General features: G+C 51.0%; 84 protein-coding genes (1 of these 84 running past the window's edge). 27 read left to right on the top strand and 57 right to left on the bottom strand.

Going from position 1 to position 115,343, the window contains the following annotated elements:
• On the bottom strand, window positions 1-401 hold the 5' portion of the coding sequence (locus tag JI741_RS06300; protein WP_236675921.1) for a response regulator transcription factor. The gene continues 292 nt to the left of window position 1, outside the view; 401 of the gene's 693 nt are visible here — the first part of the coding sequence; its start codon is at window positions 399-401; the stop codon falls past the left edge of the window.
• A gap of 305 nt (window positions 402-706) precedes the next feature.
• Here JI741_RS06300 and JI741_RS06295 point away from each other — a divergent pair, with 305 nt between their 5' ends.
• Both JI741_RS06295 and gap read left to right on the top strand, forming a co-directional pair.
• Window positions 707-1,291, top strand: a complete 585-nt coding sequence (locus JI741_RS06295; RefSeq protein WP_202008198.1) for a TetR/AcrR family transcriptional regulator — start codon at window positions 707-709, stop codon at window positions 1,289-1,291.
• Between the two features lie 156 nt (window positions 1,292-1,447).
• The gene (gene gap, locus JI741_RS06290) at window positions 1,448-2,437 is read left to right on the top strand and encodes a type I glyceraldehyde-3-phosphate dehydrogenase (protein ID WP_202008197.1); all 990 of its coding nucleotides are present in this window, start codon (window positions 1,448-1,450) and stop codon (window positions 2,435-2,437) included.
• 125 nt (window positions 2,438-2,562) lie between these two features.
• On the opposite strand, the gene JI741_RS06285 is transcribed toward gap, so the two are convergent.
• The 3 genes from JI741_RS06285 to JI741_RS06275 all read right to left on the bottom strand — a co-directional run bounded on the left by JI741_RS06285 (window position 2,563) and on the right by JI741_RS06275 (window position 6,067).
• Window positions 2,563-2,862, bottom strand: a complete 300-nt coding sequence (locus JI741_RS06285) for a YciI family protein (RefSeq protein WP_202008196.1) — start codon at window positions 2,860-2,862, stop codon at window positions 2,563-2,565.
• A 182-nt stretch (window positions 2,863-3,044) separates the two neighbouring features.
• Window positions 3,045-5,735, bottom strand: coding sequence for an ABC transporter permease (locus JI741_RS06280; RefSeq protein WP_236675920.1), 2,691 nt, complete (start codon window positions 5,733-5,735; stop codon window positions 3,045-3,047).
• Window positions 5,732-6,067, bottom strand: coding sequence for a PadR family transcriptional regulator (locus JI741_RS06275; protein WP_202008195.1), 336 nt, complete (start codon window positions 6,065-6,067; stop codon window positions 5,732-5,734). The genes JI741_RS06280 and JI741_RS06275 overlap by 4 nt, the downstream gene beginning before the upstream one ends.
• Before the next feature lie 329 nt (window positions 6,068-6,396).
• Here JI741_RS06275 and JI741_RS06270 point away from each other — a divergent pair, with 329 nt between their 5' ends.
• Together JI741_RS06270 and JI741_RS06265 are read left to right on the top strand one after the other, a co-directional pair.
• Window positions 6,397-7,170: a helix-turn-helix domain-containing protein gene (locus tag JI741_RS06270; RefSeq protein WP_202008194.1), complete on the top strand. Its 774-nt coding sequence runs from the start codon at window positions 6,397-6,399 to the stop codon at window positions 7,168-7,170.
• Between the two features lie 68 nt (window positions 7,171-7,238).
• The gene (locus tag JI741_RS06265; RefSeq protein WP_202008193.1) at window positions 7,239-8,123 is read left to right on the top strand and encodes an ester cyclase; all 885 of its coding nucleotides are present in this window, start codon (window positions 7,239-7,241) and stop codon (window positions 8,121-8,123) included.
• Window positions 8,124-8,209: 86 nt separating this feature from the next.
• Here JI741_RS06265 and JI741_RS06260 read toward each other — a convergent pair whose 3' ends face one another.
• The 11 genes from JI741_RS06260 to JI741_RS06210 form a co-directional block, all read right to left on the bottom strand.
• Window positions 8,210-9,085, bottom strand: a complete 876-nt coding sequence (locus JI741_RS06260) for a sugar phosphate isomerase/epimerase family protein (protein WP_202008192.1) — start codon at window positions 9,083-9,085, stop codon at window positions 8,210-8,212.
• 27 nt (window positions 9,086-9,112) lie between these two features.
• The gene (locus tag JI741_RS06255; protein ID WP_202008191.1) at window positions 9,113-9,562 is read right to left on the bottom strand and encodes a cupin domain-containing protein; all 450 of its coding nucleotides are present in this window, start codon (window positions 9,560-9,562) and stop codon (window positions 9,113-9,115) included.
• A gap of 131 nt (window positions 9,563-9,693) precedes the next feature.
• Window positions 9,694-11,994: a PAS domain S-box protein gene (locus tag JI741_RS06250; protein WP_202008190.1), complete on the bottom strand. Its 2,301-nt coding sequence runs from the start codon at window positions 11,992-11,994 to the stop codon at window positions 9,694-9,696.
• Window positions 11,995-12,167: 173 nt separating this feature from the next.
• Window positions 12,168-12,386, bottom strand: a complete 219-nt coding sequence (locus JI741_RS06245) for a DUF4266 domain-containing protein (protein WP_202008189.1) — start codon at window positions 12,384-12,386, stop codon at window positions 12,168-12,170.
• Window positions 12,383-13,330: an FAD:protein FMN transferase gene (locus JI741_RS06240; protein WP_202008188.1), complete on the bottom strand. Its 948-nt coding sequence runs from the start codon at window positions 13,328-13,330 to the stop codon at window positions 12,383-12,385. The genes JI741_RS06245 and JI741_RS06240 overlap by 4 nt, the downstream gene beginning before the upstream one ends.
• Before the next feature lie 2 nt (window positions 13,331-13,332).
• Window positions 13,333-13,770: a thioredoxin family protein gene (locus JI741_RS06235; RefSeq protein ID WP_202008187.1), complete on the bottom strand. Its 438-nt coding sequence runs from the start codon at window positions 13,768-13,770 to the stop codon at window positions 13,333-13,335.
• Window positions 13,771-13,777: 7 nt separating this feature from the next.
• On the bottom strand, window positions 13,778-14,959 hold the full coding sequence (locus JI741_RS06230) for a DUF3570 domain-containing protein (RefSeq protein ID WP_202008186.1): 1,182 nt from the start codon (window positions 14,957-14,959) through the stop codon (window positions 13,778-13,780).
• 363 nt (window positions 14,960-15,322) lie between these two features.
• Entirely contained in the window at window positions 15,323-17,872 is a 2,550-nt protein-coding gene (locus JI741_RS06225) for a leucine-rich repeat domain-containing protein (protein ID WP_202008185.1), read from the bottom strand.
• Window positions 17,859-18,686, bottom strand: a complete 828-nt coding sequence (locus tag JI741_RS06220; RefSeq protein WP_202008184.1) for a hypothetical protein — start codon at window positions 18,684-18,686, stop codon at window positions 17,859-17,861. Before JI741_RS06220 ends, JI741_RS06225 begins: the two co-directional genes overlap by 14 nt.
• Entirely contained in the window at window positions 18,683-19,279 is a 597-nt protein-coding gene (locus JI741_RS06215; RefSeq protein ID WP_236675919.1) for a hypothetical protein, read from the bottom strand. The genes JI741_RS06220 and JI741_RS06215 overlap by 4 nt, the downstream gene beginning before the upstream one ends.
• 18 nt (window positions 19,280-19,297) lie before the next feature.
• A complete protein-coding gene (locus JI741_RS06210; protein WP_202008183.1) occupies window positions 19,298-19,837 on the bottom strand; it encodes a nucleoid-structuring protein H-NS in 540 nt (179 codons plus the stop codon).
• Window positions 19,838-20,172: 335 nt separating this feature from the next.
• Between JI741_RS06210 and JI741_RS06205 the strand changes: the two genes are divergently transcribed.
• From JI741_RS06205 to JI741_RS06190, 4 genes are all read left to right on the top strand, one after another.
• Entirely contained in the window at window positions 20,173-23,259 is a 3,087-nt protein-coding gene (locus tag JI741_RS06205; protein ID WP_202008182.1) for a hypothetical protein, read from the top strand.
• Window positions 23,260-23,264: 5 nt separating this feature from the next.
• Entirely contained in the window at window positions 23,265-24,908 is a 1,644-nt protein-coding gene (locus JI741_RS06200) for an SWIM zinc finger family protein (RefSeq protein ID WP_202008181.1), read from the top strand.
• Window positions 24,909-25,180: 272 nt separating this feature from the next.
• On the top strand, window positions 25,181-26,683 hold the full coding sequence (locus JI741_RS06195; RefSeq protein WP_202008180.1) for a reverse transcriptase family protein: 1,503 nt from the start codon (window positions 25,181-25,183) through the stop codon (window positions 26,681-26,683).
• A gap of 252 nt (window positions 26,684-26,935) precedes the next feature.
• Window positions 26,936-28,171 carry a helix-turn-helix transcriptional regulator gene (locus JI741_RS06190; protein WP_202008179.1) on the top strand — a complete coding sequence of 412 codons (1,236 nt, stop codon included), beginning with the start codon at window positions 26,936-26,938 and terminating at the stop codon, window positions 28,169-28,171.
• 60 nt (window positions 28,172-28,231) lie between these two features.
• On the opposite strand, the gene JI741_RS06185 is transcribed toward JI741_RS06190, so the two are convergent.
• From JI741_RS06185 to JI741_RS06165, 5 genes are all read right to left on the bottom strand, one after another.
• Window positions 28,232-30,646 carry an ABC transporter permease gene (locus JI741_RS06185; RefSeq protein ID WP_202008178.1) on the bottom strand — a complete coding sequence of 805 codons (2,415 nt, stop codon included), beginning with the start codon at window positions 30,644-30,646 and terminating at the stop codon, window positions 28,232-28,234.
• A gap of 15 nt (window positions 30,647-30,661) precedes the next feature.
• The gene (locus tag JI741_RS06180; protein ID WP_202008177.1) at window positions 30,662-31,366 is read right to left on the bottom strand and encodes an ABC transporter ATP-binding protein; all 705 of its coding nucleotides are present in this window, start codon (window positions 31,364-31,366) and stop codon (window positions 30,662-30,664) included.
• A 70-nt stretch (window positions 31,367-31,436) separates the two neighbouring features.
• Window positions 31,437-32,561: a helix-turn-helix domain-containing protein gene (locus JI741_RS06175; protein ID WP_202008176.1), complete on the bottom strand. Its 1,125-nt coding sequence runs from the start codon at window positions 32,559-32,561 to the stop codon at window positions 31,437-31,439.
• A 116-nt stretch (window positions 32,562-32,677) separates the two neighbouring features.
• The gene (locus tag JI741_RS06170; protein WP_202008175.1) at window positions 32,678-34,465 is read right to left on the bottom strand and encodes an ABC transporter ATP-binding protein; all 1,788 of its coding nucleotides are present in this window, start codon (window positions 34,463-34,465) and stop codon (window positions 32,678-32,680) included.
• A 136-nt stretch (window positions 34,466-34,601) separates the two neighbouring features.
• The gene (locus JI741_RS06165) at window positions 34,602-35,660 is read right to left on the bottom strand and encodes a fatty acid desaturase (RefSeq protein ID WP_202008174.1); all 1,059 of its coding nucleotides are present in this window, start codon (window positions 35,658-35,660) and stop codon (window positions 34,602-34,604) included.
• A 331-nt stretch (window positions 35,661-35,991) separates the two neighbouring features.
• On the opposite strand from JI741_RS06165, the gene JI741_RS06160 reads away from it, so the two are divergent.
• Window positions 35,992-36,894, top strand: coding sequence for a DMT family transporter (locus JI741_RS06160; RefSeq protein WP_236675918.1), 903 nt, complete (start codon window positions 35,992-35,994; stop codon window positions 36,892-36,894).
• 57 nt (window positions 36,895-36,951) lie between these two features.
• On the opposite strand, the gene JI741_RS06155 is transcribed toward JI741_RS06160, so the two are convergent.
• From JI741_RS06155 to JI741_RS06120, 8 genes are all read right to left on the bottom strand, one after another.
• Window positions 36,952-38,403: a glycoside hydrolase family 30 protein gene (locus JI741_RS06155; RefSeq protein ID WP_236675917.1), complete on the bottom strand. Its 1,452-nt coding sequence runs from the start codon at window positions 38,401-38,403 to the stop codon at window positions 36,952-36,954.
• A 65-nt stretch (window positions 38,404-38,468) separates the two neighbouring features.
• Entirely contained in the window at window positions 38,469-39,896 is a 1,428-nt protein-coding gene (locus JI741_RS06150; RefSeq protein ID WP_202008172.1) for a glycoside hydrolase family 30 protein, read from the bottom strand.
• 60 nt (window positions 39,897-39,956) lie between these two features.
• The gene (locus JI741_RS06145) at window positions 39,957-41,687 is read right to left on the bottom strand and encodes a cadherin repeat domain-containing protein (protein WP_202008171.1); all 1,731 of its coding nucleotides are present in this window, start codon (window positions 41,685-41,687) and stop codon (window positions 39,957-39,959) included.
• A gap of 23 nt (window positions 41,688-41,710) precedes the next feature.
• Window positions 41,711-43,189 carry a RagB/SusD family nutrient uptake outer membrane protein gene (locus JI741_RS06140; RefSeq protein WP_202008170.1) on the bottom strand — a complete coding sequence of 493 codons (1,479 nt, stop codon included), beginning with the start codon at window positions 43,187-43,189 and terminating at the stop codon, window positions 41,711-41,713.
• Between the two features lie 13 nt (window positions 43,190-43,202).
• The gene (locus JI741_RS06135) at window positions 43,203-46,142 is read right to left on the bottom strand and encodes a SusC/RagA family TonB-linked outer membrane protein (protein WP_236675916.1); all 2,940 of its coding nucleotides are present in this window, start codon (window positions 46,140-46,142) and stop codon (window positions 43,203-43,205) included.
• 342 nt (window positions 46,143-46,484) lie between these two features.
• Window positions 46,485-48,350, bottom strand: a complete 1,866-nt coding sequence (locus JI741_RS06130; RefSeq protein ID WP_236675915.1) for a 7TM diverse intracellular signaling domain-containing protein — start codon at window positions 48,348-48,350, stop codon at window positions 46,485-46,487.
• Between the two features lie 76 nt (window positions 48,351-48,426).
• A complete protein-coding gene (locus tag JI741_RS06125; RefSeq protein ID WP_202008169.1) occupies window positions 48,427-48,807 on the bottom strand; it encodes a helix-turn-helix transcriptional regulator in 381 nt (126 codons plus the stop codon).
• 1 nt (window position 48,808) lies between these two features.
• Window positions 48,809-49,384 carry a hypothetical protein gene (locus JI741_RS06120; protein WP_202008168.1) on the bottom strand — a complete coding sequence of 192 codons (576 nt, stop codon included), beginning with the start codon at window positions 49,382-49,384 and terminating at the stop codon, window positions 48,809-48,811.
• A 317-nt stretch (window positions 49,385-49,701) separates the two neighbouring features.
• On the opposite strand from JI741_RS06120, the gene JI741_RS06115 reads away from it, so the two are divergent.
• Window positions 49,702-51,747: a HelD family protein gene (locus JI741_RS06115; RefSeq protein WP_202008167.1), complete on the top strand. Its 2,046-nt coding sequence runs from the start codon at window positions 49,702-49,704 to the stop codon at window positions 51,745-51,747.
• Window positions 51,748-51,770: 23 nt separating this feature from the next.
• Here JI741_RS06115 and JI741_RS06110 read toward each other — a convergent pair whose 3' ends face one another.
• Window positions 51,771-52,232 (bottom strand): Lrp/AsnC family transcriptional regulator, encoded by a 462-nt coding sequence (locus tag JI741_RS06110; RefSeq protein ID WP_202008166.1) that lies wholly within the window; start codon window positions 52,230-52,232, stop codon window positions 51,771-51,773.
• A gap of 120 nt (window positions 52,233-52,352) precedes the next feature.
• Between JI741_RS06110 and JI741_RS06105 the strand changes: the two genes are divergently transcribed.
• Both JI741_RS06105 and JI741_RS06100 read left to right on the top strand, forming a co-directional pair.
• Window positions 52,353-52,745, top strand: coding sequence for a RidA family protein (locus JI741_RS06105; RefSeq protein WP_202008165.1), 393 nt, complete (start codon window positions 52,353-52,355; stop codon window positions 52,743-52,745).
• 11 nt (window positions 52,746-52,756) lie between these two features.
• A complete protein-coding gene (locus tag JI741_RS06100) occupies window positions 52,757-54,007 on the top strand; it encodes an aminotransferase class V-fold PLP-dependent enzyme (protein ID WP_202008164.1) in 1,251 nt (416 codons plus the stop codon).
• Between the two features lie 78 nt (window positions 54,008-54,085).
• Here the strand turns inward: JI741_RS06100 and JI741_RS06095 are convergent, their stop codons facing one another.
• From JI741_RS06095 to JI741_RS06065, 7 genes are all read right to left on the bottom strand, one after another.
• Window positions 54,086-56,869 carry a carboxypeptidase-like regulatory domain-containing protein gene (locus JI741_RS06095; protein ID WP_202008163.1) on the bottom strand — a complete coding sequence of 928 codons (2,784 nt, stop codon included), beginning with the start codon at window positions 56,867-56,869 and terminating at the stop codon, window positions 54,086-54,088.
• A 63-nt stretch (window positions 56,870-56,932) separates the two neighbouring features.
• Window positions 56,933-57,403, bottom strand: coding sequence for a DUF1905 domain-containing protein (locus JI741_RS06090; protein WP_202008162.1), 471 nt, complete (start codon window positions 57,401-57,403; stop codon window positions 56,933-56,935).
• A 91-nt stretch (window positions 57,404-57,494) separates the two neighbouring features.
• Window positions 57,495-59,375, bottom strand: coding sequence for a tetratricopeptide repeat protein (locus tag JI741_RS06085; RefSeq protein WP_202008161.1), 1,881 nt, complete (start codon window positions 59,373-59,375; stop codon window positions 57,495-57,497).
• An 80-nt stretch (window positions 59,376-59,455) separates the two neighbouring features.
• Window positions 59,456-61,396, bottom strand: coding sequence for a tetratricopeptide repeat protein (locus tag JI741_RS06080; RefSeq protein ID WP_202008160.1), 1,941 nt, complete (start codon window positions 61,394-61,396; stop codon window positions 59,456-59,458).
• A gap of 28 nt (window positions 61,397-61,424) precedes the next feature.
• Window positions 61,425-62,588, bottom strand: a complete 1,164-nt coding sequence (locus JI741_RS06075) for a sensor histidine kinase (RefSeq protein ID WP_202008159.1) — start codon at window positions 62,586-62,588, stop codon at window positions 61,425-61,427.
• A gap of 11 nt (window positions 62,589-62,599) precedes the next feature.
• A complete protein-coding gene (locus JI741_RS06070) occupies window positions 62,600-63,421 on the bottom strand; it encodes a CheR family methyltransferase (RefSeq protein ID WP_202008158.1) in 822 nt (273 codons plus the stop codon).
• Between the two features lie 8 nt (window positions 63,422-63,429).
• On the bottom strand, window positions 63,430-66,891 hold the full coding sequence (locus JI741_RS06065; RefSeq protein ID WP_202008157.1) for a response regulator: 3,462 nt from the start codon (window positions 66,889-66,891) through the stop codon (window positions 63,430-63,432).
• Window positions 66,892-67,285: 394 nt separating this feature from the next.
• Between JI741_RS06065 and JI741_RS06060 the strand changes: the two genes are divergently transcribed.
• Window positions 67,286-68,014: a carbon-nitrogen hydrolase family protein gene (locus JI741_RS06060; RefSeq protein ID WP_202008156.1), complete on the top strand. Its 729-nt coding sequence runs from the start codon at window positions 67,286-67,288 to the stop codon at window positions 68,012-68,014.
• Between the two features lie 11 nt (window positions 68,015-68,025).
• Here the strand turns inward: JI741_RS06060 and JI741_RS06055 are convergent, their stop codons facing one another.
• Window positions 68,026-68,472, bottom strand: a complete 447-nt coding sequence (locus tag JI741_RS06055; protein WP_202008155.1) for a DUF3291 domain-containing protein — start codon at window positions 68,470-68,472, stop codon at window positions 68,026-68,028.
• Window positions 68,473-68,688: 216 nt separating this feature from the next.
• Between JI741_RS06055 and JI741_RS06050 the strand changes: the two genes are divergently transcribed.
• From JI741_RS06050 to JI741_RS06035, 4 genes are all read left to right on the top strand, one after another.
• Window positions 68,689-69,729, top strand: coding sequence for a glycerophosphodiester phosphodiesterase (locus tag JI741_RS06050; protein WP_236675914.1), 1,041 nt, complete (start codon window positions 68,689-68,691; stop codon window positions 69,727-69,729).
• Window positions 69,730-70,012: 283 nt separating this feature from the next.
• Window positions 70,013-72,421 carry an ABC transporter permease gene (locus JI741_RS06045; RefSeq protein ID WP_202008154.1) on the top strand — a complete coding sequence of 803 codons (2,409 nt, stop codon included), beginning with the start codon at window positions 70,013-70,015 and terminating at the stop codon, window positions 72,419-72,421.
• 141 nt (window positions 72,422-72,562) lie between these two features.
• The gene (gene ccsA / locus JI741_RS06040; RefSeq protein ID WP_202008153.1) at window positions 72,563-73,237 is read left to right on the top strand and encodes a cytochrome c biogenesis protein; all 675 of its coding nucleotides are present in this window, start codon (window positions 72,563-72,565) and stop codon (window positions 73,235-73,237) included.
• A complete protein-coding gene (locus tag JI741_RS06035) occupies window positions 73,224-73,448 on the top strand; it encodes a CcmD family protein (RefSeq protein WP_202008152.1) in 225 nt (74 codons plus the stop codon). The genes ccsA and JI741_RS06035 overlap by 14 nt, the downstream gene beginning before the upstream one ends.
• A gap of 197 nt (window positions 73,449-73,645) precedes the next feature.
• On the opposite strand, the gene JI741_RS06030 is transcribed toward JI741_RS06035, so the two are convergent.
• Together JI741_RS06030 and JI741_RS06025 are read right to left on the bottom strand one after the other, a co-directional pair.
• Window positions 73,646-75,916, bottom strand: coding sequence for an FG-GAP-like repeat-containing protein (locus JI741_RS06030; protein WP_202008151.1), 2,271 nt, complete (start codon window positions 75,914-75,916; stop codon window positions 73,646-73,648).
• Window positions 75,917-76,199: 283 nt separating this feature from the next.
• Window positions 76,200-76,739, bottom strand: a complete 540-nt coding sequence (locus JI741_RS06025) for a hypothetical protein (protein ID WP_202008150.1) — start codon at window positions 76,737-76,739, stop codon at window positions 76,200-76,202.
• A 345-nt stretch (window positions 76,740-77,084) separates the two neighbouring features.
• Between JI741_RS06025 and JI741_RS06020 the strand changes: the two genes are divergently transcribed.
• A complete protein-coding gene (locus JI741_RS06020; protein ID WP_202008149.1) occupies window positions 77,085-77,486 on the top strand; it encodes an iron chaperone in 402 nt (133 codons plus the stop codon).
• Between the two features lie 8 nt (window positions 77,487-77,494).
• On the opposite strand, the gene JI741_RS06015 is transcribed toward JI741_RS06020, so the two are convergent.
• From JI741_RS06015 to JI741_RS06000, 4 genes are all read right to left on the bottom strand, one after another.
• Window positions 77,495-78,613, bottom strand: coding sequence for an acyltransferase family protein (locus JI741_RS06015; protein ID WP_202008148.1), 1,119 nt, complete (start codon window positions 78,611-78,613; stop codon window positions 77,495-77,497).
• A gap of 191 nt (window positions 78,614-78,804) precedes the next feature.
• Window positions 78,805-79,188 (bottom strand): YybH family protein, encoded by a 384-nt coding sequence (locus tag JI741_RS06010; RefSeq protein ID WP_202008147.1) that lies wholly within the window; start codon window positions 79,186-79,188, stop codon window positions 78,805-78,807.
• 47 nt (window positions 79,189-79,235) lie between these two features.
• On the bottom strand, window positions 79,236-80,006 hold the full coding sequence (locus JI741_RS06005) for an isocitrate lyase/PEP mutase family protein (protein ID WP_202008146.1): 771 nt from the start codon (window positions 80,004-80,006) through the stop codon (window positions 79,236-79,238).
• Between the two features lie 279 nt (window positions 80,007-80,285).
• Window positions 80,286-81,098: a helix-turn-helix transcriptional regulator gene (locus tag JI741_RS06000; protein ID WP_202008145.1), complete on the bottom strand. Its 813-nt coding sequence runs from the start codon at window positions 81,096-81,098 to the stop codon at window positions 80,286-80,288.
• 242 nt (window positions 81,099-81,340) lie between these two features.
• On the opposite strand from JI741_RS06000, the gene JI741_RS05995 reads away from it, so the two are divergent.
• The gene (locus tag JI741_RS05995) at window positions 81,341-83,095 is read left to right on the top strand and encodes an ABC transporter ATP-binding protein (RefSeq protein WP_202008144.1); all 1,755 of its coding nucleotides are present in this window, start codon (window positions 81,341-81,343) and stop codon (window positions 83,093-83,095) included.
• Between the two features lie 3 nt (window positions 83,096-83,098).
• Here the strand turns inward: JI741_RS05995 and JI741_RS05990 are convergent, their stop codons facing one another.
• Both JI741_RS05990 and JI741_RS05985 read right to left on the bottom strand, forming a co-directional pair.
• On the bottom strand, window positions 83,099-83,842 hold the full coding sequence (locus tag JI741_RS05990) for a molybdopterin-dependent oxidoreductase (RefSeq protein WP_202008143.1): 744 nt from the start codon (window positions 83,840-83,842) through the stop codon (window positions 83,099-83,101).
• Window positions 83,843-83,845: 3 nt separating this feature from the next.
• The gene (locus JI741_RS05985) at window positions 83,846-84,595 is read right to left on the bottom strand and encodes a cytochrome b/b6 domain-containing protein (RefSeq protein ID WP_202008142.1); all 750 of its coding nucleotides are present in this window, start codon (window positions 84,593-84,595) and stop codon (window positions 83,846-83,848) included.
• A 187-nt stretch (window positions 84,596-84,782) separates the two neighbouring features.
• On the opposite strand from JI741_RS05985, the gene JI741_RS05980 reads away from it, so the two are divergent.
• The 6 genes from JI741_RS05980 (at window position 84,783) to JI741_RS05955 (ending at window position 89,952) form a co-directional block, all read left to right on the top strand.
• A complete protein-coding gene (locus JI741_RS05980; RefSeq protein WP_202008735.1) occupies window positions 84,783-85,364 on the top strand; it encodes a hypothetical protein in 582 nt (193 codons plus the stop codon).
• Window positions 85,365-85,810: 446 nt separating this feature from the next.
• Complete coding sequence (locus tag JI741_RS05975; protein WP_202008141.1) at window positions 85,811-86,842, top strand: hypothetical protein; 1,032 nt, start codon at window positions 85,811-85,813, stop codon at window positions 86,840-86,842.
• A gap of 30 nt (window positions 86,843-86,872) precedes the next feature.
• Complete coding sequence (locus JI741_RS05970) at window positions 86,873-87,721, top strand: energy transducer TonB (protein WP_202008140.1); 849 nt, start codon at window positions 86,873-86,875, stop codon at window positions 87,719-87,721.
• Window positions 87,722-87,723: 2 nt separating this feature from the next.
• A complete protein-coding gene (locus JI741_RS05965; RefSeq protein WP_202008139.1) occupies window positions 87,724-88,284 on the top strand; it encodes a hypothetical protein in 561 nt (186 codons plus the stop codon).
• 101 nt (window positions 88,285-88,385) lie between these two features.
• Entirely contained in the window at window positions 88,386-89,063 is a 678-nt protein-coding gene (locus JI741_RS05960; protein ID WP_202008138.1) for a DUF485 domain-containing protein, read from the top strand.
• A 229-nt stretch (window positions 89,064-89,292) separates the two neighbouring features.
• Window positions 89,293-89,952 carry a hypothetical protein gene (locus JI741_RS05955; protein ID WP_202008137.1) on the top strand — a complete coding sequence of 220 codons (660 nt, stop codon included), beginning with the start codon at window positions 89,293-89,295 and terminating at the stop codon, window positions 89,950-89,952.
• Between the two features lie 102 nt (window positions 89,953-90,054).
• Here JI741_RS05955 and JI741_RS05950 read toward each other — a convergent pair whose 3' ends face one another.
• The 12 genes from JI741_RS05950 to JI741_RS05895 all read right to left on the bottom strand — a co-directional run bounded on the left by JI741_RS05950 (window position 90,055) and on the right by JI741_RS05895 (window position 110,144).
• Window positions 90,055-91,647, bottom strand: coding sequence for an ABC-F family ATP-binding cassette domain-containing protein (locus JI741_RS05950; protein WP_202008136.1), 1,593 nt, complete (start codon window positions 91,645-91,647; stop codon window positions 90,055-90,057).
• A gap of 179 nt (window positions 91,648-91,826) precedes the next feature.
• Window positions 91,827-94,064, bottom strand: a complete 2,238-nt coding sequence (locus JI741_RS05945; RefSeq protein ID WP_202008135.1) for a TonB-dependent receptor — start codon at window positions 94,062-94,064, stop codon at window positions 91,827-91,829.
• A gap of 133 nt (window positions 94,065-94,197) precedes the next feature.
• Window positions 94,198-95,505, bottom strand: a complete 1,308-nt coding sequence (locus JI741_RS05940; RefSeq protein WP_202008134.1) for a tetratricopeptide repeat protein — start codon at window positions 95,503-95,505, stop codon at window positions 94,198-94,200.
• 59 nt (window positions 95,506-95,564) lie between these two features.
• On the bottom strand, window positions 95,565-96,089 hold the full coding sequence (locus tag JI741_RS32755) for a DUF4331 family protein (RefSeq protein ID WP_202008133.1): 525 nt from the start codon (window positions 96,087-96,089) through the stop codon (window positions 95,565-95,567).
• 25 nt (window positions 96,090-96,114) lie between these two features.
• A complete protein-coding gene (locus JI741_RS32750) occupies window positions 96,115-96,792 on the bottom strand; it encodes a DUF4331 family protein (RefSeq protein ID WP_202008132.1) in 678 nt (225 codons plus the stop codon).
• 419 nt (window positions 96,793-97,211) lie between these two features.
• A complete protein-coding gene (locus tag JI741_RS05925; protein WP_202008131.1) occupies window positions 97,212-97,799 on the bottom strand; it encodes a hypothetical protein in 588 nt (195 codons plus the stop codon).
• 617 nt (window positions 97,800-98,416) lie between these two features.
• Window positions 98,417-99,820 (bottom strand): DUF4302 domain-containing protein, encoded by a 1,404-nt coding sequence (locus tag JI741_RS05920; RefSeq protein ID WP_202008130.1) that lies wholly within the window; start codon window positions 99,818-99,820, stop codon window positions 98,417-98,419.
• 75 nt (window positions 99,821-99,895) lie between these two features.
• The gene (locus JI741_RS05915) at window positions 99,896-100,759 is read right to left on the bottom strand and encodes a zinc-binding metallopeptidase (protein WP_202008129.1); all 864 of its coding nucleotides are present in this window, start codon (window positions 100,757-100,759) and stop codon (window positions 99,896-99,898) included.
• Between the two features lie 53 nt (window positions 100,760-100,812).
• Window positions 100,813-102,312 (bottom strand): RagB/SusD family nutrient uptake outer membrane protein, encoded by a 1,500-nt coding sequence (locus JI741_RS05910; RefSeq protein ID WP_202008128.1) that lies wholly within the window; start codon window positions 102,310-102,312, stop codon window positions 100,813-100,815.
• Between the two features lie 24 nt (window positions 102,313-102,336).
• Window positions 102,337-105,912: a SusC/RagA family TonB-linked outer membrane protein gene (locus JI741_RS05905; protein WP_202008127.1), complete on the bottom strand. Its 3,576-nt coding sequence runs from the start codon at window positions 105,910-105,912 to the stop codon at window positions 102,337-102,339.
• A gap of 383 nt (window positions 105,913-106,295) precedes the next feature.
• The gene (locus JI741_RS05900) at window positions 106,296-106,874 is read right to left on the bottom strand and encodes a hypothetical protein (RefSeq protein WP_202008126.1); all 579 of its coding nucleotides are present in this window, start codon (window positions 106,872-106,874) and stop codon (window positions 106,296-106,298) included.
• 285 nt (window positions 106,875-107,159) lie between these two features.
• Complete coding sequence (locus JI741_RS05895) at window positions 107,160-110,144, bottom strand: DEAD/DEAH box helicase (protein WP_202008125.1); 2,985 nt, start codon at window positions 110,142-110,144, stop codon at window positions 107,160-107,162.
• 1,502 nt (window positions 110,145-111,646) lie between these two features.
• On the opposite strand from JI741_RS05895, the gene JI741_RS05890 reads away from it, so the two are divergent.
• Window positions 111,647-113,824: a T9SS type A sorting domain-containing protein gene (locus JI741_RS05890; RefSeq protein ID WP_202008124.1), complete on the top strand. Its 2,178-nt coding sequence runs from the start codon at window positions 111,647-111,649 to the stop codon at window positions 113,822-113,824.
• Between the two features lie 22 nt (window positions 113,825-113,846).
• Complete coding sequence (locus tag JI741_RS05885) at window positions 113,847-114,665, top strand: hypothetical protein (RefSeq protein ID WP_202008123.1); 819 nt, start codon at window positions 113,847-113,849, stop codon at window positions 114,663-114,665.
• The last annotated feature ends 678 nt before the right edge of the window (window positions 114,666-115,343 follow it).

Below are 115,343 nucleotides of genomic sequence, written 5' to 3'. Positions count from 1 at the left end.
TCCTGAAGTTGATAGAGGGGTTGTGTGGTGGCGGGTTGTTCGGCGCGTTTCAGGAATACCTTCACTTTTGCCAGTAGTTCGCGCAGGTGAAAGGGTTTCACCAGATAGTCGTCGGCGCCCAATTCAAAGGCCTCCATCTTGCTGTCGATGTCGCCAAAGGCGGTGATGATGAGAATCGGCACTTCGGCGTCGATCTCGCGGAACTTCTTGCACAGGTCCATGCCGTTCATCTTGGGAAGGTTGATGTCAAGCAGGATGAGTTGATAGGCTGTTTGCTGAAAAGATTTCAATGCCATGTGTCCGTCGTAGGCCGGCTCGCATCCATAACCTTCTTTTTCCAGCGCTTTCAAAACCGACTCCGAAAGGCGATGATCGTCTTCTATGACAAGTATTTTTTTCATAAGCATGGCCCGACCTAACAACCGGTGTGGGCTGAAATTTATCAAAATTCCACACCATACCCGCAACATTTTTTTTTCGCCCAAGCATATACGGCAACCAGACGACATCCTGAACCCGCAGATCAGTGCCCTTATACTAGTATACTATAGAGAACATAACACCACCCCAGCATTGCCCGCCAGGAATACTGAGTTAGTTCACTGAGTGACCAGGATATTTCTTCTAGCCGCATCTATTTTTTCGTTTCCAACGGTTTAACAAATAGGTTTTGTACTAATCCATACAAAACTATACTTTTGACCTTATGAACGGACGCCCCAAAACCTTTCGCGAACAGGACGTGCTGGAAAAGGCACGCCGCGTTTTCTGGGCGAAGGGCTATGCCTCAACGTCAACGGAAGACTTGCTGGAAGCGATGGGCATTGGTCGTGGCAGTTTCTACCTGGCTTTTAAAAATGGAAAGCGGGAACTTTTCGAAAAAGCCATGCGCCAGTTTCACCATGAATCGTTCAACACGCTGAAACAGCAACTTCAGGACAGCGACGACCCGGTGGAACGCATCCGCGAATTTTTTCGCGGCATCCTCAAAAAAGGAACCGATGCGCACCCGCTGGGCTGTTTCATCGGCAACACACTCATCGAAATGGCGTCGCTCGACGAAGATCTGAAGGCCGAGGCGGCAACGTTGCTGAAAGAACTCGAAAACCTTTTCTATGTCACGCTCCAACGATTGCAAAAAGACGGAACGCTAAAAACGAAAACGGATGCAAAGCTGCTGGCGCGCCATCTTATTACGTTGTGGAACGGGTTGAACGTGACACGGCGCATGTATGCCAACAATGCCGTGATGAAACCGCTCATCGAAATGCAGCTCGAAATTCTTCGTTAATTTTTTTGAATAGTTTTGTACTAATTAGTACAAAAATCGTTAATATCCATAGACAGAAAAACAAATGACCTTCATACAGCACACCAACGCATCTGTACATTGACCCCTTCACTTGAAATTCATTCATTTCTATATTAAACTTTAACAAGTACAACTATGAAAGTAGCAATCAACGGCTTTGGCCGAATTGGACGCATCACCAGCCGGGCCCTGTTGGCCAAAAAAAACGTAGACCTGGTGGCCATCAACGATGTGACCGACATCAAAACGCTGGCACAATTGTTCCGCTATGATTCCCTGCACGGCACCTTTAAAGGTGAGGTGAGTCATGACGACAGCCACCTGATTATCGACGGCAAAAAAATCCGCGTGTATGCCGAAAAAGATCCGGCCAAACTTCCCTGGAAAGCGCTGGGCATTGACGTGGTGCTGGAATCGACCGGCATCTTCACCGAAAAAGAAAAAGCCGAAGCACACATTCACGCCGGCGCGCGCAAGGTGGTGATCTCCGCACCCGCCACCGGCGACCTCAAAACCATTGTGCTCGGTGTGAACGACAACCTGCTCGACGGAACCGAAACGGTGGTGAGCAACGCCTCCTGCACAACAAACTGTCTGGCCCCGATGGTGAAAGTGCTCGAAGACACCTTTGGTATTGAGAGCGGCTACATGACCACGGTGCACGCCTACACGGCCGACCAACGTCTGCAAGACTCGCCGCACAAAGACCTCCGTCGCGCAAGAGCGGCTGCGGTGTCTATCATCCCGACCGGCACCGGCGCGGCCAAAGCGTTGGGTTTGGTTATTCCCGCCGTGAAAGGTAAACTGAACGGCTATGCGCTTCGTGTGCCTGTGCCCGTGGGCTCTGTGACCGACTTCACTGCCACACTGAAACGTTCCGTGACCAAAGACGAAGTGAATGCCGCGTTCGAAAAAGCATCGCGCGAAGGCTCACTGGCCGGCTACCTGAAATACTCCACCGACCCGCTGGTTTCGGCCGACATCGTGGGCGATCCCTCGTCGTGTATCTTCGACAGCGACCTGACCATGGCCAATGGCAACAGCGTGAAAATTGTGGGCTGGTATGACAATGAGTTTGGCTACTCTAACCGCACCGCGGATTTGATCGAACGCATCGGTCAATAACAGTAGCTCACTTCTCGATAAAGCGAAGCGTCAATATTTTTGTTGACGCTTTTTTTTGTTTTCCGAAAAAGCAAAACACAACGCATCGACCACTTCCACTGTCGTAATCGCGAATGCTGTTGCCCTTACTTCTTGCTGGACGACACCAATCGTTTCAGATCGGGATGATACTGCGACGTCAGAAATTCAGTAATGGTGATTTTCGCCAGGCCGTGCAGGGTGAACGGATCTTCGGCCATGATCGCTTCCACATCTTCCTTTGACGACGCTAACGCCAAAATGATTCCGCCCGTGCGCGGCACTTTTCGCCCAGAGGCTACGAACACATTTTGTGCATAGTATTTCCGAAGAAAGGCTACATGCTCGGGCATGTGCGCATCCAGTTGTTCGAGCGGAACGATGTAGTGAAGGTCGATGATGAACATAGGTCTGAAATTTTAAGAAGAATAGCGTGCCGGCCGAGGCGGTTAAAAATGAATAGGGCGCCCAGTAAAAACTGGTACGCCCCACTTGTTTTTTTTATACTTCACGGCAACCACACATGAAGGTAGCCAACTTTTAAACTTCTTTGCGATACAACCCATCGCATTTTTGCATCCTCAAAAAATCATTCCGAACGCAACGAGTCGACCGGGTTGGCGCGCGCCGACTGAATGGCCTGGAAAGAAATGGTGAGCAATGCCACACACAGCGCCACGATGCCGGCAAAGGCAAAAATCCACCACGACAAATCGATCTTGAAGGCGAAGCCATTCAGCCACTGGTGCATCAGGTAGGCAGCTATCGGTGTAGCTACCAAAAACGACAGCGCCACAATTTTCACAAAGTCCTGCGACAGCAGCCCCACAATGTTGGCCACCGTGGCGCCCAGTGCTTTGCGTATGCCAATCTCGCGGGTGCGTTGCTCTGCCGAAAACATGACCAGTCCCAACAACCCCAGGCACGACACCACAATGGCCAGTGCCGCGAACGCGTTGGATAGTTTTGTCATGACCTGTTCATTGCGATACATCTTGTTGTATTCTTCGTCGACAAACCGAAAATCGAAGGGATAGTTGGGATTGATTTCCTTATAAATTTTCTCCAACCCCGCCAGTGCCTCACGGGTTTTGCCTGCCTCTGTGCGCACGAGGATGACGCCGAAGTATTCGTATTCCTTCACATCCACAATGAGCGGGCGGATGCGTTCACGAAGCGAGTTGGTGTTGTAGTCTTTCAGAACGCCGATGATATGTCCTTTCTTTTGCCAGGCCGACACCCACTTGCCAATGGGATCTTTCAAGCCCATTTCTTTCACGGCTTGTTCGTTCACAAGAAAAGCATCGGCCGAGTCGGTGGCGTTGGCACGCGAGAAGTCGCGACCTTCCACGATGTCGAGGTTCATGAGCTTCACGAAGTCGAATCCCACGGAAGTGGGTTTGAAGCCCACCATCGATCCTTTGTCTCTGCCTTCCCACTTGATGGCGGTGTCGTCGGGATTCTGGGTTTCGGCAACGCCATCGTCTTCGTCCACCACAAAGCCCATGGCGTGGGGCGCTTCGCTACTGCGGTCAACCATCATCACACCGGGCAGTTGTGCTGCTTTTTGTTTGAGCGCCTGAAATTTATCGTACTTCGCCAGCTCGCCTTCAATGGGAAAATAAAAGAGGTTCTCTTTGTCGTAGCCAAGGTTCATGTGTTGCAGGAAGCTGGTTTGCTGCGACACCACAATGGTGGCGATGAGTAACAATATTGACAGCCCGAATTGAAAAACAGCAAGGCCCTTGCGAAACCAAATAGCATTCTGTGTGAATTGCACCACGCCCTTCAACACGTTCACCGGCTTGAGTGAAGAAAGAAACAACGCCGGATAACTACCCGCCATGATGCCCGTCACAAACGCGAGGCCGACCAGCCCCAACCACGTGAACCCATCGGTGATGGGCGCCACGATATGTTTTCCGGTGACCTGGTTGAACAGCGGAAGCAGGAATTGCAGCAAGACGAGTGAAACGGCCAACGCGAGAAAAGACAAAAGTAGCGACTCTCCAAAAAATTGCCCGATCAAATAATGTCTCGGCGAACCAATCACCTTGCGCACGCCCACTTCTTTTGCGCGTTTCACCGAACGCGCGGTGGCCAGGTTCATGAAGTTGATGCACGCAATGATGAGGATGAACACAGCCACGCCGCTGAAGATGCGCACATATTCAATGCGACCGCCTGAGGGTTTGCCGTCTGTGAAATTTGCTTTGAGGTATTGGTCGCGAAACGGCTGCAATCCCAGCGTGACACTGAACGGCTGATCTTTGTCGAGACGCGATTTCACAAAGACATTGAGTTTATGGGTCACGTCCTCCACATTGGCACCTTCCGAAAGCAACAGGGTGGTTTGCATAATGCCCGACGCCCAGTCCATGCGCGTCATGTGCGACTCCCAGTTGACGAGGAAATCAAATTTCCACGAGGTGTGCGGCGTCAGGTCTTCGAACACTGCGGTGACCTGGAAGTCAATTTTATTTTCGTAGCGGATGCTTTTGCCGATGGCGTTTTCGGGACTTCCAAAAAACAGCACGGCCATTTTGCGCGACAGGGCAATGCTGCTGAGATCTTTCAAGGCTGTGTTTGCATCGCCGGCCAGGATGGGGAAGCTGAACATGGTGAAGAAGTCTGCGCTGGCACGCGAACCTTCCAGCTTATGTTTCTTGTCGCCCACCTGAAACGTTTCAGGATGTCCCCACGGCAGCGAGTAGCCCGTGGCATAGAATGCCATGCCTTTTATTTCGGGGATGGACGTCTTCGCGTCGTCCACAACGAGATACGTCTTGTTGTCGCGATAGTTTCGTGGCGTGTTGTATGAACCCTGGTTGCCCGAACGGGCATGCACGGTCATGTAGATGTTGTAGAGTTGGTCTCCCTTGGCGTGAAAGTTATCGACAGCCTGTTCGTCGATCACCCAAAGAAAAATAGTCATGCAGCAGGTCATGCCCATGGCGAGGCCAATCACGTTGATGGCCGAGAAGGCTTTGTGCCGCAGCACCTGGCGCAGGGCCACGGTAAAATAGTGACGTAGCAAGTTCATAGGAAGAATGGGATTGGAGGTTGGTTTTCGTTTGATGGCAAAGGGCTTCATGAATTCAAACACGTTGCGCACATAGTCGCGGCGTGCTGCGCGCGGGCCGTCGTGGCGGCAGCGGAGCAGAAATTCTTCCAGCAGGTCGCCCTGCACTTCTTCGAGCAGCTCGGGTGCGCAATACCACTCCAGCAGGCGTGTAGCCCACCGTGGCGGTGTGGGGTGAGATGATGGCGAGGGGCTCATGCGTGTGCCGATTTTAATGTGGGGGGCACAGCGTTCCACAGGGAGGCGCGAACCTGCTGAATGTCTTTCAGGGTGTTGCTGCCATAGGCCGTGATGGTGAAGATTCGTTTTCTACGGCCACCGCGTTCGGGCGTGGGGTTGCTCATTTTGGATACGATCATGCCTTTTTCCTCCAGGCGTTGCAACGATGCGTGCACCTGGTTGAGGCGCACCGACCGCTGGGTCTGCTCCAGAATTTCGTGGGTGATGTTCACCCCATAGGCCACACCGTCGAGCACGGCCACGACCAGCAAAACAATTTCTTCGAACTCGCCCAGGTATACTCGCTTCATGCGTTAAACTGATTAATTCTAGTTTTGTTGATCAAATGGCTTGCCACGCTCATTTCGCTGATTTCAGTCTGATTTCGAAGATTTTAAAGAAACCTCGACAGGCTTCGTGTCCGCTTTAGGAACAGTAACGTTCGATGTCGCACTGGGAAAGGTCAACCCAACGCACAACGTCCACCCCAAAGCAATCCATGCGACCTGGGAACCTTTTGACGGCATGCATCAGTTAAAAACATGTCGCATTCATACACTATATTTCAGTGGAATGATTGCTGTAGTCTAAAAATTGAATTGATAAAAAAATCCAGTCAGCCAACCTTGACGCACGGCGCATGAACGTTGAGATCCATCACCCTTCGAAAGCCCTAAGCCCATATGTGGCGCGCTACACTATCGTGGACTGTCCCGACGAAATGGTGAATCGGGTGTTACCCGAGGCGTCGATGGTGATGGCCATTCGGTATAAAGGATTGGTGAAGCAGCAATTTTCAGACACCAGCCAAGACCTGCCCGTTGCCATGGTGTCGGGGCTGCGCAAATCGGGACGCACCATTCAGTATCTGAAAGATTCGGGCAACATCCTCATTGTGTTTAACGCAGCGGGCGCCAGCGCTTTTTTCCGCGAACCGCTGCACGCGTTGGCCGAAGAAAGTGTGCCGCTCGACAGCTTCCAAGGTTATCAACACGCGGAGCTTCTGCATGAACAACTTGCCTCAGCAAAACATAACACCGAGCGCGTTCAATTGGTAGAACAGTTTCTGCTCTCCAAACTTTTCCGTCACAAACCCGATCCATTGGTCTTTGCCGCGCTCGACAGGATTCGTGCCGCCCGCGGTGTCATCAACATGAAAGGGCTGGCCGACGCGATGTGCCTCAGCCAGGATGCGTTCGAAAAACGGTTTCGCAAAACGGTGGGCATTTCGCCCAAACAATATTCGTTTATCATTCGCATGAAGGCCATCATCAACCAAGGTCTTCAACAACAAACGTTGGCCGAAACTGCATTTCATGCCGGCTATTTTGATCAGCCCCACTTCACCAAAGATTTTAAACTGTTCACCGGGCAAACGCCCACCGACTACCTGAAGGCACCCGTTCGCTGGTGATTCACTGATTTTTTACAAGACTTTGTTTTCGACGCTGCTGAACTTTGTATTACCAAAATGCAAAGAACATGAAAACAGCATGCATCCGGATGGGCCTGTGGGCCGTCCTGCTGGCGCCGGGAGTAACGATGGCCCAGCCTGCGCAAAACGTCAATGAAAAAACAAAAAACAAGGAGGTAAAAATGTCGACGACACAACAAAACAAAGAAGTGATCCGGAATCTGTATGACCAGGCGCTCAACCAACGCAAGTTTGAGCTGCTTCCCCAATTTGTATCGGAAGACTACACAGGCTTTCGCGGCGAAAAAGGTCCGCAGTCTTTTAAGGAACCAGTGCTGGGGCTCATTCATTCTTTTCCCGACATTCAATGGAACGTTCAGGAACTGCTGGCCGAAGACGACCGCGTGATGGTGCGCTGGAAGCTGACGGGAACCCAAACCCTCTCCTATCAACACATCGCCAACACCGGAAACAAAATTGCCAACGATGGTCTCGCCATCTTTGTGCTGAAGAACGGAAAAGTGATCAAAGGCGATGTGCACACCGACCGTCTGGGTTTTCTGCAACAGCTCGACGTGCTTCCACAAGACATCAACGTCATTCAAAAACGCACGCCGTCTTCCGATCAGGTTCGCTTCATCGACAAGTTTCTTATACCACCCGGTGCCAAAGAAGAGTTTATGACGCGCATGGCGATCAACCGTGACTTCATCCGAAACCTGCCCGGCTTTGTTGAAGATGCAGCCTATGAATATTACGACGAACACGGCAATGCCATTCTCATCACCATTGCGCTCTGGGAAAATGAGGCCGCCGTGCAACGCGCCAAGGAAGTGGTGCAGGCCGAATACAAACGGATCGGGTTCAACCCCGGCGAGATGATGCAACGGCTGCACATCACGATGGACAGAGGTTTATATAGAGAGATAGCCGAACCCGTAGCGGTTCACTAAACAAATTGCAAGTCTTAAAAAAAACGTTGGTCAGGGGAATCCTCTTCCTGACCAACGTTTCTTATGTTCTATAATCGCGCAGCCTACTACGGCAGCAATTCTCGCTTCGTATACTTGGCGCTTCGTGCCACGCACTGCATCGCATCGGGCACATAGTTGTTGCCTTGCTCCACAAACATGTGCTTCACGCCAGACTTACTGGCCAGTGGCAATATGCTTTTGAAATCGATAGACCCATCGCCCATGGTGGTGTGCAGATCGGGATTGGTTTTATCCATGTCTTTCAAATGCCAGATCACAAAACGGCCCGGTTGTCGCTCGAACAGTTGCGCCAGGTTTTGTTTCATGAACGACGCCCAATAGAGATCGAGCTCCAGCTTCACGTTGTCGGGGTTGGTGGCCAGAATGATATCATAGCCGCGTTTGCCATCGTGGTCCACAAATTCGAAATCGTGATTGTGGTAGGCCAGCTGAAGACCACCTTTGCGAATGCGTTCGCCAATGAGATCCAAGGTGTCGGCAATCATTTTTATGTTCTCCAGTGAGCGAAGTGATGGATCGAGCCACGGCCACACGATGTAGTCTTGTTTGAGCATGTGCGCGCCTTCGATACATAAATCCACATAGCGCAGCAGGTCGTCGTTTGTTTTACCAGGAAGCACAAACTTGTCGAGGTTGTAGTGGCCGCTGGGCGAGGTGAGGTTGTTGTCGGAGAGTAGTTTCTTGAAATCGGCCGGTGTCATGCCGTAGTATTTTCCGTCGAAGCCATAGATCTCCACTTCCTGGTAGCCATAGGAAGAAATTTTCTTCAACGTGCCGGGGGCATCGGCCGCCATGGCGTCGCGGATGGTGTAGAGCTGCAGACCCAGTTTATAGGGGGACTTGGCCAACAGGTTTGGGGTGAGACACAGTGCGGAAGTGAACACACCGGCTTGCTTCAAAAAATCTCTTCGGGTCGTCATGGGGTATTTAGGGGGGTTGATTTATCGTCAGTGTTTCTCCGCCGGAACATATTCGGGCGTGTAGCCTTGCCGGTCTTTTTTGATGATGAAGATCAACAGGATTTTTGCCGGCTTTTTGGTGCTGGCATTGTGCGTGTACGTATGAAGGATGTTGCGGGGTTCGTAGAACATCTGGCCCGCTCCATACTTCTTGAGTTGCTTGGTCACCAGTGCGATTTCCACTTCGCCTTCCATCACGTAGCCAAAAAGTTCGCAGTCGTGCCGGTGCGACACCGTGTCCACACCGCCGGGCACAACCGTGAGCACGGTAGATTCCATTTTGAAGTCTGCCAATTCAGGATCGGAAAGCACCTGCGAAAGCACGGGGCTGAACAGAAGTGGTCCTTGCGCTTCTTTTGTTTTCTCGTGATGTTGTGCCTGTGCGGTGGTGAGCATGATAAAAAATACAGCGGCGAGCATTGATTTGCAAAGAGTCATAGTATGTAAGGGTTTTGTGAAGGTTCACCGGTCATTCCGGTGAATCCGAAATGCAAACCTGCACAGATCGTGTCAACGGCAGGTAGTCCACGGGAGAATTTGCCGGTAGACCAGGGAGCATCCTGACCCGGCTAGGCGTCTTGCGCTTTTGGCAACGAGAAATAAAATGTAGCGCCTTGTTCCTCCTCGCCCTCCGCCCACACACGACCGCCATGTTTGTCGATGATCCGCTTCACCAGCGCAAGACCCACACCCGTTCCCTCAAAATCGGACGGGCGATGAAGACGCTGGAACACCCCAAACAGTTTGGCTGCGAATTCCATGTTAAACCCGGCACCGTTGTCTTTCACATAAAAAACAACTTCGTTCTCCGTGGCATACGAACCCACCTCAACGGCGGGAGCTTCTTTCTTTGACGAATATTTGATGGCATTCGACAACAGGTTGAGCCACACTTGCGACAGCATGGCCCGATCGCCCACGGCGGGCAACAGCTCGCGCACGGCGATCGCGGTTTTTTCGGGCGTGTTGTTTTTCAGGTCGGCTATGCTTTTTTCGACGATCAGAAAAGTGTCGACATTTGTTTTCTGAATTTCCAATTTACCCAGCCGCGAAAACTCCAGGAGGTCGTCGATGAGGCGGCCCATGCGGGTGGCGTTGCTTTGGATGCGTTGCAGGTGTTTCTCCATGCCCGGCGCGATGCTGCTGGCAAAATCTTCGCGAATCAGTTCAGAATAGCCGATGATGGACCGCAACGGTGCGCGCAGGTCGTGCGACACGGAATAGGAAAACGCTTCCAGCTCGCGATTCACAGCCGCCAGTTTTTCCTCGCCACGCTTGCGTTCTGTGATGTCGTAGATGATGTTGATGGCAAAGCGCTCGCCGTTGTGGAATATGGTTTCAATAGATGAAAGCACCTCCAGCAGCTCGCCCGATTTTTTGCGCACGGTCATTTCCATTTGTTTCACCGAACCAAGCTCGGTCAATTCGCGGATCAGTTTTTCGCGTCCTTCAAAGTTCACAATCAGGCCCAGTTCGGCCGAGCTGTGTTGCAGCACTTCGCCGCGGGTATAGCCAATCATTTCAAGAAACGCGTCGTTCACCTCCATATAGCGGGCATCCGAAAGCCGCGTGATGGTGATGCCGGCCGAGCTGGCGTGAAAAGCTTTTTGAAATTTCTCTTCGCTTTCGTGGAGCTCGACTATTTTTTTCTCTAACGCGGCCGTGCGTTCAACCACCTTCTCTTCCAGCCTTATGTTGAGGTTTTGAATTTGTTCTTCGACTTTCCGGCGTTCGGTGATGTCGCGCACCAAGCCCAGCATGCGGCCGTTGGCCAACATCTTTGCGTTGATTTCTACGTGCACAGGCGAACCATCTTTGCGCCGCAGAACCCGCGTGCTCAAAATGTTTTTGCCGGCCATCAGCTCCGAAAATTTTGGAGGGTTCCTGGCCACATCGGCTGGCATGAGGAGGTCGTGCATGGTCAGCGACAGAATTTCTTCTTTGGTGTAGCCCACCATCTGGCAGGCACTCGGGTTGGCGTCGAGGTATTTGCCCTTCAGGTCGGAAATAAAGACGCCGTCGGTGGCTTGCTCCACGATGGAAGCATAGTCAAGCTCGGCCTGCATCATGTCTTTGGTTCGCTGCGCCACGAGCTGTTCCAATTCCGTGTTCACTTTCTTTTGCTGTTCTTCTGTTTCCTTGCGCCCGGTGATGTCGAGGATGGCCGACAAAAGACATGCCTCTCCATTCACTTCCACGCGAATGATTGAACATGATATCCATTTCTGATTACCGCGCGATGTGCGGATGTTGCCTTCCACCGACAACACATTCAACTTTTCGCTCAACAGCCGAATGATTTCATTCCGATGTTCCGCGGCCGACATCATGTTGAGTTCGGCCGATGTTTTTCCGACAACGTCGGCTTTGGTTGCGAATTCAAACAGTCGCAAAAAAGACGCATTCACATTCACCACAGTCGAGTCGCTGATGCGCGACAAGGCCAGCGCGGCGGGATTAAATTCAAAGACGGTGGCAAACAAATCTTTCAAATCGCCCGAGTCGCTTGTTGCGCCCGGGCTGGCGTGTTCCGATGCAACATGGTCGATGTTCACCAGCACATATTGAAAATGATTGTGCTCGTCGTCAATGGGCGTGAACACCATCCGGGTCAAACCACCGGAAGCGGCGCGAAACGAAATCCGCTGTTCGTGTTGTGTGGCCAGCAGACCATGCAAAGCGGTTGTTGCTTCCGGGAAGAGCAGGGTCAGTGGTTTTCCCACCAGCTCGTCGCGGCGTTTGTCGTGGGTTTTCAAAACCCAGTCGTTCACGGCCAGTATGTTAAATGTCTTATCGGTGGCCAGAAGCAAACCGGGAAGCGCGGCAAAAAGCCTTTCGAATGGAATCGGTGTTGATGGGTTTGCGTTCATACGGACAGCTGTAAAAATGAAAGCCCATCGCTAACAAAACGTCAGCGTATGGGCTTACAGTAAATATAGCCATTCAGGGGCATACCGGCAATGAATAGCCAGCTTGAACCTCGTTAACTTTTGTTCACGTCTTCACCGTAAAAAACGTCGCATCAACGGGAACGTTGGGGGCATCAGTTGCAGCCACAGCCACCGCCGTTCTTTCCACCGTTGGCACCTGATGCGCCCTCGCGATAGAGCTCAAAGCTGGTTTCAAACCGTTGGGTTTTGCGGGCAGCGAGTTCCATCTCCGAGTCGTTGAGATGCATTTTCTGATATTCCTTTACAGGCGAGCACGACGCCAGTGTGGCGATGGCAGCAAGTGCTAACAACAAAATGTTTTTCCTTTTCATGCATGTTTCAGGTTTATAGTATCGGATGCGTGCACGCGATCGTGATCGTCTACGATGATGCAGGCTATTCCTTTTATCTGATTGATCAAATACAATCCGGCCTTCACGCCCATCACCATCACCGGTGTGGCCATGGCGTCGGCAATTTCTGCACTGGGGCAAAGAATGGTCACGCTTTTGATGCCCTTTACCGGGTAGCCGGTTTTTGGATCGATGGTGTGCGAATAGCGCTGACCGTCGATGACGACAAACTTTTCATAGTTTCCCGACGTGGCCACCGACACATCCGAGAGGGTGAGTGAAGCAAACGACGCTGCGCGGTGCCCCGGGTCGGCAATGCCGATGGTCCAGGACTGTCCGTCGGGTTGTGTGCCCCACACCGTGAGGTCGCCTGCAGCATTCACGATGCCGCTGGTCACGCCCATTTTTTTCATAACATCTTTCGCGCGGTCGGCCGCATACCCTTTGCCAATGCCGCCGAAGCCGATGCGCATTCCCTTCTCCTTCAAAAAAACTGTTCGCCGGTCTGCATCCATAATCACATTGCGATAGTTGATGAGGCGCACGGCGGCCCTGGCAGTTTCCGCATCGGGCAGGGACGTCATCGTGGTATCAAAGTTCCACAGGCGTTTGTCCATTGAACCATAGGTGATGTCGAACGCGCCTTGTGTCAACACAGAAATGCGCAGCGAGCGAGCAATGAGATCAAACACTTCTCCGTCTACCTCCACTGGAGCAATACCTGCGGCAGCGTTAATCCGGTTTGTCTGGCTGTCGTCACGATAGGTGGTAAACAGGGCTTCAATTCGTTTCACCTCATCGATGGCGCGTTCAATACACGCCATGGCCCATGCACCGTCGTCGGCCACCACCGAAAATTCGAAGTGGTTGCCCATGAGGCGAAGGCCTTTGTTGTGTATGGATCGCGTCGCTGTTGTTTCCATTTCTAGTGTGACCCGCCCAGCACCTGCTCAAGCGACTGCATGAATTTGTCCTGGCTGGCAAACACGTAGCCATCCCATTCCTTCAGCACCTTTCCGTTGGCATCGAGCAACACGGTGAAGGGAAATTTTCCTGTTGGGTTATATTTTTCGGCGAGGGCCTCGTTGTGTTTTGTCTGATCGTCGGGCAGCTTGTTCTTTTTTGAGCGTGGGAAATCCGCGCGCAACAACACCAGTTGTTTTTCGGCCACGGCCTGAAACGATGCGCTCTCGAACACTTCCTTTTTCATCTTAATACACGGTGCGCACCAATCCGATCCGGAGAAATTAAGCAGAATATATTTATGTTGCCCGGCTGCGGTTTCTTTTGCCTTGTCAAAATTGACGAGCCATTCCGATGGGGCAAATGCAAGGAGCAGCAAAAATGCGATTGTCGTTTTCATGATTTTCCTATTTGAATTTAATCAGCATTGTGATGATGTCGGACGAAAGTCCTGTGGATCGCTTGTAGTGTCCATAACGAAGTTCAAGCGCGTTGAGCGTCGTTATGTTCAGCACACCTCCCGGCGGCGCGTAGCGAACACCCAACCCGCCCATGTTGCTCGATAGCGTGGAGAGGTCATAGTCGCTTGTGTAAAACTCTTCACCTGTCTGATGTTGTTGATAGGGCGCGAAATATTTCACACCCTGTTGTGTATAATAACGATAGAATGGACTTACGGAAAAGAATGGTGTGATCTTCACGGGCACCTCAAGCTCAGCCGTGTGTGCTGTCAGTCCCCAGTCGTCGGTGTAGTAGCGATAGTAAGTTCGAACGATCACGCGGTCGCCCGCAAAATAATTAAGGCGCACGCCCACCGGAATTTTCACACGTTTGTCGGGCAGCTTCTCCACACGGTGCGTGCCATCTTCAAAATACGTGCGATGGTAGAGTGTGGCCAGCTGTCCGGTTTGCATAGCAAAATCGGCAAGAAACAAAACCTGCATGCGCTTGTTCAGCACCTGGCTTAACGTGAACGATGCGCTATACGAATCGCGCGGCTTGTTGCCGTTGAGCGCGGTGCTGCTGCGAAGCTCCACGGGCAATATCACTTTCCAGGTATCGAGAAAAACCTGCCCCTTAAAACTGAACTCACGATTCCGATCCTTCGACAACTTCGACCATCCGGCGCTGATGCCTTTGGAAAAATAGTCAAACTCCGTCGACAGCGATCCACCTACGCTGATGGTAGTTCCCTTTTGCTCATTCGTGATGGCATACGTTATTGAGGGATAGATCCGCTTGTCGTGGGCCGACGCCGAAGAGATGGTGCTGGGGTCAATCTTATCTGACGATGCCGACGTGTATAAATCAATACCGATTTCCCCTGTGAGCGTATGCTTCCGTTTGTGTCCGTCATACCGTGAAAGTTTCACGTCGATGGTCGACGCGAAGTCGGTGAGCGACTCCGTTCCAATGCCGCCCGTCACGGCAGAGTTGTTGCCGTCCTGCGCATAATAGCTGGATATAAAATTTACTTCCTCCACTTTAAGTTTTCGGCTGCTATAGGCAGAGGAATCGTTTGCGGATTGAGAAAAGGCAGCTAAGGCAGAGACGTAAATGCCCAAGGCCGTGAGAGAAATGCGCAGCATACAAGCCTGTTTTTTTGATCAATTCAACTTTTCGAAGTTGACTTCTGGTCCTAAACAACAGAAAACCCGAGGTGGTTCACGGGCGTCCGGTTCGTTCCTATTCAGAACTCAACAACGCATGTGTCAGGATGGTCCTGACACGGCTCTGTTCAGAATCATCTAACGAACAGGGTAGTAAGTTTTGTACATGTGTTCTTTGCCTGGGAGGGAAGTAGTCAAAAAACCGTCTTAAGCGGATTATGACCAAGGCGAATAATTACCCATGAAAAGAATGCTAGCGCTGTTTCAGGCAGTCAATGCCTGCCCTGGCAATCGCGCTGGTATGAAGGTGAAACCTTAAGCCTGCAATCCAAACCCGTCACGTTAGCGATAGTAGACCACATTACATTCCGGATGCCGGCTCTTGAAACTCTCGATGGTCCGGTTCGACACTTTTGTGTTGTAGCACTTCAGTGTCTTCAACGGCAGTCCTTCCAGTGGTTCTATCTTCGACACGTTGGTGTTCGAGCAATCCAGCGAGGTGAGGTTTTGTAAACCTTGCAACGGGTCGAGGCGCTTGATCTGGGTGCCGGCTGCGTTGAACGTCTTCAGGTTGGTGAGAGTGCTCAACACTTTTATTTCGTCGATGGGCGTATTGGAGAGGTCGAGGTCTTCGAGGGCTGTAAGTTGATTCAACACCTCTATGTTTTGTAACGGTCCGTTGGTGATGTGCAGCGACCTGAGCATTCTGAAATTGGCCAGCGGCGCGATGTTGCTCACGGCCGTGCCCGAGAAATGCAATTCTTTCGGGCGTACAAATTCGCTGAGGGCGGTGAGATCACTCACGGGGCTGTCTTTGATGGCGATAGCTTCGCGTTCGACCAGGCGGTGAAGATTTTCCCGGGTCGTGGTGGTGTCTTTGTCCATTAGCCCGCGCATCACTTCCTTCCATTCGGGAGAAAGTCCTTTCCACCACCGGTTCAGGTGTATGGTCTTGTATACGATGAGGCACTTTGGATTTTTTTCGAACAACTCCTGCGCAATGATGTCGTGCACCATGGTGTTGTCGGCGTAGAGTTTCTCCAGGTTGGGAAGGTCGAACAGCGGATCGATTTTTTCGATTTTGCTTTTGTCGGCCAGCAACACTTTCAGTTTTGTGAAGCGGCTCACCACAGAAAGATCGGTCACGTCTGTCTCGCTGATGTCGAGGTAGCGGATGTCGCGATGGTCTTGCAAGGGCGACAGATCCTGGATGTGTGTTTGTCCGGCAATGACAACGCGAAGCTTCAGCATTTTGCGCAAGGGCTCCAGGTCGCGGATGCCAAAGAAGCCCTTAAAGTTTATGGAGTCGATGGTGTTCACGCGGGCCAGCTCTTCCTTGGCCGGGGTCAATCCAAACTTCGCTGTTTTGCCTACCACTTCTTTCCATTCGTCGGGCAGGGCTTCCCACCAGGCGTTCATGTCTTTTGAGTCGAACACCACCAGCACTTTGGGATTGGCCGTGTGAAACGCATAGGCCGCATCGCGGGTGATGGCGGTGTGGTCGGCATAAATCTTTTGCAACCGCGGCAGCTTTTGCAACGGTTGAAGGTCGGTGACCTGCGTAGTGTTTATGGAGAGCGTTTGTAAATTCTCCAGCGCGCTCAGTGCGCTCACGTTGCGCACGTTGGTTGAGTCAAGATCCAGTGTGGTTAATGATGTGAGCAACTTCAACGGCGCCACATCCGACACTTGCGTTCTCGACAGGTCGAGCTTCGACACTTTTGTGAGGGGTTGTAATAAAGACACGTCGGCAAACTTTGTCGTCTCCACGTTCAACTCCGTCAGTTCGGTGAGCACATCCAGCGCGTCAAAACTTGTCACCAGCGTGTGGCTGACATCGAGCTTCTGCACGCGGGGCATCCGCTCCAGTATGCTGATGTCTGACACCGAAGTTTCGCGCACGTTCAGTTCCTGCAGGTTGATGGAATATTTCAGCGGCGTCAGGTCGTGGATGCCGGTGTAGGATGCGTCCAGTTTTTCGAGGTCAGTCTGGTTTCGGATGGGACCAAGGTCTGTGATGGCCGTGTGCGACACATTGAGCGTGCGCAGGCCGGTGAAGTCGGTGAGCGGCTCCAGGTTTTGGATGTAGGTGTTGTGGCTAAGGTCGAGCGATTGAATGGCCCTGATCTTTTTGATTTCGGGAAACGACACGCTGTCGGACACCTTGCCCGCCCGTTGCAAAATTTCCTGCCACTCAAACGACAACGCCTTCCACCATTGTGTGAGCGATTCTTTTTCGTTCACCAGGTTGGTGTAGATGCTCACGATGCGGAGATCCTGATTTTTGGGATCGTAGTTTATTTCGAGGTAACGTGGCACCGTGTTGTTCACGGCCACGCCGTCGGTGGTGGTGCCTTTCAGGTTGCGGCGAAGCGACACTTTATAAAACGTGTTGCCGCCCGCCATGGTGCCGCTTTGAATGGCTTCGATGGAGAACTCAAACTTCACATCATCAAAAAAGAAGTCAACATCTTTCAGATAGGCCGTCACGTCTTTGTTGGTGATCACCTTGCGGTCGGTGTCCAGGTCGTCTTCCACCTGCACTTTGCCGTCGCGAAAAACTTTTGAATAGCTGTCGCGCACCAGCACTTCCTTGTCGCGGGCCGATGTGCTGCTGCTGCCCAGGGTGTTCAGCATAAACTCAAAAAAGGCCACCATATCGCGCACGCGTTTTTCGTCTTCCACAGCATTGGGTTGCTGGGGCGTGTTGGTTGTGGCGGGCTTTGCAGGTTCTGTTTTTTGTGTTGCCGGTTTCTTGGTAGTCTTGGTTGCAGGCTGTTGTTGTGCCGGCTTCTTGGTGGTTTTTGGCGTCTTGGGTTTCTGTGCCGCGGCCACCCAGGTCAGCAGGAAAAAGAAGGAAAGCAGGAACCAACCGGATCTATTTGGTTTCATAATAGAGATACTTTCGTAGGACATCTTTTTCGACAGGATTCTTAAGTTTCACCAGATTTGAAATGAGCCATCCGGTGTTATAGCCCGGGCGGTTAAAGTTTGCCAGTTCAAAGTACCATCCATCAAGCTGAAAGAAATGAAATTTCACGTCGGTCACCGTCTTGAATTTCAGGGTACCTTTTTTCACTTCATACAAAAACAGCGAGAGGTGATCGGGCACGAATTTTTTTGACGCAAACTGAGCGACGCTATCGGTTTGCACAAAGGCTTTGCGCAAGTTCATGAAGTCAAGCTCATGGCTCATGGGATGCAGAAATCTTCCGACTTTCAAGGTGTCGCGCACAAAATAGGGGGCAAACATGTCGGCATACACTTTCTGGATAACCCACTTTGAACCGAGGTGATCTTTCTCGAGCGTCATGAACAACGTGACGGGCTGGTCTTTGCCGTTTGCCGTGAACACGGTGTGCACTTCCGAAAACCAGTTGCCGCCATGAAAGTCGAGCACCGAGGTTTCGGATTTGTCGAGCACGTTTTTGACGAATTCTGTCTTGAGCACGGCCGGCATGCCGGTGTTGCTTTCGTTGAAGAGGATGCCGAGGTATTTTTTCCGGAGTTTAATGTTCCGGTATTGCTTGTCGCCGGGATAATAGCGATTGCCTTTCTCATCTTCCTCGCCATTAAAACGGCGGAAGAATTGATTCACCTGTTTGGATTCGGCATAGAGTTTCGTTTCATCCATGTCGCCCACGATCTGTGCGTGGGCCGACATGGAGGAAAGTATCAGAAAAAAAACAAAGGACGTTATTCTCATGCACTGGTTTCGGTCACACGGATATCGCCCAACATCACATCCCAAAACTCGATCGTGCGTCCTGACACCTGGGTCTTTTTCCGTTCCACATAGATGGTGATGTCCTTCTTGGTGGTGTCTTTGTATTTCATGCCGTCGTCGTTGGTGCCTTCGAAGCGTTGGTAAACGGTTACCACGCCCACGTAGCGGCCATCGGGTTGGCGTTCAAGATCACTGATGTAGTGAATATCGTACCATTGGATACTGACGCGGTCATAGTTCAGGGCCATGAGGCGTTCAAAGTATTTGCGCACTTTGTAGTAGTTCACTTCTTTGCGGTTGAGCGAAGACACGCCCATTTCACTTCCGGGGGCAAACAGTTCTTCGGCGCGGTCCATCACGCGGGTGGCTTCCGAATAGGCCGTCTTTTTGTTGCCAATGATGCTGATGTATTTGCTGAGGTCGCGCACTTTTTCGAGGGCCAGCGAGTCGATGGCCTGTTTGCGTTGGGGGCTGATCTCGGCTTGTTGTGCGAACAGGGGTGCCGTTGCGAGCAAAAGCAGCAAGGCCAGCAGGCTGTATGTTGAGCGGGTGTTAACCATGTTGATTGTCATTTAAGGTGCGTGTTGTAGTTAGTCTTTCCGGAGTTCCAGTTCGGTGATCTTGCCGGCGCTGTCGAACACAAGGTTCTGAATGCGGTTGATGTTTTTCTTCTGATCCTTGAGGTAGTTCAGGTAGTTTTTGATGTTGGTGGGCTTGTCGTAGTCCTTCATGCCGTTCTCTTCGCTGATGACGATGAGCACCGGGGTGTCGGGCGAGGCAAAAAGGCCGAGGGCTTCGCTGATGTTGGTGTTGGCGGCGCTGGTGTTTCCGCTGCCGGCAATCGTGTCGAAATATTTGCCCAGGCGCACGGCGGGCGTGCTGGCGGCCGATGCAGCCTGACGCTCACGTTCTTCGGCTTCGCGTTTGGCTTTCGCCTCGGCTTCGGCCTTCAGTTTTGCTTCGGCTTCCTGTTCCTGTTTTTTGCGAAGGGCAGCTTCCTGCTCAGTTTTGGCTTTTTCGGCCGCAGCCGCTGCCTCCATGGCTTTCTTCTTGCTCTTGCATCCCAGCGCGCAGCTCACGACGACCAGGGCGATCACGAAAAATTTTGATGATTTACGAATGGCGTTCATCCTTATTTGAGTTTAGTTATTTAACGAATTCTGCTCCCGACAAAGTACTACACGGAAAACAACGGTTTTTCCGCGAAAGATTTACACAAAGTGTTGAAAAAATGCCACACTTTTTCCCGTCCGATTCATTTTTTATGGACGACAGGGAAAACCCGGAGCGTGTTCCTCAACACTCTATGGCCGTTGCCGGAGGCATTTCACGTTCAGGCTTCAGAAATTATTGTGCCAAGGATGACACGGCCGGAAGAAAGCGGGGAAGCCAGCAGGTTTGCGTCGATTATTTTTACGCTTATATTTATTGCGTTTAGTTTTTCCGATAAACCCGTTTCCCCATTGTGAAGCTAGTCAAGCAAGTAAAGCTGTTCTTCCAGGAAGGCACTTCCGATAAAGCGTATGAAATTGATCTCTGCGAATCCGGCGACGGCTTCCTGGTGAATTTTCGATATGGCCGCAGAGGTGGTTCGCTCAAGGAAGGAACCAAAACCATTTTCCCCGTTCCCTATGCCGAGGCCGACAAAGTTTTTGCTGCGCTGGAACAGGAAAAACGAAACAAGGGCTACGCCGCAGCCGGTGAAATACAGATTGTTTCGGGCACGGTTTCCAAGGCATCGTCGGGTGGCAACGACAAACGCAAGAAGGCCATTGTGAAATTGCTGAAGGCCGCGTCGCTGGGCGAAGAACCCGAACACTGGCAATTGTCGCGCATCATCTGGCGCGCCGGCGACCTGAAAATTGCCGAAGCCATTCCTTATATACTACAAGTGGCCGATCCGTCGGACCCTGCCAATATCTATTCGGCCGTGTGGGCCGTGGGCCGGTGTGGCACCCCGAAGGCATTGGGGTTCATCCAAAACCTGCAACAAAACAAGACCCTTCCCGCCCACGTGCAGCAACTGGTCACCGACGTGCTGCTCAAACTCACGGAAGGCGCCGACAAAACACTGCTGCATCAGGCCATCGTTCAAACCTTGCCCGCGCCCTTCCGCAAAAGCCTGGGCGATGGAAACTATCGGCAGCTCGAAAAAGAAATCCGCGAATATCTTTTTGAACTGAAGACGGCCGCCAACGACTACCTCATCGGCCTCTACCAGCTTTCGCGCGAAGACGCCGCCCTGCACAAGGTGTTCCTCTCCGTGTTGAATGACATCCCGCTGGCCGTAAACTATTTCAAGTATGTCCGCACCATCTTCAAGACGGCGGCTATGCTGCAAGACTATGCTCCTTATGGCGTCATTGCACGGAACATCGAGAAGGCTCCGCCCTCCTATCAATCACCCCAGTGGAGCGGCGCACGCCAAGACAACACCCGGGCGTTTTCCAACAAAACAAAAACGTATCTCACACAACGCGTGGTGCGCCAACTCCGGAAATACGGCGAGGCCAACGATGCGTCCTATACCGAACTGGCCGCCGAAATTCTGCAGGTGTTCACCGATGCCGACGCCATCAACCCATATCACACCACACGCTACACCTATGCCTACGATCCTCAAACACGGCGCACCACATCGCAAGAACACCGTCACCATTATGATGCCTTGAGCCGGTATCAGGCGTTAAATTATATTCTCTATAAGAATAGCCCACGCTACCAACTTGTGAAACACGGCTGGGTTTGTGTGGCGCCTTATGTGCCGGGTGGTCCCACACCCACGGTGCGCGAAGAAGGTTTTCCCACGTTGTGGGACAAAGCGCCCGCCAAAATTATTCAGCTGCTGGCCCACAGCCGGAACCAACGCGTGAACGAGTTTGCCTTGAAAGTGTGGCAAGCCAATCCCACGTTCGAAAACGAGATCGATGCACCGTCCATCATTCTCTTTCTGCAATCCATGTTCGTGGAAACACAACGTCTCGGGTTGGACCTCGCCATCAAAAAATACAATCCGCAATCGCCCGACAAAGCCCTGCTGATCGCCATGATCGACAGCGCGCTCGACGATGCGCGCAAGCAAGCCGAACTCTGGATTGGCCAACACCGCTCCACACTCCTGACCGACACTGAGTTTATTGAAGCCTTGTTGCTGATGCGCAAAACCGAGGCCCATGCATGGCTTCGCGGATTTTTAGCCGCGGCCACCTTCACCACTGCGCAAGCCGAAGTGATGGTTGCCAAAGCAGTGGCCTTCATCATGCGCAGCGTGATCGAGACAGACGAAGACCGCCGCTACATCACACAATTGGGCGACACGCTCATTATCGCGTTTGGCGAAAACCTGCGCACGATCAGTCTCAGCATCATCCAGGATCTGTTCCGCCATGCTGCGCCCGAAGTGCATACGCTGGCGGGGAAAATATTATTGAAACATGCCATCCGGCCCGAAGACCTGCCGGAAGATTTTCTGCAGCTGCTCTTGCGTTCAGACAATGTGCATTCGCGTGGCATGGGCATAGCCCTGCTGGGTAAATTCCCCGAAGACTTGTTGTTGCAACGGAAAGAAATCCTGGTAAGCTTCTGCCTGTCGCCGCTCGCCGACGTGCGCGACGCCGTGAAACCCATCATCCTGAAACTGACACGGGCCTATCCCGACTTTGGCAAGGAGCTGGTGAATTTGTTTGTGCCCGCATTCCTCATCAAAGAATCGTACGAAGGTCTCCACGACGACCTGTTGAGCCTGTTGTCTAACGAACTGGGCGATAGTCTGCATGTGATTTCGAAGGAAAGAACATTGTTGTTGCTGAACTCACGCTATCGCACCTCGCAACGGATCGGCCAGGTGCTGTTGAACCGGAATGTGAAAGACGACGCCCTCACCGTGCCCGAGCTGGTGAAGCTGGGCAGCAACCCGCTGGAAGACGTGCGCAAGTTTGTGTGGACCACGTTCAGCAAATATGTTGACACCATCAAAGCCTCCAAAGAAGACGCGCTGAAAATTGTAGACTCGATGTGGGACGACACGCGCATTTTTGCGTTCGATTTCTTCCGCACCAACTTTGCCGCTTCCGACTGGGACATCAACCTGCTGGTGATGTTGTGCGACAGCACGCGCGAAGATGTGGAAGCCTTTGGCCGCGAAATGATCACCAAATTTTTCGACAACCGACAGGGCACAGACTACCTGTTGAAACTCAGTCAGCATCCCTCCACCAAAGTGCAGTTGTTCACCACGGCCTACCTGCAGGAATATGCCGCCGGCAAACAGGACATGCTGGAAACCTTGAAGCCCTATTTTGTGACGTTGCTCTCGCAGGTAAACAAAGGCAAAGCAGCAAAGGCACGTGTGTTTGACTTTCTGCGGAAAGAATCGCTGCGCGACCGTGCAGCAGCAACATTGGCCACGGAAATTTTCACTCGGGTGTCCATATCCATGGCCATCACCGAGAAAGCAGCCTGCATCGCGGCCCTTCGCGACATCCGCAAAGCGTATCCCGACATCGCGTCGCCGTTGGTGGTGAGCACGTATCAAGATTATGTTAAAGCCTAAGACGTATGCAATTCGACTATAAATTTAAAGGCGACACATCCGTGAGCAGCAATGCCCACGCCACGGCCATGAACTTTGCACCCGATGTGTATCGCGATCCCACCTATTTCTCGGGCTACCTCAACAAACACATTCCCTTTCGCGAAGCCATCTCGGCGTTGCACGACATTGTGGTTTCAGACTTCCGCTACAAACCCAAAGACAAATCCGACTACAAGGCCTGGGCCAAGGAACAGGAAGACCTCTGGCTTGCCGAATACCTGCGCGGGGCCACCAATGTGGAACAAAAAATAAAAGCCATCCAGATCGACCTGGCCGACATCCGGAAGCAAAAGGAACAGGCCATGGGGCCGTTCTATAAAGCGCGACAGAAATATTTTAACTACCTCTACCTCGCCAACCGCGAAGCGTGGTTTGTGCTGGACCCGGTCATCACCGTGCATCCCGACGAATTATTCTTTGAATGTTTCAGTCAGGACGAATCGTCGTATGGAAAAGTGGGATGCAACTATAACGTGTTCAATAAAGTGAACGAGTTCAAGTGCGGCACCACCAACATCGACTACTCGGCCGACCTGTATAACGAGTTTCAAAAAATACGCGAATACAAAGAGACCTTTTTTAACGTTGACCCTTCGGGGTTCGAGGTGCAGACCACGCACGAAGAAAGTTATAAGGAAGTGAAGATTGACTTGCCCGCCAGCTGGGTGCGTGGCTTTTTGCAGGTGAGCTCGGCCATGACCATTCCGGCCACCACGTTCACGCTGCATCCCATGGATGTGTATAACATCTGTTTTATGCTGCGCCGTCATAAAGAAAAAGAAGGGCCGCGTTCTATCCGTTGGATATTGAAACCGGGTGAACCCATTCGCCTGGTGTTTGAACCCTGGAACTATGAAGTGGTGTGTGGCCGCTCGCGCTACGAAGGCGTTGAAGCAAAAGAGATACGCATCTGGGGACGACGCCGTTTGCTTCTGTTGGAGCGGCTCATTCCCGTGGCTCAACAATTCAAGGTGATTCTGTTAGGCTCAGGGCTTCCCTCCTTTTTTGTGGCCGACCTTGGCGATCTGAATTTCACGCTGGGTCTTTCGGGCTGGACAGTGAACGACTGGTCGCGTGTGGGCAACTTCGATTTGCTGGCACCCCGCGCGGAAGTGGATAGCCTGACCATGCAGAAAGTATATGCCGGTCTGAAAGAAACATGGTTTTCAAAACCGGAAGCGCTGGCCAAAAAATTAAACCTCGATGTGCGCGTGGTGTTGGGTGCGCTGGCGTCGTTCACGCAGGCCGGGCGCGTGATCTATGACGTGAGCAACGAAACCTATCGCATCCGCGAGCTGTCGCGCGAGTCGCTTCCGCTGGATGAGCTCCGCTTTGCCAACGACCGCGAAGAAGCGGCAACTCGTTTTGTGTTAACCAACCAGGTGTCGGTGTCGGTGGGCACGCGCGATGGCAAGACGGTGTTGACCGGCAAGGTGAAAGACAAAACCAAAACCTTTGAACCTGAACTTGTCATTGACCGCGACGACCGGGCGGTGAGTGGAAAATGTCAGTGCAATTTCTATACGCAAAACAAATTGATGCAAGGGCCGTGCGATCACATGCTGGCCTTGCGCATCGCGTTGCGCGAGAAGGAAAGCGTTAAATAAATTTTGTAAAGTATAATTATACAATTAGTTTTAAACCGGTAGCAGCAGGATATTAAAACCTTGCAACCCGGGTGGTGGATCACCATCCTTGTACACAGCTTACTAACGCGCCACTGGCTCGTTCTTAACTGTGCGATCCTGCACCAGTACGCCTATTTCCGGTGTGAAATCTGGAGAATTTAAATAGGCGTACTGGTGCGTCTCGCTTGAGTTGACCGTTCCAGTCCTCAGCATGACGAAGGATATCCGCTGCTACCATTTTCTTTTTACCTATGGCAGACATTCGTCAGCAACTCTACGACCGCATCAAGGCATCGACCAAAGAGTCTGTTATCCTGGAGGAGATGAAGCGCCTTGGCTTCTGGAAAAAAGAAGAAGGCATTCCGTCGTTGTCCGAACAGCTCATCGTGAAGGAAGCCGACCTCACCAAAGAACTGAAGGAACTGCTGGAGCAGCAACGCAAATACGAAAACCGCGAGGCCGCCCTCAAAGAAATGCGCAAAGCACGCATGGCCCAGTCGCGGGCCAAGCGCGAAGAAAACAAACAGCTGCGCAAACAAAAACGCGAAGCCAAAGCGGCACGCTGGAAAGACTCGAAGGAGAAAGACATTCTCTACCTGGGCGAAGACGTTTCGAAAGGCCTGAACAACAAGGAAAGCGACCTCACCAAACTCGCCACCTATGGCCTACCCGTCATTCACCACGCCGAAGCATTGGCGCAGGCCATGCAAACCACCATCGGCAACCTGAGGCACCTGGCCTACCACCGCATCATCAGCAAGACCACGCACTACAAACGTTTCTACATACCCAAGAAAACCGGTGGCAAGCGGCTCATCTCCACGCCCATGCCCAAGTTGAAGCAGGCGCAATACTGGATACTCGAAAACATTCTCAATAAAGTGACGCTCCATGACGCGGCACACGGCTTTGTGAAGACACGCTCCATTGTGTCGAACGCCCAGCCGCACGTGAAGGCCGACGTGGTGATCAACATCGACCTGAAAGATTTTTTTCCGTCCATCACCTACGTGCGCGCCAAAGGTGTGTTCAAGTCGTTTGGTTATTCCGAACAGGTAGCCACCATCTTCGCGCTGCTCTGCACCGAACCCGAGTGCGACCAGATCGCAATTGACGGCGTGACGTATTATGCCGCCAGCATGGAACGGTTCTTACCCCAGGGCGCGCCCACCAGCCCGGCCATCACCAACATCATTTGCCGCAAGCTCGATGCACGGCTCCGGGGCATCGCCACCAAACTCAACTTCACCTACACACGCTATGCCGACGACCTCACGTTTTCTGCATCGGGCGACGCCGCGGCCGGCACCAGGACGTTGCTGGGGTTTGTGAAAAAAATTATCAAAGAAGAAAAGCTCAACATCCACCCCGACAAATTCAGAGTGCTTCGAAAAGGAGCACGCAAAGAAGTGACGGGCATTGTGGTGAACGAAAAACCTGCCGTGAACGCCAAAGAGCTGGATCGTTTCCGCGCCTTGTTGTTCCAGATCGAAAAAGACGGCATCGCCGGCAAGCACTGGAACAACTCCACCAACCTGCTGGCGTCCATGAAAGGCTACGCCAGTTTTGTGGCCATGGTCGATGCCGCCAAGGGCAAACCGCTGGTGGAGCGGGTCAATGCCATTCTCGCCGCGAATCAATTCAAACACGTGATCCGTCACAAGTCCAAAGCCATGCGCGACAAAGAAACCGCGCAGGCCCCCAAGGGTTCCGGAAGCTCCGACGCGAAGAAGCCCTGGTGGAAGTTTTGGTGAGATCCGGAGACCGACCGTCCAGCCCAGTCCAGCGTATCCCTCCCCAAATTTTTGTTACCCGTATCAAGGATTGCAGGTGTGGGATGTTTGCTAATTGCCGGAAATGCCCGGTTTGTTTGCCGGTGTTTGTGCCCGATTCGCGCGGGCAGCAATAGCAGACCTCGTGTCAACGGCGATGATCTGCTGGTTTGGCTAAATTTTATCGTGTCAAATACAATCCGACGTGTACATTTGCGGTTTATTTGATTTTCAATGATCCCCAGAATCACATTCCTTCGCTCCCTCATACCGGCCATAGTCTATTTGTGTTGCATCACGCTCCACGCCCAGTCGAACGTTGACTCGTTGGGCACGGTGTTGTCGCAAACGGATATCTCCATCGAAGACCGCATCGTCACCATGTGTCGCCTGGCGCAAGCGCTGCCGGAGGCCGACACCGAAAAAGCAATTCGCACCACGCAGCAGGCACTGCACCTCGGCAAAGGTTTGGCCGATGGAAAATATGAAGCCCTTGCCTACGGAACACTGGTGGAACTATACCACCGCCACGGCGACCACATCCAGGCACAAGTTGCCCTCGACAGCGCCCTCTGGTTTTCCAACAAAACCGACGACGCTGCCACCAAGGGATTTGTGTTCCTGCGAAAAGCCTGGCTTGAAAGCCGACCGGATAAGCCCGTGATCACCACAAATGCCGTCGGAGAAAAAGGCGTCACTCGTGAACATCAGCCGGAAACGATGAACGCCGTAACGTCGAACCTTTGGTTGATGGCGTCGGCTGCGGCCCTGATCGTTGTGATTCTTGTGGCGTTGTACTTTATTTTCAAAGCGTCGCGCTTGCAAGCCACCGTCGCACTGCTAGAGAAACAGGTGTCAGAAAAAGACAAAGGAGATTCCGCCCTGCACACGCGACTGAAAACACTGGAAGACAATCAACGCCTGGCCGATCGTCACGAAGCGGTGTTCCGCGCCCGCACAAATGCGGCCGAAGCGGCGCGCCAAACGGCAGAGCAACTGCGCAAAGTGGCCGAGCAACAACTTCAGGAAACAGAGCAACAACTGCAGCACGAGCGCCAGGAGCGGGAACAGGTTGCCCAGGTGACGGTGGAACAGAAGAATGAATTGCTGAAGGTGATCCGAAAAAAAATCAGCGAAGCCATCCAGGATCGCGCGGTGCTGAAACAGGTGAACGCCGTGATCGACCAGCATAAAAAAAGCGAAGAAGCGCTCGACAAAGACAACGGTGGCGTGGAGTCGGTGCCGATGGCATTTTTTGAAAAGCTCAAAGAAAAATCCGGCGACAGCCTGTCACGCCTCGACCTGAAACATTGTGCCTTCATTTCGTTGGGGCTTAGCAACAAAGAAATTGCACAGCGCATGGGCGTGGTGCCCAAGAGTGTGCTGATGTCGCGCTACCGCATCAAACAAAAACTGGCCTTGCCAAAAGAAGAAGATCTGGATCATTACATTCGGACGCTTTCAAAATAAAAAAACGCCGGGCCACTATTCATCGCCCGGCGTTTCTGATTCTCTCTCTGTTATTTGTTTCTATTCATAGGCCAACGCCTCGCGCGTGGTGATTGTGTTTGCGCGCTTTGACGGATACAACGTAGCGACATAGGCACCGGCCATCACCATGGCCACCCAGGCCACAACACCTACAATAGAAATCTGCAACGACAACGGTGTGCGAAACGCCATATGTCCAATGAAACTGCCTATGTAGGCCGACAGCAAAAGCGACAGCGCGAAGGCAAGAAAAATGCTCATCACGCCAATGCTCACACCTTCCCACACCACCAGGCTCCGGATTTTGCGTGGGGTTGCACCGAGCGTTCGCATCACACCGATTTCACGTGTACGCTCCAGCACGTTCATGCTCATGGTCGACATGAGTCCCAATGTTCCCACCACGGCCATCAACAGCGCCATGGCCATGAGCGAATTGACCAGCACTTTCATGTGACCGGCAATGGCATTGCGCAGAAGCCAGACGGGAATGGTGGCGTCAACACCGATGTTTTCTTTTTCGAGCAGCGCTTCCACCAGCCGGTTGTTTTTCACGGTCGATTCTTTCGACCGGTCGGCATAGGCAACGCGTAGCACGTTTGATTTTCCGGCTGTGTCTTCCGCTTTTGCAAATGCTTCGATACTCACATAAGCCGTGGCCGGTGTGCCCACATCCTCCACAAAACCAACCACAGTCCATGCGGTGGTGTGTTGATTTACGGTTAGTGAAACTGTGTCACCCAACGCCACAGACGAAAGCATGGGTGTGGCGAGTTGGTTCAACACCACTTCGTTGGCTTGTCCTTCCCGCAGCCAGCGCCCGGCGGTGATGTCGGGACGAAGCAACTGTGTTGACACGGGCAGGGCTTGCATGCTGAAACTTCCATGCCCTTTGTCGGGATAGGTGCGTGTGACCTCCACACCTTTGTTGCCTTTCGAAAATGCTACCGCTGCCGAATTCCATCCCTCCACATGTGTGACACCGGGAATGGATTTTAGCTTCGCCAACAACGTATCCGTCGGGTGCAGACGGTTCAATCGGAATTCCACATCATATAAACGCTGTTGATAGATTCTCGACAGGTTTGCTTCCCACGCTTCCGACACGTTGAGGGCCATCATGAACATGGCCCCGCCTGCGGCCAGCAAACCCAATGTCATGGCGAGCCGCGACCGTTGTCGAAAAACATTTCGCATGGCCAAGGGAAACATGTCGCCCGCAAACTTCCACGACGACAACATCTTCATGGTCCACGACAGTTGCTGTTGCGGACGATGACCAACACCATGATTGTCGAGCGCCTTGCGCACAGAAATGAAACTTCCGCGTAACACCGGAACCGCCGCCGAGAGCAACGGAATGCCTATGCCCGAAAACACCTGCACCGCCACCACCCATACCGGAATTGACGCATCGCGAATTTCGAGGTTGAGCAACACGGCAATCTGATCATAGAAAGCAGCCGCGGCTACCCGGCTCAGCGGAATGGCGATGACCAAAGCCACCAAACACAATGCGAACACCATGGTCAGATACATCACTGCGATTTGTCGCGAGTTTGCGCCCAGTGTTTTCATGACACCGATCTGCCGTACGTGTTTCACCATGATGGTGGCCACAGCAGTGCCCACCAGAATAGACGCCAGCACCAACACGAGAAAACTGAACATCACAAAGATGGTCATGACTGCGCTCATCTGGCTTTGATGCGGATGTTTGCCCGGTGGTGGAATCTGAATTTCGTGCACGCCATGATGGCGCGCGTTCAAGGCTATAGCAATTTCTTTCGCCTTCGTTTCAATATGGTCGCGCGAGTCGGCATGTTCGCTCACGAGTATGCGCAGTTGATCGAACCCGCCATCCTCACCCAGCGCACGCAGCGTCGACAAGGTGATGTAGCCGTAGCCGGCTTGCTCTTGCCATGCCGGCGCCAACCCTGCATCGTGCACAGTGCCGACAATTTTCAGCGCTTTGGCTTCACCGTGGCGTGTCTTCACCAGAAGCGAATCACCTTCCTGCGCATGCATCACCACAAACGCGGTTCGCTCCACGAGCAGCGTGCCGGTGGGCGGTGTTTGTTCGCCCGACACGTGACGCGCGATGTTTGTGCGCTGGTGTTCAAAGTCGTCTACCACAAACAGGAGCAATGGAAACCATTTGTCGTCAATGCGCATGCGTGCCAACACGGTGGCGTGGCGCTCGGCTTGCGACACACCCGGCCATTGGCGAACGCTGTCGATCAGGCCTTGTTTGAGGCTGTCTTCCATCTCCAGCGTAGCCGACGCAGGCACGGTACCCATGTAGTTGGCGGTCATCTCGCGCTTCACCACACTGTAGCCTCCCAAAATTGCACCCACACCAAACACTCCCATCGCCATGGCGATCACCAGCATGGCATTTTTTGCATAGCCCGACAGAAGGTCGCGCATCACTTTTTTATAGCGTGTTTTCATTTGTGATGATCCGGGTTAGGCGTGTGAAAGTTCCGTCACCATTTTTCCGTCGGCCATGGCCATTGTGTTTTCGAAGTAGGATGCAAAATCGCGTTCGTGTGTGACGATGATCACGGTCTTGCCCAAGCGCGCCAGACCCGCAAACAATTCGAATATCGCGGTTGACGTTTGCGAGTCGAGGTTGCCCGTGGGTTCGTCGGCCATGAGCACTGGCGGGTCGTTGGCCAGCGCCCGTGCAATGGCAGCGCGTTGTTGTTGTCCTCCGGAAAGCGCCGAAGGAAGTTTGTCGGCCTGGTCGCCTATGCCCACGTGTTGCAGCAATGCCAGCGCGCGTGGTCTTCTTTCTTTTGCCGGGTAACGATTGCAGAAGTCCATGGGCAACATCACGTTTTCGGCAATGGTGAGCGTGGGCAACAGTTGAAAAAATTGAAACACCACGCCAATGTTGATGCCACGCCACGAGGCCAGCTCACTTTCGGAAAGTGTGTCGATGCGCACGCCGTCTACCACCACACTCCCGTGCGTGGGTTTGTCGATGCCCGAAATGATATTCAGCAACGTGGACTTGCCACTGCCCGATTTGCCGGTGATGGCCATGAGCTGTCCGCGCGGTATGTCGAGCGTCATGTTGTTGAGGGCGTGAAAGATGCCCGAGGCCACGGGAAATGTTTTGGTGACTCCGCTGAGGCGGATGAGGAATTTTTCGTTGGTATGTTCCATATCGTTTTTTTTCTGCAACGATCGGAAAATGCAAAAGGCACATCGTCCACACGGATGTTGACGGACGTGTTCAGGGCATTAAATTTTTCTTGTACTCGGTGGGCGTCAACCCGGTGAAGCGTTTGAAGATGAGGTTGAATGTTGACTTTGATTTGAAGCCTGCCTCCATGGCGAGGCCCAGCATGTTAAAATGTTTCACCGCGGGATCGGCCATAAGTTTCTTCACTTGTTCCACTCTGTATTTATTAACAAAGTCGTAGAAGTTGTCGCCGGTGCCTTCGTTGATGAGCTGGGATAGCTGACTGCGGGTGATGTTTATGGCTTTAGCCAACGTTGTCAACGTCAGTTCCGGATCGAGGTAGGGTTTCTCGTGCTCCATATACGTCATCAACTGCTGCATCCGTGCGGGATCCGGTTTTTCTTTTTCAGCGATGGATGCGGATGTCAGCACGTCGTTCACTTTTATTTCTTCGTATTGAAAAATCTCGCGCTGAAGAATACCCTTGTAGCTCAACGCCAAAATGGAAAGGGCAAAAACAAACGCGGTGGCCCTGGGTAGCCACTCTCCCAACGAAAGATGAATGACGGCAAAGAGACTAAACAGAAACAGCAGGTTGATACAAAGAAATATTCCCATGAAAAAACGAACCCACCCGATGCTCACGTTCTCGGTGTTGGACACTTCGCGCGGTATCAGGTTCTGATAGTCACGCCAGCGCCGCTGAACCCAAAACTGATAGACCGAAAACTGCACCACCACCACAACCCAAAACACAACCACAATCAATCGATGAAACCGCTCCAGGGCGCGCAGAAAGTCCGCGTTGTTCACCGACCGCAGCGACAACGACAAAACGATGACGACAAAGAATGGCAGGAAGTGCAGCATCAACCAGCCGCTCCGCTTCACCGGCTTGCCGGTGATTTCGCACGCATAAAACCAAAGCAACGGCGCGATGAGAAGGAATGTGGGATCGCCAATGGTATAGACCTCGGCCGACAGGTGGTTGATGACCTGGCTGGCAAACAGGATGTGCGCGACGCTGAACACCAGCGCCACCAGCAACACCGACAAAAAGAAGTTGGCTCTCCCCTTTCGCACCCCACGCGTGTTGAGCAACACCACGATGAACACGCCCACCACGATGCCGCCATAGATCAAAACCAGGAATAGCTGATGAATTAATATGTTCAAAGCCCGGAAATTCTGTTTCTTAAATGTAGCGCAAAACTCAACACAACTCCGCCACAGGTCGTCCAATGGGATTTGGCTGGACGTTTAACGCCGTTGCGCCCTGTCATAGGACGTCGCTAGTCTTCTTCCACAGCCTCTTCGCGGGGCGCCGCGTGGTTCGTTTGCTCACGCAACGCCCTGAAGGCTGTGCTGCTTTGTTCGAGGTAGGCGGGGGTTCCCTCGTCGATCACGACGCCATCCTTCAGAACATACACATAGTCGAACATCGACAGCAGGTGCAGGCGGTGGAGCGAGCTGATCACGGTTTTGCCTTCGAACGCCTGGAACAAATTGCGATACACGGTTTGCTCGGTGCGGGGGTCTACGCTGCTGGTGGGTTCGTCGAGCAGCACGATGTTGCTGGAACGGGCCGCGAGCACGCCACGGGCCAGAGCCAGTCGTTGTTTCTGGCCACCGGAAAGGTTCACACCCTTTTCCATAATGTTTGTGTCCAGTCCTTGTGGAAGGTGATGAATGACCGTCGAGAATTGTGCGGCATCGCAGGCTTCCTTCACTTCGTGTTCTTCGAAAGCCAGGCCGAGGGTGATGTTGTAGCGCACGGTGTTTTCAAAAATCTCCGGGTCCTGGGGCAGCAGGGTGATGGTGTCGGCCAGCGTGTCGAAACTGATGCGTTCGGTTTCATTCACCATCACCTCGCCTTCTTGTGGTGTATACAGTCCGCGGAGCAAGGCGAGCAAGGTGCTTTTGCCACTCCCGCTTTCGCCCACCAACGCCACACGCTGACCGCGTGGGAAGTGCAGGCTTAGGTTGGTCACCCCGGTGTGCGGTGCGCGCTCCACGCCGCGGCCCCGGTGGAAGGTGAGGTGTTTAATATCGAGCACGCGCCAATGGTCGGGCAACGGTTCGGCGGCCAGGGCGGTGTGTTTTTCGTCAAATGCTTTTTCGATGTCGCGCACGTTCTGAACATCGGTGTCGTATTTCACAATCTGTGTGTAGTGAGCCGCCACGTCGTTGAACACGCTGGTGAACTGGTTCACATAGCCCAACAGAATGATGAGGCCTCCGATCATGAAGGGTTCGCCGGGGTTCCAGTGCTGAAACAGATAGCCCAATGTGGTGACGCCATAGATGATGGCGATCATCATTTGTGCCGTGAACCATTTCCATTCGTTGATGACCACGTTGCGTTTGAACGGCGGATACACGGCCAGCAGCTTTGACAGAAACGTGGTCTGGATTCTTTTTTCCAACCGAAGCGTGATCACCGTCACTATGTTCGACAAACTGTCAAACAACGTTGACGACACTTCGTGCTCGCGTTCGTTCACCTGTCGCAGCGTGGCCACAAAAGGTTTGTCGAATTTCCGGATGATGAGAATGGTGATGGCGCCCAGCACCACGCCGATGGAACCAAACACGGGCGAGAAGTAGAGCATGGCACCGAACGAAAAAAAGAATTTTCCGAACGAATAGAAATAGATGAAGCCGTTCTGAAAAAAATCGCGCAGCGCTTCATAGGCTTTCCGAAGTTTGTTGATGGTGGCGCCGCTGTGATGATCCTGGTGCCAGGCCATGGGCAGATGCAGTATCTTGTGATAGAGCTCTTCCATGAAATTGCGGCTCACCGAAAATGCAAGCTTGCGTTCGAGCACGCGACCGGGTCCGTGAAAGGCCCACTCCAGCAGACGCGCACCCACAAAGAACGCGATGTAGATCCATCCTGTGCGCAACACATCCACCCCTTGCGTCTGCAGTTCGTTCACAAACCAGCCATAAAAAATCGGAGACGCGGCCACCACAATGTTGGCCATGACAAAACAGGAATATACCAGCACGAAGCGCTTTCGCTCCTGTCGCGCATATTTCCACGCCGTGGCCAGCAGAGAAAAATAAGGATTCTGCATGTTGAACAAGGGGACAAGACCCGCTACAAAAATAGCCCGGATATTGCCGATTGCAATCGCATTTTTAGCAATGCGAATTCATCACCTCCGGAGAACCGAACGTTTCAGAATCAAAATCAAAAAATGACGGGAAAAATTACGCGACGCGGTCAACGGTTTCGGCAGTCGCGAGCGGTTGTTTCTTGTCGGCGAGGTACTGTTTTTGAAACAGGGGCTTCGCATCGTTAAAGGTGGTTACCGCGCCGATGTAGGACAACAGGCGGATGTAGCACCACGCGAGGTCGAGCTGATACCACATAAATCCCGAGCGTGCACTGTGCGGAAACAAATGGTGGTTGTTGTGCCACTCGCCTGCCACGATGCCGGGCCAGGCTTGGTTGATGGATTTATCTTTTCGGTTGAAGTCAACACCTTCGCGCTGCACATCCTTGCCTTTGCCATGGCCTTCGAAGTTGAACGTGCGAACGCCCACGGCCCAGAAGCATGCTCCGCCAAACAACGCAAACGCCAGCGGGTGACCGCCGATGAGGAAGAACACGCCATACCAGAAACCCCAGTTGAGCACCCAGTGCAAAAGGGTGAGCCCGGGTCTTGCCAACGCGCCCCATTTCAAATAGCCTTGATACGAATTGGTTTGCACACCCGTGTGCTTCATCAGGTTCACCGCGCGGTTGTAGTCATCTTCGCTCAGGTTTCGGTTGATGGGCTGATGCGTTACATCGGCCAGGAAGCAATACAAAAATCCTGCGGTAGCATTGTAAGGATCGCCGGGTTGATCAGACTTGCAGTGGTGCACGTGATGCGACACCACATAAATTTCTTCGGGAATAATTTTCAGCGACAGGTTGCGTGTCACGAACAGCCAGAACTTATTACGGAAGGTGTAGGCGCCGTGCGTGCAATAGCGATGATGCCAGATGGTGCCGTGCGTGCCCATGAACACCATGCTGTAGAAGAAAGCGGCCACCAGCAAACCCCAGGTGAAATAATGAAAGATGAAGACGATGAAAAAAGGTGCGAGGCAAACCACCTGCAACCAGCTCATGAAGGAAAGCCAGTTCTTACGCGTTCTGAAAATGTTTAAGCGATAAAAAAATTCACTCACAATCTGACCATTGGTGGGCTTCACCAGGTTGCCCGATTCATCTTGCCAGCCGTAGCGGGGGGGCTCCAACACATAATCTAAAAACGCCATATTACTTTTTAACCCTATTGAACCTTGAATGTAAGCATAATAAAATGAAATCAAACCTTAATTGAGGAATACCTCCCGCACCGCATGCACCACACAACACAGTACATGAGTTGATGTAGGCTTATCTCACTATTCTCACTTTTTGCCTTCTTCGCATGGTGCTACACTCACGTTCGGTAGGGTGTTCGCACTGCGCGACAAGCGACAGATAACGCCACTGGCAACACATTGTTGTCTGCCGTGAATTTTCCAGCTTCAAATAACCTTCCAAAACCATCTTTAAATCAACATTCCGTTCAGTATCTTTCCCGCTTTATTTTTTCGAGCGCTTATGAAAGAGGAGGCACAGGCCAATCAACGACTGTTTTTGTTAGGCATGATTCTCAGCATGACGTGCTGGGGCTTTAGCTGGACGTCGGGAAAAATTTTGTCGCACTATGCCGGCCCGCTCACCATTTCCTTCTTCCGCTTTGCCCTCACGTTTGTGTCGCTGCTGCTCATCTTGTGGCTGGCCAAACAAAAGCTGAGTCTTGATAAAAGTGGCTTCCGCGATCTGATTCTCGCTTCCTTACTGATTTCGCTATACACATATTTGTTTTTCAAAGGACTCACCGTAGGCAAGGCAGGCGCCGGTGGCATTCTGGTTACGGTGCTCAACCCCATCATTTCCTATTGCCTCACACTGGGCATCGCACGCCGAAAGCCGACACGTCAGGAGTTTTATGGTTTGTCGTTGGGGGTGTTGGCGGGACTTATCCTGTTGAAGATTTTCACAGACGCGTCGGCCTTGTGGAGTGCGGGCAACGTTTATTTCCTGCTGGCCTCGTTCTCGTGGGCATTGCTGAGCCTGGTCACGGCACGTGCATCGCGCTATGGTTCGCCGCCGGCGTTCAGTTGCTGGATGTATGGCGTGAGCACGATCGTAATGTTCGCGTTGTCGGGCCCTTCCGCGTCGGTTGTGCTGATAGATCATGCCGATGCCACGTTCTGGGGAAACCTGTTCTTCAGCGCCACCATCACCACATCGCTGGCCACCACGTTCTACTTCATCGCCACGGTGAAGATCGGTGCCAGCAAAGCCAGCAGTTTCATTTTTCTCGTGCCGTTCTCTGCCGCCCTGGGTTCCTGGATCTTTCTCAACGAAGTGCCACAGCTGCATTCCATTGTCGGCGGCCTGCTGGGCATTGCTGCCGTGTATATCCTGAACATGAAAAAGCGGGTAGCCTCAACGTGACGACACAAAAAAAGGCTGAAGAATTCTCCAGCCTTTCTTTTTCCAGTATCCGTTCCTCTACCACACAATGGTGACGACCGCTTTCGCGGGAATGGTGTAGCTGAATTGGCGTGCACCGAGTTTCGCGATAAAGGTTTGCTGACTGCTTCCGGCGTTTGAAACAATGAGGGCTTTGCTGCCATCGGTGTTGATGAACGCCACGTTGTCGAGTTGGGTCGAGCTTTCAAAGGAGGTCGACGCCACACGAAACGCTCCGGGACGCACAAACTTAGCGAAGTGGCCCAGCGAATAATACTCTACGTTTTTTGTGACCGTGCCCGAAGTTGAGTTGATGGTTACCACCCCGCGACAATCGGCACAGCCATTGTTGGTGGGGCCCGCGTTTTCGTCGAGGGCCAGGTTCCAGAGCAATGCGTTCTTCGACCAGTTCTTGGTGGTGCCTATAAAAATGTTGGCCATCTGCCACTGCAGGTTATCGCTGAAGTTTGTTGCCCATGCACCGCCCGAAATCTCTGTGAAATAAAGACCCTTCGTAGGGCTTGCATTGTGCACCACGCTCATGGCCGACACGTTTCCGCCATAGGCATGAAACGCCGAACCTGCAATGTACTGTGAAGCACCGGCGTCGTTCAGGATCGAGATGGCATAGGCCGTATTGTCCCAGTTGTGATCGTAGGTCACAATTTTCGTGGTGATGCCTGCGGCCTGAAACGCAGGACCGAGACTGTTCTTGATGAAGTTAAGCTGGTCGGTCGCCTGCATCTCCATGCAGGGATAGGTTGCTGTAGAGAACAAGGGCTCGTTCTGCGGCGTGATGGCGTCGATGGTGATGCCTTCTGCCTTGAACGCCTGAACATACTTCACAAAATATTGTGCATAGCTGTCGTAGGCGTCTGTCTTCAGTTTGCCGCCCTTCAGGTTGCCGTTGGTTTTCATCCAGGCCGGCGGGCTCCAGGGCGATCCCATGATGCGCAGGTTGCTTTGCACGGAAAGAATCTGTTTCAGCATCGGCACCACATCGTCCTGGTCTTTGTCGATGTTGAAGTTGTCGAGCGGATAGTCCGTCTGGCCTGCAGGCATGTCGTCATACGTGTAGTCCGACAGTGAAAAGTCGGAAGCGCCAATGGTCATGCGCAGGTAGCTGATGCCAATGCCATCGGTGGCGTTGAACAGGCTTTTCAGCAAAGAGCTCCGCTGCGAAGCCGACATTTTTTTGTTTATGAGGTAGGCCGACGAACCGGTGAGGGCCGCGCCAAAGCCTTCAATTTCCTGTAGCCGTGTGGTGGTGTCCAGGGTAATGGTCGGTGTGCCCACCGCTGTGGTGATGGCTGCGTCGCTTTGTCGGGCGAGCAAGCTTGTTTGGTCGCCGGTGGTGAGCCATACCTGTGCTTTCCCTACAGCAACGGGCTGCACGGGAGGGCCGGGTTTCGGGTCGCTGTCCTTCTGGCAGCTCACCGCCACCAGCACAAGCGTTGTCAACATATAAACCATGCCTCGTTTGCGGGGCATTCCGGAAATTGTGTTTGTCATCGTGCTAGTCATCTTCATCATCGCCCTCTTCTCTTGCTGTTCAATTACCATACAAACGTCGCCACTGCGCCTTTCGGGAGTGTTGCGTTAAATGTTTTTGTGCCGGCCTTCACACCGACATGTTTTTCTGCATCGGTGTCGTTCACGGCCACCATCACCTTCTTGCCTTGCGGCGTGATGAAGGTCACGTTGGGAACGCCTTCCACTTCGGTTGATGCAATGCGCACCGAACCTTCGGGCACAAATTTAGAAGCATGGCCGATAATATAATACGAAACATTGCGTGTCACCTCGGCGCCGATGGTTAACGCGCCCTGGCACGATGTGCAGCCACCGTCGGGTGTGTGGGGATTAAACTGCGGGTCGGCCGCGAGGTTCCATTCCAGCACGTTGCGGCTCCAGTTGCGCGTGGCGCCAATCACGAGGTGCTTGGTGTGCCATTGCAGGTCGCCGGCAAACGAGCCTTCGCCCGACGTCCACTGCTCGGTGAAGTACACGTTCTTGTCGGGATGTGCTTCGTGCACTTTCGACAACACTTCGATTTCGCCCAGGTAGAGGTGAAACGCCGAACCGTCTACAAATGGTTTTGCTTCGGCGTCGTTCAACACGGCGATGGGATATTCGGGATGATCGCAGTTGTGATCAAACACCACAATCTTGGTCGCGATGCCTGCGGTCTTAAATGCGGGGCCCAGATTTTTTTTCACGAACAACGCCTGATCTTCGGCCGTCATAATCATGCTGGGGGTGTTCTTGGGATTTTCAGGTTCGTTCTGCAACGTCACGGCGTCGATCGCGATGCCTTCCTGCTTCATCTCCTGAATGTATTGCACAAAATATTTTGCATAGGCTTCATAGAACTCCGGTTTCAGTTTTCCGGCTTTCGCCTTATCGTTGTCTTTCATCCACGTGGGTGCCGACCAGGGGCTGCCCATGATTTTGATGTTTGGATTAAGTGCTATGATTTCTTTGAGGATGGGAATGAGGTGTTTGCGATCTTCGTCGAGGCTAAACTGAAATGCCTTTCCGTTTGCCGGTTTTTTGTCGGCATACGAAAACACATGATCGTCGAGGTCGGAAGCGCCAATGCTGATGCGCAGATAGCTGATGCCGATGCCTTGTCCTTCGGTGAGAAACAGTTCCTTCAGCCATGTAGCTCTTTTGCCGCTGTCGAGCGCATGCAGCAGGGCAGCGCTCCCGCCGGTCAATGAGAAACCAAATCCATCGATGCTTTGAAAACGTTGTGTTGTGTCCACAGCAATGACGGCCGCATTTTGGTCGGGCACGGTCAACGCTGTTTTGGCCAGCAGCGACGCGCGGTCGCCGGTGGTCATGTAGAACGCCACGCCATTGTCTTCTGCGGTGGCTGGAATTTCCGGCGACTTTTTGGAACACGAGGCTATTCCGATCGCCACCACCAACAAGACGCCTAACTTGATTGCAAGTCTATTCTGATTTTTAACTGAGATCATAAGAAGTATATAAAAAGCAAGAGGATAGCATGTCGCTATCCTCTTCCCTATCTGTCAAACTTATTGTTTTACGAAAGTGTATTCTCCGGATGCAAAATCATCCGCCACCACGATGGTCGCCTTGTAGGTTCCCGTAGAGGTGATGCCCTTGTAGTTGGGGCCTTTCACAACCATGGTGCCGGTGAGCGATGTGCTGCTGCTTCCGAACTCGATGTCCCAGGGCGAGTTGATTTTCGAATCAAAGCCTGCGGTGAGGTCGCCTGTGGTGGTAAACGTGAACGGATGCGAGTAGGCCATCACCAGTTCCTGGCGCTGATCCCAGCCGCCGTCGTTGTTCCAATGGAAGAGCTTCAGGTTGTAGTGTTTCCAGCTCAGCTCTTTTTGATCGAAGTCAACGTTCACGGTATACGCCTGGTCGTGGTCCACGGTAATGATGCCGTCTTCGTCGCCATCCACCACATCGCCCGAGCCGTCTTCTGCGGTGTTGATTTCATAGTTCTTGCTGGCTTGCAGGGGCACGTATTTCACGCTTTTGAAAATGTCGCCGTCCTTTGTGAATTTCAGAATCATCTTGCCGTCTTCCAGCAGATAGAGCTCCGAAGGTGTGTTTGTGGTTTCGACGGTGAAGGTTCCGCTCACCGCGTTGGCCGTGATGTCGGTTGCCTTGCCAATGATCGTTTCCACCACCACCACAATTTTTGTAAGCGTGTAGGTATAGCCTGCGGGGGTGAGGCTCAAGGTCACTTTGTGCAGACCGGTTGTTCCGGGAATATCTTCAAAAGCCACACCGGTGTCGTTGCCTTCCGATTCCAGAATCACTTTGCCGCCTTTGTTGTTTGCTGTGGCCGTATTTTTTATGCGCTTCATCAGCAAGCCCCAGTCGCCGTTGGCGCGGAACACAAAACCTGATTCGCTAAGGAACGGCACTTCTTTTTCCCAAACACCTTTGCCCACATAGGCGAGCGGCACATCGCCACCCCAGCCGCCTTCCACGGCATCGCCTACCAGACTCCAGCGGTCGATGAGCAACACGTTGTAGGTGTTGTTCACCAGGTCTACCGTGATGCGATACTCTCCGGTTTCGGGTGCTGCAATGTCACTGCCACACGTAACTTTTCCATCGGCGCCGCCCATCTTGCGCGAGTGCGCGTCGGCCTGGTCGCGGAAGAAGTAGGTTGAGCCTTTGGTGAGGTGTGTGTAGATTTCGAATACACCAGTAGGATTTTTATCGGCATCGGTCAGTGCGCGGAACGGCAATGCTTTCGTGAGGTCGGCGCCGCCTTCGGTAGCTTCGCCGGTCAGGAAAAGCGTGGTGGGCACATATTCGGTTTCAAAACGTTTGAAGGTGATCTCGCGGGTTTCAACCGCTTTCTTCTCGATCGCTTTGGCAACTACCACCCATTGCAATTTCACTTCGGCGTTTGCCGGATAGCAAGCGGCCCACAGGGCATAGTCAATTTGCTCGGCCGTCAATGCCACCCAGGTGTCTTTGCCGGCGTTGGCCGGTGTTGCCGACAAGATCGGATGATCATAGTCGGTGCTGCCGGTGGGTACCAGCACCAGCGTGTACTGCACCAGGAAACGGTTTGTTGTTGTCGATGCCGTCCACTCAAAACGCGTGGCAGCGTCGGGTTCATTTTCGTCGAGCGACACGTTGGTGTTCGCGTTGGGCATCACGAGACCTGGAGCAGTAATCTCCCAGTTGCCCACAGGTTCCATGTTATCTTTTTCGCTGCACGACCAGGCTGCAGACAGCAGGATAAGCGACAGGTAAATAAATATTTTTTTCATCGTTTGATGGCGGTTAAGAGTGTTTAGTTATAGCCTGGATTTTGACCCAACACCTGATTCCGGTTGCGTTCCGACTGTGGAATGGGAAGCAGTTGCTTTTCGGTAGTCATCTTGTAGACCTTCATTTGTTCGGTGATGATGTTCATTTCCTGCAGGGCATTCATCACATCCACCGCCACGTTGTTGCGGCGCAGGTCGTCCCAACGTTGGGCTTCCTGTGCAAGCTCTAGACGGCGTTCGTTCAGGATGGCGGTCTTCAGCTCGGCGTTGGTTGCCGGTGTATCGCCCAGGCCTGCGCGATGGCGCACCTGGTTCAGCAATGTTTTTGCTGCGTCGGTTTGACCTTTCACATTCAGAGCTTCTGCTTTCAACAACAGGATGTCGGCCAGACGCACAATGTATTGACGGTTGGTGCTGGCACCGGAGCTGGCGCTTTTCCATTTGAAGGCAAAGGGCACATCGCCGTTCACCACCTTCGACCAGAACTCGTCGGCCCAGGGTGCTTTCTCGAACAAGATGGATGCTGTCTTGCGTTCCACATCGCCTTCGGCGTCGAATGCGTTGATGAGGTCATGCGAAGGCGTCACAAATTTTCTCCAGGTGTCGCCGGTAATAGAGGGGGGCAACAGCAAGCCGGGTCCCCAGTTGCCTTCGGGTGCTCCAACAAACTGTACTTCCATGATCGACTCGGCGTTGTTGTAGTGCGCGCCGTCCCAGAGGTCGGCAAAGTTGTCGAGCAACGTGTAGCCTGCGGGGCTGTTGATGACGGCGTCGGCATATTGAATCACTTTGTCGTAGTCGCGGTCCGCTTTCTGGGCATACACTTTTGCAAGCATGGCATTGGCCGCGCCCTTTGTTGCGCGGGCTTTGTTCACGCTGGCCACATCGCCATAGGTGTCGGGCAGGTTCTGCACAGCAAACTCGAGGTCGGCAATGATTTGTGCATACACCTCGGCTTCGGTGCTTCGTTCGATCTGTGTTTCAGAAGGGGCCGTAGACGCAACGGGCTTTGTGATGAGTGGCACACCGCCCCACATCTTCACCAATTGATAGTAGTGAAACGCGCGCAGGAAAGAAGCCTCACCCAAAATCTGGTTGCGGCGGTTTCCATTTTCAAGCTTTGCGTCCACAATGCCGGGCACTTTTGCCAGCACAGTATTGGCTTTGGCGATGGCATTGTAAATCTGCGACCAGTTGTTGAAAAGACGGCCGTTGGTGGGCACTACTTCCAGGTTCTCGACCGCAAAAATCTCTGCGTTGTCGCCGCCGGCATAGTAGTTGTCAGACATCACGTCGTTGAAGATGATGTTGTCCCAGATGTAATACTCCTGTGAGAAGGAATCGTAGACACCGACAAGCGCCGCCTCGGCATCGTTGGCCGTGACGTATGCGTTTTCTGCCGTGGCATCCGAAATGGGTTTCAGGTCGAGGTAGTCGTTGCAAGACGACAGCACGGTGAGCGCTGTGGCAACAAGGATATAGTTTTTGAATTTTGTTATCATGACATGCGTCGCATTAGAATGAAACATTGAGACCGAAGATGAGGTTGCGTGTTTGCGGGTAGGTGCCATAGTCAACACCGAGTGAAGTGTTCTTCACACCGTTGTCGCTATCGCCACCAAAGGCGCTCACTTCGGGGTCGTAGCCTTTGTAGCCCGTGATGGTGAACAGGTTTTCGCCCGTCACATACACTTTCAGATTGCTCATGTGCAACTTCGTGATCATGGCCGAAGGCACGTTATAGCTCAGCGTCACGGCTTTCACACGCATGTAGGAACCGTCTTCCACAAAACGCGACGACAAGCGCGAGTTGTTGGTGTTGCCCCAGCTGGAACGCGGAATGTCGGTGATATCACCGGCTGCGCGCCAGCGGTTTGCCACCACGGCCGACTGATTTTTTGCATCCGTCATGCCTTCTGTTTCAATGCGGGTGGCATTAAACACGTCGTTGCCTTGTGAACCTTGCAAGAAAATGCTGAGCGAGAAATTTTTGTACCCAAACGTATTGGTCATACCATAGATGAAATCGGGATTGGGATTGCCGATGAAGGTGCGATCGTCGGTGGCAGGATCGAATGTGCTTTCGCCGTTCTTGTCGATGTAGTAGGCATTGCCTGTAGCAGGATCAACACCGCCCGACACATACCCATAGAACATGCCGAGGGGCTTGCCTTCTACCGAGTAACTAACGTCGCCTCTACCGGCCACGCCGCCACCAATCACCTGCTGACCAACGATGCTCACCACTTTGTTCCGGTTAAACGAAATGTTGAAGTCGGTTTCCCATGTGAGTGCATTCACGAGGTTGCGCGACGTTACCTGGAATTCGAGACCCTTGTTTTGCAGTTTCCCTACGTTCTGCAAGCCTGTGTCGAAGCCTGTCGATTTTGGAATGGGCACATACAACAACAGGTCGGATGTGTTTTTCAAATAGGCATCGGCCGAAAACTGGATGCGTGAATTCAACACCGAGAAGTCGATACCAATGTTGGTTTGTTCGGTGCTCTCCCACTTCAGGTCATTGTTCTGAATGGTGTTGGGATACGTTCCCGGCAAGATGGCACCGCCGATGGGATAGTTAGCACCGGTGCTCACTTTGCCGATGTAGGCATAGCCTCCGATGTCGTTCCCCACAAGACCCCAGCCCGCGCGCAATTTCAGGTCGCTCACGGCGCCCACGCCCGCGAAGAACTCTTCTTCCGAAATTCTCCAGCCCACACTCACCGAAGGAAAATATCCCCAGCGATTGTTCGGACCAAACGACGACGAACCGTCGGCGCGGAAGTTGGCCGTCAGCAAGTAGCGGCCGTTGTAGTCGTAGGTGACACGGCTGATAAACGATGCGTTTGATTTTTCAGACTTGTCGTTCGATGCGCTCACGATAGTAGATCCGGCGTTGGTTGTAGGAATGCCGGCGCTCGAAAATCCGTTCTTTTCGATGGAGTTGTTTTCCCAGCGTGTTTTCTGAATCACCGATCCCACCAGCACACTCAGGTTGTGTTCGTTGAACGACTTGTTGTATTGCAGGGTGTTGTCCCAGATGTAGTAGTTAGTCAGGTTGGTCGAGTTGCGGGCAATGCCCTTCTTGGCGCGGCCATAGCTGGTGCTGAACGGATTGAGGAAGTAGTCGTTCACGCCAAGCTGATAGTCGATGCCCAGGTTGCTGCGCAGTTTCAACTCGGGGAGGAAATTGATCTCGGAGTAGACGTTGCCCAGCACGCGTTGATTTTTGTAGTTACGATCCGAGCCGTCGGTTCCCGCCACGGGGTTTTCCCAATCCTGAAAAGGGTTGGCTGTATACGTTCCGTTAGGACGGAAGATGCCGATGTTGGGAGGTGTGGACAGCATGCCGAGAATAACACCACCACTGTTCACGTTGAGGTTGTCGCTCACGTCTACATCGTGATATTTCACAAAGTTCAGGTTGGTTCCTACGGCCAGCCAGTTGTTCATTTTCTGTTCGAGGCTGATCTTGAAGTTGTAGCGATCCATTTCGCTGCTTCTCACGGCGCCGGTTTGTTGCATCCAGCCGCCCGAGATGTAGTAGGATGTCTTATCGCTTTTGCCGGAGATGGCCAGCTGATAGTTTTGTGATCTGCCGTTCTGGAAGATCTCGTTTTGCCAATCGGTGTTGGCCGTATATTGACTCCAGTCGGTGCTTTGACCAAGCTCCGTCATGAGGTCGCGGTATTGTTCGCTGTTCAGCACTTTCAGTTTGCGCCATGCTGTGGCAAAACCGGTGTAGGCGTTGAAGTCTACTCTGGGTGTTCCGCTCTTGCCTTTTTTGGTGGTGATGAGCACCACACCGTTGGCACCTTGCGCACCATAGATCGCTGCCGACGAGGCATCCTTCAAGATCGAGATGCTTTCGATATCCGCCGGGTTCAACGTGCGGGTGTCTGACGATGGCACGCCATCAACCACATAGAGTGGTTCGCTGCTTCCCGAGATTGAGCTTGTTCCGCGCACACGAATGCTGAAACCTGCCGAAGGTTTACCCGACGGCGAGATCACCTGCACGCCGGCCGTCTTGCCCTGGATCAGGTTTCCAAACTGCGTGTTGGGACGCGACGCCATGGCTTTCTGGTCCACAACGCCCACGGCACCCGTAATGTCTTTTTTCTCCTGGGTGCCATAGCCCACCACCACAATCTGTTCGAGGGTGGTGATGTCTTCTTCCATGGAGATGTCTATTGAAGTCCGGCCTTCGATCAGGGTTTCCTGAGTTTTATAGCCGATAAAGGAATAGATCAGCGTGCCTTCTTTGGCATTGATCCGGTAATTGCCATCTGCATCGGTCATTGAACCTACCGATGTGCCTTTCAGCATCACGCTCACACCCGGCAGTGCTTCGCCGGTCACCAAGGTGACTTTGCCCGTCACCACATCCTGGGCCCATGCGTTCAGGCTGCCCAGAAGCAGCAGGGCCACGATCATCCGTATACTATTTCTCATAAGCGATTAAAAAAGGTTGCGTTTAGTCATGGTTCAAAATTGGAAATGAGCAGCATAAAACACAAACTAACATACTGATGTATAGTGTGTTACATGTAATGATACGGTTCATGCACAGCCGTTAATGCGGCCCTGTGGGCCTAAAAACAGCCTTCTTTCAGAACAAGAAGGACAAAGGTGATACGCCAGATTTTCCGCAATCGGTTTCAGCAACGGATTGCGTAATCAAAAGATTATGAAGGCGTTATCCTTCGGGGTTAGGGGAAATAAATATTTTACTTTTTTTTGAACCCGGCCGAAAACGGTTCCAAATGGTCAAAAACGCAGTTTTTTCGGGTGTCGCTACACCACCGATTCTTCGGATAATAATATAGAGTGCCATCCTTCGTGACGGAGATCGCCGTTTTTACGCTTTTCCTTCATCGCTTTTTTGATTTTGGAGCTGTAGGACCAGCACGTGCTTTGCCGGATATGCAAAATTTCCGACAGCTTGTGCGACGATATGCTGCCGTTGGTGGAGTAGACCAGGAAGATCATGTAGAACGCCTTGTTGATGGGGAGACGGGTGTTCTGCAACAGGGTGTAGGCCGTCACCGATTCGTCGTAGCCGCACCGCGAACAGCGCCGGCTGTAGGGGCTCCGGCCTTCGCTGTAGTTGTTGTGATTGCACTTGGTGCAGGCAAAGTCTTTTTGCCACTTGATCTCCGCCAGAAATTTCAGACAGCTCGCGTCGTCGGGATACATGGCGCTGAATTCTTCGAAGTCCACTTCCTTGGAAAGGATGCGGGCTTCGGTCACCACCTCCACGTCGTGCTTCAGTTTTTTGTTGTCTTGTGTGAGCAAGGCATTCATGGCGGCAATCTCTTCGGCTTGCACGGCAAGCTTTTGGTTCACATCGGCCAGCTGGCGGTTTTGCGCTTCGATGAAGTCGGACTTTTGCACCAGCTCGTGCGTTTTCACTTTCACCTGTTGCTCCAGTTCCTCGTTCAGATGATCTTTCAATTTCTGATTCTCCTGCAGCTGTTCGATGGTGCGCAACTGAGCTTCCTCTTTCTCCACACGCAACAATTTTATTTTGTCGCTGATGGCAAACGACAGGAACATCATCTCCATGATGAAGCTGAAGCCCAGGCTATAGTGTGTGAGCTCACCCAAAGGCAACCAGTCGATGTCGAGGTACTGAATAAATTTGATGACGATGCCCAGGAACAAAAACGAATAGCCCACCACCATGAAGCGCGCGGGCCGGTAGCCTTGTCGAAGCGCATAGATGCCCGCATAGAAAGCCGCCAGAAAAGGAATTACTTCCACAAAGCGAAGGTTGAACCAACGGTCAGACACGTAGAAGCTCACCACCAAATAGAGCGTGCGCACCACCCACACGCCCCCCAGCAACCACAACAACTTCGGATATTGCCGGCGCAGGTTCAACAACGACGCTGCAAAGAACAATGCAAACGTCGAAGCAAAATAGAGCGAAACACCCGGTGCATACTGATTCCATTCTGTTGCATTGGGCCACAGGTATTGAAATGCGATGCCATCGGAACTCATCTCATACAACCCAATGCCCAGCAGGTACAAAATATAATAGAGGTAGTGTCGCTCGTGCACCGCCACAAACATGAGCAGGTTGTAGAAGCAGAACACGAGGATCATGCCATAGAAAATGCCAAAGAAAAAATATTCATCAAGTGCATAGTTGAAAAAATATTCCAGCGGCCGCAACACCACCAGGATGTCGGCACGTTGTCGCGATTGCACTTTGAAATAGTAGGTGTAGACGCCGCTGTAGTGATCGGGCAGGTGGACAATGAAATTTTTGTGTTTTAGAAATCGCTCGCCGAAAGGTTGGTTGTCGCCAAATTTTTCCTGGCTGTAGCGTCCATCGCTGTCGGGCATGAACACGGTGAGCTCGTCGATGGTCTGGTCGAAGAACTCGAGTTGCCAGCGCCGTTTGCTCTCGGGGTTGTAGTCGATTTTGATGCGATACCAATAGTAGGATTCGCGGTTGTAGTTCTGCGGACTGAATTTTTTGCTTGGCTGAAACGCATCGTTCCACCGCAGCGACGCCACTTCCTCCACACTCATGGTGCCGGCAGGGTCTTCCAGATACTGAATTTCAGAAAACGAAAAAATGTATTGATCAACGGCGTCGCGGATGGGAACCGGTGTTTGCGCAAGGGCACCGGTGGTGAGGACAAGCAACAGGAGGCTTTGAAAAAACCTATGGATATTGCGTTTATATGTGTCTGCCCCGCTCTTCACAGTGCAAATGTAGGGATTAACCTCGTTTTATCGGGGCGGTACCTTTCTTCTTTTTAAAGGCCGGGGAGACCTTTTTAGGTTTTCCAATTTCCATGTTGGTCAAGATCAACTCCACCCCTAAAACTTCTTCCAGTCTGGAAATGGTTTCTAGCGTAAGGTTTTCCTGGCCCTTTACTATTTTGCTCACCTGCTGCCGGGAAACGCGAAGCTGCTGCGCGAGGTGTATCTGAGTCATTTCCTTCTCCTCCAACGTATCCAGTATTTTCATGGCAATGTCGCGCGACTTTTTCAACCACTGCCTGTTTTCCTTTTTATACAGCCAAAGCTCTTTCCAGGGTGAAGCCGTCGCACCTTTGGCCAGCGACTGAATTTTGTTGTCTTTTTTTGCTCCTGTCATATCAAATCACGTCTAAGTAAACAAACAAACCACGACTATCTGCGCTATCCAGAAATAGTTTAACACGTTCCAGTTTAATAAGCTCTAGTTTCAGGTGAGGCCTTTCTCGCATTCCTCTGGTTAACTTTATAGCGCCGCCGGTAATCACATAGGAATCTCCATACTTCAGAGCATACAACCGTAGCCATCTCCGTTTTCCCTTTAGCCTTTGAAATTCATACGGGAGTCCGTCCACTTCACGGTTATCAAGAGGCTTGAACAACTTGCTCAATTGCTCTGCGGAGTTTTTCGCCATTGAAACCAAGTCATCATAAAACGCATCAGCTTCGTCGGTCGTTTCACGTATGGCTCTCTTTACCGTCATCGCGGAATCATAGGCCATCAAGTCAAGACGATACGTCATAAAAAACTGTCGAAGCCAAAAAACGTCCTTCCATTTTTCAAATGCGTTGACCAATTCATCTTTGCCGGTCGACGGATGATCCCCTCCAAGTTCCATCAACAACTCGTCGTGTTCATCAAATAAAACCGAGAACAGATTCGGATGAACTTTTTCAAAGATAGCAACAACATGCATAATTGTCAATCTATAGGTTTACATTTTTAAAGCGCCTAGTTTGCAGCAGAAAGCTGCTAGCGCAACCGACTCACAAATAGCCACAGCGTGTGTTAGTGCATTCCGGTGGAAGCACGTAGAATAAAGCCAAAAAAATTCCTAGAACTGGGCGATTAACACAATGATCAGATATTTCAAAGTAAACATTTTTTCGATAACAAAATCACAAACCAGATCACCGCTATTCGACGAAAGCCATTCGCCCATGACAACCAATCGATATAGGATATTAGCTACAGTTATCTCCCAAATCCCCAACTTTTCCGTTTCTTTGCGCCATGATTCATACCACAGAACAGGACGAGCGGGAATATCTGGAAGTTATCAAGGAAAAATTGTTGCTGGCAACGCGCCGGGTGGACGATCGCATCAGGCAGTTTTCGGAAGAGCTTCGGCAGAACAAGGAATATATCTATGAGCACCAATCGGGTATGGACGACGCCGACATGGTGGCCGCGGGGCAGTCTATCAACCGCATGGCCTTTACGGGCGAGTCGGCCGTGGCGCGAAAACGCAAGCTGATGAAGTTGCACGATTCGCCTTACTTCGGGCGCATCGATTTCATTCCAAAAGAAAGTGGAGAAACGTCGGTGTACATAGGCATCTACACGTTTTCGGACGAGACCGAACGCCTCAACCTTATCTATGACTGGCGCGCGCCCGTGTCGTCGATGTTCTATGATTTTGAACTTGGTGCGGCAGACTACACCACACCTTCGGGAAAAGTGAGTGGTGAAATTGTGCTGAAGCGACAGTACAAGATCAAGGAAGGTCGCATGGAGTTTATGATCGAGAATGCCGTGAACATTCACGACGACGTGCTGCAAAAAGAACTGAGCAAATCGAGCGACGACAAAATGAAGAACATCGTCGCCACCATTCAACGCGATCAGAATGCCGTGATCCGGAACGAAAGCGCTCCGGTCATGATCATCCAGGGTGTGGCGGGATCGGGCAAGACTTCCATTGCGCTTCACCGCATCGCCTTCCTGCTCTACCGTTTCCGGGAGAGCATCGCGGCAAAAGACATTCTCATTCTCTCGCCCAACAAAGTGTTTGCCGACTACATCTCGAACGTGTTGCCGGAGTTGGGCGAAGAACAGATTCCGGAAATGGGCATGGAAGAACTGGCCGCGGAAGTGTTCGAACACAAAGTAACATTTCAGAATTTCTTCCAACAGGTGGCCTACCTGCTGGAACACGACGACGACGCGGCATTTGTGGAGCGCGTGCAGTTCAAATCGTCGTTTGAGTTTTTGAGCAAGCTAAACCAGTATCTCATCCACGTCGAGAACAATTACTTCAACCCAACCGAGCTTCGTCTCGCCGGCACGGTGGTGCCGTTTCCCTTCATACTCGAGCGCTTCAAAGCCTATCACCGCATCCCGCTGCTGAAGCGTTTCCCCGAAGTGATCAAAGACATTCAGCAACACGTGCGGAGCAATACACAACGCAAGTTGTCGGGTCGTGAAAAGGCGCAGATCTGGGAAGAAGTGCCCCGCATGCTGAAGTTCAACACAGTGTTCGATTTATACCGCGACTTTTTCACATGGCTTGGCAAACCGGGCCTGTATGCAAACACCCAGGGCACGCTGGAGTATGCCGATGTGTTTCCCATTCTCTATTTCAAGATCCGCTTGGAAGGCGTGCAAACCTATGACCACGTGAAGCATTTGCTGGTAGACGAAATGCAGGACTACACACCCGTGCAGTATGCCGTGTTGTCGCGTTTGTTCAAGTGCAAGAAAACCATTCTCGGCGACGTGAGCCAGATGGTGAACCCCTATAGCGCGTCCGACGCCGACGGCATTCAACGCGTGTTTCCCCAGGGCGACACCGTGAAACTTTTCAGAAGCTATCGCTCCACCTTTGAGATTACCCGTTTCGCCCAGCATATATTTCACAACCCAGACCTCATTGCCATGGAACGGCACGGTGCCGCGCCCGTGGTGACCGGCTTCGAAAGCAACGCCGCCGAAACAGAGGCGCTCAAAAACCTGGTGATCAATTTTCAGAACTCCGGACACCAATCGCTGGGCATCATTTGCAAAACACGCGAGCAGGCCGAGTTTGTCTATGCTGAAATTAAAGCTCACGGCATTCACCTGCTCAGCGCCGACAGCACGTCGTTTAAAGAAGGCGTGGTGGTGACCACGGCACACCTGGCCAAGGGATTGGAGTTTGATGAAGTGATTGTACCATTTGCCTCCATCCGGAATTACAAAACGGAAATGGACAAGCGCATGCTCTACATCGCCTGCACGCGCGCCATGCACATGCTCACGTTGACCTACACGAAAGAGAAGAGCGCATTCATTGCCTGAACCGAATTTTAGGGGCGTGGTAGTTACACCTCCACGCTAAATCCGGTCTTCACCCGATCCATCACCACGTGTGTATAGAAATGCTTCACGTTGTTGTTGTCCATCAGCCATTTTTTGCTGAAGGCTTCATAGTGTTGCATGTCGCGGGTGTTGACGATGATCACAAAATCGTAGGTGCCCGTCACAAAATAGCAGAGCATCACTTCGGGACATTTGCGCATGGTGGTTTTAAATTTTTCAAGGGCACGCGAGTTGCCATCCTGCAGCACAATGTCGACCACACAAGTGATGCCAAAGCCCAGCACGTTTGGTGAGATGATGGAGACGTCGGCTTCGATCACCTTGTCGTCGCGAAGTTTTTTGAGGCGGCGTTGCACGGCCGAAGGGCTGAGCCCCACCGCGGCGCCGAGTTCTTCGGCGGTCGAGCGATTGTTGTGTTGCAGAAGGCGGAGCAGCTTTTTATCGAACTCGTCCAGGGCTTGCATGTTTTGTGCGTTTTGAATACCAAAATTACCTGAAAAACCTGCCATTCCATTCCCTTTGCAGAATTTATGCGCGCGTGCGTTGTCAACTTTGTGTCGTCATTCAAACATCACAAACAACGTATGAAGCCAATCTTTTCCTCACAAGCGCCACGGGCCATCGGTCCCTATGCGCACGCCATCGTCACGGGCCAGCGGGTGTATTGTTCGGGACAAACACCGCTCGATGCCGCCACCATGAAAATAGAATCTCTGAACATTGAAGATCAAACCCGCACGGCGTTACTTAACCTCGAAGCCGTTTTGCAGGAAGCCGGCATCACCTTGCCCGACGTGGTGAAAACCAACGTATACCTTACAGACATGAAAAACTTCGCGCGCATGAACGCCGTATACGAAACTTGTTTTGGTTCACACCGACCCGCGCGCACCACGGTGGCCGTGCTCGGCCTGCCACACGATGCACTGGTTGAAATTGAGTGCATTGCGGAAATCAATATCCACCCTAATTCATAATTCGAATTCCTATGTCCTCCCCGAAAACTTTATACCACAACACTGAAAGCATTTTCACCGACGCCGAAGTCGCCGCATTTCGCAAAGACACCCTGGGCTGTGCCAACGTTGTGCACCTGAACAACGCCGGGGCCAGCCTCATGCCCGATGAGGTGACGCGCGCCATTGTGGACCACATCACCCTCGAGGCAGCCATGGGTGGCTACGAGGCTTCAGCCGTTCGGGCCGACGCCATTCAACAATTCTATGTGCAGGCCGCGCGGCTCTTGCACTGCCAGCCCGGCAACATTGCCTTTACGGCCAGTGCCACCGATTCGTATACACGCGCGCTCTCGTCTATTCCATTCCGCGAAGGTGACGTCATTCTCACCGACAACGACGACTTCATCTCCAACCAAATCCAATTTCTGTCGTGCCAGAAACGATTTAACCTGCGCATCGAACACATCCGGAATGCGCCGGAGGGCGGCGTTGATCTGAACGACCTGCGACGCAAGCTCCACACGCTGCAGCCGCGGTTGCTGGCCATCACGCACATTCCCACCAATTCGGGTCTTGTGCAGCCTGTGAAGGAGATTGGTGAATGTTATGCGGCCTATGAAAAAACGCACGGCGAAAAAACGTGGTACATCCTGGACGCGTGTCAATCGATCGGGCAAATGAAACTGGATGTGTCCGAATTGCACTGCGACTTCCTGAGCGTGACGGGCCGCAAGTTTTTGCGGGGACCACGGGGCACCGGGTTTTTGTACATCTCCGACAAAGCCCTCAGCCACGGCCTGGAGCCGTTGTTCATCGACATGCGCGGAGCGGAATGGATCGCGAAAGATAAATACGCCCCGCGCGCCGATGCTACCCGGTTCGAGGATTGGGAGTTTGCCTACGCGCTTGTGCTCGGAACACGGCTGGCCATTGAATATTGTCTTCGGGTTGGCGAGGACAAAATCTGGCACCAGGTGAAGCTGTTGTCGGACTACCTGCGCCACGAACTGGCCACCCTCCCCGGACTGCGCGTGCTGGATCGCGGACCCGAAGTGGGAGGACTGGTGACGTTCACCACACACGACGCCAACGCAGATCCCAGGCGCAAGGTGCAGACGTTGCGCGATAGAAAAATCAACGTCGTACCCACCTTTCGCAATTTCGCCGTGATCGATTTTGATGAAAAGAATGTGCGCTGGGCTATCCGGGCCTCGCCGCATTATTTTAATACGAAAGACGAAATCGACACGTTTGTGGAGGCTGTAAAGGAGATTATTTAAAACGACCGTGTCATAGGTACCTCCCGAGCATCAAACCCCGGCGCGACAAAGACCATCCCTATCTAGTTGATTAATTTCTCATGGAAGTTTCACGACAATAATTTTTTCTGCTCGCAGGGGCACGCCGTCGGCCGTGAGCCCTTCCACAACCACGCGATAGCGTGTCTCGAGGTCAGCCGCATAGAACGTGATCCGTGTTTGATTGTGTTCGTCAAGGGCTACTTCGGGGTTCCAATACAGCGTGGCACGATAGTCGGGCACTGCGGAGGCATCTTCGGTGGCGTGATCGCGTCCCCTGAACGACAGAGGTGATGCATAACCTTGTATGTTTAGCGGCACCAATTTTTCTTTGTTATACGGGAGCGGTTTCTTACCCGTGCGCTCATCGTATTTGTTGCGCGTAAAAATGGCGATCACCCCGTTGCCACCACGGGCGCCATAGGCGGCGCCGTTGCCGAATTTTGTGACTTCCACACGATCGATCTCGTTCGGATCAATTTTCGAAATCTGCTCCACCGTTCCACCCATGCCCGAATTCAGCATCACGCCATCCACAAGCACAATGGGCTCCTGGGCCTCAAGCGATCCCAGCGACGACGCTGCGCCAAAAAGAATGTACCGCCGCGGCCAAGCGTCGGGCCCGATGATGGTGATGATGCGCAAACCGGCCACTTTGCTTTGCAGGGCCAGAATGATGTCGGCAAAGGCGCCCGACCTGAAGTAGGTGCCGTCAACCAACGCGTCAGGGGTGGCAAGGCTCACGCGCTTCTCGTTGGGGGCGCGTGCTGTGCTCACTACAATCTCTTCCAGTATCTTTGCAGGTCGGTCTTGTTTATAGCGGTGATGTGACACGGCATCGCGTTGTATGTCGAGGTGCAACGCCTCGGCCGATTGAACCGGCGGAGAAAGCACAACCGAATCCAGCGCTATCTTTCCAAACCGCCCTCCCACCGTCTTGGGCTGCACCAAAAGTTTAGCCGTGTCATAGACCAACAAGTCGGGCACATAAAAATTTCCGGCCTCATCTGTCTTTACCACAAACGCGTCGTTGGCATTTTTCTGAACAAACGTCAACACGCCCTGAACCGCTTTGCCCTGCGGGTTGGTAACATGTCCTTTCACGTCTATGCCATATTGAATGGTGTGCATGTTTTTACGGGCGAGTGTGTCGGGAAGGGACACTGTCGGAAGGTGTGCTGCCAGAATGGTTGTTTCGTTCCGGGCGGGCACAGCCTGGTCGAGGTCGGTCACAGACACCGAAAGCAACGTTGTCAACGGCACATCGGCTGGCATCACCTGGAGGGTCATCGAAATTTTTTCGCGCGTTTTGTAGTGGTCTTTATCCGTGGTGAGCACAATGTTGTCCGACGTTTGATCCGGATTTCTGTCGGCAGGCCGAACCCATTCGTTGTCGGCCAGAATCTGCACCGGTTTCACAAAAACAAATGCGCGGTCAAAGTTCAGCATCCACCGCGTATAGGCTCGCAGTTGATAATTTCCCCGGGGCAATGCCTGCGGCAATTCCAGGTGGCCAACACCGCCATCCCGCGAAAGCGGAAACACGCGTGTCATCACAATTTTCTTCTCTGCGTCAACGAGATCGACATACAGCACACGGCTCAGTGAATCTCTCATCGACGGCGAATAGTATTGCATGTGGGCTTTGAACCAGATCACATCGCCGGGATAGTAGTAAGATCGGTCCGTATGCAAGTAGGGCTTTTCGGCAAGCACGGCAAGTTGCCCGATGGTGCGCGGCACAATTTTCCGATGGTGTTCTGTCGTTGCATCGGGCACATAGTCGTTGGGGAGTATTTCGGCTATGCGCGAGTCGCCCATGGCGCCAGACACTACCATCTTTAACGAATTGGCGAGGATGCCTTCGGCGTTCACTTCCAGCGATCCACCTTTCACATCGATCCAACTCACAGGATACGGAACGTCGCGATAGACCTTGGCTACTGAGGGCTTATGGACATAGTGCACTTCCAGCCTCGGTGGAAGCTTCACCGCGTACCACCCCGGCGCCTTGCCCGGCGACACGATGCTGTCGGTGTTGTATATGGTTACGAGCCGGTCCACGTTGCCCATGAAATTTGCATTGCGCACGGCGATGGCGGTGGAATTGTCCTGGTACACTTCGAATGCTTCTTCTTTCACTTTGCCCGTCACCAGCGCTTTCAACAGGTGACGGCTGGAGCCTTTATAGACAGCGTCGCGGTTCTTTCTCCATTTTTTTTCCAGCAACGAGTCAATCGTTTCAATCTCTGCGAAGCGCACATAGCCCGCGATGAGGTAGTGGGTTGGTCCCACCATAAAATTCCGCAAATCATAATAGACTCGATAGCCCAAATAAAGGTTTTCGATTTCCAGCGGCACGGATGACTTCGCATAGAAAACACCTTTCTCGTCGGTGAATTCAAGGGAATAGGGATTCAGGATTTTGCATTGTGAAGCACTCGGCCCGGTGCCCATAAACAATTTCGTGAAGCGGCCCAGTTGTCGCTGCCATTGCGTGTCTTTGGTTCCGCTCACTACCATCTCTTTCAGCACTGCCGCCTTCAGCGACACAGCCAGGTCGGTGAACTCGCCCGCGTTCACATTCACGCGGGTTTGAAACGGTTGATAGCCTACAAAAGAAACAATCACTTCGTGTGGCCCGGGAGAGAGTGTCAACACAAATTCGCCGCGTTCGTTTGTGTAGGTTCCCTGCGTGGTGAGGTTGATGTAGACGCTGGCATATGGAAGGGGCTGCTGTGTTCCCTGATCTGTAACGCTGCCGCGAATGCCACTGGTTTGCGCGCGCGCAACAGCGTGACCAAGGAAGATGTGCAGGATCATTCCAATACACACACGATGCATAGGCAGAAGGGTTGGCGGTTACTGTTAACGAAAGATACCGAAAAAGAGGAAGGATGAAAACGGCTACGGTATGCGAACGTTCTTCTCGCCGGCCTTCAGTTTGGAGATAATCTTTTCGGCATGCTTCAACACGGTGGCTTCGTTGGTGACAAAGCTCAGATACTTCAGGATGTCTTTCTGACGTGCGGGTGTGAGGGCCCCAAAATTCTTTAGTACGCTATGTTTGCTAAGTTCTTTGCGCAGCCGGGGAGGCATGGCATACTTCTTCTCTACTTTCTTCAACACCTGCTGTACAGTGAAGCGGGCCACTTCGCCGGGAGTCGTGTCGGCACCTTTCAATGTGGCAGCATTCACAAACAAGCGAAAAGGTTTTCCCTTCACCGGCACCAGGGTTTTCGTGAAGGCAAATCCGTTCACGGTTCCCTTCACATGGATGCGGCCTTTGGTGGGCGGCATTTTTTTGGTGATGGCTTCGGGCATGTCAACGCACGTGTTGATGCCGGTTTTATAGATCCGGGCGCGAAAGGTGAGCATGGGGATATGCGATTCATTTTAACAATACGGTCTGTCACATGGCTTCTCCGTAGTTTAACCGATGCGCCGAACGTTTTGTTTCAACGTGACATCACTCCCCCACTTGCCTCAGCAAGGTCTCGGCTTCCTTGTTTCCCAACGCCACCGCTTTTTTCAAATCCGACACGGCTTTGCTTTTTCGGTTGAGGGCCAACTGAGTCTGGCCACGGGCGAGCCAGGTCCATGAATTTTCTTTGTCGTAGTCGAGGGCGGAGGTCAGCAGGTTGAATGCATAGTCATATTTCTCTTTCTTCAACCAGGTAACGCCTTTCACGGTGAGCAGGTAGGCATGGTCTTTATGGCTTGCATCGGCACGGCTGTTGGAAAGTGCTTCGCCAATTTCTTTGTTGATGCGGCTCCAATCGTTTTTCGCAATGAGCACTTTCATCATCATCACATACCCTTCGGTGAAAAACGGTGCGCCGGTGGTGATGCGTTCGATGTAGCGAAGAGCCTTCACGGTGTCTTTGCGCACCAGCAATGAATCAATCGACCGTGCAATTTCTGGAAACTCCAGCATCTGAAAGTTTTCCGAGTTGGCAAAGTCGGCGGCGGCATCAAGCTTCAGACCCAGGTTCCAGTAGGCCATGCCACGTGCGCCCAGGGCCACCTGATCGGCACTGTCGCGACTGAGATACCGGTTGAATTCAACTACGGCTTTAGGATAGATTTTAACATGATAGAAGGTTAGCCCCAAAAACTTTCTCGCCACATAGGCCTGCGGGTTGATGCGCAACATCTCCTTGAAGTCAGCAATGGATTTGTCCCATTGCTTCATTTCCTGTTCATAGATGCCACGCTTCTTGTGTGCATCCAGAATGTCGTTGTCCAGGGCCAGGGCCTGATTGTAGTAGGCGAGGGCTTCGGGATGTTTGTTGAGGTGCTCGCTGGCAACACCTTTCATATAGAAACTTAGCGGATCAGTTTGGGCGACCGTTGCTTTATCTACGGCCACGATGCAGTCGGCATACTCTCCTTTTACCAGGAGGCAATATGCTTTTTTGATCAACACAGCATCGGCATCCGAAAAACCGTACACACGCGACACCGTGTAGGCGCCGAGGTTTTGAATGTCGATCTTCTTGTCGATCCAGCTTTGTTGTCCGCCAAACGTGTTCTCATCTTCTGCGGTGTTGTCAACGAGTTTGTGAAAGTCGGGGAAGGAGCGTTCATAGTCTTCGAGCTTTGCATAGAGCAGGCCACGGAGGTAAAACACCATGAGGTTGGTGGGCCACAGCTTCACGAGCAGGTTCAGGTCTTTCAAACATTGCTGGGGTCGGCTGTCGAAGGTCATGCACGTGCGCAGCAACAGCGCGATGCGGTTAAGCGTGTCTCTACGCACCACCCGGTCGAGGTAGGGCACGGCCTGCTCAACTTTCTTGTCGGACGTTACCTGCAACATCGCCAGCGCAATGCCGGCATCCGAAAAAAGGCTGTCATGCTCAAGCGCGGCTTCGTAGTTCTTGATGGCCTCGCGGCGAAATTGTTGTTTCGATTTCAGGTTGGCTTTCAGATAATAGGCCATGCTCCGCTTGGGGTCCAGCTTTATGGCTTTTTCAAAATATTCAAGCGCCTCATCCTGATCCGACTCCAGACGATAGATTTTTCCAAGTTCCACATACCCTTCATAAAACGGACCGTGCAGTCGAAGAGCCTGGTGGATATCCCATTTGGCCATGCCATATTTCCGAAGTTGCTTGGCGCAAACGGCGCGATAGTAGAACGCTTGCCAAACAGACGGCGCAGCGTTGAGCACCGCGCCGAACTCCTCGGAGGCCACCTTGGGATTTCCCTCTGCGAGGTTGTTGAGTCCCTCGTTCATGTGAAGCTGCGTCTTGCCATCCATCTTCCAATCCACCTTCACTTCGTCGTAGGTCTGAAGGCGCGTAGACGTCTTCATATATTCGCGCATGGCATCTGCAAGCATTTCCATTTGGGCCGATGTGTGGACCGACGCGAGAAGCAGCGCAGCAAGTAGACTATTTCGAAACAGGTTGCTCATACCAAATATCCTCATTCCTCAAGGTGCTTCAGCAGCGCTTGTGCTTCCTTGTTACCGTATCCGGAGGCTTTCTTGAAATCGGAAATGGCTTTGCTTTTTTTGCTCATTTCCAAAAACACTTTTCCCCGTTCAAGCAACGCCCACGTGTTGGCCTGATCAAACTTCAGGGCTTCGTCGAACGTGGTGAAGGCCCTGTCATACTCTTTTTCTTTGGCCCATGCCGCGGCTTGTATGGCCAGTAGCAAAGAGTGACTTTGTTTAGGTGCATCGGTACGGCTATTGGCCAGGGCACGACTCACTTCCTGGCCTACGCGAGGCCAGTCGCCGTGCGAGGCCAGCAATTTCAATTTCAATGCATAGCCCTCGGTGAAGAACGGGGCTGCCTTGGTGAGTCGGTTAGCATAGGCGTAGGCCTTGGCCGTATCTTTCAGGATGAGCATTGAATCAAGGGAATAGGTCAGTTTCTTGAAGTTGAGCATGTGCACGTTGCCCGAGTTTGCAAAGTCCACGGCGGCTTCCAGTGGTTGCCGGGTGGCGAGATGGGCCATGCCCCTGAACCCATAGGCCTCCTTGTCGAGACTGTCGCGCTGCAAATAGCGAGTGAAATCGGCTATGGCTTTTGGCACCTGCTTCGAATGATAATACGACAGTCCTCTGAGTTTGTAGGCCACAAACGCTTCACGGTTGATGCGCAGCATTTCATTGAAGTCGGCAATAGACTTGTCCCATTCTTCCAGTTCCTGTTCGTAGATACCGCGTTTTTTGTGTGCATCCAGAATGTCATTGTCGAGCGCCAGTGTCTTTGCGTAGTAGCGATAGGCCTGGTTGTGGTTGCGCATGTGTTCGCTGGCCACCCCTTTCAAAAAGAAACACAGGGGATCTTTGTATGAAATATTGGTTTTGTCGATGGTATAGATTGCCTGTGAATAATGTCCTGTTATCAACTGGCAATAGGCTTCTTTTATGAGCCGCGAATCAAATTCCGACAGGCCGTATACACGCATTACCGTGTAGGCTCCTGCATTTTGGATGTCGATTCTTTTATCGATCCAGGATTGTTGTCCGCGAAACGCGTTCTCGTCGTGATAGGTGGCTTCAATCAGTTTGTGAAAGTCAGGAAAGGCCCGCTCATAATTTCCCTGCGACGACAGCATGAGGCCGCGAAGATAGAGCACCATCAGGTTGGTGGGCCACAGCCGCACCAATCGGTTGAGATCTTTTTCAGTTTGCACGGGTTCGCTTTTGAATGCGAAAATGCTCCTGAAAAACAACCCATACCGGTGAAGAGAATCCATTTTCAAAACCTGGTTCACTTCCGGCAGCGCCTGTGCCGTGGTGGCCGGCGAGGTAACTTTCATCAATCCCAACCGGATGCGGGCGTCATGAAAGAGGCTGTCGCGAACAAGACATTGCGTATAGCCTTCGACCGCGTTTTTGCCCTGACCCAGGTCGGCCAGTATGTTTGCCTTCAGATAGTAGGCCACGGGTTTCTCGGGTGCCATCTTCACAGCTTTATCGTAGGCCTTAACGGCCTCGGCCACGTTGAACGTTTGTTGTTCAATTTTCCCCATCTCCACCTGCGCTTCATAACACCGATGCAGATTCAACGCTTGTTGAAAGTCCCAACGCGCGCCACCAAATTTCTCAAGCTGCCGACGGCTCACCCCGCGAAAATAGAAAGCTTGCCACAACTTGGGCTCGCGCTTAAGCACCTCGTTAAAATTGGTCTCCGCCATGGCGGGATGATTTTCGATAAGGTTATTGAGCCCTTCATTGAAATAGACCTGCGTCTGGCCATCCATGGTCCAGTCCACTTTCAGATCATCATAGGTACTCAGGCGATTGGAGGCTTCGCGATACTCCTGGATAGAACCGAGAATTAGTTCTTCCTGAGCAGAAACACTCACGGCAATGCAAAACAGCACTGCGGAGAGACAAACGTGATACGACATCGGAATAACAAGCTAGGGCGTAAAGGTATTAAAAATCCTGCGCCGCTCCCAACGTAAAATAAAACGTCGCCCCTTCCCCGTCTTTAGCCTCCGCCCAAATTCTTCCCCCGTGGCGGCCCACAATCCTGTGCACAATGGCCAGACCAACTCCTGTGCCTTCGAACTCACTCGATTTGTGCAGGCGCTGAAACACGCCAAACAAACGCGACGCATAGTCCATGCTAAATCCTGCGCCATTGTCTTTCACCGCATACACCACCTCGCCACCGACTTCGGCAGAACTGATCTCTACCAAAGGGCTTTCTTTTTTTCCGGAGTATTTAATAGCGTTCGAAATCAAATTTGTCCATACGTGGGCCAGCAGGGCGTGGTCGCCACGGGTGGGATGAAGCTTGTGAAGCACAATCTTGGCCTGATGGTTTTGTTGTGTTTTGATTTCGTGGAGCACCATTTCCACCAGTTGCGTCATGTCCACCGCTGTGGTTTGCAGAGGTTTCCGTCCCAGTTTCGAAAAGGCGAGCAGGTCGTCTATCATCTGGTTCATCTTCAGTGCGTTTTGTTGCACGCGGCCCAGCGCCTGGCGGATGCGGGCATCGTTCGTGTCGAGGTCTTCGGCCAGCATGGTGGCATAGCCGATAATGGAGCGCACAGGGGCGCGTAAGTCGTGCGACACGGAATAAGAAAACGATTCAAGGTCTTTGTTGGCCTGCTCCAGTTGTTCGAGATGGTTTTTCAGTTCTGTATTCAGCGCGTTGATGCGTGCGTCGGCTTCCTGCAACGCGATGTTCTTGGCAATGAGTTCGCGCTTTTGCAGCTGTATGGTGAGCAGCACGGCAACTTTTGCTTTGGTGAGTTCGGGGTCGAGCGGTTTGGGTAGATAGTCTACGGCGCCTTCTTCAAATCCCTGAATGATGGACTGTCGTTCTTTTTTTTCGGCCGATGCAAAAATGATGGGAATGTCTTTGGTGCGTTTGTTCGACTTCAGGATGTGCGCCACTTCAAAACCATCCATGCCGGGCATTTGCACGTCGAGTATGATAAGGTCCACGTCGTGGTTGAGCGCCAGGCGCAAGCCTTCGTTGCCGTCGGTGGCCTGAAGAAAACTGCGATCGGGTTTTTCAAGAAGTTGTTCCAGCGCAAAAATGTTGGTGGACTTGTCGTCGATCAAAAGAAGCGTTACGTGGGTGCTCATGCTCGTCTGGTTCATTTCACTTTCCGGTATATCTTTTGTTTGAGACTGATTTCCGCAAAGCTGCGGCTATGCTGCGAAAACATGAGCGACTCCTTGTCGCCCAGGCCAAGAAAACCAAAGGCGCTCAAACTCTGATGAAAGAGGTCGACCACTTTGTTTTGCAAGCTCTGATTAAAATACATGATGACGTTGCGGCAAATGATGAGCTGAAACTCGTTGAACGATCCGTCGGTGGCGAGATTGTGCGGTGAGAACACCACGTTTTCGCAAAGGCTTCGATCGAACAATGCGCCGTCGTGTTTGGCTGTGTAATATTCCGAGAACGCTCCTTTGCCTCCTGCCTGAAGATAGTTTTGTGTGTACGTCTTCATCGCGGGCAACGCGAAGATACCTTGTCGCGCCAGCTGCAGCGAGTGCTGGTTGATGTCTGTGGCATAGAGAATGGACCGGTCCAGCAAACCTTCCTCTTTCAACAGGATGGCGATGGAATATACTTCCTGCCCCGTGGCACAACCGGCAATCCAGATTTTTATGACGGGATAGGTTGCCAGCTGCGACACCACTGCGTCGCGCAGCGCTTTGTAGAACAGTGGATCGCGAAACATTTCGGTGACGGTGACCGACATGGTTTGCACAAATTCTTCAAACACATGTTCATCGTTCATCAACACCCTTCCCAGTTCGGTGGCGGTGTCGATGCGTTTAATTTCCATGAAGTGAAGAATGCGCCGGCGCGCCGAAGGTTCGGCATATTCGGTGAAGTCATAGCCATACATAAAGCGAATGGCTTCCAGCAGTCCTTTGTATGCTTTGTCATCAAGAGTGTTGCTCATTCTTTTTCCTATTTATAAAGCCACACACGCATGAGTGAGAGCAGTTGTGCCACTTCCACCGGTTTCGAAACATAGTCAGACATGCCCACCGCCAGGCATTTTTCCTTGTCGCCCTTCATGGCCTTGGCGGTGAGGGCAATGATGGGCAGTTTTTTGAAGGCGTCGATCTTGCGGATTTCCTGCGTGGCCTCATAACCATCCATCTCGGGCATCATCACGTCCATCAGCACCAGGTCGATGGCGGGGTCGCGTTGAAGAATGTCGAGGGCCACTTTGCCGTTCTCTGCCGTCACGCACACAAGGCCTTCTTCTTCGAGGGCGTTGGTGAGCGAGTAGATGTTACGAATGTCGTCGTCCACCAGCAGGATTCGTTTGTCTTTCAGAATGGCATCGGCGTTGTGAAGTTTGCGGATGATGGATTGTTTTTCTTTTGGCAGCTGCGACTCCACACGATGGAGAAACAGAATGGTTTCATCGAGCAGCCGCTCCTGCGAGTTCGCAGTTTTCAGCACCACGGTGTCGGCCAGTTTGTTGAGCCGCTGGGTGTCTTCTTTCTTAAGATCCTTGCCCGTGTAGACGATGATCGGAATCCGGTTGAGCGTATCGTTGGCGCGAATTTTTTCCATAAGGTCAAACCCCGTCATGTCGGGCAGGCCGAGGTCGATGATCATGCAGTCAAACCTTTCATGCTGCAACAACGCATACGCTTCTTCGCCCGAATGCGCGGATACGGATTTGATGTCGCCGCCGCCAATGTGTTCGCGGATGGCGTGGTTCTGTTGAGCGTTGTCTTCAACGATGAGAAGTTTCTTCAGCCTCCGCTGTGTGAAGTTTTCGATGCGATCAAACGCCTGACGAAGATCCTCAATGGAAACGGGTTTATGGAGATAGTCGAACGCGCCTAGTAGCATACCTTCTTTTTTCTTGTCGTAGGCCGAAATGATTTGCACGGGGATGTGTCGCAGATCCGGATCGTTCTTTATCTGGCGGATCACTTCGTCGCCTTCCATCACGGGCAGGTTCATGTCGAGCAGAATGGCCACGGGCCGGTAGTGACGCGCATAGCTCACGCCCGTGTTGCCTTGCGATGCGATCACACCTTTGTAACCGCGCTCGTGAATGAAGCTCAACAACACCTGTGCAAATTTTTCGTCGTCTTCAATAACCAGCACCACCTTGTCGGCCTCGGCAATGGCATGACGATCGTCCACGCCGTTTGCCTGCAATGCGATATCCTCTCTGGGAATTAGGTTGTGCGACGCCGGTGTTCGTTCGGGTCTTTCTTTTACCGACACGAGTTTGTCGCGTGTCACGCTCAGCGTGGCATCGAATGTCGCGGGAAGAAAAAGCATGAACGTGCTGCCCACACCTTCTTCACTGTGCAGCTGAATTTCGCCACCGAGCACGCTCGACAATTCACGCGATATGGACAGCCCGAGTCCGGTGCCACCATACTTTCGTTTGGTCGAGCCATCGGCTTGCTGAAACGCCTGGAAGATGAGGTCGCGTTTTGCTTCGGCGATGCCGATGCCCGTATCGGTCACCTTAAACATGACCACACTCATTTGGTGTTGAAGGGCCGGGTTCTTAAACACGGCGTTGTCGGGCGCTGCGCCAACAGACAGGGTGATGGTGCCGCCCGCGGGTGTGAACTTGATGGCGTTAGACAACAGGTTCCGCAAGATCTGCTCTACGCGCTGGTGATCGGTGGCCAACGTAGCACGTTGCCAGGCGCTGTCGATCACCACGTTGAACGTGAGCGACTTTGCAAGGGCCATTGCCGACACCATTTCCTGGACAGTCTGCGCCAGCCCCGACACGGACACAGGCTCGATGTCGAGTTCCATTTTGCCTGCTTCAATTTTGGAAAGGTCCAGAATTTCGTTGATGAGGTTGAGCAAGCCCGTGCCGGAGGTATGGATGTTTCGCGCGAAGTCCACCTCTTTTGCCGTCATGCTTCTGTTCTTATTTTCCGACAGCAGTTGCGCGAGGATGAGAATGCTATTGAGCGGTGTGCGCAACTCGTGCGACATGTTGGCCAGGAATTCGGATTTATAACGGCTGCTCATTTCCACTTCCTGAGCCTTACGCTCAATTTCCGTTTGTGCATTTTGCAACGCATGTTTCTGGCTGCTCAGCTGGTTTGCTTTTTCTTCAAGGTCCACGTTCATGTGTTCAAGTTCCGTCTGCTGGGCCTTGAGTTCCACCTCCGAACGTTCCAGCATTTCGGTTTTTGCATGAAGCTCGTCGTTAAACTTTTTCAGTTCATCCTGCTGCACTTCCAGTTCTTCGGCCTGGCGCAGTGTTTCTTCCAACAAGCTTTTAGCACTTTCCCGGGCCTGCGACGACATGACGGCCACGGCAATGCTATCGGACACGCGCTGAAGATACTCCAGCTGTTGTTCGTTGAATGCTTTGAGTGAGCCCAATTCCACCACGCCGATCACCACATTTTCGAACAGAAACGGAAAGGCCAGAATGAACTGCGGGCGCACCGCACCAAACGTGGTGTTCACCACATAGTGTTCGGCATGGAGACCCGACAAAATCATGGTTCGTTTTTCGGCAGCCACTTCGCCCACAAAGCCCTCGCCAAAACGAATCACCGGGTGAAGCGTGTCCTTCTCTGACGACGCGAACGACGACGCCAGCCGAAGTGACGCACCATCGCTTTCGGTTACATAAAACGTAGCCAGGGGTATGTCGAGATAGCGCGTGAGTCGTCGCAGCACTTCGTGACCCAACTCGCCCACGCTCTTGTCGCCTTGCATGCCGCGGATCACTTCGCCCGTGCCGGCGAGGATCCAGTTTTTGTCGGAGCTCTGCTTCTCCAGCCTTCGCAGATTTCTGAGGTTCGACGAGATGATAACATAGACCACCGCGAGCACCACTACCATCACGCCGAGCAACACGATGAAGAGCGTAGAAAAATTTTGTACTTCGTCGTCGTTTTGTTGTTTGCGCGCTATCATCAACGCTTCCTCCATTTTTCGCATCGCGCCGACCTGCGTTCTGATTTCGGTCAGGATGTGGCTGCTCTCCAGCGTGGGGGCCACCAGTTGCGCGCTTTCCGAACCTTGCCGACGCATTTCGATATAGGCTTTGAGTATGGCCTGATGATCGTGCGTGAGAACCTCCAGTCGCGCGATGTTGCGTTGCTGTGTCGGGTTGTCGACGGTGAGCTGGCGCATTTTTTCAAGGTGCGTGCTCACATTCAAAATGGCCACACCAAAGGGTTCGAGAAAGTCCTCGTTGCCGGTGATCACAAAGCCCCGCGCACGACCTTCCGCCTCCACCTCGTTGAGGATGATCTGCTCGCATTCATTCAACACCTCGTGTGTGTGGGTAACCCAAAACGCCGTGTCGATAAACTTGTCGCTGTTCCGGAACGAGGCCACGGCCACCACGGCGAGAATCACACAGCACAATACAAATCCACCGAGAATTTTTCTGTCAAGTCCGATTTTCATAACGATGTCTTTAAAGAAAATACTGCCACTAAAAACGCACAGCGCCTATTGAGTGATGATCCATGCTGAACCCGTGTGCAGGGGGATGTGATCGTATCGCAAGGGACACAACCGCCGCCGAATCGAAGAGACTTCGCGCGGAATACATTTCAGATAACGCCACCATCAAACCAGCGTGTTTAGTTTCTAATCCTTTACCACAAAAAACTAACCTCACTTGGACTTGGATGGGCAATGGAATATAGGAAAAAATTCTGCACAGGGTCGAAATCGTGAAGAAGTTTTTATGAGCGGTCGGCAAAGACGTTACCCGGAATCAAAATCTTGGGCGCAGGAAGTGAAAACAACGGCGGCGTATTATCTTTAGATCACATTCATTATCCAACCAACCCTCATGAAAATTTGCGTAGCCCAAACCCGGTCCGTAAAAGGCGACATCGCAGGCAACATTCAGCATCACAAAAAATACATCGACCACGCTATTGCATTCGGCGCAGACCTCATCATTTTTCCGGAGCTTTCCTTAACGGGATATGAACCCACCGTGGCCAAGGCACTGGCCACTACCCCAGACGACAGCCGCCTGGATGGTTTTCAAACTCTGAGCAACACCGGCAACATTGTGATCGGTGTTGGCGTGCCCACGCAAAACACCACGGCACCTTCCATCAGTATGATTCTCTTTCAACCTAAAAAAGCGAGACAAACCTATTCCAAAAAATACCTGCATGCCGACGAAGATCCGTTCTTCGTGAGCGGACCAAACTACACCGACCTCTCCGTGAAAGACACAGCCGTGGCGTTGGCCATTTGTTATGAATTGTCTGTGCCCGAACATGCTGAACATGCGTTGAAGAACGGCGCCGGTGTTTACATTGCCAGCGTGGCCAAGTCGGCAACGGGTGTGGAGAAGGCCAGCAAAAGTTTGTCGGACATTGCCCGCAAATATTTCGTGCCCGTGCTGATGGCAAATGCCGTAGGACAAAGCGATGATTTTATGAGCACGGGGAATTCGTCTGTGTGGAATTCGCGTGGTCAACTGCTGAAGCAACTGGACGATACACGCGAAGGCCTCCTTGTGTTCGACACCGAAACACAAAATGTGATTGAAAAGATTCTCTAACAGCGACCAACCTAGGCCACCGGCACAGGAAAACGGCTTTTGAAATCGAACGCATGCGCGGTGGGGCCATGCTCCTGCAAATGCGCCAAACGCTCCACGGCTTCGGCAACGGTGGGCTGGTGGCCGATGGGCACATACCAAAAAGCCATGAACGGCTTCCCGAAATTTTCAAACCATGTGCGCCGCTCACGCATCACCTCCACGTGACGTCCCTTGTAGACATACTGCTGAAGGGCCTCCATGTTTTCCCACACCGACATGTTGATGATGATGCGGTCGTCGCCATAGGGATTGAAGGCCGTGGCGTTGTTGTATTCGTCCTTTAGCCGCCACACAAATCCCGGGCTGCCCTCGGCCAGGGCGTTCACCTCATCCAGTTGGGCAACAAAACTTGCCATGATGGGGTCGTTCATGTCTATGCCTTTGATTCTTCCAATATTGATTTGTGCCAGATGCATGCCGGGGGTATTTATGTGAGTTGAGATGACCAAACTTCGTCTAACGGGCAAACCTGGCATTGGATGCAAGCGGACGTGCTTTTTCGTTGAGGCGTCCCTTATTTTTTTCGGCGGCTCAAAGATTTAACTTAACCTTAATCAATCTGCCGGCCGTTCGCGGTGACACCGTTGTGTGTTCTTTGTACTTTCGCGTGTGGTTCCCTAAAACGATTGAACATGAAGAAAATCCTCATCGCGTTGTTCTTTGCCCTGGCCTTTGCCGGCGTATATTGTCAAGCCCAAACCAGATCCGGCATGCTTTATCTCACCCGCTACACAATTTCCCAGGACCGTGACCAGGTTGGCGTGGTTACCACCACCGCGGGCCAGATCAAGTTCGTGACGCTGAGCGGCGCCCATGCGCAGGCGTTCAAGGTCGACAAGAACCATCAGCTGATTGTGCGTCGCGACAAACTCGATAAGGCACTCACAGTCTTTGACGTAACGCTCACCGTGGCCACATCGGCAGGCCAGTTCACAGAAACGGTGAGCCTGGTGAAAGATGATTTTATACGCAACAAAGTTGTTGCCCACCGCGGTGCGTGGAAAAACACTGGCGCTACCGAAAATTCCATTGCCGCGTTGAACCACGCCGTGGCCCTGGGTTGTGAAGGCAGCGAGTTCGATGTGCACATGTCGGCCGATTCACTGCCCGTCATTCATCACGATCCTTCCATACAAGGCGTGTCCATTGCCAAAACAACATCCGATGTTTTGCTGGCACTAAAGCTTTCGAATGGCGAAACGTTGCCCACACTCGAAAACTATCTGAAGGCCGGACAGCAGCAAAACAAAACCAGGCTCATCCTCGAGATAAAAGCCTCCGAGCTAGGCAAGGAAAGTTCCATCGCGCTCACGCGTAAAATTATGTCGATCGTTGAACGGTTGCGCGCGCAAGGGTGGGTCGACTACATCAGCTTTGACTATGATGTGTGCCTGGAGGTGATGAAACTTGCCCCCTATGCCCACGTGCAATACCTGACCGGCGATAAAACTCCGGCCGAACTTGTTGCCGCAAAATTCTCAGGCCTCGACTATCATTTCAGCATCTATCAAAAGAACCCCGACTGGATCCGCGACGCACTATCGAAAAAGCTGATCGTGAACGTGTGGACGGTGAACGACAAAACGCTGATGGAAAATCTTTTGGCGCTGCACGTCGACCTCATCACCACCAACGAACCCGAGCTTCTGCTGTCGCTGATCAAGGCCAAGTGATGGAGGTTCACGTGTAACAAAACGTTTACACTTTGGCCGTTCCCATGCGTAAATATTTCGACTGTCGTTACGTCGCGTGACGGGTAACAACATCGCCCCGACTGATCCTGGTGGCACAGAAACAAAAATAGACGCAGAAGCATAGCCAAGGCACGCGCATTCCCAGAAGGAAGCGCGTGTCTTTCGTTTTCAGGGCCATTCACCCGAAAAGAATCTTTCTCCAAGGTGCAACCTTTCCGCAGAGCAGGGTATCCTTACCATTAACCACCCTAACCCCTACCTCATGCTGTATCACAACCTTCTGCTGGCTCTCCGGAGCTTTCGCCGCTACAAAGGCTCGTTCATCATCAACCTTGCCGGGCTGGCCTCGGGGTTTGCTTGTGCATTTCTGATCTACCTCTGGGTGGCCGACGAACTTAGTGTGGATGCGTTTTTTGAAAACGACAGCCAGCTCTACCAGGTGATGAAAACCTATCCCAACGCCGACGGCACCATTAGCACGGGCGAGGAAACACCGTCGCTGCTGGCACCCCTGATGGTTGACGATGTGCCGGAAGTGGAAGCGGTGGTGTCGACCATTGGCCGAAGCACAGGCACACTGACCCTGGGCGACAAACACATGAAAGCACGACCCCACTATGTGGGCAAAGATTTTTTCAAGGTCTTCTCCTACGATCTGCTGCACGGAGACCGGCAAAAATCGCTGACCGAAAAATACGGCATCGTCATCACCGACGTGCTGGCCCTGAAGCTCTTCAACACTACCGACGACGTGGTCGGAAAAACGCTGGCCTGGGAGGGCGAAAATCCTGAACTGAAGGGCGCCTACACCGTGACCGGCATTGTGAAAGCACCCCCGGCCAACGCCTCCTTTCAGTTCGATGTATTGTTTTCGTATGCCGTATACTACAACACGTTCACAGAAAAATTCGGGTTGGCGTCGTGGTACAGCAACAGCTCGCACACTTACGCGCTGCTGAAGGCCGGCACCGATGTGGATGCGCTAAACAACCGACTGAAAGACTACAGCGTTGCGAAACACAAACAGCTGCACGGTTCCGAAGGGCTTGAGTGGGAAGGTCGTGTGTTTCTGCAACAATACTCCTCCAAATATTTGCACGGTGCCTACGTGAACGGCATGCCTTCGGGCGGGCGCATCGAATATGTGCGTTTGTTTTCGATCATCGCCGTGTTCATTCTCGTCATCGCCTGCATCAACTTCATGAATTTGTCGACGGCGCAAGCCTCGCGGCGGATGAAAGAGATTGGCATCAAAAAATCCATTGGTGTGGGGCGTTATGGTCTCGTGTTTCAGTACCTCTGCGAGTCGGTGGTGCTGTCGTGCCTGGCGCTGGTGCTGGCCCTGATCGTTTCCGTTCCGCTGCTTTCATTCTTCAACGACATCACCGGCAAACACGTGACTCTTGATGTCAACACCGGTCTTGTTGTGTTTGCGCTGGGTGTGGCCGTGGCCACCGGCATTCTCGCCGGAAGTTATCCGGCCTTCTACCTTTCTGGATTCAACACGGTGGCCGTGCTGAAGGGACAGCTGAATTCGAAGGGTGGCGAGTCGTGGATTCGCAAGGGATTGGTGGTATTTCAGTTTTCAATCTCCATCGTTCTCATCCTGTCGGTGCTGGTGGTGTATAAACAAATCTATTTCATCCAGACAAAAAATCTCGGCTACAACCGCGACAACATCCTCCTGTTCACCAACGAAGGCAAGGCCCGCAACCACATGGAAACGTTTCTCGCCGAACTGAAAAACATTCCCGGTGTGGTGAACACGGCCAGCATGGGCGGCGACCTGTTTGGCTATCATGGTGGTGGCGGTGGTGTTTCGTGGGAAGGGAAACAGCCAGATCAGGGCGTGGAGTTTGGCGCCATCTATGCAGACTACAACCTGCTGGAATTGCTGGGGCTTGAGCTGGTGGCGGGAAGAACCTACTCGCGCGATTTCAAAACCGATGCCGACGCCGTCATCTTCAACGAAACGGCCATTGCCACCATGAACCTAAAAGATCCCGTGGGGAAAACCGTTGTGATGTGGGGACACGAAAAAAAGATCATCGGCGTGGTGAAAGACTTTCACTACGAATCGCTTTACCATCGCGTTGAACCTTTCTTCTTCCGCATGCCTGACGAACCCGGCGAATGCGAAAACATTCTCGTGAAGATCAAAGCCGGTGCCGAACGCGAAACCGTTGCGCGCATCCAAAAATTCTATTCCACCTACAACGAAGGCCTCCCGCTTGAATACCGGTTCATGAACGACGACTTCAACAAGCTCTATGCTTCGGAACAGCGTGTGGCTTCACTGTCGCAATACTTTGCCGGCATTGCCATTCTCATTTCGTGCCTGGGGTTGTTTGGCCTGGCCGTGTTCACGGCCGAACGGCGGGTAAAGGAAATCGGCATCCGCAAAATACTGGGCGCATCGGTGGCGGGCATTGTCTATTTGTTGTCGGGCGAGTTCACCAAAATTGTGCTGACCGCCATCATCATTGCCCTTCCGCTCAGCTATATGCTGGCCGCACAATGGCTTGACAGTTTCGCCTTCCGCATCGAACTGCAATGGTGGTATTTCGCCGGCGCCGCGTTGCTGGCCCTGGTGGTGGCGTGGCTCACGGTAGGCACGCAGGCCCTGAAGGCGGCCACGGCCAATCCTTCCAATAGCTTGCGTTCGGAATAAGTTTTTTGGCCGGGGTGAAAGGACAACGCTCCCCCGGCAAACTTTCCTTTCATCAAAAGCAGGTACCAATATTTTCACGGCGCAGTTCAGAATTGCCGGCAATGCAGTAATTTGTGCGGCTGTAACTCAAACGTCTGCGCTATGAAAGAGTACAAACTGGAGTGGTGGAAAATCCTGTGCATTGTTCTGCTCTACTATTCGGTGGTGGGCGGATTTCTGTTGCCGGTGCCGCGGCTGTTCATTCTCAACGAAAGTATTCGCCTTTTCTATTTTCACTTTCCGATGTGGTGCACCATGCTGTTGCTTTTTCTGCTCTCGGTGATCTATTCCGTGAAGTATCTGCGCACGGGCAGCCTCCCGCACGACGACTTCGCTGTGGAAGCGGCCAAGGTTGGGGTGTTCTTTGGGGTGCTGGGGCTGGCCACCGGCATGGTGTGGGCTAAAGCCACGTGGGGCGCGTTCTGGACCAACGATCCAAAACTTAACAACACCGCCATCGGCCTCATGATCTATGTCGCCTATTTTGTGTTGCGCGGATCGCTGCAAGACGAAACCCAGCGCGGACGATTAAGCGCCGTCTACAACATTTTTGCTTTCGCCATCCTCATCCCGCTCATCTTCATTCTTCCGCGCATGACCGACTCGCTTCACCCCGGCAACGGCGGCAATCCCGGCTTCCGCTTGTTCGACACATCGCACGACATGAAACTGGTGATCTACACCGCCGTCGTTGCTTTCTGTTTGTTGGGATGGTGGATCACGACACTTTTACTCCGATTAAAAACCTATTCACGACTGCAAGATGAAATGGACTAGACTGCTTTTGCTTTTCGGCATCCTTTGCCTTTCGGCACAAGGCCATGCTCAAACGTCAGGAACACCCGAGATGGCCGACGCGCTGCGAAGCGATGGAAAAATATACACCGTGGTGGTGGGGCTGGTCATCATTCTCACCGGTGTGATTTTTTATCTCATCCGGATCGACCGGAAAGTTCAACGGATCGAAAAAAATCAGAAGAAACAGTAGCGAGCCTGTTGTGAAGGAAACGCACGTTGGCGCAACAGCTTCTGCATTTTTTTAATCAGAGATTCTGCTTCGGTTGACCAACTTGTTTTTGCCAGTCCCTGCGATGCATCCCTTCACGCATCCCAACGACGGGTAAAACAAAGTCGTCCAACACAAAAGCAGAATCTCCAATCACAGTATCACACAACATCTATAGCTCACAACGTATTTGGTTGCAATCTGACGGCGGCAGGCGTTGTCGCGTTGCCGGCGAGGGGTAAGCATAGTTTTTCGGGCAAGCTCCAGATGATCATTTTCAGGTTCACCTTTTCAAGCTTGTCGCTGCCTTCCTTGATTTTCAAAAATTGATTCACGCCAACGTTCTTAAAAACCTGAACGTTTTTGCTGCCGTGCCATTTAATTTCAATCTCGTCGATGACGTTGGCTTGTCCCACACCAATTTCACGGCGCAGTGGCGATGCACCAAAGCTGCCACCCGAATTCACGTCGCGGTAAACGCTGCGCTTCACGCCGTTTTCGGTGAACGTGATTTTCAGGCTTGTGCCAATAGCTCCCCGGTTGGCTTCGGTGCCTTCGAGCTTCAGACAGATCCACCGGTTGTTGCTTTGCCCCGGGTTTAGGAAGAACGAGTTCTGATAGGCGTCGCCGGGAAAGGCGCCACCCATTTCAATGTAGATGTCCTGGTCGCCGTCGTTATCCATGTCGGCAAATGAAACGCCGTGACCTTTCTGAAGATGTCCCACCCTGGCCGAGGTGGTGACGTCGGCAAATTTTTTACCTCCCAGGTTCTTAAACATTTTGTTTGGAACAAGCGATTTGTAGTCTGGATTGCCTGTACCCAGATACATGTCGAGCCAGCCATCGTTGTCGATGTCGCCAAAGTTGGAACCCATGGCAAACGTGTTGCGCGTGAGGCCCAGGCTATCGGCTACGTTGGTGAACGTGCCGTCGTGGTTGTTGTGATAGAGCAACATCTTTTCGGGATTGCCCGCGGGAACGTGAAGTTTCTCGGCTGCGGCATAATAGGCCAGCGTGTTTTTAAAGGAATAGTCGCACGCAAAAATGTCGAGCCAGCCGTCGTTGTCATAGTCCCAGAACCAGGTGGGGAATGTGTTGCCATGCGTGTTGCCAACGCCGGCGCTGTGGGTCACATTCTCGAATGAAATTTCCTGTCCGTGAAGTCCCATGTTTTTCAACAGAATGCGTTCGCCGTTCATGGTGGAGAGAAAAATATCTTTCCAGCCATCGTGGTCATAGTCGCCCGAGGTAACGCCCTTCACATAAGCCAGCACATTGGAGCCCGTCTTGGCGGCCACTTCGCGGAATGTGCCGTCGCGGTTGCTGATGTAAAATTCACAGTAATGCGGCACTTCAAACGGCGCGAGCACCGACTCGTTGCCGATGTAAAGATCGAGCCAGCCATCGTTGTTAAAATCATTCCAGGTCGCGGTTTGTGTGGGGTGATACGAGAGCAGGCCCGCCTCGGTAGTCACATCGGTGAAGGTGCCGTCGCCGTTGTTGCGCAGCAGGGAGTTGGGTTCTTCGCCAAATTGTTTTTTCCAGGCACCGCGCAGCACCAGCACATCCACAAAACCGTCGTTGTTATAGTCGGCCTGCACCATGTTCAAACCACCGCTGATACCCTTGAGGCCAACCTGGTTGGAACGATCGGTGAAGGTGCCGTCGCCGTTGTTCTTGAAGTAGTGCATGGCTTCTTCGGTTCCCATGCCGCTGGTGAGCAGATCGAGGTAGCCGTCGTTGTCAAAGTCTTCGACCACGCTGCCGCCTGCCATGTTTTTCACATCCAGCTTCAGGTCGGCCGCCACATCCTGAAAAGGATTGACCTTCACGGTGGTGTCGCCTTCGAGACCGGGGATTAAAAATTTGGCGGGCACGCTTTTCGGATATTCACCCAATGTCATGTAGGCCAGATTCAACAACCAACCTGACTCAAAATCATTGGGATGTCTGGTCAGCAGGCGTTGATAAATTTCGATCGCCTTGCGGGAACCCGTGGGGTCGCTGTGCACACCCATGCCCTTCACCGGCATGAGGCACGACTCGGCCGCATGGTTAGAGATGCAATTGGCACGCTCACCCTGACGCAGGTAAGCCACGGCCAGATCTCTCCAGGCCAGCTCCACCTGCGCTTCGTTGTCTTCTTTCACAATGCCTTCGAGCAGGGCAATGGCTTTTTCTTCTTCGCCCAACTCTAGCAGGATGTTGGCCTTCAGATATTGACAATAGCGGATCTGGCTGGGTGTGCTGTGCTCCAGGCTCAGCAGCGAGTCCATATATACCAACCCAGCCTCTGGATAAAATTGGTTTGCCGGACGGTGAGATGCCTTGTGCACTTGATCGAGGATCGAAACCATTTCGTCGTGACACGCATTCTTTTTCGCACACGACCACGCGGTCGCAAGCATCACCACAGCGAGAGAAAGTATAGCAAGTAGTTTTCTTTTCATAGTGTTTTTTGTTTTCCGGGAAAATCGCGGAAGCAACGATCAAAGAGATCATAAGGAATAAATGCCCGGGTGTGACCGTGAGTCTTTTTCTGTGTGCATGGCGTGACCTTGCATGACAACGTTAGCGTTGTGCACATTTCAAAAAGACGGTGATCAGTAGCGAGCGTTCCGTTGGGTTCAGAAATGAAATGTGATGTCTTTGCCGCATGCGCGGAAAAACAAATGCGATCATTCCTGTTCGCAAACAGACTTGGAAAATTCTAGAGTAAGAATCCGGAAAGGGTCAGCCTCGTTCAGGAGGATGCGGAATGGATGGGTAGAAATCGGAAATCGAAAAAATGACGGCGGTGGTTTTCTCCACACCATTCACCCAGCCTAGCGACACCGAGCGGATGGAGAAAGCCTGCACAACATAATCTTTGATGAGGATGGGAAGTTTGAAACCGGCGCTGCGTTCGGTGGGCTTGCCGTTGAATGTTTTCACAAAACTCACCCACGAGTCTTCGATGGTTTTGCGTTGCTGATCTTTCACACACACCAGGAAGAGGGTGTCGCGCGAATAGCGTTGTTTCACCAGGCGATAGAATTCACCGTCGCGTTCGAAGGAGCCGTCTACACGCTCGAACCGGCTGGCGTCGGCTACGTAGGGAATGGCTATGGGCACCTTGATGAGGATGGTTTCGGATGGATCATAATCCTCGGCATCCAGCTTTTCAAGCATCTCGCGGTCGTTTTGATACGCCATTCCCAGGAACAGACCATAATAGCCGATCACGTGCACAAACACGAGGATGGAGAACAGTATCGAGAAAAGTCTGGTCACTTTAAATACAGCCCATTAGGATTTATTAAAAGTAAAGCAAAGTCCCGAACAATCAAAAGAAGACACAGCCCCGCACCCAGACATTATTCCTCCACCCCACAACGCGGCCGGCGGACGTACCCCCGGTTTCGGGTGGGGCAATGAATGTGTGTTCGGTTGCGGATGCATGTGTTTACCACCAGAAGGGTGTTGTGGAACGGCCAACCAGCCGCTGCCGCAATCGGCCCCGCAGAATGTCGCGTTTGCACGTTTTTCAAATGTTGGTAAGGTCGTAAATTCGTTTCCAGATCCTGCTGCTAAAAAGTGACAGGCAACCCGGTTTCAAAACAACAAATCCCGATCCCTATGAACAGCACGCTCGCCGCCAACATCGATGAATACATCGCCGGTTTCCCCAAACCCATTCAGAAAAAACTGGAAGACATGCGGGCCACCATCAAAAAGGCCGCACCCCAGGCCGAAGAGGCGATCAAGTATGCCATTCCCACATTCGTGTTGCATGGCAACCTCGTGCACTTTGCTGCCTTCAAAAATCACATCGGTTTTTATCCCGCACCCCAAGGGCTTGTGGCTTTCAAAAAAGAACTCTCCGGCTACGAAGGCGCCAAAGGGTCGGTGCGCTTCCCGCTCGATCAGCCGTTGCCGTTGGCCCTGGTGACCAAGATTGTGAAGTACAGGGTGAAAGCCACACTGGAAAAAATGAAAGCAAAAGAAAAACCCAAAAAGAAGGCTGCCGCCGCGAAGTAGCCGGCAAACTACACTACCTCCTTCACCAGCGGCACACGCACCAACACCCAACCCAGGGCAAAGCTGGCGGCAACAGACAGTGTGCCCGTGATCGCAAACTTGACGAGCGACGGCAGATGCACATCCTTCAATAACAACGCCATGAGCAACAACACCAGCGGGTGAATGATGTAGACGGCATAGGCACTCCGTGAACATTCTTTTGCCACCGCACCCTGCTCGTTTAACCGCCGCTTCGCAATGCCCAGCCACGCCATGACGAGCGCCACACCGAGCAACTGCTCCCACACGGCGTTCACAAACGACTGAATGGTGGCCCCTCCCAAAAATGCATTGAGCTCCGCGTGTGTCACAACCTTCAGCGCATAGATGCACGGAAAGCCCACAAACACCAGCAGCAACGCCACGCGTCGCCACACCTTTCCTTCTTCATAGGTGATGGCCGCCAACCATTGATTTTTGTAGGCTACAATGCCCACCACAAACAACGCGATGTACTGTGGAAAGTGAGCGAACTGAAACCCCACCGGCTCAAGCGTCCACCCGATAGGAAACACGATGCGCACCAGAAACGACACCACGCCCAACCCCAACGCAAAAAGAAAAATCGTGAAGCGCACCGGCAACGCCAATGTTGCTTCGGTTGTGTTGACCGCAAAACGTTTTGCCACCACATACACCGTCGTGAACAACAACAACGCCGCGGCAAACCACAACACGCCAAGGCTGATCCACTGTTCGCGGTGAATGAACACATCGGCCCACGTGATGGGTCGCTCCTGCCCCATCGACACCAACATGTAAATCATGACCGGCGTGATGACCAGCGAATAAAATACCATAGGAATGCCCAGCCGCTTCAACCGGTCGAGCATGAAGCGCGCCGCACCCTTGCGAGCAATCGAAGCTGGAATGAAATAGGACGACAACAAAAAGAAGAAGCCCATAAAAAATGCCTGATTGGTAGACACAAACACCGTAAGCAACAACCCCGACACCAGCCCATCGGCCGGCTCGGAATAATACCACCCGCCCGGGCCGCCATAGGTGATGGCCGTGTGATGAAGAATGACGAGCACGGTGAGCAGGATGCGGATGTTGTCGATGTAGGTTTCGCGGGTTTTCAAGGGGTGTGATGTTATGTATCTCCAATGGACTACGAAAGATAGGAAAGGTTGCTTACTCTCTTCATGTGCATCTTAGACGGCGGTAGCTTTTCTCTATTGCCTTACGATTGCGTTGTCTTTCCACACTGAAAACTTATTCACAAAAAAACCCGGGATCACCGGGTCTTTAACTTTGTTCACTGTTCTCATCCTCACTGCGCCACCAAATTCCCTTCGGCGCCAAACGCGTGGTCGATGACGATCTTCCACGTGCCGTCAGTTTGCTGCTTCATGAGTTCGATGCCTTTGGCGCTCACCTTCACGTCGCTGCCGTCGGTGATGCTCCATTCACTGCGGCCCACGGCCACGTTGCCGGCCTGCAGACAGTAGACTGTTTTGATTTCCATTTTGCCTTTGATGGACAGGATGGCCGTGATGGCACCCTCAAATTTTTCTCTGCCCGACACAGGCTTGCCGGGCTCGGGCACAATGATGCCGTCGGCGTCGTACATGTTCATGACGGTGGCCACATTGCCGGTGTTGAAGGCGGCCGCCAGCGTGGCGTGCGCGTCTTCGGGTCTTCTTGGTAAATTCATGGTGTATATTGTTTTGGTTAAAGATTTTTTTGATGTGTTCCGATGGCTTATTGAAATAGTGAGGCAAAGCTGTTCTCGCTCGCCACGGTGCGAATGGCGTCATTCGTTTTGTTGTTGACATATATGTTCACAAACGGTCCCATGCTGATGCGCTTCACACCCAGGGTTTTCAGTTCGGCAAAGTCGGGCAGATGCGGCATGCACATCACGTTGACAGGAAGTTGTGTTGCACTGGTCACGGCCCGTATGTCGTCGGATGCGGTGATGCAAGGCACGAAGATGCCGTCGATGCCTGTGCGGTCATAAAGGTGGATTCGTTCCAGCGTTTCGGGCAATGCGTTGGGCAAGCCCAGCAGAAAGCCGTCGGTACGCACGTTAACAAACAGCCTGATGTTCTTTTGTTGAAGACGGTTAACGATGGCGGAAAGCAAGTCCTGAAACTCAGCAGCAGGACGTAGCGTTCGCGACGATGCGGGAACCGTGTCTTCGATGTTGATGCCCACCACGCCCACATCGTGAAGCTGCTCGAGGTTGGCAATGATGCCGTCGATGGTGCGCGCATAGCCGCTCTCCATATCAATCGTGACGGGTATGCGCACGCGCTCCACTGTGCGCTTTGCCAGTTGCAAGAGCCATTCAAAAGGAATGTTCTCGCCATCTTCATAGCCCAATGACTTTGCTACAGCCTGGCTCGATGTGCCCACCGCCTTGTAGCCCGCAGCCTCGAACAATGTGGCGCTGTTCACGTCCCACAGGTTGCCCAGCAACAGGGGTTCTTCGCCGCGGTGAAGACTGGAGAAAATTTCATATTTACTCATATTCGTAAGAAGGGTTAGTTGCTTGCTGATCCATTGATCTGTAACAAAAGTAAAGCGAACGTGTCGCCGGCACTTGCACAAATCGGAACTGACAATTTTTTTATAAAAAAACATTAAAAAATAACTCACGCTCAGACAGACAAGTTTCAGGGATTCTTGAGTGAAAATACAGATGCAAATCCGGGAATCTTTTCACGCACCCGTAAATCGACAAAAAGAAAATGCCTTCATCAACATTGACAAAGGCATTGTATGCAGTAGATCGCCTTCGAGAAACGTCTAGGAGAAAATCGCTTGATTAACCGGGAATCTATTTTCGAGATAGGCCGACGGCGTGATGCTGGTGAACGACTTGAACTCACGGATAAAATGCGACTGATCAAAATAACCACAGTCATAAGCCACCGAGGTAAGCGGCTGGTCGTTGCGCGCAATGAGACGAAGGCTGTGTTTGAACCGGTTGATTTTTGCCAGCGCCTTGGGCGACAGTCCCGTGTGCTGGAACACCAACTTCTGAAGATAACGCGTGGTGATGCCATGTTGAGAAGCCACATCGTTGAGGTTGCCGTCGGACGCCAGCTTCTTCATGCTGGTCAGGAGGTGAGCCACTTTTTCAATGCGCAAGGCTTTGTGGTCAACAGCCACCAGTCGCTTCACCAGAAAATTCTCCAGCAACGAAATTCGCTTCGTCACCTCGTCGGTCGAAAACAATTGGTCGTGCAGCACGCGAATGGGATTGCCAAGAACATCGCCAACGTCGGTGATGCTATTATTCAACTCGCTGATTTCCACATTCAGAAAATAGGACGCCGCATGGGGAAGAAACTTCACGCCAAGCATACAATGTTTTCCCTTCGAACGAATGGGCAGCGGTTTGGTAATCTGCCCCCACAGCTCGATGGTCGGCGTCTTCACATAGTGGTCTGCACTGGCCGATTCCCATGTGCCACCGCCGAGGTTGAAAATGATTTCCATGTTGCCGCTGGGAAACACGGTGTCGTCAAACACCACATCGCGGTCGGAACGGAATTCATAAAAGCACTCCACGTAGGGCTTCAATATGTCGGATGGCGCAAAATGCTTGAATTCCATAGGATTCCGTGGTTAACGTTGGTTCGATCCCGATTCAAATTACGGGAATTTCCCCAAAAATAACGGGCTCGCTGGCGGTGAGATTGTATAAATCGGAACAGACAACCTACCTCCACGCTCCACACAAGAATTGAGTAGATTTAGGCCTTGACACGTCTTTTCTACGGAACCTACCAACACATTATATTGTTAGCCTTCGATCATGATGCAGAAGTCGTCATGTCAATTCCACCGCCTATCGCATGAAAATACTATTACGCTACCTCAAGAACTACAAAGGCCTCATTGCCGTTGCGCTTTTCCTGGCTGCTACCAGCCAGGTCTTTTCGCTACTCGACCCGCATATTACGGGAAAGATCGTCGACAACTTTATCGAGAAAAAGGATACGCTTTCGCGCGGACAATTCATTAATGGCATACTTTACCTGGTGGCCCTGGCCATTGGTGCCGCCATGGTGTCGCGCATCGCCAAAAACCTCCAGGACTATTTTACCAGCATCGTGGTGCAAAAACTCGGTGCAAAAATGTATGCCGACGGACTGAAGCACTCCCTCGAACTGCCCTATCAGACATTCGAAGACCAGCGCAGCGGCGAAACACTGGGCATCCTGCAAAAAGTAAGAACCGACTCCGAAAAATTCATTACCTCCTTCATCAGCGTGCTGTTCTCGAGCCTGGTGGCCATGATCTTTGTCATCGTCTATTCGCTCACGGTGAGCTATAAGGTGACGCTGGTCTACTTTGCATCCATTCCTGTGATTGCCCTCACCAGCTGGTTGCTCAGCCGCAAGATCAAGGTTGTGCAAAAAAGCATCGTGAAAGAAACCACAGCCCTGGCAGGATCAACAACCGAATCGCTACGCAACATCGAGCTGGTGAAAAGCCTCGGGCTGGCCAACCAGGAGATTGAACGCCTCAACAACACCACCTATAAAATTCTCGGACTCGAACTGAAGAAAGTGAAGTATGTGAGAGGCATGAGCTTCCTGCAAGGCACCACAGTGAATTTTGTGCGCAGCGTGATGGTGGTCATCCTCTTGTTGCTCATCTTCGATCAGGAGTTGTCGGCGGGAAAATATTTTACGTTTCTGTTTTATTCGTTCTTCCTCTTTGGTCCCCTGCAGGAATTGGGCAACGTGATCATCGCCTATCGCGAAGCGGAAGTGTCGCTGCTGAATTTCAATCGCATCCTCAACTTGCCCAAGGAGCCCAAACCTAAGAATCCACAGCATGTTGGACGCATCACAAACCTCAGCTTCAACAACGTGGGTTTCAAACATCAATCGGCCAGTACCAATGCGTTGAATGACATTTCGTTTGCCACCAACAACGGTCAGACCATTGCTTTCGTAGGCCCGTCGGGTTCCGGAAAAACAACGCTCGTCAAATTGCTGGTAGGACTTTATCCAGCCAAGGAAGGACAGATTTTATACAACAACATTCCCAGCACCGAAATCGACCTGGATCAACTGCGCGAAAAGATCGGCTTTGTGACACAAGACACGCAACTGTTCTCGGGCACCATCCGCGAAAACTTATTGTTTGTGCGCCCCGACGCCAGCGACGAAGATTGTTTGAACGTGTTGCAGAAAGCAGCCTGCCAGAGTTTGCTGGCCCGCGCCGACAAAGGGCTGGACACGGTGATCGGTGAAGGTGGTGTGAAAGTGTCGGGAGGAGAAAAACAACGACTGTCCATTGCCCGCGCGCTGCTTCGCCAACCCGACATTCTCGTGTTCGATGAAGCCACATCGTCGCTTGACTCGCTGACGGAAGAAGAAATTACCGACACCATTCGCGAAGTGTCGGTGTTGAAAGACCACATCACCATCCTCATTGCCCACCGGCTTTCCACCATCATGCATGCCGACAAGATCTTTGTGCTCGAGCGTGGCCACATCATCGAATCGGGAAAACACGAAGAGCTGTTGCAGGAAAAAGGATTGTACTACGCCATGTGGCGTCAGCAAATTGGTGAGAAGGTTTCGGTTGAGGCTTAGGTCTCAAATCCCTACATACCACGCCCACCCCGTGTCACCGACGTCAACAAAGGTGTCGGTGACCATGATGCGTTCAATGTATTTCATGCTCTTGTAGCCAATCTGTGTCTCCACACGCAGACGCACAGGGGCACCGTGAGGCACAGGCAGGTCGCGGCCATTCATGCCATAGGCCAGGATGGTTTGTGGGTGAAAGGCATCGAGCATGTCGATGCAGTCGACCCAACCGTCGTATGAATAAAAACTTACAAAGCGCGCGTTTTGTGAGATGCCCGCGCCCTGCAACACCGTACTCAGCGGCACACCCGTCCACTCGGCAATGGCCGTCCAGCCTTCTTCGCAGGTGTGACGTGTGATCTGTTTGCGCGCCGGAAATTTCTGAAGGGCCGCCAGCGAATACTTTCCCGGGTGCGACACCAGCCCTTCAACAGACAATCCCCAATCGGCAAAAGCATTTTTGAGATGACGGCTATAGTCTTCGTTGAATTGCGGACTCGATGTGTCGGCAGGATTGGTTGTGCCCGTGGCGGGAAACGATGAAATGTCGCCATAGCGATATTCCTTCACCAGCGACTGCCCCGGCAGCAACGTGCGTTGTGCGGCATAGGTGAACGCGTCGCCCATGCGCAGAATGTTTCCATAGGTGGGCGGCACCGGCTTGGAGCAACCGGGCAACATGAGCGCGCCCAGGGAGGTGAGTCCTGCCACGAGGGCCTTGCGCCGTGTGATGAGTGTTCTGTTTTTCATATATCACTTTCCGATAGTCATGGCACGCATGTGTTGTTTGAAACCCGACCGGATCACCATCGCCACGTGCACCAGCAGAAACAGTTCGAGAAATACAGAAGCAAAGAAGTGAATGGTGCGCGCCGACTGGGCTCCGAAAAACATTTTCAACAGAAACGGATACGCCGCCGTGATGGCCGGCGACATGGTGAGCCCCGTGAGCACAATCACCGGCATGAGCACAAAGATCACCCCGAGATAAGCCGCCTTTTGCAGCGGGTTGTAGTTTGCCTGCGCTGTGAACATGTTCATGCGCAGGTGAGCCACCACATCGCGCCAGAACAACCGCGGCGAAAATTCGCCCGACTGCGGCCAGAGCCTGTTTTTGAAATGTCCGGTGAAAAGTCCTGCTACCAAATAAACAACGCCCGTAATCACCAGAAACCACGCCGACAAAAAATGCAGGCTTCGTCCCCAGCCGTTCTGATTAAAAATGTCGTAGCTGCGGCTTGCGCTCACCGGCGATCCGGCGGTTGCAAAAAACGGCGTTTGGTTTTCCCACCCCCCGTGCTGATAGTTTCGACTCACCGGCAATTCGAACAATGCAGGCGTGAGGTCGTTGCCCACCTCCCCCCAATAGAGCCGCGGATGACACATCAGAATGACAAAGCCGGAAAAAGCCAGCAACAAAAAGCTGATGGTGATAATCCAATGTGAACTTCGCACCCAGCGGGCATGCCGGAGCGGCGGGGTTGATGTAGGTTGAGATTCCATTGGGAGAGGCAATTAATGGTTATCTCCAGAATCAGAGGTAAGGTGAATATACAAATTTTCCGGCAAAGGCCAGTGCAGCCTCCGGGGCGTTGGCCACAAAGAACATTTCGAATTCATGAAAATTCAATACCTTCATTGGCGCAATCGCATCCTGCGACGGCGCGAAAAAAATCAGACCAACACCACTATGAAAGCACGGCTTTTTATTTCCCTCTCGTTGATCTGCCACATGGCCCTGGCACAAACCCCTTCCACAGAAGTTTCCATCAAGCTTGCCACGCTGGCGGCCCCCACGGAGTTGCGCGACAAAGCGGCCGTATATGGCTACAACGCCAAGGGCGAACTGGTGCTGTTGCGAAAAGGCGAAAATGAAATGATCTGTCTTGGCGACGACCCTGCGCAAGCCGGCCTCAGTGTGTCGTGCTATCACAAAGACCTTGATCCGTTTATGGCCCGCGGCCGCGAATTGAAAAAAGAAGGAAAAACACAACCGGAAGTTTTCACCATCCGCGAACATGAAGTGAAGTCCGGCAAACTGCTCATGCCCAAATCGCCATCAACACTCTATGTATATTCTGCCAAAGACGATCAATACGACAAGACCACAGGCGAAGTGACGGAAGGCTACCTGCGCTATGTGATCTATATTCCCTATGCCACTGCCGAGTCGACAGGCCTGCCGTTGCAACCGTCTAGTCCCGGGATGCCATGGATTATGGATCCGGGCACGCATCGGGCGCATATTATGATTAATCCTGCGAAGAACTAGACTGTGAAATAAACAAAATGAAACGCCATGAAATCCTTGTTCACCTTGATTTCATTTCTTGTGACCAGTGTTGTTTATGGCCAGATCGACTCGGTTAAAGTAGATCGGATAGAGCCTAATACCCTTGTAGAAATCATTAAGAGCAAGAATTCAGACATATTCGAAAAACTATTTCATGAAGAGGGCCTAAAATTTGAACCCATTATTGAATCACGAGAGATAACGGCCGAAGTTAAATTACAAGGGAAACTAGTCTATGTTTTCGGAGTTGACCCTGACACCTACAAAATGACTGAAATAATTGACTTGCGATAACCGCCCCCTTGATGCCTGATGTTAAATTATTCCGTCGGAATTTGTTAAACCTTGAAACGTTGAAAAAGAGCCGGCCAATGTTCACAAAGTTGTAGCAACCATTGGCTCAAAGATGTTTGAGAATTTTTGATATGAAACGATATGTCCTTCCATTGCTTTTCGCCCTCGTTATTGTTGTGGCTTATCATTTCATTAGAATAAATTTGTTCCGCCTGGATCTATGTAAGAACACACGCGAAAACATATTTTATTTCCGGATTTTGCCTGAGGTCGACCCTGACATTATTCTTCTGAATACTGGAAAATTAGAATCAGCGGAAATAAAAATCGGGATTGACTCGCTTCTTAAATTCAATCCCAGGGTGATCGGTGTGAACCTCTGTCACCTCTCATCGGAAGATCAGGAAATCAGCCGACACTATAGCGACAACAAAAAGGTTGTCTTTGTCCATTGCGAGGCCGATCCTCATGGCGGAAACCTAAGTGAAATCATCGAGGACCAGAATGTGGTCACGCATTTCAACAGTGACAGAACGGACTATTTTGAGTTTCAGCTCACAGGATTTAAAGGACGCGGAAATAAGAAAGAGATCATCAACTACCGCGGTGCATCCACGCACTACATAGCAGGAGAACTATCAGACCTGTTTCCAATAAACGCAGAAAACATCAGCGAAAAAATGATTCTGCTGGGTTATATGGGAGACTACTTAACCGACTCCGTGCAATACTTTAAAAGCTGCAGAATCACACCCTTAAATCGTTACTACGGAGAAAGTAATATTCTTCCCGACATGTACGACACCGTTATCACGGCAAACATTATTTCAAGCATCAATCATCATGAATTTATAAACGAAATTGGAGAAATCGCTAGAATAGGATTGTTGCTTACATGCACCCTGATCAATGTTCTTGCCATCACTTACATCAAAACAAAATGGCCAGCCGTGAATGTTGTCATTGCCGCCATTATTTTTATTGCGATGATGGGCGCGGGGTCTTTTCTGATTGTATACTTTTTTACCAAAGGATACTATTTGAATTTAGACGAGCTCCCCATGCTCTTGCTTGTCGCAACCATATTCACCGTAGTCTTAAACATCCGGGAAAAACAAATTAAGCCAACCGAACATAATCAACTTAAAAAAAACAACCCTTGACCCTCCCCTAACCCCGTTAAAAAATCAATCATGAAGAAGATCAACACGCTCCTCGTTCTACTCTTTATCACCACCTTACATTCCGTTGCCCAGGAAAGTCAATACTTCACCATGTACTTCCAGGGCCGTTCAAAAGCAAAAACCGATTATGAACGTCGTTATGTAACGTCTGGCAATCAAGTGTCGACGGAAGACTATAAGAAAAACAAACTAACACTCTCTGGTGCCATTACCGGCACTACCGATGCAACCGAAGCTGATTTGTTTGTTTCGTACATACGATCCATGGGATATGTACAGCGTTATCGCGAATCGTTCAAAACACTGGAGGCCAAATACAGATACTATTATGAAGCGGGAGGACCAAGTCTGGAGGTGGTGTTTTTCCAAAACAAAATTCGATTCACCCAAGCCTGGTCAGTAGACGGAAAAGAACAATTGACCAACGGCACGGGCATCCGCAAATCGCAGCCCGAACCGGGCGATCCCGACAGCTACTACGAAGAGTATAAAGATTCGGTGCGTATCACCAGCTATTGCGTCCGACACACAAAGGGCGATACGCTCTATCAGCAGGTAGACACACCCGCCTCACCCAAGGAAGGAATCCAGGCATTCGGCCAACATGTAGTGAAGGTTGTAAAGTATCCCACCCTAGCTCGGTTTGTGGGGAAGGAAGGAAAAGTATTTATCTACTTTGTCGTTGACGAAAACGGAAAACTCACGGAGTTCAGTCCTAAAACCAATGAAGGCTTCGGGTTCGAAACAAAAGTTGTCCGCAAACTTGAAGAATTTCCAAACTGGAATCCCGCCGTATACAAAGGCCGACCGGTGAAGTCTGCTTTTGTGTTGCCGATCAACTATAAGTTAACGAACTAGCTGTGGCTAAGAAAATTTTGATGCTGCCAGTCTTAATCGTGCTGGCTTGTGTAATTGCCGGAGTCTACGGAATGCTGCATGATCAACTGACCTATACCATTTCTCCCGAATATTTCACACAATATAAATTTCAACAATTTCAATTGATTGGTGTAGAAACTCATTCACCTCTTCCAAATCCAAGAATTGCAGTTTCACTTGTAGGGTTATTGGCAACATGGTGGACGGGAATTCCCATTGGCTTGATTCTGGGACTTGTCGGACTTGTTCACAAGAGCCCGCGAAACATTTTCAGAGTAACCCTGAAGGCTTTTTTGATCACGATTGTAATATCCTTTCTAACAGGTCTTGTTGGTTTATCCTTTGCACATTTCTACCTCGTAAAAGAACCGATTGATTACTACGTGGCTCTTCCTCCCGATAACCCCGCAGATGTCAGAGATTTCATAAAAGTAGGCATGATGCATAATTTCAGCTATGCCGGAGGCTTCATAGGGATGCTTGTCGGCATTGCCTTTATCTTGAATCAACGGCGAAAAATGAAGAAGAAAGAGCCGGACTAACAGAAGATCGCCAACAATCCTAAAAAATCTCTTACTTTTCCGAGACTTTCAAATACAATCAACAGGTTCACATCGAATATTTAATACACGCCACAATCCAAATGAATTCCTTCTTTAACCTCACACGCCGAAACCTCATTAAAGGAACAATTCTCTGCTCGATCATTTTTTTCGTGGTGATGTTCAGCCTGATATTGGTACTGGCCATCACCAAAAACGCCTGGCACGAATTTCTGGGTGCGGATGCCCTGATAATGCTTCCGATATTTTCCATTGGTCTTTCGGTGATCCTGATGGCCATTGCCTTCTACACCGAATATGTTGAGTACGCCAATAAACAGAAAGTTTTTCAGCGCCAACCCTTTTCGCAACTTGCCTCCGTTGGGTTTGTCGGAATAAAATTACTGGACAACAGCCTCTGGAAATTACACAAGGAGGCTTACCTGGCCACGATAGACAATTACCAAATCATTGCCGATCACAACGGCACCACGAGCGTTTCGTTCACGGTGCTGCTAAACAGTGCCATCAACATGCGAATGCCCGCACCGGAGCAATATCGCGCTCTGGAAATCTCCTCAAAATCTGCCGGCCTCGTGTTGAAAGTTCCCGTCAACTCCAGTTCAACACCCGGTGTTGAAGCCTTGCATGGCATACTTCAGAACCTGGTCAAAGCCATGATCCAACATGGGCACCATCCCGCACCCAACCTGAAAGGGTATGAACGCATGCTGAAAGTGGAGTTGTTCACTAAAGGTGTGAGTGGCGGGATGAGTTAGTTGTTGGTGTAAATTCGATTGGACAGGGCATGTGCGAAAGACTACAGACAGCTGGCCACAACGTTAAAGCACCCCCTGCTAATTACAAAACCCCCTCACCCACTCCTAACAATCATTCTAAATAATCGAAATTAAAAGGACGACCGCTTTCTAAGATTTTTTCTCCACTGCAAAACCGTTGCAGTCTCTTTCGCTATTGTTAGCATACCAAATCCTAACGCAAAGACCAATGAAAAAGCAAAGCGGAAGTTATCGCTACGAAAATGTTCAGATCGGCAATTTTATACTGGCCATGGGCTACTCGCTCGCCATGCAGAAGTATTCCCTGCCCATCGCCACAACACTGCTGCCACAAATTCCAGAGAACAAGACGATAGGCGACTTGTTCGGCATTGTTGGTGGCCGCAATTTTATTATGGAATTTAAAAAAGACGAAACCTCTCTAAAAAATGAACTATCAAAGAGCGGCCGGGTAAAATTATTGAACCACTTAAAAAACGACACCACGCTGGCATTACTATCCGGCAGCGCACACTGGCTTTGCTTTCTGGACTTGACGTCTGAAAAAGTTGACTACGATATTCGACCCTACCTGACGCTGAACAGCATGTTTAACACTATCTCTCATCAAATGAATGGCTTCCTTCAGCTACTCGTGAAGGGACAGATAGGTTGCACATTACCCGATCTGGAAAAATATACGGACCTACTGAAACAGATGGTCGACGACGACCGCTATCAACCTTCCGGGATTGTGATTAACTATAGCAAAGACGGCGGAATACGATTTGTTCCTTTCGACAACGGGCTGGAATTGAGTTTACGAATTTCAACATTCAGCCCGGATCATGATTTAGGCAGGTCGCAATGGCCCGGTATGTCGTTATGAACGTAGCATGACGCTCAACACCCATGTCAAGATCAGGCCAACATGTTCGGAAGTTGGGAATCGCCGTACGAAACAAAGACAGGTTGAGGCGTCGACAGCTCATCAACCTCCCACCACAATTTCACGCTTCACCTTCATCTGATCGATAAAATCCCGATCATGCGATACCATGATCAACGTCCCGGTGTACTCTTTTAGTGCATTCGTTAAAATTTCTGTGTTTTGAATATCCAGATTGTTTGTGGGTTCATCCAGCACTATTGCGTCGGGAGCCTGGCGGCCTATCATCAGACAGCAAAGCACCAATCGCATTTTTTCTCCGCCGCTCAGGGCTTCGCAGGAGTTGTCCCAAAATTCTTTTGAAAACAAAAAACGATTGAGGCGAATCTTTACGTCATGCTCCGGCAGTTTGCCGTCGTTAAAGTGTTGCGCCTGCTCGTAGACGGTAAAATTTCGATTGATCATTGAATAGTCCTGATCGATGTAAACGGTTCTGAATGTTGCGCGTTGGATGGTGCCCATTTGCGGCACAACTTCTCCCAACATTAGTTTGATCAACGTTGTTTTGCCAGAGCCGTTGTCGCCTTTAATAACAATTCGTTCACCGCTGGCTATTGAAAAATTTAGTGGCTGTTTCCAAAGAAATGAACGGCCATAGCCAACATTGATGTCTTTTGCTTCTATTAATTTTTTTCCGCGATGAAGCGCTGCGTTGTCGAGGTCGATCTTCATGGTGTCGGTTACCGGAAGTTCTTTTCGGATCTGGCTTGCTGCCTGGGCAAGCGTGTCTATTTTTTCAGTGTGAACATCTTTGAGGCGCGATGTACTTTTTTCGGCGTTGTTCCGGAATGTGTTCATCGATATGGTGGGCAATCCGGCCTTCTCTTGTTTTTTCTTGCCGCGGGCATCGAGCTTTTGTTTTCGCTCCAGCGATTCGCGCTCCACCTCTTTTGCTTTGCGAAGGGCTTTTTCTTTGCTCTTTAGGTCTTGGACTAGCGCCTCGCCCTCCAACTTTTTTTGTTCGGCATAAAAATCATAGTTGCCGCCATACACCGCGATGCCACGTCTGCTGAGTTCATAAACAGCAGGAAGAAGATTCAGCAAAATTCGGTCGTGACTCACCACCACCAGCGTGTTGGATGTGGTGGTTATGTATTCATAGAGCAGTTTCCGCGTCGATGCATCCAGGTGGTTGCTGGGTTCGTCGAGCAACACGATGTCGGGCTGGTGAATGGCTATGCCCGCGAGAAAGACTTTTGTTTTCTGACCGCCACTAAGCGTTGCCATTTTCCGGTTCAGGTCCAGGCCTTCCAGCTTCCAGTTTGCCAGGGCTTCGCCGCATCGCTCTTCGAGAAGCCAGTCGTCGTTCAGCAGGGTCAGGTTGGTCTCTGTGGCATAGCCATCCACAATATCTTTCAAGGCCGCCAACTTCCTGTCCACATGCAAGGCCTGTGCAAGCGTGAGGTCATTAAACTGGCCAACGTGCTGAGGCACATAGTATGGTTTTGTATCGGCTGCAATTGAGCCCCGTGACGGCGACAGATCGCCAGCCATAATTTTTAAGAGCGAAGATTTTCCCGCACCATTGTTACCGACGAGTGCGATTTTCTGATGCGTGTTGATGGAGAGGCTGATGTCGTCAAACAAAACATCGCCATTGGAATGCATATAGGATAGCTTGTGAAGCGTTAGCATAACTTCTTCCGTTAAAAAGTGAAAAATGAAGATCCCCTTGCGGGCTTCCCTTTAGTACTTTGAAAAGAAGTTGTTGACTACACGGATTGGCGTTTGAGTGGGCAAATATAATAAATGTTCAATTTGGGCGCTACCTATTCTTTTGTTTTGTGGAGGAAGGAGATCAGTAGACCGTTCAATCAAAAATATTTTGTAAACCTCACCTTCACTGCAAACGGTGTTCCGGGAGTGAAATGAATTTCCGATACCGGTGCTGCTTCATTCAGCAATCGCGACTCGGTATCGAACTGGGCTTCATTCCATTTCATATTAAAAATATTTTCCGCCGACACACCAAACTCATAACCCGGGCGGGTAAAGTTCAGGATGGCATCGGCAATAAAATAGCCTGTCGCCACAACGGTGTTAGTCTCGTTCGCGGGCCTGTCGCCCAGGTAACGATAACGCAAGCTGCCGTTAAAGCCACGCGTGCGTCGAACGCTGAGGCCGCCAATGCTGGTCACCGTGGGGGCCAACGGAATGTAGTTCTCGCCTTCGGCTGCTCCTTTGGCGCGGGGATGTGTCACGTTCACGTCGGCGTCGGCAAACAGCCAGGGTGCGAGTTGGTAGCGCACAGAGAGATCAATGCCTTCGCGTTTGGTTTTGCCACTGGGTTCCACCACGGCTTCATCGCCAACATACACAAATTCCTGATCGAGGTCGAGACGCCACAGCGCGGTGTGCACCAGCAGCAAAGGCGTCACCTTGATGTCGGCACCGATATCAATGCCATAGGCACGAGGCAATGTTTCACTGGCCAACTGCTCCACCACCACATGCGCATCGTTGGAGTGGAAGCCGGTGCCGGTGCGCACAAACAAATTCACTGATTCGGTGGGTTGATAATTGAAATTCAGTTTCGGGCTCACGATGCCCTGTCCTTTGCTTTCGGGTTGTGTCACGCTGAGGCGGTCGGTGTAGGCAAAGTGAAAATAGTCAAAACGCACGGCCGCGTTCACCGAAAACTTCGGCGCAAGCCACAAGGTCTCGCTCCAATAAGCGTGCGCATTGCCTTCGCGGATGTCGCCGCGTTTCAGGTCGCTCACAAACACGCGGAGGGTGGTGTTGCTCAGCGCGATGTTGTCGATCACATCATAGCGAAAGCCGACTCCGCCTTCCGTTTGCAGACGTAGGTTGCCCAGTGTACTGGTGTGGCTGTAGCGTGTTCTGTAGCCATACACCCAACGGTGTTCCTGCTGCTGGATCTGGTCGCCCGTGTCGGGGTGATTGAGATAGAACGTGAAGTTCGAGAAGAGATTAAAGCGATACCGAAACGCATACACCTGATTCTCCAGCGTGGCACCGTTGCGCAGGGTGTGACTGGCTTTGAGGTTGACGTTGATACGCCCCGTCTCGCCGCCTTCTGTAGGATCCAGAGAACCAAACCGCGTGATGATGCCCCGGCTCACCGCGCGCTCCGGAATTTGCCCACTGGCATCCCACTGACTGTCGAACACCGAAAGGCCCAGCGAAAGTTGTGTGTCTTCGTTCAGTTGCGTATTGAATTTACCCTGCACGTTAAATCGTCTGAAGTGCTGGCTGTTCTCGAAGAAGCCGTTGGTGCGAGAAAATTCGGAGGCGATGTAGGCGCTTGACCGTTGACGGTTCAACACATTCACACCCGCCACCGCGCGGCCCGCACCAAACGAACCACCTTCGAGGCGTGCAAAGTTCCGCTCGAGTTTGTTGCGTGTCTGAAAATCGACATAGCCGCCTGTGGTGAAATCGCCTTTGTCGGCGAAGTAGGGTCCTTTGTCAAAGTCTACATGGCTCACCAGTTCAGGGATGAGAAAATGGAGATCAGCATAACCTTGTCCGTGCGCATGCGACACCATGTTCACAGGCATGCCATCCACTTCGATGTTGATATCGGTGCCGTGGTCGGCATCGAAGCCGCGAATAAAAACCTGTTCTGCCTTGCCTCCGCCGGCGTGCTGCGCTATGAACAGCCCCGGCACCATACGCAAAATATCCTGCGCCGTGTTCACGGGTCGCAAGCGAATGTCCACTTGCGACAACGTGTTCAGCGGACGTTCCACTCCGCCTGTAACGGTGATGTCGGCCAGCTGCACGCCGTTGCCCATCGCGAGGCTGACGTTGAAGCGCGTAGTTTGTTTGTCGGCAATCACCACCGAAGAACGTTGTGTTTCATAGCCGATATACGACACGCGCACAGCATGGCGTCCGGCATGTAACGGTGCGATGCTATACTGACCCAACCGATCGGTGACGGCTCCCGTTCCTGACGCTTCAATGTATACGGTAGCGCCAATCAGCGGCTCGTTTTTTTCGTCGTGCACAGAACCTTGCAGCGTGCCCTGCGCAAAAGCCATCCGGGCAAACAAACAAAGTGTTAGTTGTAGAATGATTCGTTTCATAGGGTCTGTTTTCTTTCGGACAGAAAATAACCGCCCACCAATGCCAGCTTTCATAAACCGGAAATGGCAACGGGCCGCAAAAATAATCAGATTAGTATAGGCTAAAGGTTCATTAACAAGGCGCCTTCACACATCAACTGCTTTTCAACGCCTTTTCGATTTTTTTCGCAACCACCGGTCCAAGCTCAAAAGAACTTTCTTTGGCACGATTCAGATAATCACTGCCTTTGCCATGCTGACCGTTTGCTTCGTAGATCATGCCAAGGTGATAGAGCACATCGGGCTCAAAGGTTTTGTCAACCAGAAAGTCTTCGGCCACTTGCAGGGCTTCTGCAAACTTACCGTCGTGATAATATCCCCACGCCAACAAGTCATACGACTGCGGCGTTGGACGGTTGTGAATTTCGCGCTGTGCGAGCGCAATGGTCTTCGCCGGGTTTGAAAATTCTTCTACTTCAACCAGCGCCAGATATTTATTATACATGTCGCCATAACGCGGGCTGGTGGCCAGCGAATAGAATACGCGGAGTTCCTTCATCTTCTCTTCCATGTTGTTTTCGGCATCGGCGATTTTCGCAAGCAACAAATGCATGTCGGGCGTGGCACGTTTGCTGTTTATATAGAGTGCAATGGAGCGCGCTTCGGCATAGCGATGATCGTGCGAAAAAGCAATCCAGGCAATTCCTTTCAACGCATAGTCGTAGTCGGGATTTGTTTCCAGAATGGCGAGGTTGAGCCGGTAGGCTTCCTCAACACGTCCGGCATGACCATACATGTCGGCCAGATTGGATTGTGTCCACAACAAAAGCGACGCATTATCTTTGGCTTTCACCAACGCCGTTTCCATGAGCACGATGGCCGAGTCGAGATCGCCTTCATGATCTTTGATCTTGGCTTTCCGAACGATGTAGGGGAAAAGATTTCGCGTAGCAATTTTATTCAGTGCACGCTGGGCACCATCATAGTCGCCCAGTTCCAGGTTCACATCCACCAGCATAAACAGCGACGCCGCCTTTCCTTCACCAATGGCCAGCGCTTTCTGGATTTGTTGATACGCTTCGCCAAACTGATGTTGTGTGATGGCATTGGCCGCGAGGGCCCGGTGTACCGAAGCATTTTCATTTCCCGACGAAGCCAGCACAGATTGGTACAGACTATCAGAAACAAAAACATCCTCAATGTCACCCGTCAACATAAAACGCGACGACAACAGTCCGGCCAACCGAAGCCTGCACGTTTCGCTGTCGGGCGTGCGTTGTTGTTTGTTTTTCCAGAAGGTTATCTCCTCGTTGCATTGTTGCAGCGAAGCATCGGCGCGAGGCGCCAGATAGGGTGCGTAGTCGGCCCGGTGGGTAATATCTTGCTCACGCTTCTCCGAGCAACTCAAAAGCAACAGCGCGGGAAAGGCAAGCGACAGCACGTATACGGTTTTATTTTTCATGGGGTGTTGTTTGAAATAAAAAACAAACCCGGAGCGATTCACTCCGGGTCTTGTTCATATCAATGTGGTGAAGCCAGATACGGAAATGTAGTCAGGAACGCCTTGTCGTTTGCATCCACGTGATCGTCGGTGAGCGTGGGGTTCATCGTTGCATCGGGTCCGCCGAAGAGCAGGATCAGTTCCACGGTGATCACGTCGTCGTTAAGCTTGCGGCCCGTCAGCACATTCGTGCCATCATAGAAGGTGGTAGCACCCGTGAGCGCAACGCTCAGCACATCGGTAGCCAACACGCCGGTGAAGTCGGTGGCATTGAGACCCAACAGGTTTGTTGTGTAGCCGGCATTAAGCGCCAGCAGTTTGTCTTTGAACTTGGTGGCAAACGCCGCGCCTTGCGCCGACGGGATGGTGCCATTGAAGGAGTCTTTGTCAGCGGCACTCACAAACACGGTGTTGATTGCGGGGCGTGCCATCTGATCTTCCTGCACGTAAGTCACGGGCGTGGGAGTGGCATCGTCGTCGTTATTGCAGGCGGCAAGCACAAGCAGTGCACCAAGCGCCAGAAGGTTATTATATTTCAGTTTCATTGTCTTAAGGAGATTGAGTGGAGATTTAGTTTTTACGATTCGAAGTAGCCCAGGCATTCACCGTGCCAGTGCCCAGCAACGACTTTGGCAATTCGATCACAACCGCCATCACGTTGGTGCCAGCAAAAGTGTCGGTGCCGGGGTTGCTGAATCCGGTGGCTGTTCCGGCAATCACTTTCTTGTACTGATCGAGATCGAAGAAGAACGGATCGTCGCGCGGGCCGGCAAAAATTTTCACACCATTGGCTTCACCCGTCATAGGTGAACCGGCATAGGTGCTCACGGTGGCCTCCGCTTTGTTGGCCGTCGCAACCAATGTGCTGTTCAATCCTTTCTGGATCGGGGCCACAGGACCATACACCTGCACTTTGCCATCCTCGAAAGTCACCTGCAACACAAGGTCTTCCTGGTTGTCTTTGGTCGACGAGTTGTCGATGTTCACTTCCAGCATCACATCCGAATCGAACGACTTGGCGGCCGTAGCCGTCGGCGCCAGCAAGCCCTGCGTGTTCACCACAAACACCAGGTTGCTGCTGTTTGAGGGACTTTCAAAAGCATAGAAGTCCGTAATGTCAGACGCCTTGCCCGTCACCGCCGGCGCATCGATGTGATCGGCCGCGATGAGATAGGTTGCCGACGAGATGACTCCGGCAACAAGCAGCACGGCAAGGCTCCTTCGAACGTTGATTTTTTTTGTTTTCATAATTGGGTTGTTAATTGATTTCATAACCACCTACGATAAACAACCCACGATTGGATTTTTGAATCCAAAAATAAATCTGACACGAACACATCCAAGCTTCCCGTTACTATTGACAGCACGACTTGAAGTGGGGAAGAATATCTACGAAAAAAAAATGCCAAGTCATGTCAGAACAATATGCTGCCTAATGTGTTAGGCACCGGCCAAGGCCTTATGAAGGTGACGTGAAAACAAGTGGAAAGTGGCCGACCGATATAAACGCGCGCTCCCATCACCAGATCGCCGGAAACCAGAAATCATGAATGGTCTTAGACGTAGTGAAACCAGATGGCGGACTTTAGTTATAGAGTGGAACAAGGGTTGAGTCACGATCATGGACCACATGCACAGTACGAGCCTGTACTACAGATTTACTTTTCCTACAGGTCATTGAACACGCCCTCGAATTCGACCGGATATACGATTTCATATTGCCAATCGTCGCTTGAAATCAAAACCCGTTTCGCAATCAAAACATGATCAAGCAAATCTTCATCCTTCAGAATTTTCATAGCCATCTGGTTCGCGTTGTCCCAATTGTCAACTTCAAACAACATGTTCGCGCCAGCGCCCATATCGCCGCCAACCCATTCGCCTGCGCCCGCACTCAGCAAGGCGTTGTCAATTTTACTTTCTACGCGATGCCTGAGGTTCATAAAACCCAGCACGTCAAGCGTGCTCATGACAGAATCGGGTATAACCTGAATGAACATCAGATCCCTCCCCTCGGCCAGCTTTGGAGCCCATCCTTCGGCGCTGATTGCTGCCATCAGTGAATCGGCCACACCCAGTGCCTTCTCAAATTCCGAAACCGCCTTGAATTTCTGTTGCGATATCACTAAATGACCATGAAATATTTTCCCTTCTTGCACCAACAATAGCAACTCCTTCACAGCAAGTCGCTTAAAGTGAATGGTGTCGCCTTGTTTTTTATAGCCTGTTGAAAGCACTCGATTGTTGCCCGACATTCCCGTCAATCTTTTCTCCTGTGGCCGGTAAGTGCATGAGAGAAGAAGCAGGGTAACAACTACCACACAGCATTGAATAAAGGCTCTATGACAACCGGAATGGCTGAACGCCTCGAAGAATTTAACGCTGGCCCTACACATCATTATGAAGTTTATTTCTTACTCATCCATTAATCAAGCTCAACTATTTTCCTATCAATGACAGCATGCTGGCAGAAAGAGTTGCAAAAAAAACAAAAAATAGCAAGACAAAAAGTCCTCTTAATTTTTTTGGACATTCGTTATCAGGTTTGAGGAAAAACAGAAGGTGTGACAGAAATATCATCAATTAAAATCGCAACATCAACACATACTAATCTATGGAAAATTACGGTCAATATAGACACAAAGATTAGTCTAGCTATGCCCCGTTGTGAACTTCTATGAGATGTGCCAGAGCCTGAATTTACTCTTCATGCTACAAAAACATCAGTAACGCAACACCACGGGAACAAAAAAACCACAACGCATTGTGGCTTTTTGCTCAGGTATTTAGGACATCCATAAAATTACAAAACGAATTTGCAGCGGCGTTCGCTCTGACTACTCAACCCGAAATCAGTCTTCAAAAAACAATTTTACCTCGCCACGTGATACATGCCGAACCTCACCGACGGGTCTTTCACACTGGTGAATGTAAAAATCAGATTCGAGTACCGTGTTACCCTTCCCAGGTTTTCGACATAGAATCCCTCGGGGTCGGTTATGAAGTCCATAAACTCATTGTACAAAGCCTCGTTTGCAGGCTTTACCACGCTGTCGGGATCTCTGAAGCCATTCCTTTTCATAACCAAACGATCGCCCTTGTCCTCAAAGACCAATAGCGGCCTCACGGTTGAGTTCGTGACACTGGCCGTTCCCGGCATCGAGATGAAGTCAATTTTGGTTCCGTTATAGGTCACCTGCATCGCGAATGAGAATCGGGGTGCCAAACCGATGTCACTCACCTTCTCGAAAAGTCTGTTAAATTCCGGCGTGGTTAGCCCACCCAGGTCCTCGTCGCCATAGAAGAACGCAAGGCTTGACGTCAACGTTGGATCAAGCATAAACTTCTGGCCATTCACCGGAACTATCGGACCGTCGGCATCGCCAATGGAAAGTTCTGCGCCGCCTTTTAGTGTCGCAGCAAAACGATTGCGTGTGGCATCGTAGCTGAACGCGACATTCTTTATGAAGCTTCCGTTGCTCAGCTTCACTGAATCCAGAAATATGCCTTGTGGCGTTAATCCATATCCGGTCACATAACCGTCATAGTACGAAGAAATAAGCGTGGCCCCCACCACCATTTGTTCCACGGATTGAATCATTATCACACGCGCATCATACGGTAAATCGAAGGCCGACTTCACAATCTTATTGCCATTTGTTTCCTGCAACGTGCGATAAACCGATCGCCGACCCGTCAACCTGCCAAGGTTTGCATACGACTGTGCAAGATCGTTCAGTGCACCGGGAGTGCTCTTGCGAAAGATCACCGTATCCTGTGTGCGATTTGTGCGGAAGATCAAATCGCCCCCAGCGTTTTGGCCATAGTATAGAAATTCAAAATCTCCTTTAAGACCCGCGCCTCTGTCGCCAGGAATAGGTGAGAAATCGGAGTCCGATAATCTATGCAACGCCCCAAACGTGGAGAACGAAAGTTTTGTGGTCGATCCTTGAAGAACTGTGTACTCCGATCTCACCGGGTTCAGATCGTTTTGCGAAAAGTCGGAGGCCGCTTCCACAATCGAATCTTTCAGAAACTTAAAGACAAATTGATAGGAACCCGTTTCATTTTTACTGGGCTTGTACGAAACAATCCATCCGTCTTCGCTGGCTTTCAACAGCTCACGCAAAGAATTAATACTTTCCAGGCTTCGCTCGGCCGGTGATTTATGAAAAACCGGATCAACTTTATTGTCCTGGCAAGCAAATGCAATCAGGATAAGAACCAATAGCGCGCTGGCCACCGTTCTGTGAAAAATATGCTTCAGTTTTTTCATCCTAGTCATGTTTTAAAACTTCCTCCCAATGATTGGACAACACCTCGCCATTGGAATCTGTAGTTTGTTTTGAATCTATTCAATAAGTCGTTGGGTGGCACGATAGACCGAGTCTTGCAACACATACAAGTCCAGGTTGTATTCAGTCTTATAATAGTCAACCACGATTTGCTCCTTTTGACGAAGCCGCGATTGCCCTGTGCCCCCGATAGACACAAGCAAGTCATCCCACTCGGTGCGGCTCATGTTCAGCATGGTGGACGCCATTTCGGCGAAATCCTCTATTTCACTGGCGCGCGCATAGGATGTGATAAAACCCTCCTCGCGCGAACCGTCCGTTGTCTCGTTGAACCACTGCGCCGTGTAGCCTTCCGGTGAAATTGTGCCATAAGCCGCCTCATCAAAAGGTTTGGTCTGATTCAGGATGTGGACATACTCATGCTGAATCGTGTGAATGAACTGATCGATTTCGCCTTTGTTCTTTTTGTTGAGAAGATCGATTTCAAAAAGGCTGATCCGTTTCCCTGCCTCTGCCAGGCCCAGGGTGATGGTGTTCGATGGATTCACATTTCTCCCCCCCACCAATACGATTTGGCGTGGCGCGATTTTCTCGACAAAGCCCGCACCGCCCACGGCCGTGTAGGGCTCGATCCAAAGTTTGTGCAACACATTCAACGCGGGCCGCACACTGTCGGCCAGCGGCGGGTGCAGGTATCGGCTTTGGTCCACCAGCGATTCCGACCAACGGTACACCACCTCGATGTTATAGGGTTTTGTGAAGTTGTCGTTTATCCAGGTGTCTAGTGCATTGAGGGGAACGGCGGTGGTGCTGAGGTTGCTGCCGGGCGAAAGGGATTCGTCGGAACTGCAGGTGGCCAGTACGACCACCAACACTGCCAGCGAAAGCCAACTCGGAATGATGCTTATGATTCTGTTCATATTTTTCGTTTGCGTTCTTCTGAAACTAAAATGTCTTTTCTGTGCACGCATGTTCATCGTCGGTTGGCCACAATTCCAAACGCCAAGGCCGACTGGGGAATTTGCAGAGCACGTCTCGCATCGTCCTTGGCCAGCACAATGGGATCGCCATCAACCTGTTTGTGTCTAACCTCCAGGTTGAACCGCTTCACATCAAACCACCGCATGCCTTCGTGATAAAACTCGCGCCGCCTGAATTCGGCAATGCCTTTGATGAAGGCGGCCTGATCGCTGGTGAGTGCATAGGGCGGAGTGTATTCGTTCGCAATCGCCGGATACGTGGTGTTCATCAAGGCGAGACTTACTTCGTCGGTAGCCGGATTGAAGCTGTCGATTTTTTGCGAGAGGTAGGCCGTTAGGTCGCTTGATGCGTTTTCAAATTGGCCCAGCATTGCGTAGGCTTCGGCCCGGTTCAACAACACTTCGTCGTTTGTGAAATGAACCAGAGACGCATAGGGGTCGCCCGTTCCTGCCGTCACGTTCGTGATTCTGAAATATTCATCATACTTGGGAATATTATTATACACGTCGGTGCCATAGATAGTATAACCCCAGGCTTTCCGGAAGGGATTGGTGGTTCGGTCCGCAAACAATTCATCGACCTTCGCGGCTGTGAGACCATAGCGAAACGAAGCAAAATTTCGTCCCACCAGGGAGTGAGCCCAAGACACCATCAGGTTTGCCCGTTCTGTCACAGACGAATATTGCGTGGCGCGTTGGGTGTAGGTCAGCTCACTTACCGAAGCCGAAACCATATCGCGCACCAACAGCTCGGGTGCGTTGTTGCCCAGCACAAGCGTGGCATTTTCAATCACCTTGTCCCACGCGCCCTTGTACAGGTAGAAGCGTGTAGCAAATGCATGCGCGGCTTTCTCGTTAAAATGAAACTTCAGCTCCTTGTAGTCATTCGTCACCAGTGTCAACCCTTCGGTCAGGTCGGCTTCTATCAGGCGATAGGTTTCTGCCATCGTTTCGCGCTGATAGTGCACGATGGCATTCTCTTCCGGCAAAAGCACATAGGGTATTCCCAGCTCACTCGCGGCCGTGGCCGGATTGTAGCGCAGGCTAAAGAAGTTCACCAGCATGAAGTGGGCATAGGCCCGGGCCAGCAAGGCTTCACCGCGCAATGCCGCCAAGCGGGTTTTGTCTCCGCCAATTTGTTCCAGCGATGCCAGCGCCTGGTTGGCATGGGCAATGGCCGCATAACTCCTTTCCCAAAAATTCGTCGGCGAGTCCAGGTCGGTCAGCGACGCATAGTCATTCCAGTGGTAGGCCTCCACGTTTGACTGCCCTTGCGTGCTGGCTTGCGCCACCGGACCTTTGTCGTCTGCATTGTCCGACATGCTTTCTGCGAATTCGGCATACTGTGCGTCTGCATAAGCATTGACCAGCAGCTTGGCAACTTTGTCTTGTGTATCCACAATCGTCCGGTTGTCAAGCGGTTCATCCAGAAAATTTGTGCACGCTCCAAGTGCCAAAACCATCAGCGTTATATAGCATATTTTTAGTTTCATAGCAGTGACTTTTTTTGACGGTTATTAAAGTCCGAGGTTCAGAGAAAGAGTATACTGTCGGGTGATTGGTTGGGCCACGCCTCCGGAGTTGTAGAATTCGGGATCGACGCCGTTCAGTTTTTTGTCCGCATAAATCAACCACGGGTTTTGCACCAGCGCGCTAATGACCATGCTCTTCACATACAGTTTGGTCAGCAGTTCTTTGGAAAGTGTGTAGCTCAGATTCACCGTGCGCAGTCGCACATACGAGCCATCGGCCACGCGCTGTGTCGAAAAGTTGTAGGCGTTGTAGGCCCTGGCAAGTTCGGTCAGGCCGTTCTCTTGCGTTAACCTGGAATCGGGAATGACGGGAAACGACGTCACCTTCTCGTCGCCGGCCAACGCCCAGCGGTTGATGAAACTTTTGGAATACACCGTCAGGTCTGTGAAAGAACTAGCACCAAACATGGCTGGTAACCGAACCTTATTGCCTCCCGATGCCGTGATGAAAAAGCCCAGCGACCAGTTTTTGTAGTGGAAAGTGTTTTGCAGGCTGATCGTCTTGTTCGCGTCTGTCGGCCCCTCATATTTGAGATAAGACAACAGACCTTTCGCCTGTCCCTCAGGCGTGGTTAGCGTAACGCCTGTGTCCTGAAAATCGACACCAAACGTTTTGTCTTCGTCCGGAATTGTATACGATGGAAGTCCTTTGTCGGTGAGCCCTGCAAATTGAATGGAGAACAGGGAGTTTCTCGGATAGCCAATAAAGCTCGCGCCTGTGTCGTCAATAGCATCCAACAATGTGGGCTTGCTTTCAATTTGCGTGACACGTTGCCGGAAGGCAGAGAAATTTAATGTCGACGTCCACGTGAACGCTCCCGAGCTTATGTTTTTGGTGCGCAGGGAAACTTCAGCGCCGCGGGTCGTCATGTCGGCGTTGTTGATGAATTTGACGGCTTGTCCCCCTACTGCCGATGTGCGCACGTAGTCAAAAAGATCAAATCCTTTTCGCTGATAGATGTCGGCCGTCACGTTAATCCGGTTTTTCGCGAGCCCTAGATCCAGGCCGATGTTGGTTTCAAATTGTTTCTCGTAGGTGAGGTCGTTGTTGCGCAGGTCTTCGATTGTGATAGCTGATTCGCGGTCATTAATGCGCCAGCGTCCTTGTGTAATGTTGCTGCGCAACACGGCCAACGTGTTCGTGGCCGTGCCCGCGATGGCGGTGAGGCCATACGATGCACGAAGATTCAGGGTTGTTAGCCAGCCATAGTCCCGGAAGAAACTTTCTTCCTTCGCGTTCCATTTTGCACCAAAAGTATAGGTCGGCGTCCAGCGCACTTTTCCATTCCGCAGTCCTTGCGTGTTGGAGGCGTTGAGATTTCCCGTGAAGGAAAAGAAATATTTGCCTCTGAATCCATAGGTAAGGCGCGAGAAAAAACTGGCCGTTCGTTCACTGGTTGTGCCGGCCCTGTCGCCGGGGTTTCGGGGACTTCCCAGCGTGAAATAGGACCCTTGTTCTCCCAGCACCTTGGAAATGATATTCGGATCGGTGTTCGGAATTTTCCCACCCGAATAGTCGAGCCCATAGCCCTCGAATCCGGTTTCTTCACGATTCACAAACCGAATTTCCTGCCCGATAAATGCATCAAACTCGTGATCGGCATTAAAGGTCTCCTTAAACGTGAGCGAGTTTCTCACATAATAGTTTCGAAGAAAATTTTCGGTCCTGAAATAAAGCCCTCCTTCGGGCAGCACCACCACGGGCGGACGTGTGGGATTGTCCGGATCTTTCCAGAGAAAAATGTTGGCGTCGCGGATAACCGTGTTGTCGTCGGCCCGGTACGCTCCCGCCACATTGCTATCCTCGGTGATCTGATGTTCGCTCACACTGTTTGCATACCGAACCGCCCCAACAAAAGCATACTGCACCTTATTGTGGAACAACGGTATCTGAAAATCGGTTTGCAGTTTTATGTCCTGCACGCGCACATCGGTGAAGTTGTTTTTTGTTTCGTTCAGAATATTAAAGGGTGCCCAGTTGAAAGTATAATACTCCAGGTTTTCGTTGTCATCGTAAGGCCGGAGTGTTCTGCTGGTATTGAGTCCATACGAATACGGATTGATGTCGAAGTCGCGCGTGAGTGAACCATATACGTCGTCCGAATTTCGGTTGAACGATCCCGGCGCCAATTGCTGCCTATAGGAACCGAGCATTGACACCGTGAGTTGCGCATCTCTCTTCAGAAAAAAAGTATTGCGGAGATTGAGCGATAACCTGTCCACTTTGTCGGCGATGGTCCAACCGGGATCTTTGTATAATCCGACGGAAGAATAAAACTGATTGTTGTGTCCACCTCCCGACAGGCTGATTGTGTGATTCTGTGTTACTGACGATTTGAACAAGGTGTTGAACCAGTTCGTGTTTGCCTGCTCGTAGGTTTGGAGAAACTGGTTTCGCGCTTGTGGGTTGTTTGCTACTTGGAACGCGCCGGTCTCCGGGTCGAACGTGTTGATGCGATTGGCCATGATGCCGTATGCACCACTGTAGCGGCTTTGGCTGATGGTTGTGATGTCGAGCAGGCCCTTGTTTTCCAACTCTTTCAGGATGCCGAAATTTTCCTTCGAGTCCAGGATGTCGGTGTTAGCATACGTGGGCACATGACGGGTGGTGAACTCGCCCGAATAACTCACCGACAGCGGGGCATCGCGACGTCCGCGTTTTGTCTTGATAACAATGACACCATTCAGCGACCGCGAGCCATACAACGCGGTGGCCGAAGCGTCCTTCAATATCTCAAAGCTTTCAATATCGTTCGGGTTAAGACCGGCCACCGACGACCCGATGAGGGTACTTGTGTTGCCCGATACCAGGTCGCTCAGCGACAGATTCACCAGATCTTCCTGCACCACACCGTCAACCACCCACAACGGTTTGCCATCGCCGGTGATGGACGACGCACCGCGAATGGTGATTTTCGGACCTGCACCAAACGTGCCCGACACGTTTTGTATGTTAACACCGGCGGCACGGCCTTGCAGCATCTGAGAAACGTCGCCAAGCCCTTTCACGTGCACATCTTCCATGGCCAGACTTTGCGCGGCGCCTGTATACGTTCGCTTGGAAACATCGCCATAGCCGGTCACCACCACTTCCTCCAAGGCCGTGAAGCCTTTCAGCGTAACGTTCACCACGGTCTGACTCCCCACCAGAACTTCCTGCGATTCAAAACCAACAAACGAAAACACCAGCACATCGTCAGGATTTACGGTGAGGGTATACGCCCCTCCAGCATCTGCGGCCGTGCCCCGGGTCGATCCCTTAATCAAAATCGAAGCTCCCGGCAATGCAACTCCGTTTTCATCCACAACCTTTCCGGTAACCGCTTGCTGCATGATCTTGCTAACCGCGGCACTCGCAACGGCCATAGCAGGAAGCGAGTGCAGCTTGACTCCGGACAATGCCGCAACGTTGTCGCCCCAAAGATTCTTCCGGACGCCGTGCGCATTACCACCCGCAGAAGCTGACAATAGGCCCACCGAAAACAAGGCGGTGAACAGAAGAGGAATGAGTTGTTCCTTAACCGGCAAGTGTACAGGCACCGTGTGTAAACATTTCATCATAGGCGAGGTTAGGTTAATTACGTATTCAAGAAGACAAAATCAGTTCCTGTTTGAACCCGTTCCACGGAGATCAGACTGAAAAATTATGTGTGATAACACCGGGCAAACTCTACCTGAGCGTGCACGGCTACCCTCAAAGGAGAAAAAACTCTCCACCGTGCAAAACAACCAACGCTCCGATAGTAAAGTCTACCCAGGCATTACCGCTATGGCTACACGCCGGGCTCAAACCAGGAACCGAAAACCAAACTGCTATGGCCTGACACAAACGTAGTCCACACCACTGCAAAAAACTTGCAGTGGTGTTTTTTCAAAAAATATTTTTTTCTGCTTGGATCTCAGCGCACTTATTGAACGGATCGTTCTAACGCCCCAGATATTGTTTATATCTGCCTCAATTCATTTTTCAACGCACGCACCTTATATGCAGGGTTCGTTTTTATTCTATTGTTCACTCTGAGAAATTGCTTTTTTGAATAATCTTCGACCAGGGAAATAAAAAACCGGTTTCCCATGTACGTCTGTCCGATCACGTTCACCGAATTTGGATCGTTGTAAGCAGAATAGGCAAACCGCGTGGACTCGACAAGACCTATCGCCACGATGTCCCGCCGGCCCAACGCTTGAATTAAAAAATGGAACGTAAAAAATGATATTGACCTGGGGGCATGAATGATCGTTCCTTGATCTGTGGTTTGAAATTGAAAGTCGTCGATGACCAGGCTTTCGGCAAGCTCCCCTAGTGTTTCAGAAATCTTGGATTTAACAAGGGCGATGTCGCGTTCCTCAACCAAAATACGCTTCTTCATTCCTTCAAATTGAATAAACCTTTTCCGGTCTGTTTTATAGTCGTTGATGCGTTCGCCGTCTTTGCCTGTAATCCATCTATACAATATGACAGGAATTCTGAAGAGAACTTCGACCACTACTTCTGCAGCTGTTTCTGCGATGATTTCAAACATAAAGATTGATAGGATTAAACATAGGAACTCATTCAATCAGCGCGTTTATCTGCCCAACCCGCTCTAGTAAATATCCTCATTGATTCCACTCAGTTAAAAAAGATAAACGCCGGTGCACTCAAGTCAAATACTTTACTTTAATATCGCAAATTTCTCATCAAACATCTTGTTCAACTAATTTTATGCGGATTTGAATAGATTGTATGAGAGGAGCTTAGTTATCAGGAAGTTTACGAGACAAGATAAAGGGGTCACAAAGGTGACATTGCTTACACCATCGTTCTATTAGATGTCAAACAAGGTTTTTTGATACACGCCACCTCTTATTTTATTGATCAATTCGCGTAAAAATTCGTAGTGCTTAACGTATTGATTCGGAACAAAAATCAATTTCAGGTTTTTGCTGTTCAGGAGTTGCGTTTTAAGCTTATCAGAGTCCATTCGCTTTCTATCGTGATAGTGCTCGGCACCATTGATCTCAAATACGATCTGAGGCACCTTACCCACATAGATGACTCCATCAAACTCTCGTTTATTTAATGCTGAATTATTGATCTCCTCCGGAAACAGATCGATTAATTTTACGTTCCTTTCGAATCGGGTTCCCTGCACTGTACAATAGTGGCTCATGGTTTTATAGAACTCGTCCTCGAATATTGAATTTTGCGAGAACCCAATGGTAAACCTATTTACCACACTTTGTGAAATCTGGGTGGCTCCATGTTTTTCAACATATTCAATTAGTGCATATAAGTCATCATCCTTCCTGGATAAAATATCTATAGCCTTTTTGTCTGTAACCACCACAAGTTTTTCCTGTGCCCGGGTAACACCAACATTAATCAACTGACTATTGTTCTTCACCCAATCGTATGTGCGGAGCGTTGTATTTCCCGAAATCGATGTTGATATGATTATAGTTTTGTTTTCCTGACCCTGGACTTTATGAATTGTTCCACAACTTATCGCGGGATCAATTTCACCCTTCTCTTTTGCCGCCTGCAGATAATGATTTAAAACTTCTTCCTGGTTTCTGAATGGGGTGATAATGAAAACGTCGGATAGCCTGTTAATCCTTATGTGATTTACAATTTCCTGTGCCTCTTCCAGGGTAGAGTTCTTCAGTTTATGGTTTACATTATTCACATTGATAAGCTGCACCTCACCGATGTTACTCAGCATCGAAAGATTCAACTTATTCTCATAAAACCGCATGTTTGAATAACTAATGATCTTTTTACCACAGCGATAATGATAGCTCAATAAAATATCCCGAGAAATATTATCTATTCTCTTATACGTTGAAAGAATTGAATTCTGGTAGTAGTCATACGCTTCACCAACCGCGAACTGTTTCATCAGTTCCTCGTTTCTGGTTTCTTCAAAAAGAACAATCGGTTTTAGTTGGTTGGTGTCACCTATTAACACCATGTTTTTACACTTGGAAATGGGGATAAGGCTGGTGGCTACATCACACTGGCCGGCTTCATCGATAGCCAGCAGATCAAACTTAAACTTTCTACCCAGTTTGCGACTGGATATATTAGTCGTGAGGATGATGGGGAATACCCGTGTGAACTTTTCCAGATTCTCGTCGTCCGCAATCCACCTATTAAATTCTTTTATTTGGTCAAACTCGTCTTCAAGTTCCAGGATTTCAATAAGCTCCTGGTAATCCTTCGTTCTCAGGCGTTTTACACAACGTAGTGATTCGAAATAAAAAAACTGAAGCAATTGGTGATTTCCCTTTATTACTTCATAGATGTTATTCAAATCGTCATTATTGATCTCCGGTATCTGACCAAGTTTCTCTTCCAGTACGTCCTTCTCCTTTTCCAGCAGATGGTTTCTTTCTTTCGCCAATAAGCTGTTTACGAATTCGATGTTTTGAGCTAAGTCTAACCTATCTTCGTATTGCTTGAGCTTACCCAGTAGTAACTTGTTATTCTCCTTCGATTTTTCTTTTAAGTTAAAAAGCAGTTCCTCCTTGGGTACATCTTTCGTTTCAAAGGCATACAACGCCCTGATTGTTTTTAATGCCTGCGCGATGTATTCCACATTACCCAGCCTGACTACGGGGAACAAAATATTTTTATCACGATACTTCCCTAAGTCCAATTTATCTTTGATCCCATCCAAGGGCACATTGTTATTGGATGAGATCAACAACGTTTTGCCGTTGGTGAGGCAATTCACGATAATATTAAGAAGCGTTTGTGTTTTGCCCGTGCCCGGTGGCCCTTGCACGTACGTGATCGGGTATTTTAATGCATTGTAAACCGTGCGAAGCTGATCGATATTCACATGCTTATCATACAGCACGATGTGTGGCTCTTTTCTATTCTTTCTGTCCAGCAGCGACAGGTTTTGAAAAAATGCTTTTATGGGAATTTGCACTTCATTGTTCTGGTGGTCTTCATTAATGTTATCATAGATCCCGGCAATATCGATTTGATTGTATCCTAAAACGACCACCTCAGGTCGTGTGTTTGGTAGCTCGCCTGTTTTAAAACTACTTCTCACCATTTCAATAGTCTCAGCTTTATCCCTGGCATACAGCGTTTCAAAATCAGCCGGACTTAAATCTGTGTAGTACGACAGCGAGTGTCTTACTCCCTGAATGTAAAAGTTCGGATTGAATTGCGTTTTGCTTGCCAGACGAAGGGTTTTACGAACAGGATCAAACGTCAGCTTTCTGAAAGCAATTACAAATTTGCCTCTTGACATCAGATCAAGAGAGAACTCGCATAGGGCCAATTCATAATCATGGAATGATTTATAATCGTTGCTGTAGATTTCCTGAATGATCTGCCTTTGCTGTTTATCGGTTAGTGAATAGGGGGTTGTCTTCACCAATTCCGGTAAATCCAAGCCTTCAATTAAATGGGCTTTGTGCAGAAAAGGATCTCTGTTTGCTTTATAGCATTCCAGGTAATAGTCCAGAATATTGTTATCATACCGATAGAAATCATAAATCAGCAAGCTATCATCATGGTCCAGTTTTGATATAAGTTTTTCCGGAACGTCATAGTGCGAGAACTTAAGGATTTCAGCAGACTGGATTTCCGATATAAATATTTTACCGTCCAATATAGGGTTGTCCTTCGTGACATTGAATATGTTCCCACGTAGTTCTCCCCGAGCAGTAATATCGTACACGCTTATCCAAAATGGCGTGACCTCACCACTTCTGTTTTTGTAGGTAATATTCAGATATTTTCCTTCCCTTATGGCTTTCCCAATAAGGATGGTGATTTTTTTATCGATCATTAATTACGGAGCTAAGTGGTAAGGGAAGGTCCAGCCCAAAGACTAACCACTTAAATTTACCAATTTGTAGTATACCTTAAGCTGTAGATCACTTGCAAAGTAAGACTGATGTTATCAATCCGTTTAAAGTTTGAGAATTTAGAATCGCCAGTCTGGGGACTGGTCACATGGTAGCGTAAGCTTTCCCATAGTAGCTACACTCGAATGTAATAATTACCATCTTAACCCCTTGTTGGAATGTGGGGATACTCGGTGTCGGCCTGGGGGCTTCCACATTTCAACAGGAACGCCCGTGGCCTAAAGTTATCTAAGGTCGAACATTGTTGTGTTCAGATAAACTTCTCTGTTCTCATATCTAACCTGATGTAAGTCATCGAACAAGTAAGCACCTAGGACTTCATCGCGATAGGTTCTGTTGAAGCGCTCAATTTGGCTTTGCTGGCTGAATAAATTTCAACTCAAGATGTCCGTATTTCTTCCATCTTGATCCTTGTATAAAATCAGGGCAGTAGACTGGAGGGTCGGTAGTTCGAACCTTTTCCTTCAGGACTTATTAAAAATCAAAATTTTTAATAAGTGAAGAGGAGGGCTCTGAACCGATTACTATTACTTGGATTTACAGCACTTTACGAGAGAAAGAATTTGTGGCGGACCGAGTATCCACCTATGATATTACCATAGTGCCTACGGTTCAAAAAAATGCATTTTGTCAACACATCACAATCTGAGATTCGGTGGTCAAAAGTTGCGACCGTAAATGAGAACTTTGTCCTTAAGGCTTGCCGAAAAAGCATAACTTGTCTTTCCTCGCCAGTCGTTAAAGCTTTTTTTTCGATGAGATCATCAAAGAACCACGCTGAATACTGACATCATTTCTTTCAAGCTCTTTAATGCGTTTTAGTTGGCTCGCCTCAAGTCCGCCATATTTTGCTTTTCAATTGAAAAGTGTAGCAGTGCTTATTCCGTGCTCGCCGCAAAAGATCCGCCCCAGGCGTTCCTCCATCATATGGGCTTCAGATCCGATTGATCGAAAAACAATACATTCCAAAAGTGGGTCCTGGCCTGATCGCACCGTAGATCGAAAATGCTGTCACAGTCGAATTTTTTTTCACTGCAATTTGCTTGCAGTGCGAGGCTTTTTCTTTGTGAAACGTTATGGAAGTAAGCAATAGATGTAATGAGAAAACGAATAGAACTCTCGCCATGGAGGTGGTTCAATTAATCCATGGCTGCAAGCCTCGCCCGCCTACGGCTCGCGATGTCCCGGTATTGGTGACAACCCTATGAGATGCGAAGTCCGTGAGGCAAAGCTCATGTGGAGTGGAGTACAAGATCCTTTGAAATAACAGAGCTTTTGGCCGCCAGGAAGTGATCCAATTTCAGGCATTGTCGGATATGTGCCCTGGAACTCGTAGCATACAAGCATCCCGAAAGGATTTCGCGTGTCTTGAAAAATTACGCCACCCTCAAAGCAGTAATCTATTTTTTTTAAAAACAATCCAATGATAAAAGTTAAAACCGTTTTAGCGATGCTCGCATGCTTGCTGTCGCTAGAAACCTTCGCTCAACTGACCAGTTGGCAAGACCAGAATCGATATTGGTACTACCGATACCGTCTTGTCGATGAGTTCTTGGTGCGGGGCGAAGAAAATCCGCTTAATTGTAACGTCGCCACTGGATACAGCCTGCCAGCCGAAACAGTAGACATGACTAATACTGAGAATCGTGAGAAGGTTGACCTGTCTTGGGCAGACGCAACATCGTATCTAGGCTACTATATTGGTGTTTTGGCGACCGAATATCAACTCCTTAAACGCAACGGTCAAGCGACGGGAAACACCTTGCGCGAGCTATACTATGCCATGAAAGCGTACGAACGACTGGATCAAAAGGCTGACTATTTGTATTATCCTCATTGGGGATCTGGCTGCGAACCTGGTGATCTTAATGGTACGTTCGTTCGAGATGATGTAAGTAAGGAATTTTTGAAACGAATTCGCCCCGATTGGGTCGCCCGCTATTCAGGTGACGGCAGCTTTCGCATAAATTCAGTTTATAACCATCACTATGAAGAGAAGATTGAACCCAACACGGCCAAAAGCAACATTTATATGACGCAAGACCAGATCGCTGATTTATTTATGGGGTTTGCCCTTGTCAAGAAATGCCTCGGCAGCGATAGTTACGGAGGATATGACTTTTCGGCAAAGGCTCAGGCCTACACTAACAGAATAACCAAATGGTACGAGAATCACGGATGGTTTGGTAAATTGGCAAACGGAGAAATGTTTGAAAATGGTGACAACATCTTCACTGAGTGGAACTCATACGGACTTGTTGCGGCTGCAGAAAAAATAACCGGGGAAAATTATTCAACCGCCTTGCCTCCACTCTCTAAAGAACGGTGGTACGAGTTGTGTGATCCTTTAGCTGGACCGCCAATCATGTCGTTGATTTACGACTTCAAAAAGCAAGATTTTCAGGCTGCTCTGATTATGACCTATGCTGCAGTCGGGAACTCTTGGCAATACGCCATTTCGCCTAAGAAGAGAAAAACCCTCATACCAGGATTGATTTTTTGGGAGTTTGACGTTGATTTGCCGGGGCTGAAGATTTCCTTTCCGCCAATCGGTCCCCTGCCCGACATAGGTGATCCTCCATCTGTGAAATTTTCAAATGTCACCGATAATTTCCTGACATCTTACGGTTTAAAACAACATCAAGAAGTTTATGCCTTGCTGAATGAATATTTGAATGATAACTCTACAACCATTGGGTCGGACTATTTTGCACACATTATAACCGGCGCACCATGTGAGGGACCGCATCATCGTCCTGCGTCCGATGTAAACGATGTTGGGCTGAACGGCTGGCGAGGCGTCAGCCGCTGGGAACGACCTCAAAGCGCCGACGGCTACATAGACTATAAAAATCTTGGAGAGACATCTGGAAAATTCAACGGGCTGGATTATATGCTCCTATACAACATTTATATGCTGTCGCGAGGATCTAACGAGCCAGCCTACAAAAACTCGATGAACAAGACGCTCGGGAACATCAGCATCGGTGGAAAATATTGGGCCTATGAATCGCTCGAACTTACTGGAATAGTGACAGCCTCGGCGGTTGAGCTTGCAGCCAACAAATCTGTGGTGCTTAAACCTGGCTCTAAGATAGCAAGCGGTTCAACAGTTCGAATCTTCAACGGGCCCCTCACAGCATGTAACACCACCACCCCATCAGCAGGACGTGAGATTGTGCGGCCGTATACGCCGCCTAGCGCAGAAGAACTTACCAAACAAGTGAACGCCAACCTGGAAGCAAAAATTAGAGCGCAGTACAATTCGATTTACGAGCAATACAAACCTTATATCATCGACTCCACAACGCTGCATGCCAAATACCAAGAAGCATCCAAATTGGTAGAACAACTATCAGTTTACCCGAACCCCACGAACGGCAAGTACAATGTACAAGTTAATCTCAGCAAGGCTCAAAACGTTCAAATTACAATCTCAGACATCTACGGCGGAAATCGCGAAATCTTGTTCGACGCCTATCTTGAAGCTGGTGTACAGGTGCTAACGTTTGCAATCCCGGAGGCCAATACTGGACTATACAACCTGGAGGCGAAATGCAGTGAATTCAGCCTCGTAAAACGACTTGTTAAAAAACATTGACACAAATAAATCAAATAAGAAAATGAAAATAATTGCTATTACCCTATTGTCAGGTCTCTCGTTCACATGTCACGGTCAGTGGTCCACGACCGGTTCAGATCGCATCAGAACAGATTATAGTGTCGGCATTGGTCCTACTGAGGCATGTGCGTTTATGAATTCAAACCAGGCAGCCGCACCAACCTACGATGGCCCCGATAAAGTGCTGACCATTTCAGCTGCCGCTCCTACTAATACTACGTACGAAGGGCGACCCATACTTGAATTTGCACGCAACGTCAATAACTACAGTAACGGTGCAAAAGTCGGCGGAATTTATTTTACCAATAGCGGAGGACAAAAAGATCAGCATCGCCAGGTTGCTGGCATTTGGTCTGAACGGACAAGCTATTCCGTCGTCCCTAACGGTGTCGGTGCCCGTCTTGTATTCATGACCAAGAGAGATGGAGCCGGAGTTCAAAATAAGATGACATTTGACCAGGATGGTAATCTGGGCATTGGTGTTGCCGACACAAAAGGATACAAATTGGCGGTTGCCGGTAAGGCTGTGGCCGAAGAGGTAGTGGTAAAACTACAAGGCAGCTGGCCTGACTATGTTTTTGAAGGTGATTACAAGATCCCAACCTTGCTTGAACTCAACGCTTTTATCCAGCAGCATAAACATTTGCCGGGCGTTCCATCTCAAAGCGATATTGCTCAAGTCGGCATAAACCTTGGTAACATGGATGCTGTATTACTGAAGAAAATTGAGGAGCTGACGCTTTATGTGATTGAGCTCAAAAACGATGTCGAACGGTTGAAAGAGGAGAACGAGAAGTTAACGAGTAGTTATAAGAAGTAAATAATTAGCGCTGCATCACTGAACTTTAATTGTCGGATGTTGTGTCAAACGCTAAAAAAGACCTGCATTTGGATTTGCAGGTCTTTTTATTGACTTGGCTACTGGCCCATTGAGCGAATTAATATTGGGAGGCATTTATCTGCAATAGTTAAGACTTGGCTCTATAGGCAATCAGAAGCTTGCATTCTATACCTTACACTCTCAAATGCGGATTCTGAATTTGAGTGGGTTCAGTCAAGGACAGCGAAGGGTAGGCAAGCGCCTGGGGCTGTTCATTTTACCCTTGACGGGTTCCAATCAAAATCCACCTTACATTTGTGAGAGGGTAAGATTTGGTCGGACAGGAACATGGTGTCAGATTATCATTCAGGGTCTGTAAAATAAACTGTGTCAGTAATAATTGTTGAAGATGTTGGAATGTGGGAAACATGTGCCTGATAGTGGGCTGGTTTTTCCATATTTCAACATCACTATAAAGATAGCTTCAGCTGTAATAGCTAGTACTTGATCTGACAGTTGAGCTAGGGATTCCTTCCTACTAGACAAAGGTAGCCCCCGCTCCAAATAAGTCAAGGGCTTCGCGAGTGGCCGCGCAGAATCCTTCGCACGCCCAAAGCCACCCTTGACTTATTTTCCGCTTGCGGCTGTTTACGGCCTATGAGGAAGAAATGAAAAAGT

This window comes from Chryseolinea lacunae (assembly GCF_016735595.1).
GTDB lineage: Bacteria > Bacteroidota > Bacteroidia > Cytophagales > Cyclobacteriaceae > Chryseolinea > Chryseolinea lacunae.
This window is presented reverse-complemented; position numbering and strand designations above follow the sequence as displayed.

Bases quoted from the DNA above. Each gene is read 5' to 3' on its own strand.
- JI741_RS06045 (WP_202008154.1), top strand. From the start codon at position 70,013: ATGCTGTATCACAACCTTCTGCTGGCTCTCCGGAGCTTTCGCCGCTAC.
- JI741_RS06010 (WP_202008147.1), bottom strand. From the start codon at position 79,188: ATGAATTTACCAAGAAGACCCGAAGACGCGCACGCCACGCTGGCGGCC.
- JI741_RS06120 (WP_202008168.1), bottom strand. From the start codon at position 49,384: ATGCATGTTGTTGCTATCTTTGAAAAAGTTCATCCGAATCTGTTCTCG.
- JI741_RS06230 (WP_202008186.1), bottom strand. From the start codon at position 14,959: ATGCTGCGCATTTCTCTCACGGCCTTGGGCATTTACGTCTCTGCCTTA.
- JI741_RS06275 (WP_202008195.1), bottom strand. From the start codon at position 6,067: ATGAAGCGAGTATACCTGGGCGAGTTCGAAGAAATTGTTTTGCTGGTC.
- JI741_RS06255 (WP_202008191.1), bottom strand. From the start codon at position 9,562: ATGACTCTTTGCAAATCAATGCTCGCCGCTGTATTTTTTATCATGCTC.
- JI741_RS06240 (WP_202008188.1), bottom strand. From the start codon at position 13,330: ATGGAAACAACAGCGACGCGATCCATACACAACAAAGGCCTTCGCCTC.
- JI741_RS06260 (WP_202008192.1), bottom strand. From the start codon at position 9,085: ATGACGACCCGAAGAGATTTTTTGAAGCAAGCCGGTGTGTTCACTTCC.
- JI741_RS32750 (WP_202008132.1), bottom strand. From the start codon at position 96,792: ATGAAAACAAAAAAAATCAACGTTCGAAGGAGCCTTGCCGTGCTGCTT.
- JI741_RS05995 (WP_202008144.1), top strand. From the start codon at position 81,341: ATGAAAATACTATTACGCTACCTCAAGAACTACAAAGGCCTCATTGCC.
- JI741_RS06030 (WP_202008151.1), bottom strand. From the start codon at position 75,916: ATGAAAAGAAAACTACTTGCTATACTTTCTCTCGCTGTGGTGATGCTT.
- JI741_RS06160 (WP_236675918.1), top strand. From the start codon at position 35,992: ATGAAAGAGGAGGCACAGGCCAATCAACGACTGTTTTTGTTAGGCATG.
- JI741_RS06185 (WP_202008178.1), bottom strand. From the start codon at position 30,646: ATGAAAACACGCTATAAAAAAGTGATGCGCGACCTTCTGTCGGGCTAT.
- JI741_RS06180 (WP_202008177.1), bottom strand. From the start codon at position 31,366: ATGGAACATACCAACGAAAAATTCCTCATCCGCCTCAGCGGAGTCACC.
- JI741_RS06070 (WP_202008158.1), bottom strand. From the start codon at position 63,421: ATGAGCAACACTCTTGATGACAAAGCATACAAAGGACTGCTGGAAGCC.
- JI741_RS06280 (WP_236675920.1), bottom strand. From the start codon at position 5,735: ATGAGCCCCTCGCCATCATCTCACCCCACACCGCCACGGTGGGCTACA.
- JI741_RS05925 (WP_202008131.1), bottom strand. From the start codon at position 97,799: ATGTCGGGCAACAATCGAGTGCTTTCAACAGGCTATAAAAAACAAGGC.
- JI741_RS06155 (WP_236675917.1), bottom strand. From the start codon at position 38,403: ATGCCCCGCAAACGAGGCATGGTTTATATGTTGACAACGCTTGTGCTG.
- JI741_RS06110 (WP_202008166.1), bottom strand. From the start codon at position 52,232: ATGCAAGCCCTGGACGAGTTCGATAAAAAGCTGCTCCGCCTTCTGCAA.
- JI741_RS06090 (WP_202008162.1), bottom strand. From the start codon at position 57,403: ATGCTCACCTTTCGCGCCCGGATCTATAAAACCGGCATCAACACGTGC.
- JI741_RS06115 (WP_202008167.1), top strand. From the start codon at position 49,702: ATGATTCATACCACAGAACAGGACGAGCGGGAATATCTGGAAGTTATC.
- JI741_RS05915 (WP_202008129.1), bottom strand. From the start codon at position 100,759: ATGAACAGAATCATAAGCATCATTCCGAGTTGGCTTTCGCTGGCAGTG.
- JI741_RS05980 (WP_202008735.1), top strand. From the start codon at position 84,783: ATGAAAGCACGGCTTTTTATTTCCCTCTCGTTGATCTGCCACATGGCC.
- JI741_RS06135 (WP_236675916.1), bottom strand. From the start codon at position 46,142: ATGAGAAATAGTATACGGATGATCGTGGCCCTGCTGCTTCTGGGCAGC.
- JI741_RS06285 (WP_202008196.1), bottom strand. From the start codon at position 2,862: ATGTTCATCATCGACCTTCACTACATCGTTCCGCTCGAACAACTGGAT.
- JI741_RS06210 (WP_202008183.1), bottom strand. From the start codon at position 19,837: ATGAACGCCATTCGTAAATCATCAAAATTTTTCGTGATCGCCCTGGTC.
- JI741_RS05955 (WP_202008137.1), top strand. From the start codon at position 89,293: ATGAAAAAGCAAAGCGGAAGTTATCGCTACGAAAATGTTCAGATCGGC.
- JI741_RS06000 (WP_202008145.1), bottom strand. From the start codon at position 81,098: ATGGAATTCAAGCATTTTGCGCCATCCGACATATTGAAGCCCTACGTG.
- JI741_RS06020 (WP_202008149.1), top strand. From the start codon at position 77,085: ATGAACAGCACGCTCGCCGCCAACATCGATGAATACATCGCCGGTTTC.
- JI741_RS06150 (WP_202008172.1), bottom strand. From the start codon at position 39,896: ATGATCTCAGTTAAAAATCAGAATAGACTTGCAATCAAGTTAGGCGTC.
- JI741_RS06005 (WP_202008146.1), bottom strand. From the start codon at position 80,006: ATGAGTAAATATGAAATTTTCTCCAGTCTTCACCGCGGCGAAGAACCC.
- gap (WP_202008197.1), top strand. From the start codon at position 1,448: ATGAAAGTAGCAATCAACGGCTTTGGCCGAATTGGACGCATCACCAGC.
- JI741_RS05990 (WP_202008143.1), bottom strand. From the start codon at position 83,842: ATGAAAAACAGAACACTCATCACACGGCGCAAGGCCCTCGTGGCAGGA.
- JI741_RS06170 (WP_202008175.1), bottom strand. From the start codon at position 34,465: ATGCAGAATCCTTATTTTTCTCTGCTGGCCACGGCGTGGAAATATGCG.
- JI741_RS06245 (WP_202008189.1), bottom strand. From the start codon at position 12,386: ATGAAAAGGAAAAACATTTTGTTGTTAGCACTTGCTGCCATCGCCACA.
- JI741_RS06080 (WP_202008160.1), bottom strand. From the start codon at position 61,396: ATGTCGTATCACGTTTGTCTCTCCGCAGTGCTGTTTTGCATTGCCGTG.
- JI741_RS06270 (WP_202008194.1), top strand. From the start codon at position 6,397: ATGAACGTTGAGATCCATCACCCTTCGAAAGCCCTAAGCCCATATGTG.
- JI741_RS06295 (WP_202008198.1), top strand. From the start codon at position 707: ATGAACGGACGCCCCAAAACCTTTCGCGAACAGGACGTGCTGGAAAAG.
- JI741_RS06095 (WP_202008163.1), bottom strand. From the start codon at position 56,869: ATGCATCGTGTGTGTATTGGAATGATCCTGCACATCTTCCTTGGTCAC.
- JI741_RS06250 (WP_202008190.1), bottom strand. From the start codon at position 11,994: ATGAACGCAAACCCATCAACACCGATTCCATTCGAAAGGCTTTTTGCC.
- JI741_RS06055 (WP_202008155.1), bottom strand. From the start codon at position 68,472: ATGCATCTGGCACAAATCAATATTGGAAGAATCAAAGGCATAGACATG.
- JI741_RS05940 (WP_202008134.1), bottom strand. From the start codon at position 95,505: ATGAAAAATAAAACCGTATACGTGCTGTCGCTTGCCTTTCCCGCGCTG.
- ccsA (WP_202008153.1), top strand. From the start codon at position 72,563: ATGAAAGAGTACAAACTGGAGTGGTGGAAAATCCTGTGCATTGTTCTG.
- JI741_RS06125 (WP_202008169.1), bottom strand. From the start codon at position 48,807: ATGACAGGAGCAAAAAAAGACAACAAAATTCAGTCGCTGGCCAAAGGT.
- JI741_RS06200 (WP_202008181.1), top strand. From the start codon at position 23,265: ATGCAATTCGACTATAAATTTAAAGGCGACACATCCGTGAGCAGCAAT.
- JI741_RS06050 (WP_236675914.1), top strand. From the start codon at position 68,689: ATGAAGAAAATCCTCATCGCGTTGTTCTTTGCCCTGGCCTTTGCCGGC.
- JI741_RS06035 (WP_202008152.1), top strand. From the start codon at position 73,224: ATGAAATGGACTAGACTGCTTTTGCTTTTCGGCATCCTTTGCCTTTCG.
- JI741_RS05890 (WP_202008124.1), top strand. From the start codon at position 111,647: ATGATAAAAGTTAAAACCGTTTTAGCGATGCTCGCATGCTTGCTGTCG.
- JI741_RS06105 (WP_202008165.1), top strand. From the start codon at position 52,353: ATGAAGCCAATCTTTTCCTCACAAGCGCCACGGGCCATCGGTCCCTAT.
- JI741_RS06220 (WP_202008184.1), bottom strand. From the start codon at position 18,686: ATGAGAATAACGTCCTTTGTTTTTTTTCTGATACTTTCCTCCATGTCG.
- JI741_RS05950 (WP_202008136.1), bottom strand. From the start codon at position 91,647: ATGCTAACGCTTCACAAGCTATCCTATATGCATTCCAATGGCGATGTT.
- JI741_RS05985 (WP_202008142.1), bottom strand. From the start codon at position 84,595: ATGGAATCTCAACCTACATCAACCCCGCCGCTCCGGCATGCCCGCTGG.
- JI741_RS06145 (WP_202008171.1), bottom strand. From the start codon at position 41,687: ATGAAAAAAATATTTATTTACCTGTCGCTTATCCTGCTGTCTGCAGCC.
- JI741_RS05905 (WP_202008127.1), bottom strand. From the start codon at position 105,912: ATGATGAAATGTTTACACACGGTGCCTGTACACTTGCCGGTTAAGGAA.
- JI741_RS06075 (WP_202008159.1), bottom strand. From the start codon at position 62,588: ATGAGCACCCACGTAACGCTTCTTTTGATCGACGACAAGTCCACCAAC.
- JI741_RS05945 (WP_202008135.1), bottom strand. From the start codon at position 94,064: ATGAAACGAATCATTCTACAACTAACACTTTGTTTGTTTGCCCGGATG.
- JI741_RS06060 (WP_202008156.1), top strand. From the start codon at position 67,286: ATGAAAATTTGCGTAGCCCAAACCCGGTCCGTAAAAGGCGACATCGCA.
- JI741_RS05900 (WP_202008126.1), bottom strand. From the start codon at position 106,874: ATGTTTGAAATCATCGCAGAAACAGCTGCAGAAGTAGTGGTCGAAGTT.
- JI741_RS05910 (WP_202008128.1), bottom strand. From the start codon at position 102,312: ATGAAACTAAAAATATGCTATATAACGCTGATGGTTTTGGCACTTGGA.
- JI741_RS06225 (WP_202008185.1), bottom strand. From the start codon at position 17,872: ATGAAACCAAATAGATCCGGTTGGTTCCTGCTTTCCTTCTTTTTCCTG.
- JI741_RS05885 (WP_202008123.1), top strand. From the start codon at position 113,847: ATGAAAATAATTGCTATTACCCTATTGTCAGGTCTCTCGTTCACATGT.
- JI741_RS06265 (WP_202008193.1), top strand. From the start codon at position 7,239: ATGAAAACAGCATGCATCCGGATGGGCCTGTGGGCCGTCCTGCTGGCG.
- JI741_RS06235 (WP_202008187.1), bottom strand. From the start codon at position 13,770: ATGAAAACGACAATCGCATTTTTGCTGCTCCTTGCATTTGCCCCATCG.
- JI741_RS06140 (WP_202008170.1), bottom strand. From the start codon at position 43,189: ATGATAACAAAATTCAAAAACTATATCCTTGTTGCCACAGCGCTCACC.
- JI741_RS06100 (WP_202008164.1), top strand. From the start codon at position 52,757: ATGTCCTCCCCGAAAACTTTATACCACAACACTGAAAGCATTTTCACC.
- JI741_RS06085 (WP_202008161.1), bottom strand. From the start codon at position 59,375: ATGGAAATGCTTGCAGATGCCATGCGCGAATATATGAAGACGTCTACG.
- JI741_RS05895 (WP_202008125.1), bottom strand. From the start codon at position 110,144: ATGATCGATAAAAAAATCACCATCCTTATTGGGAAAGCCATAAGGGAA.
- JI741_RS05960 (WP_202008138.1), top strand. From the start codon at position 88,386: ATGAATTCCTTCTTTAACCTCACACGCCGAAACCTCATTAAAGGAACA.
- JI741_RS05975 (WP_202008141.1), top strand. From the start codon at position 85,811: ATGAAACGATATGTCCTTCCATTGCTTTTCGCCCTCGTTATTGTTGTG.
- JI741_RS06215 (WP_236675919.1), bottom strand. From the start codon at position 19,279: ATGACAATCAACATGGTTAACACCCGCTCAACATACAGCCTGCTGGCC.
- JI741_RS05970 (WP_202008140.1), top strand. From the start codon at position 86,873: ATGAAGAAGATCAACACGCTCCTCGTTCTACTCTTTATCACCACCTTA.
- JI741_RS06165 (WP_202008174.1), bottom strand. From the start codon at position 35,660: ATGGCGTTTTTAGATTATGTGTTGGAGCCCCCCCGCTACGGCTGGCAA.
- JI741_RS06065 (WP_202008157.1), bottom strand. From the start codon at position 66,891: ATGAAAATCGGACTTGACAGAAAAATTCTCGGTGGATTTGTATTGTGC.
- JI741_RS06195 (WP_202008180.1), top strand. From the start codon at position 25,181: ATGGCAGACATTCGTCAGCAACTCTACGACCGCATCAAGGCATCGACC.
- JI741_RS05920 (WP_202008130.1), bottom strand. From the start codon at position 99,820: ATGAAAAAACTGAAGCATATTTTTCACAGAACGGTGGCCAGCGCGCTA.
- JI741_RS06190 (WP_202008179.1), top strand. From the start codon at position 26,936: ATGATCCCCAGAATCACATTCCTTCGCTCCCTCATACCGGCCATAGTC.
- JI741_RS32755 (WP_202008133.1), bottom strand. From the start codon at position 96,089: ATGAAACTGAAATATAATAACCTTCTGGCGCTTGGTGCACTGCTTGTG.